Raw genomic sequence first — 115343 nt, 5'->3', positions numbered from 1 at the left:
GCCCGCTGCTTCCGGCGCGCTGGCGCCGCGATGGACCGTCCAGGCACGCGCTTCCTTGGGGCCGACGGTGAAGAAGGTGATGAGGTGCAGCAGATCGTAGCCGGCGCGGATCACGCGGGCGAGCCCCGCTTCCTCCAGGCCCATGGCCTCCAGAAACTCGGCGCGATCCTCGATCGGCATCGTGACGAGATCGGCCTCGATCGCGGCTGATACGACCACCGCCTGCGCGCCCTCGGCCTTGGCCTTCTCGAACACGCGGGCGCTGAAGGCATTGCCTTCCGCTGCGCTCTCTTCCTCGACATTGCACACATAGAGCACGGGCTTGGAGGTCAGCAGCTGCGCCTGCTGGAAGATGCGCGCTTCCTCCTCGTCATTGATCTCGACGAGCCTCGCGGGCTTGCCCTCGCGCAGCAGATCGAGCGCGCGGCCGAGCACGGCGGCGGCAATCTTGGCTTCCTTGTCGCCGCCGGTCGCCTTCTTGGCAAAGGCGGGCACGCGCTTTTCCAAGCTTTCAAGGTCGGAGAGCATTAGCTCGGTCTCGACCGTCTCGGCATCGGCAATGGGATCGACGCGATTGTCGACATGCTGGATGTCGTCATTCTCGAAGCAGCGCAGCACATGCACGATGGCGTCCACTTCGCGGATGTTGCCGAGGAACTGGTTGCCCAGGCCCTCGCCCTTGGAGGCGCCGCGCACCAGGCCCGCGATATCCACAAAGGCCAGCTGGGTCGGGATGATCTTCTGGCTGCCGGCAATGGCCGCGAGCTCGTCGAGCCGCGCATCCGGCACCGAGACCTGGCCGACATTCGGCTCGATGGTGCAGAAGGGATAGTTGGCAGCCTGCGCTGCCTGCGTCTCGGTCAGCGCATTGAAGAGAGTCGACTTGCCGACATTGGGCAGGCCGACGATCCCGCATTTGAAACCCATGGAAATCTGTCCGTTCGATCTGGAAGCACGTGATGTGGCCCCTTAGCGCCCTGTCGCTGCCATGGCCAGCCGTCTCAACCGCAGCGCCCAACAAGAAACCGCCGCGCCGGGGTGGGCGCGGCGGCGATGCAGTGTCGGATCGTGAACCGGTCAGGCGCCGACGGGCTTGCCGTCCGTCCGGGTGATGACGACGGTCGAGGAGCGGGGCTGCTCGCCGGCGATCGGCCAGTTGCCGGTCGGGTGCTGGATGTTCACGAAGAAGGTCTTGAGGTCCGGCGTATAGGCAAGGCCGGTGATCTCGCAGCCGGTCGGGCCGACAAGGAAGCGTTTGCTCTTCTTGCTGGTCTGGTCGATGTAGAACATCGCATTGTGCCCGACGACCTGCTCGATGGTGACGCCGCTCGCGCCCGATGTGCCCGGCACGCTATGGTCGGTCTGCACCCACAGGCGCCCCTGCGGATCGATGCGGATGCCATCGGGGCTGGAGAAGGTATCGCCATTGATGTTGCCGACCAGATTGTTGCCGCCTGCGGCATAACCGGGGTCGCCGGCCAGCAGGAACAGCTCCCAGGTGAAGCCGGTCGCCAGCGGAGAATCGCCGCTCTCGCGGAATTTGAGGATGTGGCCGTGGCGGTTGGTGACGCGCGGGTTCGCCGCATCGGTCACCTTACGGCCGCTGTTGTTGGTCAGCGTCACGAAGATCGTCTTGCCGTCCGGCGAAACCGTGATCCACTCCGGCCGATCCATCACGGTGCCACCCGCAACCCGCGCGGCCGAGGCGCAATTGATCAGCACGTCGGCCTGGCTGTTGAAGCTCACCGGCGTCGGCGCAGGGGCCGTCGTGAATTGGCTGACATCGCCCGGATCGGACGCATTGGCGACAAGACCGTTCTGGCCCTGCACCAGCGCTTTCCACTCGCCCGAGCCGTCCGCATTGAACTTGGCGACATAGAGTGTGCCATAGTCGAGCAGGTTGCTGTTCGCCGCCCGGTTGGTCGTGCTGTAGGCCTGATCCGGCACGAACTTGTAGATGCAGCCCGGCGTCGAATCGTCGCCCATGTAGAAGGCCACGCGGCGATCGCTGTTGGTGAGGTGCGCGACATTCTCGTGGCTGAACCGGCCCATGGCGGTCCGCTTAGTCGCCGGAGCCAGCTCCTGCAGCGGGTCGATCTCGACCACCCAGCCATAATCCCGCTCGGGGCGCGTGGGGTCGAGATAATTGTCCGTCGTTTCCTCGCAGGTGAGGTAGGTGCCCCACGGCGTGCGGCCGCTCGAACAATTGTTGAGCATGCCCTTGATCGTGCCGGAGAGCAGCCCGGCGGCCGGCCCACCCGCGCGGTAATTGGAGTTGCCGGTATAGCGCTTGTTATATTGCGAGCCGGCCTTCACCGCCCAGTTGCCATCGCTGCCCTTGGCGACTTCCACCACGCCAATGCCTACGGCCGAGAGCGCAAGCGCCTTCTGGTCCGTGGTGGCGGTGGCGGCATCGTAATTGCCGTTCATCAGAATGTTGAAATCGGGATATTCGAAATTGATCGCCAGCAGGCCGCCCTTGTTGGGGTCGACGCCCGACAGCTCGAAATATTCCATGCCGTCATGATTGCCGCCGGCCCATTTCTCCGCCGTCGCAGGCGTCGGGAAGCTGCCGGCATAGCCGGTGACGCCGGTCTCGATGGCATCGCCCGCCTTCAGCAGGACTTTCACGTCATAGCCGGCCGGCACGGTGACCTTGTCGTCCTGGTTGGCGGCCACCGACGTGAACTCGATGGCGTAGCTGACCGCCGGCGTGGGCGTGGGGGTCGGCGTCGGGCTGGGTGTCGGCGTGGGATTGGGAATGGTCACCATCCCATCCTTGTCCTCCCCGCAGGCCGAGAGCATCGCCGCGACCGGGAAGATCGACAGGCCGAACAGGCCGTTCTTGATGATCGTGCGGCGCGAAGGATTGGCCTCGACAATCGCTTCCAGACTGTTGGGATTGGCCTCGTTAGACATCGCGGTCCGGTAGGGCGCGCGGGCTTCGTCGGTAAGATGTGACATGATTTCCCCTGAATTGGTTCCGCCACGGCTCGCGGAAGGTGCATTTGCCGCTCAGGCGGGGCCTGATCGCAGAGGTGCATGACATGATGATTGCGAGGCGATGGCACGGGGATGAAGATTGCAAGTCAGTTCCGTGACTTAGGTGAGGTGAGGGATGGGGCTGACCGGGAAGTCGATAGCTCGGGGGCACAAAACGCCGTCATTCCCGCGCACGCGGGAATCCAGATCGACGCTTACATTCGGGACCAACGCTCCAGCTGGATTCCCGCGCGCGCGGGAATAACGAAGGGTGAGCGGCTTGGATAAAATTCAGGGGCATGCGACGTCCGATTTCAGACACAGCCCAGGAGGTCTGTACGGCTGACTTGGCGTAGAAAGCGGCCGTTGCAACAAGCGCCAACTCCTGTAGTCTGTAGGCGTGGAAATGGACGAGCTACGCAGCCGCTTAGCGGCCATTCTGGCTGTCGAACAACGAGAGCCAACAGATTGGCTTGAGGTGGATCGGCTAGCAAGCGAGCTTCAGGAGGAACTGCCAATCGACGCGACGCCGGAGGCCGTTCACCACTATCTTAATGATGCTGACATTCGATCCCGCGACGGCGCATACGGGGCGCGTCAAAGGCAAGCGGTGCAACGGTATGTCGACTTGGGAGATTATGACGATGGCACCCTCATCCCGTGGTGGGGATGCGGTCTGGTCCTCTTGGCTGGCGCGTGCGTCGTGAAGTGGCTGCTGCTATAGTGAGCGAATTTCGGCAATGTTGTCGTGTCGGGAATATCTGCATCGCGACGACAATGCAGGATAGCCGACATTACCGGAAGCAGCCAGCTTGTGCCCGCACCCTAGCTGACGACTCATCTCTTCACCGTGGCGGCGCAGTGGGTTAGGGGTAAGCCGATGCTTGCGATCCGCTCTTCCATGCCGCGCGCCTTGCCGGGGCGCTCTTTCTGGCTCGCTTTGCTTGTCGTGCCGGCCCTCGCCGGGTGCGCCGGCAGCACCAAGTTCCGTCCGGTCAGCGATACGCCGGTGCGCATCGGCCCGCCTTATGTGGTGCGCGGCGTCACCTACACGCCCACCGATGATCGCACGCTGGACATGCTGGGCGATGCGAGCTGGTACGGCGGCGAGTCCGGCAATCAGACCGCCAATGGCGAGCGCTTTGTAAAGCACGGCATTTCCGCCGCGCACTCCACCTTGCCGCTGCCCAGCTATGTCGAGGTGACGGCGCTGGACACGGGCCGGACGATCCTGGTGCGCGTCAACGATCGCGGGCCGTTCGCCCGCAACCGGATCATCGACCTGTCGCAAGGGGCAGCGGAACTGCTCGGGATCAGGCAGCAGGGCACGGTGCAGGTGCGGGTGCGACGGGTCGAGCCGCCCGAGGCCGATCGGGCGCGGCTGCGGGCGGGAAAACCGGCCATGGCCCGGCCGGACGTGCCGCAACAGACGCTGGCGCCTTGGCGTGCCCGTCTCGCGGCCTATCGCGCCGCGCAGGCGCAGAATGGCGGCAGCCGGTAACGGCGCCCGCGCCCGCTGTCAGTCCTGCAGGCGGCGCGCGACCTCGTTCATGAAGCGCAGATCGTCGCCCGCAGCCAGCCATTCCGCCTCGCGCGACATGGCGCCGAGCAGGTCGGCCAGCGGATCGATCTCGATCTTGGCATAATTGCCGAGCACATGGCCGGTCACGCGGTCCTTGTCGCCGGGATGGCCGATGCCGATGCGCACGCGGCGAAACTCCTTGCCCAGATGCGCGTCAGTGGAGCGCAGGCCGTTATGGCCGGCAGTGCCGCCGCCGCGCTTCACCTTCATCTTCATCGGCGCAAGATCGAGCTCGTCGTGGAAGACGGTGACGTCCTCGACACCGAGCTTGTAGAAATCACAGGCGGCACGAATGGCGCGCCCGCTCTGGTTCATGAATGTCTGGGGTTTGAACAGCAGCACCTTGTGCGGGCCGATGCGGCCTTCGGAAACGAGGCCCTGAAACTGCTTCTTCCACGGCGAAAAGCCGTAGTCTGCGGCGATGACGTCCAGCGCCATGAAGCCGACATTGTGGCGGTGGAGCGCATATTGCGATCCGGGATTGCCGAGGCCAACCCAGAGTTGCACAGATGCGCTCCCCCCGCGCGGAGAGGCTTACGCCTCGCCGGCCTCTTCGCCGTCCTTCGTCGTGTCGCCTTCGCTCGACTTGAGCGCGGACGGAGCAACGATGGTGGCAATGGTGAAATCGCGATCGGTGATCGCCGGCTCGGCGCCCTTGGGCAGCTTCACCGCGCTGATGTGGATCGAATCGCCGACGTCGAAGCCGGTGAGGTCAACCGTGATGCTGTCCGGAATCTCGGCGGCATCCACGATCATTTCCAGCTCGTGACGGACGACGTTGAGCACGCCACCGCGCTTGAGACCGGGAGCGGCCTCTTCGTTCTCGAACACCACGGGCACATTCACATGCACCTGGGCGTGTTCGGAAACACGCAGGAAGTCGGCATGGAGCGGACGATCCGTCACCGGATGGAACGCCACGTCCTTGGGGAGCGTGCGGACCTTCTTGCCGCCCACTTCGACCATGACGACCGAATTGAAGAAATGGCCCGTGCCGAGCAGCTTGTTGAGGATCTTTTCCTCAACGTGAATCGACTGCGGCTCTTCATTATTGCCATAAATGACGGCGGGAACGCGGCCCTCACGGCGGAGAGCGCGGGAGGCTCCCTTGCCTGCCCGATCGCGTGCCTCGGCCGACAGCGTAAGCGTATCGCTCATGTGCGTGTCTCCAGAAGCTTAGTGCTAGAATCTCCGCCACGCCTCCAGGGATGACCATGACGGAAGCCGGGGCGATTAGCGGCAAATTGCGGGGAAAGCAAGCGAAGCGACCGAGCGCGCGTTCATTGCACCCGATCGATGCGCCATCCGCGCGCGGCAAGGCGGGACTGCAGGCTGGCATCGCCAACCAGATGCCCGGCGCCGACCGCGACGAAAGCGGTGCCGGGTTGGGCCGTCATGGCCGCATCGAGATGCCGCGCCCAGCGCTCATTGCGCCCGTCGATCAGTCTTGCGCGCAGAGCCGGCGCGCGCGCGAACGGGGCGATGAACTCGCGCTCCAGCCGGGCCACGTCGCCGCTCGCCCAGGCGGTGAACAGGCTGCGGTAGAGGGCAGGGGCCTGCGCCGCATCCGTGAGGGACTGGCTGAGCAGTAGCCGTTGCTCGCTCTCCGGCATCCTGTCGAACAGGCCCAACTGCTGGTCGATGGTCTCCAGCCCGAGAACCGGCCGCGAGGCCTTGTTGAAGCGTTGCTCCAGCACCGCTTCGCCCGCCTCTGCGGCGGTGAGCGAGAGTCCGGAGGCAGCCGCAGCGTTGAGGAGCAGGGCGGCGGCCCAGCTCTCATAGCCGTCCAGCTGATCGAGCGCGGCGCCGTGGTTCGCCTGCAGCGCCCGATAGCGCTCGGCATCCTCAGGCGAGAGGCGCGCGGCGATGGGCGGCAGGCCGGCGCGCCGCCCCAGCCGCTCGAACACCGCCCGGCTCTCGCGCTCGCCTTCAAGGCCGGTGACCTCAAGATACAAGCGGTCGCTTTCGTCCGCCGCCTTGGCGATGGCCGGAGAAAGCCAGGCCTCGCCGCGCGGCACGGCATGGATGGTGCCGAACAGCCAGAGCCGCGCCTCACCTTTGCTGGCCTGCCACAGCGCCGGGCGCGCCGTGACGGTGGCGGGATCGGGCTGCGTCGGCGCGCCGATCCGCCAGCCCAGCCACAGGAGGGCCGCCAGCGAGGCCAAGGCGATCAGCAGCAGCGGCGCAAGGCGGCGCTTGTTCAAGGCTGGGTGCGGCCCGCTCATCGATGAGCCCTTATTCTACCCCGTCCATCACCGGGGCCATTTCACCCGCTTGGCGGACAGCCCGTGCTTTTCGAGCATCGCCTGCACGCTCTTGTCTCCCGACAGATGACCCGCGCCCACCGCCATGAAGACCGTGCCGGGCTGCTTCATCCGCGCGGCGATCCATTCGGCCCAGCGGGCATTGCGGTCGGTCAGCAGGATGCGCTCGATCTCTTCGCTGCTCTCGGTCGTCTCGTTCATCAGCGCCGCGAGCCGCTCTTCGTCGCCAGCGCTCCACGCGGCGACCATGCCGTCGATGGTTTCGGCGAGCGTCGGCAGCTCCGCCAGCGTCTCCTTGAGCAGGGTCAGTTGCACGCCCTCGGGCATCTGGTCGAAAAAGCCGATCTGCTCGCTGGAGGTCTCCAGCCCGACCAGCGACTTGCCCGCGCTGGCCGCCGCAGCCTTAACCGCCTTGTCGACGCCGCTTTCGGGCGAATAGCCGAGGGCATCCAGCGGCAGCACGGTCAGGGTCGTGGCCGCGAACCAAGGCTTCACATGGTCGAACAGCAGGGTCGAGACGCCATATTTCTCCAGCGCGGCGAAATAAGCGGTGCGGGTCGCCTCATCGAGCTTGTTGGAGAGCGGCAGGCCCGGGGCCACCGCCCGCTGCATGATTGCCTCCCGCGTGGCGCCCTGATCCTGATCGATGACCTCCAGCACGACGGTATCCGCCTTGTCGAACGCTTTGCGCACCGGCCCCTCGAACCAGCTGATGCCCGGCTTGAGCAGATGAATGGTGCCGAAGAGGTAGATCGTCGTGTCCCTGTCCCGCACCACCCACAGGGCGGGGCGCGCGTGAATGGTGGGCGCCTCCGCAGCGGCTGCCGGTGTGGCCGGCGCCTTGGGTTGCTGGGCGAGCGCGGGGCCGGTGAGGGCCGGGGGCAGCAGCAGCGCCCAACCGAGGATCAATGTTTTCCAGTTCATGCACGCGCTCCTCAAATCACCGCCTGCATTGGGCAAGTTGGCGCGCGGACGCAACCCCGCCCGGCCCGGCGCCACCGCGCGGCTTGACCGCGTTAGCCCCATGGGCCAAAGCGCGCGCGTTCCGACAGGCGGCGCACAGCCGCTCAAGCTTAGACGTGAAACGGTTGAACCATGCAGGATAAGGCCTCCAAACCGCTGAGCTTTCAGCAACTCATCCTGACGCTGCATGACTATTGGGCAGCGCAGGGGTGCGTGATCCTCCAGCCCTTCGACATGCGGGTCGGGGCGGGCACCTTCCACCCCGCGACCACGCTGCGCAGCCTGGGGCCGAACCCGTGGAACTGCGCCTATGTGCAGCCCTCGCGCCGGCCGACGGACGGGCGCTATGGCGAGAACCCCAACCGGCTGCAGCATTATTACCAATATCAGGTGATCATGAAGCCGAGCCCGCCGGATCTGCAGGATCTCTATCTCGGCTCGCTCAATGCCATCGGCATCGATCCGCTGCTGCACGACATCCGCTTCGTCGAGGACGATTGGGAGAGCCCGACGCTCGGCGCCTGGGGGCTGGGCTGGGAAGTCTGGTGCGATGGCATGGAGGTGACGCAGTTCACCTATTTCCAGCAGATGGGCGGGTTCGACTGCAAGCCGGTGGCGGGCGAGCTCACCTACGGGCTGGAGCGCCTCGCCATGTATATCCAGGGCGTCGACAGCGTGTACGATCTAGTCTTCAATGAGGCAGTAGGGGATCGGCCCGCCGTCACTTATGGCGATGTGTTCCTCGAAAATGAGCGCCAGCTCTCCAAGTGGAACTTCGAGGTGGCGGACACGGACAAGCTGTTCCGCTGGTTCAAGGATTGCGAGGAAGAGTGCAAGGCGAGCATCGCGGCCGGCGTTCCCCTCGCGGCCTATGAGCAGGCCATCGAGGCGAGCCATGTCTTCAATTTGCTGCAGGCGCGCGGCGTGATCAGCGTGCAGGAGCGCGCCAGCTACATGGGCCGCGTGCGCGATCTCGCGAAGGGGAGCTGCGAGGCCTGGATGACGCATAACGGGTGGGCGGAATGATGACGATCAGCACTTCATTCCCGTTCGTGTCGAGCGAAGTCGAGACACGTTCAGCATGGGCTCAGAGGTTCTCGACTTCGCTCGAACCGAACGGAGAGCATCAATGAGCGCTGACTTCCTTCTCGAGCTGCGGTGCGAGGAAATCCCGGCGCGCATGCAGGCCAAGGCCAGCGAGGATTTCGCCCGGCTATTCAGCGAAGCGCTGGCGCAGGCCGGCCTCAAGCCCGAGGGGCTGACCGTCCATGTGACGCCCCGCCGCCTCGCCCTGATCGCGCGCGCGCTGCCGCTTTCGACGCAAGCCGTCAGCGAGGAATTCAAAGGCCCGCGCACCTCGGCCCCGCCGCAGGCGCTGGAGGGCTTTCTGCGCAAGACCGGCCTGACGCAGGACCAGCTTGAGGATCGCGATGGTGTGTGGTTCGCGACGGTCGAGAAGCCTGGCCGCGCGACGGCCGATGTGCTGGCCGAGGCGATCCCGCAGGTGGTGCGCGCCTTCCCCTGGCCCAAGTCGATGCGCTGGGGCGATGCCAGCCTCTCCACCGAGAGCCTGCGCTGGGTGCGTCCGCTGCAGGGCATCATCGCGCTGCTCGGCAATGATGTGGTGCCCTTCGCCATCGAGGGGATCGCAACCGGGCGGACGACGCGCGGTCACCGCTTCCATTCGAGCGGCGAGATCAGCATCGAGAGCGCCGCGACCTATGCCGATCAACTGCGCGCGGCCTATGTCATCGTCGATCAGGAGAAGCGCAAGGCGATCATCGATCGGCGCGCCAACGAACTGGCGACGCAGGCCGGTCTGGAACTGATCCCCGATGCCGGCCTCGTCGCCGAGAATGCCGGGCTGACAGAATGGCCGGTGCCGCTGCTCGGCCGCTTCGATGCCGCGTTTCTGGAGGTGCCGCCCGAGGTCATCCAGCTTACGCTGCGCATCAACCAGAAATATTTCGTGCTGCGGGATAGTGCTGGCAAGCTGGCCAATGCCTTCATCTGCACGGCGAACATCGAGGCCAGCGATGGTGGCACCGCAATTGTCGAGGGCAATGGTAAGGTGCTCGCCGCACGTCTTTCCGATGCCCGCTTCTTCTGGGAGCAGGACAAGAAGACGAAGCTGGAAGACCATGCGCGCAAGCTCTCGCGCATCACCTTCCATGAGAAGCTGGGCACCGTCGCGGACAAGGTGGACCGCGTGGCGAAGCTCGCCCGCTGGCTGGTGGAAGAAGGCATTGTCGGCGGCGATAACCAACCCCGTGTTCCTGCGAAGGCAGGAACCCAGAGCGATGTCGCCCAAGCTGGCCCTGGGCTCCTGCCTTCGCAGGAGCACAGCCAAGCGCAACTGGCCGACCTCGCCGAACAGGCCGCCCGCCTGTGCAAGGCCGATCTCGTCACCGAAATGGTCGGCGAGTTCCCCGAACTGCAGGGCCTGATGGGCGGCTATTACGCCCGCGCCGAAGGTCTGCCGGATGCGGTGGCCGATGCGATCCGCGATCATTACAAGCCGGTCGGGCAGGGGGATGAGGTTCCGACTGCGCCGGTGACGGTGGCGGTGTCGCTCGCGGATAAGCTGGATACGCTTGCTGGCTTCTTCGGGATTGAAGAGCGGCCGACAGGTTCTAAAGATCCGTTCGCCCTTCGCCGGGCAAGCCTCGCTATAGGGTCTCTTGCTTTCAGAGGCGAACTACGCTTCTCGTTGCTGGAGGTGATCAAGAACCAACCCATTCTGTCGCCATCGACAGACTCATTCCCGATCTTTGAGCGCATTTATGGACAAGGGTTTGGTGACGGCGTTGAAAGCCGCTCGGCCAGCATGGCTAGTGAGGCAAAGCTTGAAGAGCTTGCCAGCGAGATAATTGGCTTCATAGTCGACCGCCTCAAGGTTCAGCAGCGCGAGGCGGGCGTCCGCCACGACCTCATCGACGCCGTGTTCGCGCTCGGTGGCGAGGACGATCTCGTTCGCTTGCTCGCCCGCGTCCATGCGCTGCAATCCTTTGTCAGCACCGAGGACGGCAAGAACCTCCTCGCGGGCTACAAGCGTGCAGCTAATATCCTCAAGAAGGAGCAGCCCGAGGGGGGGAAGCCGCAGAGCCAGCTTGGCGAGGAAGACCCCGGCGAAGCGCTGACCGATCCGGAAATGGCCGACGCCATGCGCGCGCATGAGGCGCAGTTCGCGGCTGAGCCCGGCTACGCGCAGGAGCCCGCCGAGGCGGCACTGGTGAGCGCGCTCGATGAGGCCGAGCCGCGCGCGCAGGCGGCGATCAAGGCGGAGGATTTCGAGAGCGCGATGGCCGCGCTGGCCACGCTTCGCGCGCCGATCGATGCGTTCTTCGAGACGGTGACGGTGAACGATGCCGATCCGGTCAAGCGCCAATCACGGTTAAGTCTGTTGACCCGTATTCGCGCTGCGGTGCACAAAGTTGCCGACTTCTCGAAAATCGAAGGTTAGGTTCGCGAGCAATAATCGCGCGTCGGCGGCGAGACCATAACGGCTGCTTGCGCGCGCATTCCAATGCAGGTGGAGTGTCTGAATGACGAAGTATGTGTACCGTTTCGGTGGTGGCGTCGATGATGGCGGCAAGGGCGACAAGAACCTGCTTGGCGGCAAGGGCGCCAATCTGGATGGCATGGCCGCCATCGGCCTGCCGGTGCCGCCGGGCTTCACCATCACCACCGAGATGTGCACGCGCTATTATGAGGATGGCGAGACCTATCCCGAGAGCCTGAATGCGGAAGTCGCGGGCGGCATCGCGCATATCGAGGGCGTGACCGGCAAGCGCTTTGGCGACAAGGCCGATCCGCTGCTCGTCTCCGTCCGCTCCGGTGCCCGCGTCTCGATGCCGGGCATGATGGACACCGTGCTCAACCTCGGCCTCAACGATGAAACTGTGGAAGGTCTCGCCACCGTATCCGGCGACGCGCGCTTCGCGTGGGATAGCTATCGCCGCTTCATCCAGATGTATTCGGATGTGGTGCTCGGCCTCGATCACGGAAAGTTCGAGGAAGCGCTGGAGATCGCCAAGGAGGACAAGGGCGCCTTCCTGGATACCGAGTTGAGCGCCGAGGACTGGCAGGCGCTGGTCGCTGAATATAAGGCGCTGGTGCAGCAGCTCTGGGGCAAGCCGTTCCCGCAGGATGTGCATGAGCAGCTCTGGGGTGCCGTCGGCGCCGTGTTCGGCAGCTGGCAGGCGGATCGCGCCAAGGTCTATCGCCGCCTCAACAATATTCCGGGCGACTGGGGCACGGCGGTCAACGTGCAGGCCATGGTGTTCGGCAATATGGGCGAAACGTCCGCCACCGGTGTCGCCTTCACGCGCGATCCCGCGACCGGCGAGAACGCTTATTATGGCGAATATCTCATCAATGCGCAGGGTGAGGATGTCGTCGCCGGCATCCGTACGCCGCAATATCTGACCAAAGCCGCGCGCGAGCGGGCCGGGGCCAAGCCGCTCAGCATGGAGGAGTCCATGCCGGAGACCTATGCCGAGCTGGCCAAGGTCTTCCAGATTCTCGAGACGCATTATCGCGACATGCAGGACATCGAGTTCACCGTGCAGCAGGGCAAGCTGTGGATGCTGCAGACCCGCTCGGGCAAGCGCACCGCCAAGGCCGCGCTCAAGATCGCGGTCGACATGGCCCATGAAGGCCTGATCAGCAATGAGGAAGCCGTGGCGCGCGTCGATGCCGCCGCGCTCGACCAGCTGCTGCACCCGACGCTCGATCCGCAGGCGCCGCGCGATGTGCTGACCAAGGGGCTGCCGGCCTCGCCGGGCGCGGCATCCGGCCAGGTGGTGTTCGATGCCGAGACCGCCGAGCGGCTCAACGAGCTGGGCGAGGCGGTCATCCTCGTGCGCATCGAGACCAGCCCCGAGGATATTCACGGGATGCATGCCGCCAAGGGCATCCTCACCGCGCGCGGTGGCATGACCAGCCACGCCGCCGTGGTGGCGCGCGGCATGGGGCGCCCCTGCGTCTCCGGCGCGGGCAGCATCTCCATCGATACCGCCGGCAAGCTGATGCGGATCGGTGACCGTCTGCTCAAGGAGCGGGAGATCATCACCATCGACGGCGCGACAGGCGAAGTGATGGCCGGCGAAGTGCCGACCGTGCAGCCCGAGCTGGCCGGCGATTTCGGCACGCTGATGGAGTGGGCCGATCAGGTACGCCGCCTCAAGGTGCGCGCCAATGCCGAGACGCCGCAAGATTGCCGCACCGCCCGCGAGTTCGGCGCGGAGGGCGTGGGCCTGTGCCGCACCGAGCATATGTTCTTCGATGCCGCGCGGATCACCGCCGTGCGTCAGATGATCCTCGCCGAGACCGAGGCGGGCCGTCGCGAGGCGCTGGCCAAGCTGCTCCCCGAGCAGCGCGCCGACTTCACGGAGATTTTCACCGAGATGGCCGGCCTGCCGGTCACGATTCGCCTGCTCGATCCGCCGCTGCACGAGTTCCTGCCGCATGAGGATGTCGATTTCGCCGACGTGGCCGAGGCTGCCGGAGTGAGCGTCGATCTGCTCAAGCGTCGCGCGGCCGAACTGCACGAGTTCAACCCGATGCTCGGCCATCGCGGCTGTCGTCTGGGCGTCACCTATCCCGAGATCTACGAGATGCAGGCCCGCGCCATCTTCGAGGCGGCGCTGGATGTCGCCAAGGCCAGCGGTGACGCGCCGATCCCCGAGGTCATGATTCCCCTCGTCGCCACCAAGCGCGAGCTGGAGCTGATGAAGGACATCGTCGACAAGACCGCCAAGGCCGTGTTCGCCGAGCGCGGTACCTCGGTCGAATATCTCGTCGGCACCATGATCGAACTGCCGCGCGCCGCGCTCAAGGCCGGCGAGATCGCGGAGGCGGGCGAGTTCTTCTCCTTCGGCACCAACGATCTGACGCAGACGACCATCGGCATCAGCCGGGACGACGCCGGGCGCTTCCTCACCCAATATGTCGACAAGGGCATCTTCGCGCGCGATCCGTTCGTGAGCCTCGATGTCGAGGGCGTGGGTGAGCTGATCGAGATCGCCGTGGAGCGGGGCAGGGCGACGCGCCCGGCCATCAAGCTCGGCATTTGCGGCGAACATGGCGGCGATCCGGCCTCCATCGCCTTCTGCGAGAAGGCCGGTCTCGATTATGTCAGCGCCTCGCCCTACCGGGTGCCGATTGCCCGTCTGGCGGCCGCACAGGCGGCGCTCGCCGCGCGCGGTTGAAAGGACAAAAAGAATGCAAAAAAGGGGGTTGCCACGGACGGCGCCCCCGACTATCTGCGCCTCTCCCACGGCGGCCAAACGGCACCGTGAGATTGGCAAGCGCCCGTAGCTCAGCTGGATAGAGCATCAGACTACGAATCTGAGGGTCGGACGTTCGAATCGTTCCGGGCGCGCCATTTCTCCCCATCGCAAGCATGATGACCCGCACGGCCAGCGCCGGCGGATGGGGTTAGAAGGCGGTCCAGACCACATAGCCGCCGACGCCGATCACCAGCATCGCAAAGCTGCGTTCGAGCAGCTTCTTGTGCGCAGCAAGAGCCATCCCCGCGCGCATCCCCAGCACCGAGCCCGCAGCACCGCCGGCGATCAGCAGCGCCGTCAGCGGCCAGTCGACATAGCCGGACAGCGCATAGGATGTCGCAGTGGTTAGTCCCAATGCCGTCACCACCACCAACGAGGTACCGACGGCCGTGGCGAAGGGCATGGCCGTCGCCGTGATGAGCGCCGGGACGATCAGAAACCCGCCACCAATCCCGAAGAACCCCGCCGCCAGACCCACGCCGGCGCCCATGGGGATCAGCCGCGGCAGCAGCCGCCCGGCGGATTGGCGGGTGAGACGCACGTCGGGATTGTCAGCGCTCTTGCGCCTGCGCAGCATCGCGATACCGACGCCGATCATCAACAGGCCGAACAGCGCGAGCAGCCGCCGGCCGTCCACCGCCTTGCCGATCTCTGCCCCCAGCGCTGCCGCCACGATGCCCGACGCCGCGAACACCAACGCGCAGGGCCATTTGACCCGCCCGGCCCGCGCGTGACCCGCAAGCCCCGTCGCCGCATTGGCCGCGACTGCCACGGCTGCTGTTGCAATCGCGGCATGGGTCGATCCGACCCCGACGACATAGACGAGCAGCGGCACGGCAAGGATCGATCCTCCGCCGCCCACCATTCCGAGTACGATGCCGATGAGGCCGCCCGAGAGCAGCGCGAGGAGGATCTGCGCGGTCGTCATGGGGTCAGGCCGCCTTGCGACGGTTCCAGGGCATGCGCTGGAGCAGCGTCGCCATGCCGCACCAGCCTGTCGCCCCCGCGAACATCAAGCCCGCGCCGACAAAGGCGGAAAGGCCGAAGAACCCCGGCGCGACGAGGAAGCCGAGCAGCACGCCGATGAGCACCAGCCCGCCGGCGGTCAGTTGCACCTGCCGCATGATCTCGAGCGGCTGCCCGCTGTCGATGTGCACATCCAGCCCGGCCTTCCGCCACGCGTCGATGCCGCCTTCCAAAATGAAGCAAGGGGCATCGCTCGCCGCGGCCAGCTGGTCGGCATTGGCCTGTGTCCGCATGCCCGAGCGGCAGTGAAACACGATGGCATTATTGCCCGCGTCGACCGTGTCGATGCGCTCCAACGGCACGTTGACGGCACCCGGAATGCGCTCGCGGGCATGTTCGTCCGCCGCGCGGATATCGATGAGCTTGGCGCCGCCCTCAATGAGGCGCTTGGCGTCGGCGGGTGAGAGTGTCTGGATCGTCATGGGGTCAGTCCCCTGTGCAATAGAGTTGATAGAGCGTGGCGAGCAGGGTCTCGATCCGGGGATCGGCAATCCTGTACCAGATAGTCTGGCTCTCGCGGCGGGAGGTCACGAGGCCTTCCTCGCGGAGCCGGGCGAGATGTTGCGAGAGGGCCGATTGAGAGAGGCCGACATCATCCGCCAGATCGCCCACCATGCGCTCGCCATGTTCGACGAGCTTGCACAGCAGCATCAGGCGACGCCCGTTGCCCAACTCCTTCAGCACCTGCGCAACCTCTCCGGCGCGCGCCTCGAACGTGTCGAGATCCATGGCAGCTTTTAACATCAGTGTCCTCTAAATTAGATATTGCTAATGTAGAAGGCGCTTCTATATTGTCAAGCATCGAGTGGAGGCCCTTATGACCCAACCCATTATTGAGGCATTTTTTGACGAGCCCACCAACACGGTGAGCTATCTGGTGGTCGATCCGCAGACGCACATCGCGGCGGTGATTGATCCGGTGCTGGATTTCGATCCGGCCAGTGGCGAGGTCGACACCGGCTCAGCCGAGCGCATTCTTGCCCGCGCCCAGGCGCAGAACTGGACGATTGCCATGGTGCTGGAAACCCACGCCCATGCCGATCATCTTTCCGCCGCGCCCTTCTTCAAGGCGAAGACGGGCGCGAAGATCGGCATTGGCGAGCACATCCGGGACGTTCAAAAGATCTTCCGCCCGGTCTTCGCGCTGGACGATTTGCAGACCGACGGCTCGGATTTCGATTGCCTGTTCGCCGATGGCGAGCGGTTCTCGATCGGATCGCTGGAGGTCGAGGTGCTTCATCTTCCGGGTCACACCCCGGCGGACATCGCCTACCGTATCGGCGATGCCGTGTTCGTCGGCGATACGCTGTTCATGCCGGATTATGGCACCGCGCGGGCCGACTTCCCCGGCGGGGACGCACGCACTCTCTACCGGTCGATTCGCCGCCTGCTCAGCCTGCCGGACGAGACCCGCCTGTTCATGTGCCATGATTACAAGGCGCCGGGGCGGGATGATTATCGCTGGGAGACCACCGTCGGCCAGCAGCGGAAAACCAGCGTGCATGTGCGCGATGATGTCAGCGAGGAGGGCTTTGTGGCGATGCGCACCAAGCGCGACGCCGGATTGTCCGCGCCGCGCCTGTTGCTGCCCTCGATCCAGGTCAACATCCGCGCTGGGCGCTTCCCGAAGGCGGAGGCCAATGGCGTGCGCTATCTGCGCATTCCGGTGACGGTGAAGGGCGAAGCCGCGATAGGTTGATGCCCGGGAGGGGAGGGGCCGTAGCCCCGCTCAGCCCAACGCTTCCAGCGCGGCGAGCAGCGCCTTTTCCTCGATGGTCAGGCGTTTTTGGAACTTGCGATTGCTCGCCTTCACCCGCTTCATCGCTTCGCGCTGCAGGGCTTCCCCCTGCGGCGTGAGCGTCAGGCTCAGGGATCGCCCGTCAATGGGCGCATCGCTGATGAGATCGCGAGCTTTGAGCCGGCCGATGAGTGGCGTCAGGTTGGCGCGCTTGATCGCCAGCGCCCGCCCGACATCGCTCTGCCGGCAACCCGGATTATGGCCGACGAGAATCAGCAAGGAGGCCTCGCCGACGCTCAGGTCAATGGCGCGCAGTGCGGCGATGACATCGCCCATCATCGCCATGGAAGCGCGGCGCAGCCGATAGCCGAGCGTCCCGTCGAGCGGGCTCGCGAGCATGGTCGCGACCGGGGGTTCAGCCGGTGAATCCAGCGCCTTGTCGCGTCCCTGCCTCTGGTCCCTTGCCATCATGCCCCCGGATGAAAACCAGTCGCCAGCCCCTTGTGAGCCATGGTCGATAATGCTATGGCGCATAGCATAAATTGCCTTGAAGGGAAATCAAATGGCTGAGGAAAATACGTCCGTCGAGCGGGAAGAGGATACCGTTCGGGTCGAGATCGAGAATAATATCGCATGGGTCTATTATAACCGTCCTGCCAAGCGGAACGCGCAGAGCCCCAAGTTGAACCGCCAGATGCTCAAGGTTCTGACGGATCTCGAATTCCGGGACGATGTCGGCGTTGTGGTTCTGGGTGGCGAAGGCCCCGCCTGGTGCGCCGGCATGGACCTCAAGGAATATTTCCGCGAGACCGAGGCGCAGGGCCTAGCCGGCACGCGCAAGGCACAGCGTGAAGCCTATACCTGGTGGGAGCGTCTGCGCTGGTTCCAGAAGCCGACCATCGCCATGGTGCATGGCTGGTGCTTCGGCGGCGCTTATGGCCCGCTGTTCGCCTGCGATCTCGCCTTTGCGGCTGACGAAGCGCAGTTCGGCCTGTCGGAAGTCAACTGGGGCATCCTCCCCGGCGGTGGCGCCACCAAGGTGGCCGTGGACCTGATGCCGATGCGCGTCGCCATGTATCACGCCATGATGGGGGAGAACCTCTCCGGTCAGGAAGCAGCCCGCTACAATCTCGTCAACGAGTCGATGCCGGTCGACCAACTCAAGGCCCGCGTGAAGCAGGTAGCCGAGACGCTGATCGCCAAGAACTGGGCGACGGTGAAGTACACCAAGGACGCCGTCCGCCGGGTCAAGGAAATGACCTACGACAATGCAGAGGATTATCTGATCCGCTTGCAGGAAGGCCTCAACTGGTTCGACAAGTCGGATGGTCGCCATGTCGCGATGAAGCAGTTCCTCGACGACAAGACCTTCAAGCCGGGCCTGGGTCACTACGACAAGACCAAGACCGACGTCTGAGTTGCCGGAAGGGTGGCCCAAGCAGGGCCGCCCTTTCCTGCGTGTTATCCTTCGCCCCGGCAGCATCCGCCTCCGGGGCGAAAGGTTTGATTGCCACGAGCTGGTTTCGCGAAGGAGAGTTGAGTTATGACGGTTGAGGCCGGAGAGCGCCCGCAGGCGGGAACGCGTGACATCAATCGGTTGCTGCGTCCGCGGTCCATCGCGATCGTCGGGGCGTCCGAAACGCCGGGTTCGCTCGGTGCGAGCGTTCTGGCCAATCTCGTTCGGAACGGCTTTTCCGGTGACATCCATCTCGTCAATCCCAAGCGCGAAACGATCAGCGGTCGACCTGCGGTGCCCAGCGTCGAGGCGCTGCCCGAGGGCGTGGATTGCGCGATCCTCGCCATTCCCCGCGTCGCGGTGCTGGATACGATGCGTCAGCTTGCTGCGCGCAAGGCCGGTGCCGCCATCATCTTTGCGGCAGGCTTTGCGGAAGGCGGCGAGCAGGGCATGGCCGACCAGCAGGAAATCGGGCGCATTGCGCGCGAGGCCGGCATCGTGGTCGAGGGGCCGAATTGCCTGGGTTCGGTGAACTATCTGGACCGAATTCCGCTCACCTTCATCGATACCGATATTAAGGCCCCGAGCCCCGGTGGCGTCGGCATCGTCTCGCAGAGCGGCGCCATGGCGGCCGTGCTCGCGGTGATGCTGGAGAGCCGCACGCTCGACCTCACTTACTCGGTCTCCACCGGCAATGAGGCCGGCAGCGGCGTCGAGGATTATGTCGAGTTCATGATCGCCGACGAGAAGACGCGCATCATCGCGATGATCGTCGAGCAGTTCCGCGATCCCGCCCGCTTCCTGGCACTGATGGACAAGGCCCGTGCCGCCGGCAAGCTCGTTGCCTTGCTGCACCCGGGCAAGAGCAGCGCGGCGCGCGAGTCCGCTGCCACGCACACCGGCGCGATGGCTGGCGACTACAAGCTCATGCGCGCCAAGGTGGAGCGGGCAGGGGTCGTCGTCGCCGAGACGCTGGAAGAGCTGGGCGACATCACCGAGATCGCGGCGCGTTGCCCGGCGCTGCCGAGTGGCGGTACCGCCGTGCTTGGCGAATCCGGTGCGCTCAAGGCGCTGACGCTGGACCTCGCCGAAGAGCTGGAGCTGGCGCTGCCGACCCTCGATGACAACAATGCGCCTGCTTTGCGCGCGGCGCTGCCCGAGTTCGTCCCGGTTAGCAATCCGCTCGATCTGACCGCACAGGGGCTTGTCGATCCCGACATGTATTACCGCACCCTCGCGGCGCTGTTCGAGGATGATCGCGTCGGCACCATCTTCGCCGGGATCATCCAGACCAATCCGGCGACGATCGGCATCAAGCTGCCGCCGTTCCTCAAGGCCGTCCGTGAGCTCAAGGCGACCAAGCCGGTGATCTTCGGCGGCGTGGATGAGGGCGCGCATGTGCCGGCCGACTGGATCGAGCAGCTTCGCGCCGAGGGCATCCCCTATTTCCCGACCACCGAGCGGGCATTGCGCGCCATCAAGCGGCTCTCGGCCGCTGGTCAGCGCGATGCGACCAAGACGGACGCAGCGCCGGCAAGCGTGCCTGCGCTGGCCAGCGAGAAGGGCGTCGTGCCGGAATATAAGGCCAAGGCTCTGCTTGCGCCGCTCGGCATTCCCTTCCCCAAGGGTCAGTTTGCCGCGACCGTAGACGAAGCGATTGCTGCGGCCGACGCCATTGGCGGGCCAGTGGTCATGAAGGCGCAGGCTGCCGCGCTCAGCCACAAGAGCGATGCCGGCGGCGTGGCGCTCAATCTGGTCGGCGCCGATGCGATCCGCGCGGCGTGGGACAAGATGTTCGCGGACGTGAAGCGCTATGACGCATCCATCATTCTCGATGGCGTGCTGATCGAGGCAATGGGCGCGCGCGGTATGGAACTGATCGTCGGCGCCAAGAATGATCCGCAATGGGGTCCGGTGATCCTCGCCGGTTTCGGCGGCGTGACGGCGGAAATCCTGCAGGACGTGCGCCTGCTCTCGCCGGACATGACCAAGGCGGCGATTATGGCCGAACTCGGCAAGCTCAAGCAGGCCGCGTTGCTCAACGGCTATCGCGGTGCGCCCGCGCTGGACGTCGAGGCGGTGGCCGATCTTATCGGCGGCATCGGTCGTCTGCTGCGCGGCGAGCCGCGCATTCAGGAGCTCGATCTCAACCCGGTGGTCGTCTATCCCAACGGCCAGGGCGTGGTCGCACTCGACGCGCTGATGCTCGTCGACTGATACCAGCAGGTCCATTCGTCCCGCAAGGACACCGCCTTATAGTAGACCCTCCCGCGCCCGGCGTGGGAGGGTTGCTTGCATTGGGTGCCTGTGCATTCCTGACGTGCAGCAAAATTGCAGTCTGAACTTCGAATTGGTCTGGCCTTGCGCGGCGTTTTCGGGTAGATGAAGTTTTCGTATATACGAACGATTGGAAGCGATGAACGACTCGCCCTCTCTGGCTGTGCCGGTCTTATTGTTGCCGGGCCTCATCTGCGATGCGCGCATCTGGGCGCCGCAGGTCGCCGCCTTGGGGCAGATCATGCCAGTCGCAGCAGTGGATGGATATGGCGAGGCGGACAGCCTCACCGCCATGGCCGATCAGGTGATCGACTCAGCTCCCGCGCGCTTTGCGGTCATCGGCCATTCGATGGGCGGCCGGGTCGCGCTCGAAATCTTCCGCAAGGTGCCCGAGCGGCTTGCCGGCATCGGCCTCATCAGCACCGGCGTTCATCTGCCCAAGCCCAATGAGGCGGACGGGCGCTTCGCGCTGCTTAACCGCGGCGTGGAAGAGGGCATGGACGCCCTGATCGATTCTTGGCTCCCGCCGATGGTGTGGGAGCGCAACCGGCTCAAGCCCAAGCTCATGGACATGCTCTGGCAGATGTGCAGCGATGCCGGCATCGACATGTTCGAGCGGCAGATCCGTGCGCTGCTGGCACGCCCGGAAGTCGAGAGCCTGTTGCCGCAAATTCATTGCCCTGCCTTGGTCGCGACCGGCGCGCACGATGCCTGGGCGCCGCCGGTGCAGCATGAGCGGATTGCTGCAGCAATTGCGGGCGCGACCTATGCTGTGATCCCGGATTCAGGGCATATGCTCCCGGTCGAACAGCCCGATGCGATGTCCGCCCTGTTGCGCACCTGGCTCGACCGGGTGGCGCAGCAAGAGGCTGCGGCAACCGCGAACCCCTGACCAATTATAACTGCGTTTCCAACTTCAGTCCGAAGGAGAGTATCATGGCGAAGAATCTTCAAGACGTGCTGGATGGCGCCGGCAATGCCGTCGACTTCCTGCGCAACCAGCAGACCGGTCCCAACGTCTATCCGGGCGTGCCGGCGGAATATTCGAACTGGCGCAACGAGCAGCGCGCATGGGCCAAGACGGCCGTGCTGTTCAACCAGAGCTACCACATGGTCGAACTGATGGTCGAAGGCCCCGACGCTTTCGAGTTCCTCAACTATCTCGGCATCAACAGCTTCAAGAACTTCAAGCCCGGCAAGGCCAAGCAGTGGGTCCCGGTGACGCCTGAGGGTTATGTCATTGGCGACGTGATCCTGTTCTACCTCGCAGAGAACCAGTTCAACCTCGTCGGCCGCGCGCCGGCCATCGAGTGGGCCGAGTTCCACGCCTCCACCGGCAAGTGGAACGTCACGCTGACCCGCGACGAGCGCACCGCGCTGCGCACGGACGGCAAGCGTCGCCACTATCGCTTCCAGTTGCAGGGCCCCAACGCCATGGCGATCCTGACGGACGCGATGGGCCAGGCCGCGCCGGACCTCAAGTTCTTCAACATGGCGGACGTCCAGATCGCCGGCAAGACTGTTGGCGCCCTGCGTCACGGCATGGCCGGTCAGCCGGGCTATGAGCTTTATGGTCCCTGGGCCGACTACGAAGCCGTGCACAGCGCGCTCGTCGCCGCCGGCAAGAAGCACGACCTCGCCCTCGTCGGCGGCCGTGCTTACTCGTCGAACACGCTGGAGTCGGGCTGGATCCCGTCCCCGTTCCCGGGCTATCTGTTCGGCGAAGGCTCTGCGGACTTCCGCAAGTGGGCCGGCGAGAACAGCTATGGCGCCAAGTGCTCGGCGGGCGGTTCGTTCGTGCCCGAGACGCTTGAGGGCTACGGCCTGACGCCGTGGGATGTCGGCTATGGCATCATCGTCAAGTTCGACCATGACTTCATCGGCAAGGAAGCCCTTGAGAAGATGGCGAACGAGCCGCACCTCGAGAAGGTGACGCTGGCGCTCGACGACGAGGACATGCTGCGCGTGATGAGCAGCTACTTCGCCGAGTCCGGCCGCGCCAAATATTTCGAGTTCCCGAGCGCGGTCTACTCGATGCACCCCTATGACTCGGTGATGGTCGACGGCAAGCACATCGGCGTCTCCACCTGGGTGGGTTACTCGTCGAACGAGGGCAAGATGCTCACGCTCGCCATGATCGACCCAAAGTACGCCAAGCCTGGCACGGAAGTCTCCCTGCTGTGGGGCGAGCCCAATGGCGGCACCTCCAAGCCGACCGTCGAGCCGCATGAGCAGACCGAGATCAAGGCGATCGTGGCGCCGGTGCCTTACTCGGCTGTTGCCCGCACCGGCTATGCCGATAGCTGGCGCACCAAGAAGGCCTGATCGGTCTCAAGAGTTCAAGAGCGGGGCTGCCGAAAGGCGGCCCCGTTTTTTATGGGCTGGACGACGGCTCAGTGAATAGCGATGAGTTTTGCGCGAGCGCCGGCCGTGGAATGACGCGGCGGGCAGGGCAGGCAGGGCGCGCAAGGGGCAAAGATGGTCGAAGACGAGAAACTCCCGCCATTCGAGCAATCGCTGGCTGCGATCCTGTTGAGCGCCAAGGAAGCGGTGATCGCCCCGATGCGCACCAAGTTGCGCGACTTCGACATCACCGAGCCGCAGTGGCGCGTGCTGCGGGTGATCAACGACCGGGGCACCACCGATGCAACCGACCTGGCCGAAGTCGCGCTGCTCCACGCGCCGAGCGTGACGCGCATTTTGCGCGAACTGGAAGGGCGCGCGCTGATCGTTCGCACTGCCGATCCCGATGATCGCAGACGGTCCACCATCGCGCTCTCGCCGGCCGGCGCGCAGATCGTGACAGTCGTCTCCGCCCATGTCGCGGCCATGATGCGGGTCTATTCAGCCCGTTTCGGCGCGACGCGCCTCGATGGCCTCGCCGCTGAGTTGCGCGCATTGTGCGCAGCAATCGATGAGGAGTGAGCCCACGCGTCCCTCTTGCGGCAGTTGCGACGATATGCTTATCATGTTAAGTGATTTCGCATGATGCGCGCGATGGTCCTCCAGGGATCTTGTCGCGCGACCAGCATGATCCTTGGGAGATGAGTGTACGATGACCGGCTTTGCGCTTCGCGACCTGATCGACGACCGCCCGGAAGACGGCGTGTTCCGCGTCAACCGTGCCCTGTTCCGCGACCCCGATCTGTTCGATCTGGAGATGAAGCACATCTTCGAAGGCGGATGGGTGTTCATCGGGCTCGCCACGCAAGCCGAGAATCCTCACGATTATTTCACCAGCTTCATCGGCCGGGTGCCGATTATCGTCAGTCGTGATGGCGAAGGGGCGCTGCACTGTTTCGTCAATGCCTGTCCGCACAAGGGCGTGCGCCTCATCCAGAAGCTGTGCGGCAATGCGCGCCGGCATGTCTGCCCCTATCATAGCTGGACATTCGATAGCGCGGGCGCGAACAAGAACATCAAGTGGCAGAAGAGCGGCTGCTACGGTGCCGGGTTCGACCAGGAGAACCACAATCTGGCCCCCGTGGCGAAGTTCGGCGAGTATCGCGGCTTCCTGTTCGCCAGCCTGAATGCCGATGTGCCGAGCCTCGATGAGCATCTGGGTGAGGCCCGCAAATTGCTGGATCTGGTGGTCGACAAGAGCCCGGAAGGCGTGGAGCTGGTGCCCGGCCGCGTCACCTTCACTTATGCCGCGAACTGGAAGATGCAGCTCGAAAACTGCTCGGACCAGTATCACTTCACCTCCACCCATCCGAGCTACATCCGCATTCTCGATCAGCGCGCCAAGGAGCAGGCGGAGGATGTCGTGCAGTCCTCGCTGGGTGCCTCCGACTTCTGGCAGGAGGAAGCCAGCGGCACCAGCGGCGGCACGATGAGTTTCGATCATGGTCATGTGCTCAACTGGGGCATCATGCCCGTCTCCTCCGCAATCCCCGAGTTCGAGCGGGCCGAACAGCTCGCCCGCGATCATGGCGAGGCCAAGCGCAACTGGATGTTCAACATGCGCAACCTCACGATCTTCCCCAATCTGCAGATCGCCGAGAATGCGTCGAGCCAGATGCGGGTCATCCGCCCGTTGGCCGCCGGCCTCACCGAGATGCAGACCTGGTGCATCGCTCCGCGCGGCGAAAGCGCGCAGGCGCGGACATTCCGCATCCGGCAATATGAGGATTTCTTCAACCCGACCGGCATGGCCACGCCGGACGACACCGTCTGCTATGAGGAGGCCCAGCTGGGCATGGCCGAGCAGGACCGTCCCTGGCTGCAAGGCCACGCCCGCGGCCTGACCGCCTCGAAAGAGGGCGGGAACATGTATGCCGACATGATCGACCTCAAGCCCGCGCGCAACGTCGTCGCCGATGCGCAGCTGTGCGACGAGAGCCTGTTCGCGAGCTACTATCGCGCCTGGGCGCAGCGCATGGCGGAGGTGATCGCATGAGCCAGCTGAACCACGCCGACGCCGCGCAACTGCTTTATCGCGAGGCGCTGCTGCTCGACAGTCTCGATCTCGAGGCCTGGCTTGAGCTGTTCACCAAGGATTGCGTGTTCTGGATGCCCACCTGGCGCGACGACGGCACGCAGACCGAAGACCCTGAGGCTGAACTCTCGCTGATCTATTATCGCGGTCGCCGCAACCTGGCGGACCGGATCCAGCGCATCCGCTCCGGCTTTTCGGTGGCGTCTGCTGTCATGCCGCGCGTGTCGCACATGATCGGCAATGTCATCGCCGAGGCAGCGGGCGAGGGGCTGTCGCGCGTGAATTCGACCTTCATCGTGAATGTGCACGACGTGCGCAGCAACCGCTCGCACGCCTACTTCGGCCGATACGAGCATGAACTGCGCAACGAGGACGGCAGTTGGAAGATTGCCCGCAAGGTCATCCGCCTGCTGAACGACCGGGTGCCGACCATGCTGGACGTCTACGGCATCTGATCGTCCTGCAGACGCCCGCTTACATCGCCCGGTAGAAGCGGATGCGGACGGCGCTCACCTTGCCGTCCGCCATCACCGGCTCCAGCGTGCCGAGAAACGCGCTCTGCCCCAGCCACTCATATTTGCCGAGCGGTGCCTCGAACACCGGGTGGGTGCGCCCGGGCCGGGGCTTGCCGTCCTTGTCGGGCCCGCACAACGTGCCCTTGTTGACCACGTTGATGATCACGCCATCATCGGTGCGGATCATATAATCGGCCTTGATGTCCGTGCAGCCATCGCTGCGACGCAACTGCCAGTCCCATCCGCCGGGGATGATCGTGCCTTTGATGCCCGGTCCCTCAAACGTCCCGCCGGTGATCGGAATGATCAGCCGCTCGCCATAGGGCGTCTTCCCGGCCGGCATGGCCGGCGAGAGCGTGACCATCTCTTCAAAGGCGAACTCCAGGATGGGCTTGCTGGGGTCAGCGTCGGCGGCTTGAGCCGGGAGCGCCAACACGGATATCAGCGCGACTGCGCCGAGGCTGCGGCTCATGGCTTTTCCTCCACGTCAGGTTGGGTGCAGGTGAAGCTGCTGGCCTTGGCGGCATCGCCGCCGGTGTAGCGCGCGTAGCTGGGGAAGGGGCAGAGCGGGCGACTGGCCGATCCATCGCGCCGGCTCGCGGTCACGCCTTCCGGCACCTTGCCTTGCTCGACCCAGTCCACCACGGCGCCGAGCAGATCGAACTGATCGAAGGCATTGCCGCCACTGCAATGCGCCATGCCCGGGACCATGTAGAAGCGGCTTGCCGCGTCCCACGCCTCGCCATTGGTTTCGGACGCGCGCAGCCAGTAATCCCACGTATCCCAGGCCGAGAACCAGGGGTCGCTCACGCCGTGGAAGAAGAGGATCTTGCTGCCCTTGTCGAGGAAGGTGTTGAGGTTGGTCCAGTAGGATGTGTCGGTGAGCCGCTGCTGGGCGTTGTTGCGCACCTCGTTGATGCGCGCATCGAGATCGATCGTGAGGTCGCGCAGTGGCGGGCCGAACACGCCTGGCGCGCCGGTGGTGATGTAGCCGGATACCGGGCCGGAGGTATCGACGATGCCGGTATCAAAGGGCACCGGTGCATAGAGCGGATAACCGGACCTGTCGCGCGGCCCGGCAAAGGCGCGCTCAAGGGCCTCGACCTGCGCCTTGCTCAGGCACGAATCCGCCTTCGCGCCGGTGCATTGCAGCCGGGCAGGCTGGAAGCGGCATTGGCCGACATTCTCGATCATCCCGTCCTTGAGGCCATCGAGGCCGTCGCACTGGTTGAGCAGGCCCTTGAGGATGAGTTGGCGATCCGTCGGCGAGAAGGTCCGGTCGATCAGGGGCGTGCCCTTGTCATCCTTGGGCGCGGCCTGGTTGAACATCACCTGCGCATAGCTCATGCCGAGATTTGAGTTGCCGGTCCGCATGGCCGGCGCGCCGACCACGATTCCATCGAAAAGCTCCGGATAACGCTGTGCGGCGAGCATGCCCTCCCGACCGCCGGTCGAGCATCCGGTCATGTAGCTGCGCGTGGCCGATTTGCCGTAGAAGCCCTGTGCGATCGCCTTGCCGGCGAGCGTGACGGTGCGCACCGAACTCTCCGCAAAATCGAGCGTCGCGCGCTGATCGACCATGAAGGCGTTGTCGAACACCGCGCCTTTGTGGCCGCTGTCATGGCTGAGCACCGCAAAGCCGCGGGAGAGGGCAGGGCGGTTGCCGGCCGCGACCGGACCGATCGGTTCGCGAATGCTGCCATTCAGTCCGCCGCCGCCCATCAGAAGGAAGCGACCGCTCCAATCCTTCGGCAGCGCAAGGGCGAAGCCGATGCCATAGGTCTTGCCACCGGCGCCCGTGCGCTGGTTGATGACGCCATCCACGCGGCAATGTTCAGGAAGTACCAGCGTGGCGGGTGGCTCGCCCGGTGGCGGTGGCGCCTTGGAGGGGCCGGCCGGTACCAGCATGGCGCTGGTGATCTTCACCTCGGCGCCGAAATTCTGGCTGGTGAGGGCCGCACAGCGCTGGGCTGCGTCCTGTGCGGCTACGGGCGTCGGCGCAAGGGCGGCGCCGGCCAGCAAGGCGGCCAGAGAGGCGATGGATTTGCCGTTCATATATTCTCCCCTGTCTTTGCATCTTATTGGATCGTCGCCGTCGCGCACGCAAGGCGCTCCGCCCTAGTTAGGTGAGGTCGCTCAAACCGATCTTCGCGCCTTCCAGCGCGGCCTTGTTAGCGGCCCGGCGCATCCGCTCGACCTCAAGGCGCTCCGGCGGCGCGACTTCATCCGGCAGGGCGGCGAGGCTGGTTTCGTAGATGTCCTTGAAGTCTTCCGCAAATTCGGGGTGGGTGAAGATCAGGCCCCGGTTCTCGACCATTCCCGCAAAAATCTTCTCACCGGCCTCCAGCGGGTCCATGCCATTCTCGAAAGCGGTCGCGAACTGGCGGATTTCCGCCTCGTCCACCGGTGCGAAACCGCTGCCCGAAAATTCGGCCGGGCGCTTGAGCGCGGAGAGCGCCGCATCCGTCGCGACCAGCGCCGGGCAGACCAGCGAGACGCCAATGCCATAGGGCACCAGATTATAGCGCAGGCACTCCGTCAGGCCGCGCACCGCGAATTTGCTGGCGGTATAGATCCCGGCTTGCGGCCCGGAGAGATAGGCCGCCATGCTTGCGACGTTAACCACATGGCCGCCTTCGCCGCTCGCCTTGATCTTGGGCAGGAAGGACGTGATGCCGTTCACCACCCCGCCAAAGTTGACGCCCATGATCCAGTCATAATCGGCGAAGCTGGCTTCATCGGTGGGGCCGAAAACGGAAACGCCGGCATTGTTCACCAGCACATGGCAGGCGCCGAAATGATCGACGACTTGCTCTGCAGCCTGTTGGAACGCCGCCCGATCGGTCACGTCCAGCTTGATCCAGAGCGGCGCTTCCCGCCCGCGCTCCTCGAACCATTGGGTGCAGCGCGCCCGCTGCTCTTCATTGCGGTAGGAGAGGGCGAGGCGCATGCCGGCGTTGCTGAAAGCCCGCGCAATCCCGAAGCCGATTCCGGTGCCCGCGCCCGTTATGAACGCGACTTTTCCGGACCAATCCGTGCTGCTCATGATGACTCTTTCCTCTCGCCGGCTATTTGTGCTTTGTTAGCAAAACATACAGTCAAAGAGAGAGGAGTCGATAATGTCTGAGGTGGAATCGCGCCTGGCCAAGCTGGAAAAGAAGGTCCAGGAACTCGAAGATATCAACGCGATCCGTCGGCTCCAATGGGCCTATGGCTACTATATCGACTATAACCGCCCCGAGGAGGTTGCCGGTCTCTTTGCCAAGGAGGGTGTGGTTGTGTTCCTCTCCGGCGAATATGTCGGATATGAGGGTGTGATGCGCCTTTATGGAACATGGTTCCAGAACCTCTTCACCGGCGGGCGGCGCGGCCCGGTCCATGGCCTGTTGCTCGACCATTTCCAGCTGCAGGATGTGATCACGATTGGCGAGGACGGCCAGACCGCCAAGGGGCGCTTCCGCGGCATTCTTGCGGGTGGCTGGCATGACGACGCGCTGCACGAAAAGCCCGAAGGCGTGCCGCAGCAATTCTGGGAGTCCGGCATCTACGAGAATGACTATGTCAAGGAAGACGGCGTCTGGAAGATCAAGCGCCTCGACTATATGATGCAGTGGCAGGGCGACTATGAGAAGGGCTGGGCGCACACCACCGCGCACCTGCAGCCGGCGCAAAAGCCTTATCCGGAAGATCCCAACGGCCCCGACCGCATCCTGCCCGAGAAGGAAGTGCGGCAGACCTGGCCGCACCGCTACGAAGTGCCGATGAGTTTTGCGCATCCGGTGCTCGGACGGGCCTTCATTGTCGAGAATTTCACGCCGATGATGACCAAGCAGCCGCGGGGTAACTGACGGCCCGACACGTCGCCCGGCGGTTCACTCTGCCGGGGGATCCTGCGCGAAATGCACCGCCAGCCAGACGGTCGGCGGTGCTGCCTGCGTCCAGACGACGCGATGACGGACGTGAGCAGGGATAAGCAGCGCGTCGCCGGGCGAGAAAGCGCACTCGCCCCGATCCTCCAGCCAGAGCCGGGCGCCGCCGGCCAGCAGCATTACCCACTCGTCATACGGCTGATCGTAGGGGGCGGTATCGGGCGTCGTCTGCCCCTGCGACACGATCCGCTCGATCCGGGCGCCTGCCTTTTCGAGGATCAGGTCGAAGATTTCCTCGACGCTGGCATCGGGAAGTGGCGCGAGGAGGTTGATAACCCCCCGCGCTTTGCCTTCAGTCTCCGCCAAGCGCCTGGGCCGCCTGGGTGAGCAGGACGGCCGCGCGCTGCTCAAGCTCCGGCGTAGCCCGCGCGACCGGGATGGCGGCGCTGATCGCACCGACCAGGCTCCCGCCTACATGCACGGCATGGCCGATACCGATGATGCCGGGGGTAAACTCTTCGGCAGTGCGCGCAATACCGGTTTGCGCGATCTGTGCCAGTTCGCGGCGCAGCTCTGCCTCGGCAGTGCGTGTCTGCGGGGTGAACGCCGCGCGACTCGCCGCCGCGAAATAGGCGTCCAACTCCTGCGGATCGAGCGCGGCCAGAATGGCTTTGCCGGCGGCAAAGGCATGGAGCGGGACGAGGCGGCCAACCTCAATGGTATAGCGCAGCGCTTGCGGCGCCACTTCTCCTGCAATCGCCTCCATATTCTCGCCATGGCGGACGAAGAAGGAGACGGTCTCGTTGAGTTGCCGCGAGACCGATCGCAGCACCGGATAGACCCGGTCCTTGAGCGGGATGGCTTCCGGTGCCGGGTTGAGACGGGCGAGCGCCGGCCCGGGCGAATGGAGCCGGCCGCTGCGCAGCAGATAGCCCCGTTCGACCAGCGTCCCGAGCAGATAGGAGAGGCTGCTGACGGGAATCGCCAAGGAGAGCGCAATCTCGGCAGCACTGACCGGCCGGCCACTGCTGACGACATATTCCAGAATGTCGAGCGTCCGCGTGGCCGATTTGACCGACGAGGACTCCGCCTTCGCTTCCATGCCGCGATCCCCCAATAGCCGTCGGCGGGCCTGCCCTATTGTGCCCGCCTCACTGCTTAAGCCCGAGCATCTGCCGGGTCTCACCCGGCGTGGCAAGCTCACCGCCGATCTTCTCGAGAATCTCGACGCCCTGCCGCACCAGATCGGCATTGCTCTGCGCCAGCACGCCCTTGCGCAGGTAGATCGTATCCTCGAAGCCAACGCGCATGTGCCCGCCGAGCAGCACAGACTGCGCCGCCATGGGGAAGCTGTGGCGGGAAATGCCAAAGCCGGTGAAGGGCGCGCCGCGCGGGATCTGGTTCTTGGAATACATCATCGCCTCCGGCGTCGCGGGCAGACCATATTTGGTGCCGAGTACGAAGGTGAAGGGTGCATTTTTGGGAATTAGGCCCTTGGCCATCAGATCGTCCGCGAAGACGAAATCGCCGGCCTCGAAGCATTCGATCTCGGTCAGCACGCCGGCATCCTGCAACATGGTACCCATCTTGCCGACGATCATCTCCAGATTCATGGCAATGCCGCCCCACAGGTTCATGGTGCAGATATCGAGCGTGCACATGTCGGGCTTGAGGTCGAGGATGTGCTCGATGCGCCGCTCCGCGGTGAACATCAGGGTCTTTCCGAGGTCCGGCATCGCCGGCTCGTCGGCGCTCTTGGGGAACCACATGCAGCCCGGGCCGGTCGTGACGTTGAGGATCACGTCCGTGTTCTTTTCCCGGATGAGGCTCACCACCTTGCGATAGTCGTCCATCTCCTGGCTCGGCGTGCCATCTTCGCCATTACGGACATGGACATGGATGATCGACGCGCCGGCCTCGGCCGCGTCGAGCGCTTCCTGCGCCACATGCTCGGGGCGGAAGGGAAAGTTGGGATGCTTGGGCATCGGCGATGCGCCGGTGATCGCGCAGGTAATGAATGTCTTGCTCATCTTTTTCTCCTATCGGACACCGGCGCTCGCCGCTCATGCTGCGCGCAGCATGAGCCTCAGCGCGCCCGCTCCACCATGACTTCCAGCAAACGTGGGCCGCTGCCGGCAAACAGATCCCGGATCGCATCGTCCAGCGCTGCGGGGTCGGAAACGCGCGCGCCGGGCACGCCCATGCTCTCACCGAGCTTCACAAAATCGATACCCGGGAGCTTGCTGCCCACCACCTCGATGTCGAACAGCGCACCGAACTGATCGAGCGCGGCATAACCGCCATTGTTGACGATGAGGAAGCGCACGTCGAGCTTGAGGTCGCCCGCCGTCCAAAGGCCCTGGATCGAATACATGGACGACCCATCGCCCAGCAGGCAAAGCACCGTGCGGTTTGGCTGCGCAAGCGCTGCACCGACGGCTGCAGGCAGCGCAAAGCCCAGCCCGCCGCTGGCGGTGGCCATGAACTCATCCTCGAGCCGGATCGGGAAATGATCGTGCAGCGGTCCGCGCGTGCTCGGCGCTTCCTCGCTGATGATGATGCCCTTTGGACGCAGGGCATCGAGACGCTGCATCAGATAGGGCTCGAAAATGGCGGCGCCATCGGGGCTTTCGGCGGCATGGCTCGCGGGAGGTGCTGGCGCCTTCCGGGGTGCAGCATTGGATGCAGCATTAAGGCGCGCAATCGCATCCGCGACATTGCCGACGATAGCGGTGCCGACCGGCGTGCGGGCTGCCGTGGCGGGATCGTCCACAATCTGGATGATCTGCGCGCCCTCCGGCACATAAGGGCCAAAGCCCTCGACATGATAAGTGAAGACCGGCGCACCGAGCACCAGCACGAGATCATGGCCGTCCAGCGCGCCCACAATGGCTTCACGCGAAGCCGGGAGGAAGCCTGCGAACAGGGCGTCATCTTCCGGAAACACGGCGCGGGCAGCCATTGGCGCGACCCACACCGGTGCCTGATGCGCAGTCGCCAGGGCATGGAGCGCGGCGCGGGCATTTTCGCGACCCACGCCTGCGCCGGCAACGATTACCGGGGATTTCGCGGCGTTCAGTGCATCCGCGGCTGCACCGATAAGGGCAGGGGACGCCATCGATTCCTGAGAGACAGTCGAGGCGCTGATTGGCTGACAGGCCCGATCCCAATCGTCGATGGGCACCGAGACGAACACCGGACCGCGCGGCGCCTGCATCGCCATATGATAAGCGCGCAGGATCGCCAGTGGCACATCCTCGGCGCGCGCCGGCTCGCAGGTCCATTTGACGAAGGGTTGCGGAAACTCCGTGGCGCGCTCGGCATAGAGGAACGGGTCGTAGGGGAAGATGCTGCGGGCCTGCTGCCCTGCGGTGATCACCAGCGGCGTCTGGTTGCGGAACGCGGTGAAGATGTTGCCAAGCGCATGGCCCGTGCCGGCAGATGAATGGAGGTTCACAAAGGCGGCATTGCCGCTCATTTGCGCGAAGCCGTCCGCCATACCGACGACGACGCTTTCCTGCAGCCCCAGGACATATTGGAAATCCTGCGGCATGTCGCGGAACAACGGCAGCTCAGTCGAGCCGGGATTGCCGAACAATGTCGTCATGCCAAGATCGCGCAGCAGGCTCATCACGGCATCACGCACCGTTGGCCCTTCGACTGCCTTGGGCTTCTCGACTGCCAGACCCCGCGCCGTCATGCCGCCGCTTCCATCATGTTTGTTGCTGCCGTCATTGTCATTCTCTCTATATATGAAATTATCACATACGCGAACGCATAATCGCGCCTGCGGCCGGGCCGTCAGCCCACGCAAAGTAATTAACATGTTCAGCAAAAGATGGAAGCGGCAACGCTAGCTCGTCGCCGCGCAGGGCCGATCCAAGCCGCACCCGAAGGAGAACGGGCGCGGCTTGTCGAGGATCAGGCTACCGGTCAGGCGTCCATCACAAGGACGGGCTTCACCACCGCGCCGCTCTCGCCGGCATGGAAGGCTTCATCGATCTGCGCGAAGGGGAACGTCTTGATCAGCCGATCGTGCGGGAAACGACCCGCAAGATGATGGTCGATCAATTCGGGCAGAAAGCCGAACAGATCGGAATCGCCACCCAGGATGCCCATCAGCCGCTTGCCGCCGCCCATGAATGCCGACTCATTAAGCGTCAGATTGGCGGCGGGGTCGGATGCACCGACGATGCCGACGATACCCAGCGGTGCAATCAGTCCGGCGGCGCTCTCGATAATCGCCTTCAGGCCCGTCGTATCGAACGCGTAGCCCAGCCCCTGCGGGCAGAGTTTGCGGATTTCCTCCTCGGCATTGCTGGTCTTGCCGTTGATCGTGTGGGTCGCGCCCAGTTCGCGGGCCAGCGCCAGGCGGTTGTCGTGGATGTCGACGGCAATGATCGGATTCGCGCCAGCGATCTTGGCGGCCATGATCGCGCCGAGGCCGACAGCACCCGTCCCGAAGACGGCGATGGGCATGCCGGCGCGCACCTTCATGCTGCGCAGCACGGCACCGGCGCCGGTCATGAAACCGCAGCCGAGCGGCGCGAGGGTCGAGAGCGGTATATGCGCGGCGCTTTCGGGCACCTTCACGACGTTGCGAGCATGGCCGATGGCGTGGGTGGCGAAGGAAGACTGGCCAAAGAAATTCGCATTCACGCCCTCGCCATCGCGATGCAGCGTGTGGCTGCCGTCCGGCCTGGTGCCGATCCAGTTCTCGGGCACGAAATTGTAGCAATAAGTGGGCTTGTCGACCTCGCAGCTCGGGCAGGTGCCGCAGCTGTTGAAGCTCATCAGCACCCGGTCGCCCGGCTTCACATGCGTCACCTCGGACCCGACCTTCTCGACCACGCCGGCCCCTTCATGGCCCAGCACCATGGGGAGCGGGGTCGGGAGCTGCCCATCGCGTGCGGCCATATCGGTGTGGCAGATGCCGCAGGCGTGGATGCGCACCAACACCTCGTCAGCGCGGGGCTCGTCCAGCGTCACGGCTTCGATTGCGAAAGGCGCTTCGCCGCCCTTGCAGATGGCGGCCTGTGCGGATGTGGTCATGCGTGTCACTCCTGTTCTGGTCTTGGCTTGAGGGCAGCGCGATGTTGCTCAGCCGAGCCGGCCGAGCGACATGCCGCCATCGATCATCATTTGCGCCCCGGTTACATAGCTCGATGCATCGGAGGCAAGGAACAACGCCAGCGGTTTGATCTGATATGTCTCGGCAATCCGCCCCATAAGGGTCGCGTCGTCCCACGCCTTGCGGACCACGGGGTCCTTGAGCGATCCATCCGCGATGTTGGTGACGAAAGGTCCAGGCAAGATGGCGTTGACGCGGATCTGATAGGCCCCCAGCTCCAGCGCGAGGTGGCGGACCATGTGGCTGACCCCGGCCTTGGACGGCATATAGGGCATCGGCACAATCGGCTCGCAGATCACGGCGGCGTTGGATGACGTCGCGATGATCGAGCCGCCTTTGCCGCTCTTCTTCATCAGCCGCGCAGCATCGCGCATCGTATTGTAGGCGCCGGTCAGATTGATCGCGATGATCCGATCCCAGATGGCCGGATCGTAGGTGTCGATCTGGCCCTGCGGGTCGCGGCCGCCTTCTGGCTTCCAGAAGCCGGGGCCGATCCCAAGGCCGGCATTGGCAAAGGCGATGTCCAGTCCGCCATAAGCAGCCTCGTGCGCATCGAACACCTGGGTGGTGCGGGCGCGGTCGGAGACATCGAGTTGGTCGGCGCGCGCCTCATAGCCTTGCGCGCGCAGGCGTGCTGCTTCCCGCTCGGCGGCGGCACCATCGACGTCCGTCAGCGTGACCTGCGCTCCGGCTTCCGCCATCGCCTCCGCATAAGCGAGGCCGATGCCGGAGGCGGCGCCTGTCACGAGCGCGCTGCGCCCCGCGATGTCGAACTGCTCAAGTGCCTTGGGGGGCTGTCCCGTGCCAGCGTCGGTCATTCTGTGCGGTCCTCTCCAGTCAGGCGCGTTCAGGCCGGTTCTTCGTCGAACACATTCAGTTCGATCTGCACGCCCGTGGGATCGTGCAGGAAGACCTGTGTCATCTTGATCACCTCGACCCGATTCTCCCGCCAGGGCACGCCATGCGCCTCGAGCCGCTCGACTAGCGGTCCAAGGCCGACACACTGGAACGCAACATGATCGAGGCCGCCAGTCGTCCCAGTGATATTGTCGTAAACCCCATGTTCGGACAGCGCGCCGGGCGTGCTGATGTGGACGATCGGATCGTCCTTGTGATCGTACATCCACCGCACCATCGTCCGGTCCAGATTGGACGGCGGATCGCGCTCTTCCAGCAGCAGAATGTCGCGGTAAAACGCCACCACCGGCAGCAGGTCACGGGTGCGGATATTGACGTGGTCGAGCCGTTTGATGAGCATGTACGAGTCCTGTTCGTGGGAAGGCAGGCGGTCGGCTTATTGATAGTGTCCAAAGTATCTGCGGCGCAACCGCTTCCGACCTTTTTGTGCGGCGATTGTGCGCACAATAAGATCGGGAGAGGCGACGGCGCGCCACTCCCGATACATTGGCTTGACGAGGCGGTCAGAAACTGCGGCGCACGGAGACCGCCCAGGTCCGCAATGGCGCAGGTACGCCCGTCACGACGCCAAGCGACGCGCTGACATCGCTCTTGGTCAGGAAGTAATATTTGTTGAACATGTTCTGCACTTCCAGCGAGACGCGCCAGTCCTTGTCCGTCGTGGTGAAGGACAGGCGGCCGTTGGCGAGGAAGTTGCCCTCGACCCGGCTCCACTCAGAGTTGGATGTCTCGGTGAAGACATCGGACTGATAGGAGCCATCGAACCGCACGCTCACCGTGCCGGGCGTGATCTCATGATCATATTGCAGGCCGAAGCTGTAGGTCCATTCCGGCGTGTAAGGCGTCACCGCATCCAGTGAGATGCCGGACGTGCCGACTTCCTTATACTGGAAGTTGATGTAGCTAAGGCTCCCATCGACGGTGAATCCCGCGAACGGATGAATGGTCGTTTCCAGCTCGAAGCCCTTGACGTCCGCCTTGCCGACATTGGTCGGCTTGAGGCACGGCACGGATGGGCAGGCCGAGAGCGTGAGGATCATGTCATTATATTTGTTCAGGAACACCGCGCCGTTCAGCCGCACGCGCCGGTCGAACAGGTCGGACTTGAACCCCAGTTCATAGGTGGTGAGCGTTTCCGGGTTGAAACTGCCGAGCTGGTTGCAAGGCGCCGGAGCGACATAGCCCGGTGCCGTGCACGAACCCGCCGACGGCCCGAAGAACGGCCGAGGGTTGACGCCGCCACCTTTGAAGCCAGTAGCGACTGAGCCATAGACCAGCAATTCCGGTGAGAAACGGAAGTCGGTTGAAATCCGCCAGTCCCAGCGATCGCCCTTGAAGCTGTCGCTGACATTGTAGAGGCCGGAAAGCAGGCAGTTGGGCGTATTGCCGATGCCGGTCGGTCCTGCGGTCGGCGCGCCCTGGAAGAACTCGCAGATCGGCAGGGACGGCAATTGCGCCGGCGTCCAGTTGCCGAACGGAACCGTGCCGTCCGGGTTGCGGCGGAAGTAGGTGTAGGTCTTTTCATCCCGTGTGTAGCGCAGACCGCCAGAGATGCTCCATCCTTCCATCGGCCTGATCACGCCATTGGCAAACAGCGCTTTCGAGGTGGACGGCGTGGTGTCAGGACCATGCAGGAAATCGATGCCGGCATAGTTGAGGTCGACACGGGCGGAGTAGGTGCCTTTCTGATCGAAGTAGAAGCCGCCGAGGGTGAAGTCGGCGAACGTGCCGACCTTGCCATTCAGGCGGAGTTCCTGGCTCCAGGCATGATGGTTGAGCTGGTTATCCAGTTGCGCCACCGGAACCGGAGTCGCGTCCTGATCCTGCCCGAAGTTCGACTGATATTCTCGATAGGAGGAAATCCACACGACATTGAGGCTGTCGCTCAACGTCCACGTCACATTCCCGTGAATGCCCCAGCCCTTGAAGTCCTGGTTCTGCAAGGCCGTGTAGGGCTTGTAGGGGGATTGGGACGTGGGCAGCATTCCATCCACGAAATTGGCGTAGCTGATGAAGCGGCGGTCACCGCCATAGGCCGAGCTGGCCAGGGAATCGCAGCCATAGGCCCCATAAGGCACGAAGGCGCAGCCTACCGGCACGGGGCTGCCATTCTTGCCGGGCAGCCAGGCACCGCCATTGGCATTCGTGCCGGGGTTGGGGATGGCCGGGTTGAACGGATTGGGGTTGGTCGAGGTCGGCCCCGGCAGACCGGCCGCGATCAGCACGGTTGGCGCCGGCTCTGACTTATCCGACGTATAGTCCCCGGACAGGTTCACTTCGAGCGCATCGGACGGCAGCCAGCGCAGCGCGATCCGCCCGGCGACATAGGATTGGCCGCCCTGCGTCCCGACGACGGGGTCGGCGCCCCGGTTGTTGCTGGCCGGCACGTTGGAGCCGGGGTGGGTCGCGCCATAATCCAGAAGTTTGAGGTAGCCATCGCGGCTCTTCGCGGCGCCAGACAGGCGGACGAACAGATTGTCCGTCACAGCGAAGTCGGCCACGCCGCGCAGATCGAGACGGTTGTAGGAGCCGTAGGTGGCCTCGAGCGTGCCGCCGCCAGAACCATCGGGCTTGGCACTGAACAGCTTGATGGCGCCGCCGATCGAGTTCTTGCCCGCCAGCGTCCCCTGCGGGCCGCGAAGGATCTCCACCCGGTCCAGATCCATGAGGTCCAGCAGCGAGCTGGAGAGGGTCGGAATGTAGACATCATCAATATAAACGCCCACGCCGGGGTCGAGGGCATAGTTGAAGTCGGTCTGCCCCACGCCGCGGATGAAGGCGATGAGGCCGGCGCCGCCATTTTGCGGTTGTGGCCGCAAGGTCACGTTGGGTGACTGGTTGGCGATGTCGGCAATGCTGGTCTGCCCGCGCTGTTCCAGCAGGGCGGCGTTGACCGCCGTGATGGCGATCGGCGTATCCTGAAGCCGTGTCTCGCGAAACTGGGCAGTGACGATGATATCGCCGGTAACATCCGTATTCTGGGCACTTTGGGGCTGTTCGCCGCTCTGGGCATAAACCGGCGCGGCTAGCGCACAGGCCAGGGCATAGGACGCAACGGATCGCGCGCAAAATCTGCGCATGGGCAATCTCCTCTCCATGTTGCCGTTGCTGATTTTCATGTCTCGTAGCGGACAAGCAACGGCGTGGCGGCGGCATAACATGAGGGTTTGGGGCCAGCAATATGTGCAATAGTGTGAACAGCGGCGGGCCGGGCGGCTGCCCGGGTGATGCTGAGACATCATTGGATATTGTCAACAATGGCCGTCTCCGCAAATGGCGGTAACCCTTGCGTTTTTGGCCCGGCCTCTCTCGGGCTTGCCTGATTGCATCGGTCGTGCGAGGGGCGGCGGCATAGCGTTGAATTGAAGAAAGGGTTGAGTACTGTGATCGCAACGACACATGTCGGAAGTCTGCCGCGCGGGCCGGAACTTGTTCCCTTGCTGCTCGCGAAGGATCATGGCGAGCCTTATGACGCCGCGCAGTTCGAGACGGTTGTGCAGCAAGCCATCGACGATGCCGTCGCCAAGCAGGTCGAGGCCGGAGTCAGCGTCGTGTCCGATGGCGAACTCGGCAAGGTCGGTTACTCAACCTATATCATCGAGCGTCTGGAGGGCTTTGGTGGCCACACCGATCGCAAGCCGGCGCTCGACCTCGCGCCCTTGCCGGAGCTGCGCAAGAAGTTGGCCGCGATCATGGGCGATCAGGAGTTCACCCGCGCCTCATGCATCGCACCGGTGAAGCTCAAGAACCTGCAGCCCTGCCATGACGACATTCGCCGGTTCGATCAGGCGCTCAAGGCGCAGGGTAGGGGTGCGCGGGGCTTTATGAATGCCGCGTCACCGGGTCTGATCACGGCCTTCCAGCCCAACGCCTACTATCCCAGCCACGAGGCCTATCTCGCGGATCTGGTGACGGCCATGCGCCCTGAATATCAGGCGATCATCGATGCGGGCTTCGACCTGCAGCTTGATTGCCCCGACCTCGCCATGTCCCGCCACACCGGCTATCAGGATGTGAGCGACGCAGAGTTCGTGAAGATTGCCGAGGCCAATGTCGAGGCACTGAACGCGGCCACCGAAGGCCTCCCGCGCGACCGGCTGCGGATGCACATCTGCTGGGGCAATTATGAAGGCCCGCATGATTGCGACATCGATCTTGCTAAGGTGCTGCCGACGATCCTGCGGGCCCGCCCCGGCGTGGTGCTGTTTGAATCGGCCAATCCGCGCCACGAGCATGAGTGGACCGTGTGGCGGGATGCGAAGTTGCCCGACGATCTCGTCTTGGCGCCCGGCCTCATCGACAGCTGCTCGAACTATGTCGAGCATCCGGAACTGGTCGCCCAGCGGATCGAGCGCTTTGCGGGCATCGTCGGCGCTGAGCGCGTGATCGGCAGCACGGATTGCGGCTTCGGCACCTTTGCCGGCTATGGCAAGATCGATCCCGCCGTCACGTGGAAGAAGCTGCAGGCCCTGCGGGAAGGCGCCGATATTGCAGCCAAACGCCTCGCGAGCGTGCCGGCCTAATCGCAAGAACTACGATGCCGGGCCGCGCTTTCCAGATGCGTGGCCCGGCATCGGATTCTGTCAGGCCGCGACTGCCGTCCTTGCGCGTTGCGAGGGGGCGGTTTCGGTGAGGAACATCGCCACGATCCCGCCGAGGATCGCCAGCACCACCATGATCCACAAGGGCGCGGCAAGGCTGGTCGCGTCCGCCGCTACACCGGCCAGCGAAGGCGCGAAGACCCCGCCGAGGATTTCCGCTGATCCCATGGTGAGACCCAGCGCGGTCGCGGCTTGACGCGGATCGACGCTTTCCGACGGCACGGTGGCCATGAACAATGGGAAGATCCCGTTCAGGCCCCAACCAAAGAAGAAGATCGGGACCAGCCCCCAGATCGACCCGCTCCAGTAGAGCGCGCCCAGCGGCAGGATGATGCCGAGCAGAGGCATGGCGATCATGACGGGCCTCCGCCCGATCCAGTCCGACAGGCCCGAGATCGCGAAGCTGCCGATAGTCGCGGAAATCCCCAAGGTTGCGATCAGCCAGCTCATTTCCGTCGGCGTGTAGCTTCTGACGCTGGTGAGGTAGATCGGCAGGAAGGTCAGGCAGATGACGAAATAGCTGACCATCAGCACGCCCAGCAGCACGCAGACCAGCACATTGCGGGTGCGCAACACACTGAGGACACCTTGGGCTTGGCCATCCTGGACCTGTGGCCGTGCCGGCGCTGCGGGCTCCTCCAGCGTGAACCAGATCAGCAGGGCACAGATGATGCCGGGAATGGACGCGAGGAAAAAGGCGTTGCGCCATCCGAATTCCAGGCCGAACCACACCAGCAAGACCGGCGCGAGAAAAGACCCAAGCAGGTTGGACCCGAAATTCTGGGCGATGCCCTGCGCAAGGCCGCGACGGCGCGGATCGACTTCACTGGCGACCATGGCATGGCTGATCGGCATCACGCCGCCCTCCGCCGCGCCCATCAGCATCCGTGCGCACAGCATGAAGAGGAAGCTCGTCGCCATCCCGCTCAGGAAACAGCAGAGCGAGAAGCCCAAAGTCGCGCCGACGAGCAGCAGCTTGCGATTGCCGATCGTGTCCGACAGGCGCCCGATGGCGAAGGCGGCAATGGCCCAGGTAAAGGAGAGGCCGCCGGCGAGCAGACCGATCTGCGCATTGGACAACCCGAGCTCGGGCTGGACGAATGGCATCAGCACGTTAAGTGCCTGCCGATCGAAAAAGACGATGCCGAAATTCAGGCTGAGCAGTCCGACCAGCCATGCCTGATAGCCGCCGCTGCGCAGACGCGGCGTGCCCGCATCCCCCATCACCATAAGCCCCTCCATGAGTCCTCTTGTTATGAGGGCATCATGGCGCAGGCTTTGGCAAATGGATAGCCCTCTATCGAATGGCTGTGCGCCCTCGATAGGTCGGCGGCATCACGCTCAGGGCAGAGCGAACCGGGCCCGAATGTCATCGGGCACGCGCTCGGCGCGCATCCCGCCCGGGCGCTCGCTGTCCCGCACGGTCCAGACCCGCTTTTCCGTGCCGCTTACGCAGACATGGCCGTCCTTGAGCAGGCGATGGCGAATGGTGAAGCTGGAATTGCCGAAATGGGGCGCTTCCACCTCCAGCACCACATCGTCGCCATAGGCGGCGGGGCGCTGGAACTTGGCCGACACATCAACCATCGGAAAGCCGACTACGCCCTGGGTTTTCAGCATGTCCCGCTTGCGCACGCCAAGCGCCTTCTCGAACAGCATGATCGTGCTCTCGCCGAACATCTCGAGGAAGCGCGGCGCATAGACGATGCCCGCCGGGTCGCAATGTCCCCATTCAATGCGATAGGGTCGGGAGAGGAACGCCTGGAAGTCATCCGGCTGCGAAGCAGGGGCGCCGGTCATGCCGCGAAATCCAGACCGCCGCGCCGTTCTGCAAAGCGCCATCCCTCCGGTGTCTTGCGCAGGCGGTCCGCATAGGTACCGATCAGCGGCCCCTTGGGATCGCGCACGGGCAGCCCGCCGGTTTCGCTCGCGACGCCCTGATACAGCACGATGACCGACAGCGCCGTCGCTTCGATCTCGCTTACGACGTCCACGACCACGTTGGAAACCACATGGCGCGCCGCACGGGCCGGCCTGCTCTTGAAGGTCGCAAGAATGGCGTCACGTCCCTTGATGGGCTGATCCGGTGCGCTCGGCCGGGCCATCTGACCATCCTCGGTGTAGAGGGCCGCGACGGCGTCCCAGTCAGCCGCATCGTTGAGCAGCGTGTAGCGATTGATGAGCGTGGTGCAGTCCCACTCGATTGCCCGCCGCGTCGCGTCGTCCAGTGTCACGCTCATGCCGCGTCCGCCTCTTCGGGCAGCAATTCGGTATCGATCTGCTTCTGCACCGGTGCGGGATAACGCGCGCCGGCAACGGCGCCAGGCGCGAAAATCGCATCGACGGCCGCGACGGATTCGGGCGTAAGGGTGATGGAGGCCGCTTTCACATTCTCCTCGAGATGCGCGATGGACCGCGTGCCGGGGATCGCGATGATCTGCGGCGCCCGCGCCAGACCCCACGCGAGGCTGAGCTGTGCAGGTGTGATGCCGAGATCGGCCGCTACCGCATTGAACCGCTCGGCCAGCTTGAGGTTATGGCTGAAATTCGGCTCTTGAAAGCGCGGCATGGGGATGCGGATGTCGCCGGGCTTGAAGTCGATGCTGCTGATCGCCCCGGCAAGCATTCCGCGCGCGACCGGCGAAAAGGCGACGAAGGCGATATCGAGATCGCGGCAGGCGTCCAGCACAGCGACTTCCGGATTGCGCACCCAGGGCGAATATTCGGACTGAATGGCCGCAATGGGATGCACGGCATGCGCGCGGCGGATGCTCGCTGCGGACATTTCGGAAAGGCCGATGGCACCGATCTTCCCGGCTTCCTTCGCGCGTACCAAAGCGCCCATCGAGTCTTCGATCGGCACGTTCCGGTCGAGCCGGTGCATGTAATAGAGATCGATAAAATCGGTATCGAGCCGCTTGAGCGAGCGTTCCAGCGATCCCGTGATCGTCTCCGGCCGCCCGTCGAGCACACGCTCGCCGTCGATCAGATCGAGCACGCACTTGCTCGACAGCACGAAGTCCTTGCGGCGATGGCCGACAGCGCGGGCGATCAGGCCCTCATTCTTGCCACCGCCATACAGCGCTGCGCTGTCGAGATGCGTCACGCCGATGTCGAGCGCATGATTGAGCAGGCGCGCGCCTTCCTCCTCGCTCGGCGGGGCGTCATAAGCGTGAGAGAGGTTCATGCAGCCCAGACTGATGGCGGAGACGGCCATGTCCGCGATGCGGCGGGTGGGGAGGGGTGTCGATGGCGAAGTCATGGCCCGGCTTGTGTCGCCCCGGGCATTAAAAATCAATCCTCGCGGCGCTTTTGGCGAGGATTGCGTGCCTATCGCCGAAAGTCGAGGGCGGTTTCGATCCAGTCCCAGAAGTCCCGGGACGCATCCTTCACATGCTGGGACGCATCGCGATAGGCGATGGGATCGTCCCGGACACGGATGACCGGCCAGTCCGCCTGATTGATGGCATTGCGTGAGCGGAAAGCCGCCAGCAGGCGCATGGCTTGCGTCATTAGAGCTGGCGAGGCGAGCAGGATGGGTTCGCTCTGGAGTGCGGCATTCATCAATCCGAATTGCTCGACGAACTTCCGGCGAAGCTGGAGTAGTTCATGCATCCGCGCTGCTTGCGCGATCGTGCCCAACTGCACGATTTCAGTCTCGGTGGCAGAAAACGCGCGCAGCATGTCCGCGAGATCTGAACTTAACCCGGTCGCCACTGACATGCACCTCTCCCGCCGCCTATGGTCTGACGGTAGAGCGGCGCCTTAAATGGCAAAGCTTGAGAAATGCCTACGGGCATGACGCCGATGATTGAGCGTCGCCGGAAATGAGGCGGTGTGCAGCCGCGAACAGGCTACACACCGCCAGTCTTTATCAGCCGGCCTTGTTGAGCTGGACTTCCAGCTCGCCGAGCACGCGATAGCAATCGAGCACCTGTGCGACCGAGCTGTTCGGCTCGCGGCCCTCGCGGATCGCGGCAATGAACTCGCGGTCCTGCAGCTCGATGCCGTTGCTGGAGACCGCGACGCCGCTCAGGTCCACAGGCTCTTCCTTGCCGGTCACCAGGTCGTCATAGCGCGCGATCCAGGTGCCATTGTCGCAGATGTAGCGGAAGAAGGTGCCGAGCGGCCCATCATTGTTGAACGAGAGGGAGAGGGTGCAGATCGCGCCGCTCTCGCTCTTGAGCTGGATGGACATGTCCATCGCGATGCCCAGCTCCGGGTGCATCGGGCCTTGCACGGCATTGGCCTGCACGATCTTGCCGGCCTGATAGGCGAACAGGTCGACCGTGTGCGCGGCGTGGTGCCACAGCAGATGGTCCGTCCAAGAGCGGGCCTCGCCCTTGGCATTCATGTTCTTGCGGCGGAAGAAATAGGTCTGCACGTCCATCTGCTGGATCGCGAGTTCGCCGGCCGTAATCTTGTTATGGATATACTGGTGGCTCGGGTTGAAGCGGCGGGTGTGGCCGACCATGCAGACGAGGCCGGTTTCCTTCTGCGTGTCGATGACCGCCTGGGCGTCGGCCCAGCTGTCCGACAGCGGGATTTCCACCTGCACATGCTTGCCCGCCTTCATGCACGCAATGGCCTGCTGGGCGTGCATCTGCGTGGGCGTGCAGAGGATCACCGCGTCCACGTCATCACGTGCAAGCGCTTCGTCCAGTTCGGTGCCGCTGTGCTTCGCGCCATATTTGGCGGCGACTTCGGCGGCCTGCTCGGCACGGCGGCTGATGATCGATACGATCTCCACGCCATCGATGTTCTTGAGGCCGTCGAGATGCTTTTCGCCGAATGCGCCGGCGCCTGCGAGTGCGATTCTCATGAGGGGGAGTCCTTTCTCCAGCTAACCCCTCCCTTTCAAGGGAGGGGCAAGGGGTGGGTGAGAGGCGAGGGGGCTCAATGCCCCCGAAGTCACTCTAAATGGGGTGATGGCCAGCACCACTCCAACCCCTCCTCTGAAGAGGAGGGGTGTTTGCGCGTGTCAGGCCTTCGCCATGCTATGGCCGCTCATCACCTTGCGCGGTTCCAGCGGCGCTCCGGCCGTTTCTTCCGGTTGCAGGATCATCGCGCCGAGCGCAGTGTTGGAGGCCGGGATGTGGTAGAAGGTGTAGAGGTCACGCACCTTCTCCGGCAGCGCGCCGCGCATGATCAGCCACATGACCAGCTCGATGCCTTCCGATCCGCTTTCGCGCAGATACTGGATGTGCGGCATCTTGCTCAGCTCTGCGGGATCGCTGATCAGCTTGTCGATGAAGTTCAGGTCGAACTCCTTGTTGATCAGGCCGGCCCGCGGACCCTGAAGCTGGTGGCTCATGCCGCCTGTGCCCCAGACGTGGACATTGAGGTCTTCCGGGAAGCTCTCGACCGCGGCGCGGATGCTGTCGCCCAGGCTGAAGCAGCGCTTGCCCGACGGCGGCGGATAGGTGACCACGTTGACCGGGAAGGGAATGACCTTGCACGGCCATTCCTCAGGCTCGCCGAAGATCATCGAGAGCGGCACGGTGCAGCCATGGTCGACGTCCATCTGGTTCATGATGGTCATGTCGAATTCATCGAGGATCAAGCTCTGGGCGATGTGCCAGGCGAGGTCCGGATGGCCCTTCACGTCGGGCACGGGGCGCGGGCCCCAGCCTTCGTCCGCCGGCTTGAAGCTCTCCGCGCAGCCGATCGCGAAGGTCGGGATGATGTTCATGTCGAACGCCGAGGCGTGGTCGTTATAGACCAGGATCACAACGTCGGGGGTGTTGCCCGGCTGCTTGATCCACTCCCGGATCGGCTCATAGCCCTTGAAGACCGGACCCCAATAATCGTTGTCGCTCGTCTTGGTCTGCATCGCCGCGCCGAGCGCGGGAATGTGGCTGGACGTAATGCCCGTGGTAACGCGTGCCATGATCAAAATCCTCCCTTGATCGAGCGCACGCCCTCAGGCGAACGACCACCGTCGATCATCATCTGTGCATATTCTTCCTGCGTCATGCCGGTCATCGATCCGGCAGCGAACTGGAAGCTCTTGCCATCGGTCGAGAAGAGCTTGGAGAGGAAGTAAACATTCCCGCCCTCGTCGATCATGGCATTGTAGTCGCGGGCCAGCACGGCCGCCTTGGCGGCGGGCGTCAGGTTCCACTCGTCCAGATAGGCGCTCTCGTCCGCCTTGAACCGCTCGCGATTCTCGGCCTTCATCAGGCTCATCGCGAACTGATTGAGATTGTAGCCCCGGCGCGCGCGCTGGGCCGTGAACACGCGGGTGCCGGGAATGTCGTCAAACTCGGCAAGATAAGCGTGAACGTCGATTCTTTCTTTCTTCTCGGTCATGATATCCTCTCTTAGAGCCCGCGGGCGTTCAGCTTGGCGTCGAGACGCGGGAAGACGCGGCGGGTATTGCCCTCAAAAATCGCGTGACGCTCCTCGTCAGAAATGTCGAGCGCATCGATATAGCGCTTCGTATCGTCGAAATAATGACCGGTCGTCGGGTCGATCCCACGCACGGCACCGACCATCTCGCTGCCGAACAGGATGTTCTTATTATCGATCACGTCGGCCAGCAGGTTGATGCCGGGCTGGTGATAGACGCAGGTGTCGAAGAACACGTTGTTCATGAGCAGCGTATCAAGGCTGGGCTGCTTGAGCATGTCCGCGAGGCCCCGGAACCGGCCCCAGTGATAAGGCACCGCGCCGCCGCCATGCGGGATGATGAAGCGCAGCGTTGGGAAATCGGCGAACAGATTGCCCTGCAGCAGCTGCATGAAGGCGATCGTATCGGCCGCCAGATAATAGGCGCCCGTCGCGTGCATTGCGGGATTGCAGCTGCCCGAGACGTGGATCATCGCCGGGACGTCCAGCTCGACCATTTTCTCGTAGAAGGGATACCAGAATTTGTCAGTCAGCGGCGCCTGCTTGAAGTGGCCGCCGCTCGCATCCGGGTTCAGGTTGCAGCCGATGAAGCCCAGCTCATTGACGCAGCGGTCCAGCTCGGCGATCGAGCTGGTCATGTCCGCCTCTGGCGACTGCGGCAACATGCACACGCCAGCGAATGTCTCGGGGTAGAGATCGACGACGCGCGCAATGAGGTCGTTACAGGCCTGCGCCCACGGGACCGCGACCGACTGATCGCCAACATGGGGCGCCATGGCCGAGGCGCGAGGCGAGAAGATTGTCATGTCCGCGCCGCGCTCCTTGATGAGGCGCAGCTGGTTCTGCTCGATGGTCTCGCGAATGTCGTCGTCAGAAATCTCGGGATAGGGCGGGCAGGGCGTGCCATTTTTGAAGGCCGCCTTCTGCTGCTCGCGCCACTCGTCATGCGCCTTGGGCAGCACGGTATAGTGGCCATGGCAGTCGATGATCATCGTCATTCCGTCACCTTCCAGACTTTTCTGTTTCTGTAATTTTGGGCTGCGCAGCGGACACGGGCTTCGCGATCATTTCGGGATGCATGGCATCGAGAAAGGCCAGCTTTGCCTCAAGCCCCTGCGGCATCTCGACCGAACCGAGCAAGGCGCCCATCGCCCGCTGGCGTGTCACTGTCCCGCGTGTCATGGCCGGTTCAATGCCCAGCTCGGTAAGCGTCACGACCACCTCGTCCATCTCGGCAGCGCGGCGCGTGCCGTGGGCGAGCATGCGGTCGAGATTATAATCGATCTTTTCGGGCCAATCTCCGCCGAGTGAGGCCAGCACGTTCTCGGTCACGCCCGCACGACGGGCCGCGAGGATCATCTCCGCCGTCAGCGCCTCGATGCCCTTGATCATGACAGAACGGACCATCTTCGTCGCGCTGGCGGCGCCGACCTGATCGCCCGCAATTGCAACCTTGCTGAAGCCGATCGCGCGCAGCGCCGCTTCACCCTGCGCGGCGTGCGGGCCGCTGATCAGCAGAGGCACAGTCATCGCGGCGGGCTGCACGGGCGACATGACCGCTACATCGACGTAACGACCGCCAGCCCGCTCGATCGCTGCAGCATTGCGCTGCTTGGCGCCCGGCGACACGGAATTCATGTCGAAGAACAGCGCGCCGGGGGACAGGTGCCGCGCGGCTGCGGACGCTGCCGCCTCGGTCTGATCGGCGGTGACGAGGCTCAGGATTATTTCCGCGCCGGCTAGCGCGTCCGCCAGGGACTCGCGGCCCGTGACGCCCGTTTCAGTGTACGCGGCGCGGATCGGGCCGGCGGTCTGCGGTTCGATTGCCTTGAGGTCGAATGCGCGCGCGTCGCTGCGCCATCCGGCAGCACCGGCGAAGGTCCGTCCCGCTTCCCCGAAGCCGATAAGGGCAATTCTCCCGCTCATGATCGACGCTGTGCCGCCTATCGATCAGAATCGCAAATTTGTTCCCGCTCCGTGCCATAAGCAGAAGCGAATGGTTCCGTCGCGGCCCGGTCCAGCTCGGCGATGAAGGCTGCTTGTGCCGGGGCCGGCCGCCACTGTGCCCGGGTGGTGAGCGCGACCGCGCGGGAGAAGCCCCCGGGCGGGGCGCCAAGCGAGACGAGCCAGCCCGCCTCCTGCTCGACCGAGACCTGATCGGGCGAGAGCAGGGTCAGAAAGTCAGTCTGCATCAGGATTTCGCGGATCATCATCACCGACCCGCATTCGATCGGAACGGGCGGCGGGGCAAGTCCGGCCGTGCGGAACATCTCGTCGAAGCGCGTCCGCAGGGGCGCCCCGGGCGACGGCAAGATCCAGGCATAGCGCGCGAGATCGCTCAACGGGCGATCCCGTGCCGGACCGGCCTCAGGATGACCGGCCCGCGCGATGATAATCACCTCATCCTCGAACAGGGGGCGCTGCATGAGGTCCGGGCCGGGTGGCGGATCGCGCATGGCGCCGACCATCATGTCTATGCTGCCGTCGCGCAGGGATTCCGCCAGTTCGCCATGCGATCCTTCGACGATCACGATCTCTATGGCCGGAAATGCGGTGTTGAACCTTGCCAGCGCGCGCGGCAGCACCCGGGCGCGTGAGAGGGGCATCGCCCCGATGGTGATCCGCGCGGGCACGCCGCCGGATTGGCCCAGGGCTTCGTCGAGGCCTGCTTCCAGCTCTGTCCGGGCAAGACGGAAATTCCGGGCGGTGCGCCGGCCCGCATCGGTCAGCGCGATGCCCCGTCCGCGTCGCTCCACGAGCGAGCGCCGGAGGATCAGCGATAGATCGCCAATGGCGCGATGCAGGGTTGGCTGCGACAGGCCGCTCTGTGCTGCTGCCGCCGCATAGCTTCCGCTATCCGCGACGGCGAGGAAAGCCCGCAACTGCGCCATGGTCACCCGTCGCGAGCCGATCAGTTCGGCCGCTTGCTCAACGCGCTCAGCCAGCGCCATTGCAGGAGGGAGGGGCGTCATGCCGTCCGTGCGCCGCTCGAACAGCTGCACGTCCATGATGCTTTCCACGCGGGCAATGGCTTGGGTCACAGCAGGCTGGGTCAGATGGAGCGTGCTCGCAGCGGCCGACACACTCCCTTTATGCGTCACCGCGGCGACCGCCGCGAGGTGGCGCAGATTGAAGGAGAAGGGTGAGAGGTCGGATGCCATGAGGCTCAGACTTAGCAGATGCTTATGATCTGCGCAAAGTTCGGGGTGGATTGACCGGACGCCGTTCCCCTATTCTATACGGGAGCAAGGCTGTTGCCAGTTAATGTTGATCGAGAGGAGCAATCATGGGTGTGGTCGTACAGAATATCGAGCGTGCTGATCCTGAGGTGATTGACGGTTTGGCGGCGTGCGGTGTTGCGACGGTTCATGAAGCGCAGGGCCGCACGGGCTTGCTGGCAAGCTATATGCGGCCAATCTATGCCGGCGCGCGGATCGCGGGCAGTGCAGTGACGATCAGCGCGCCTCCGGGTGACAATTGGATGGTGCATGTCGCCATCGAGCAGTTGAAGGCGGGCGACATCCTGCTGCTGGCGCCGACCAGCCCCTGCGAGGATGGCTATTTCGGCGATCTGCTGGCGACCTCGGCGCAAGCCCGCGGCTGCCGCGGCCTGATCATCGATGCCGGCGTGCGCGATGTGCGCGACCTCACCGAGATGAACTTCCCGGTCTGGTCCAAGGCGGTCTACGCGCAGGGCACGGTCAAGAACACCCTGGGCAGCGTGAACATCCCGGTGGTCTGCGCCAATGCGCTGGTCAATCCGGGCGATGTGATCGTCGCTGATGATGACGGCGTGTGCGTCGTCCCCCGCGCCAACGCCGCCAAGGTGCTGGAAGCGGCCCGTGCGCGGGAAGCCAATGAAGGCGAGAAGCGCGAGAAGCTGGCCTCCGGCGTGCTGGGCCTCGACATGTACAAGATGCGCGAGCGCCTGGAGAAGGAAGGCCTGAAATATGTGTGAGGCACGTCGGCCTCGGAATGCATCTCCGTTCGCTTCGAACGGGAGGCTGTGATGGACGGCATTACCTGCATGTGGATGCGTGGCGGCACCTCCAAGGGCGGCTATTTCCTGGCAGACGATCTGCCCACGGATACCGCCGCCCGCGATGCCTTCCTCCTGCGCGTCATGGGCTCGCCAGACCCGCGCCAGATCGACGGCATGGGTGGCGCCGATCCGCTGACCAGCAAGGTTGGCGTGGTCAGGAAATCGAGCCGCGAAGGGGTCGATGTCGATTATCTCTTCCTGCAAGTGTTCGTCGATCAGGCGATTGTCACCGACGCGCAGAATTGCGGCAATATCCTCGCGGGCATCGGTCCGTTCGCCATTGAGCGCGGTCTCGTGCAGCCAACCGGCGATGAAACCCGCGTCGCCATCTTCATGGAGAATACCGGCCAGGTCGCCGTCGCCACGGTGCAGACGCCAGGCGGCCAGGTTCGCTATGATGGTGACGCCTCGATCAGTGGCGTGCCGGGTACATCGGCGCCCATTCCGCTGTTGTTCCGCGATACCGCTGGCTCATCCTGCGGCGCCCTGCTGCCGACGGGCAATGGCGTCGACGAGATCAATGGCATCAAGGTGACGATGATCGACAATGGGATGCCCTGCGTCGTCATGCTGGCCAGCGACGTCGGCGTGACCGGCTATGAGGATCGTGACACGCTTGACGCCAATAACGAGATGAAGGCGAAGGTCGAGGCCATCCGCCTCAAGGTCGGTGAGATGATGAACCTTGGCGACGTAACCGAAAAGTCCGTCCCCAAGATGATGCTGGTGGCGCCGCCGCGCGAGGGTGGGGCCGTTACCGTGCGTTCGCTCATCCCGCATCGTGTCCATGCCTCCATCGGGGTGTTGGGTGCGGTGAGCGTGGCGACGGCATGCCTTATCGAAGGCTCTCCCGCCGCCTCCGTCGCCAAGGTGCCCGAGGGTGCGACGAAGACGCTGGGGGTCGAGCATCCGACCGGCGTCACCGAATGCGTCGTGACCGTGGACGCTGACGGACAGCCGGTGGAAGCCGGCATGTTGCGCACCGCCCGCAAGCTGATGGACGGGGTGGTGTTCGGCTGAACATCCCCTGCGTCTATGGCAGGCTCCCTGCACCTCAGAACAAGTCCGTTCGCCCTGAACTTGTCAAAGGGCTGTTTCATCTGGAACAATCGAACGGAAAGTGAGAACCGGGCTTCGACAGGCCCAGCCCGAACGGAACCAATGAGATGACCGACCGCATCCTTTCCTGGCATAGCAACCCGAGCAAGCCCGCCTACACGCCGCCGCCGGGCGCCGTGGATGCGCATTGCCACGTGTTCGGGCCGATGGCGCAGTTCCCGTTCAGCGCGAAGGCCAAATATCTGCCGCAGGATGCAGGCCCGGACATGCTCTTTGCCCTGCGCGATCATCTGGGCTTTTCCCGCAACGTCATCGTCCAGGCGAGTTGCCACGGCACCGACAACGCCGCGACCCTGAACGGCATTGCCGTTTCTGAAGGGAAGGCGCGCGGTGTCGCCGTGGTCGATCCCGCGATCAGCGAGGCCGAGCTTGAGGCGCTGCACGCCGGCGGCATGCGCGGCATCCGCTTCAACTTCCTCAAGCGCCTGGTAGACGATGCTCCCAAGGACAAGTTTCTCGAGGTCGCCAGCCGGCTCCCGGAGGGCTGGCATGTTGTCATCTATTTCGAGGCGGACATTCTCGAAGAACTGCGCCCGTTCATGGATGCGATCCCGGTGCCGCTGGTCATCGACCATATGGGCCGGCCCGATGTGCGCCAGGGACCGGACGGTGCGGACATGAAGGCCTTTCGCAACCTGCTCGATAGTCGCGATGACATCTGGTTCAAGGCGACCTGCCCGGATCGGCTCGATCCCGCCGGTGCGCCTTGGGACGATTTCGCCAATGCCGTCGCGCCGCTGGTCGCCGATTATCAGGATCGGGTCATCTGGGGCACCGATTGGCCGCACCCCAACATGCAGGATGCCATCCCGGACGACGGCTTGCTCGTGGACATGATTCCGCGCATCGCGCCGACGGAGGCATTGCAACACAAGATGCTCGTGACCAACCCGATGCGTCTATACTGGCCTGAAGAACTTCGCGCTGGGTCATAGCCAGTTCGACAACGAGAGACCAAACAGGCCCGAAACCGCAAGCTGACTGGAGAGAAGAATGCCGTTTCCCGCAACGCCGGACTATATGGGCCTCAACACGCCAGTCCGTCAGGAAGTTTCGCTCAAGGGTCTTACCGCATCCGAGGGCACGATTCCGGCGGATGTGCGCGGCGCTTTCTTCCGGGCGGTGCCCGATCCGCAGTTTGAGCCTTTCTTTCAGCCCGATACGGCGCTCTCCGACGACGGCATGATCAGCCGCATCCTCTTTAATGAGGACGGGACGGTCGATTATGACATCAAATATGTCCAGACCCCGCGCTGGAAGGCCGAGAACGCCGCCGGCAAGCGCCTGTTCGGCCGCTATCGCAACCCCTTCACCAATGACGCGTCGGCCGAGGGCGTGGAGGGGACCGTCTCCAACACCACGCCGGTCTGGCATGCAGGCAAGCTCATCATGACCAAGGAGGATGGGCCGGGCCATCAGGTCGATCCGCACACGCTGGAGACCATCGGCGCCTATGATTTCGGTGGCGCGCTCAAGTCGCAGACGATGACGGCCCATGTCCGCATCGATCCCGAGACCAAGGAGATGTTCGTCTATGGCTATGAGGCGGATGGCCTCTGCTCAAAGACCATCGCTTATTGGTGGACCGACAAGGACGGCAAGCTCGTCAAGGAACAGTCGTTCGAGGCGCCGTTCTGCAGCCTTGTCCATGACTTCGTGATCACCGAAAATTACGCCATCTTTCCGCTGCAGCCTACCACCGCCGACCTGGAGCGCGTGAAAGCCAAGGGCGCGCACTGGGTTCACCAGCAAGATCTGGAATATCACATCGGGGTGATGCCGCGTTATGGCGATGTGTCCGAGATCCGCTGGTTCAAGGGACCGAAGGGCGCCTCCAGCTTCCACATGATGAACGCCTTTGAGACGCCGGACGGCAAGGTCCATATCGATCACCACATCACCGATACGATCGCCTTCCCGCATATCCGCGCGGACAGCGGCATCGACGTGCAGCCTTGGGAACTGGGCGGCGGTTTTCAGCGCTGGACCGTCGATATGAAGGGTGAGAGCGACGGTGTGGAGGTCACGCCGCTCGGGCCTCCGGGAGACATGCCGCGCATTGCCGATGCCGATCAGGGGCGCCCGTACAAGCGGGGCTGGTATTGCAGCATGAACCCGCAGCCGATGGGGCCGCCGCTGATGGGCGGCGTCGTCGGTGCCATGTTCACCGCGCTCCTGCGGAAGGATTTCGAGACCGACGCAATCATCGGCTATAATCTGCCGCCGGCGCATGGAATGAGCGAGACCGTGCATGTGCCATCGAGCGAGCCCGGTCATGAAGGCTGGCTGGTCGGCGTCGTCGATCATGAGACCGCGCCGGACCAGTTCGAGCACGCGGTGTGGATCTGGAACGCGGGGGATCTTCCGGCCGGGCCAGTCGCCAAGGTGCCCGTGCCCACCCGGATGCGGCCGCAGGTCCATGGCTGGTGGGTGCCGATGGCGGCCTATCAGGCGGCGAAAGCGGCCTGATCCTTTCGCACGCCCAAGGGCGCAGGTGTTAGAGCCTGCCCCCTTGGACGGCGGTGATGTTTCGTCATACCACCTTGGCGATCAAAGCGTGCTGATCATCCGCACAGTCTCGGCAAACCGTCCCTCGCGCTCCGCCGAGCGAAGGAAGCGGACATTCTCGACGAGAATTTCCTCGGGCGTGGGCACTTGCTGAAAGAGCGCCATCACTTCCGCAGCATAATCATCGAGCGGCATATAGTTTTCCCGGGTGGACTGGCCCGGGGTTAGCTCGGTGCGCACAGCTGGCGGGGCCAGCTCGATCACCTCCACCTTGCCGCGCAGCTGTTCCCGCAGGGAGACCGTCCAGCTATGCAGGGCCGCCTTGCTCGCGCTGTAGCTCGGCGTGCCGATCAGTGGCACGAAGGCGAGGCCGGAGGTCGTGTTGACGATCGCGGCGTCTTCCTGCGCCGTCAGATGCTCGATCAAGGCATTGGTGAGACGGATCGGCCCCAGCACATTGGTGATGAAGGTCTGCTCCGCCACAGTCGTGTCGCCACGTCGCGTCAGATCCTCGCGCTGCATGATGCCGGCATTGTTGAACAGGATGTTGATCGCCGGAAAGCGGGCGATCGCTTCGGCCGCGAATGCTTCGATGCTTCCCGGATCGCTCGCATCGACGGTGAGCATGTGCATGCCCGCGCGACCCTCGATGGTTTCAGCCAATGTCGCTGCGGTCCGCCCGGCGACGATCACCGTGTTGCCGAGCTCGTGGAAATGGCGCGCCAATGCGCGGCCAATACCCGAGCCGCCGCCAGTGATGAGAATGGTGTTGCCAGTGGTCTTCATGCCGTCTGCTCCAAATTCTGCTGGTGGACGACTGCTCATTTAAGTCCTAGCTTTCAGAACGAAAGAAGGCACCGGAAAGATTGATACTCACCGGAAAGAGAGTGTGAATGACAACTCAAGCGAAGCGCCCAAGCGTGCCAGCCAGCCCCGATCGCTACGATCAGATCGATCCCCGCGTGGAAGCGCTGGTCAATGGCCTTATCGGCCAAGTCGCGGACAAATGGACCATGCTGCTGATCGAGGTGTTGCATGACCATGGCGAGCAGCGCTTCACACGCATCTTCGAGAAGATGCCCGGCATCAGCCAAAAGATGCTGACGCAGACCCTGCGGCAGATGGAGCGCAACGGTCTGGTCCACCGCACGGTGCATCCGGTCGTGCCTCCCCATGTGGATTACCGGCTGACGGAGCTGGGGGCCAGTCTGGGCGAAGCATTTTGTGGCGTGTGGACCTGGGCGGAGGATCATCTGCAAGACATCGACGCCGCTCGCCTGAGATTTGATGAGGCACGCGCTCGCTAAGTGAGCCGGGCAGGGCGACCGCTAACTCGCCGCATTCTGTTTTAACGAACGCAGCGGCAACGATTCGCGCATTCAAGTTGGCACCTTAGCCGGCCTCCGCCTCCATCGCGGCGGCTGTTCGCCTTTGCCGTGCTTCAAAGATGCACAACGAGACATGTTTCTGCGCTCTTGAACAAGCGCCCTGATGCATAAGTCCCACGCCGGGACCAAAAGTTTGGCCGTCACGCTGCCGCCGTCTCCTTTAAGTTGATCCTGTCCGGAATTCCTGCCTATATCAACGAGCCTAAAAAAACGGCTCCTGTATGCTCTGCGAGAGGTCGCAAAGACCCGCGCAATGTCAGGCTGCATCGAGCCGCACAGGTGAGGAGAAGATGTGATGAACAGGAAGTCCAGAATCCGCCCATTGCTGTGCGCCGGTTCGGTTATGGTGATGGCAATCGCGGCGACGACGCCCGCTTTCGCCCAGCAAGATGCCGTCCCGCAGGCCGACAGCACCCCCGATATCATTGTTACTGCACAATTTCGGTCTCAGCGCCTGCAGGATACGCCCCTGGCGATCACGGCGGTGGATGCGGCGCTGCTCGAGGCGCGCAATCAGGATGACATCGCTGCGGTCGCCCGGCAGGCGCCCAGCGTGACCCTCACCCCCATGGGTGGCGCGTTCGGCGATTCCATGGGCGCCTCCATCCGCGGCATCGGGCAGTTCGATTTCAACCCGGCTTATGAGCCGGGCGTCGGGCTTTATGTTGATGATGTCTATTATCCGACCCTCACCGGTGCCAATTTCGACCTGCTCGACCTGGAGCGCGTGGAGGTGTTGCGCGGCCCGCAGGGAACGCTCACGGGTCGCAACTCGATTGGCGGCGCGATCAAACTGTTCTCGAAGAAGCCGGAGGCCGATCCGAGCGGTTTTGCCGAAGTGAGCTACGGTTCGCGCAACCGCGTGGAAGTTCGGGCGGGGGCGAATTTCCCGATTACGGATATGCTCTTCGCCCGCGTTTCCGGCGTCCACAAGAGCCAGCGCGGTTATGTCCAGCAGATCGACTATGGCTGCGCCAACCCCGGCAATCCCGAGGGCATCCTGCCGGCCGTGCCGACCAACACCGACTGCGTGGTCGAGGATCTGGGCGGCATCAACTATTCAGGCGTGCGGGGCGCGCTGCGTTATGCCGGCGAGAAGCTCGATATCCAGATCATCGGCGACTATCAGTATTCCGACCGACCGAGCGCCGCCGAAGTGCCGATCGTGGCGCAGGGCGATGCCTCCAACTTTCTGTGCGGACCGTGGTGCACCTATGCAAGCTGGGGGCTGCCGGCGGGCGGTCAGGCCGGCAACTGGAACACCGGCAATCGCAACAAATTCCGTGGCTGGGGCGTGTCTGGCCATATCGATTGGGATGTGACCGACAATCTCCAGGTCCAGTCGATCACGGCCTATCGCTCCTACAATAACCGCTGGGGCACGGACGATGATTTCACGCCGACGCTGACGCGGGCCGCCGGCGGCTTCAACGATCTTGATTTCTGGTTCGTAAGCCAGGAACTGCGGGTCAACGCCAAGCTTGGCGACATGGCCGATTTGACCGTGGGCGGATACTATTCCGACCAGCGTAGCACCTACTTCACCATTCAGGATATTCGCTACATCATCCCCGGCGTGCCGCTCCAGTTCCTCGGCAACGATCCGATCAATGCGGATAGCAAGGCCGTGTTCGGCACCGCGATCGTCCGTCCGGTTGATGGCATGACGATCACGGGCGGTATCCGCTACACTGAGGAGCATAAGGACTACACGTTCATCCGGCGGAACCTCGACAATACCGCGCCGCTCTTCCCCGATCCGTTCGGTCTCTCGGCTCTCAATAACCTGAAGGCCGTGTACGACGGCAGCCGGGTCGACTGGCGCTTGTCCGTCGATTACCGCTTCTCGCCGGAAGTGTTGCTCTATGGAACCGTGGGCACGGGCTTCAAGGGCGGCGGCGTCACCGCCCGCCCGTTCCTGCCGACGCACGCGACCCAAGGCACGTTCGGGCCGGAGACCGTCACAGCCTACGAGATCGGCCTGAAGACGGATCTGCTCGACCGTCGCCTGCGCGTGAACCTCGCGGGCTTCTACAACGACTATAAGGCGATCCAGCTGCCGCTCTCCGACTGTTCGGCTTATGGCGGCGGGCCCTGCGCGGTCATCGCCAATGCCGGCGACGGCAAGATGTGGGGCTTCGAAGCCGAGGTTTCGGCAACTCCGGTCGACAATCTGATGATCGACGCGTCGCTGAGCCTGATCGGCTCAGAGTACAAATCGATCTCGCCCGCCGTCGGCAGCACCATCACCGCCGGCAGCCCCATCGTTTCGCCCGAAACGCAGTGGAGCGCAGGCATTCAGTATGAGATCGACATGGGCGGGTCCGGCTCGATCACGCCAAGGCTGGACGTCGCCTATCGCGGCCGGCAGCTGGCCAGCAGAACGCTGAATGCGGTCAATCCGGACTTCGAATATTTTCCGTCCTACGTGCTCGGCAGCACCCGGCTGACCTGGCGCAATCAGGATCGCGACCTCGCCGTGTCGTTCGAAGTGACCAACCTCTTCGACGAATATTACTACACGTCGCGGTTTGACGCGGTCTACGGTTTCGCCGGCACGGCCTATGCCAATGTCGGCGCGCCGCGCGAATGGCGCGTGTCGATCAAAAAGGACTTCTGAGGCCCTAGGGCGAGATAAACTTGAGGAGGGCGGCCGCGTGGTCGCCCTCATTTCCTTTGACCGCCCCATGATCCCACAATAGCGATAGTCGCAAGAGCGAGAGGCCGCACAGGCCCGCAAGGAGAGGTGAGCGCATGAAGCTAGTTTTGCCGCCTGGAATGTCACCCCAACGCTTCGATGCCGCCGTCAAGGCGTTGCAGGCTGCGGTCGGTGCGGGCTGGGTGATGACCAGCGATGAAGATCGCGATGCCTATGCGGATATTTACGCGCCGGGGCCCGAGACGCTCTGGACCGCATCGGGCGCGGTAGCGCCAAGCACGGTCGAGGAAGTGCAGGCGGTGGTGCGCATCGCCAATGAGCACAAGCTCCCCCTGTGGACGGTCGCGCGCGGCAAGAACCTTGGTTATGGCACGGCAGCGCCGCGGATGCCGGGCTGTATGGTGCTGGATCTCGGGCGGATGAACCGCATTCTCGAGGTCGATCCGGAACTGGGCTATTGCGTCATCGAGCCGGGCGTCGGCTTCATCGATCTTTATGAGCATATCCAGCGCGAGAAGCTGCCGCTGATGATGTCCGTGCCCGGCAATGGCTGGGGCTCGGTGCTTGGCAACGCGCTCGATCATGGCATCGGCTACACGCCTTATGGCGTCCACGCGAGCAACCTGTGCGGCATGGAAGTCGTGCTCGCCAATGGCGATGTGGTGCGCACGGGCCTTGGCGCGATGGAGAACAACAAGGCCGCGCATCTTTTTCCGTTCAGCTACGGTCCGAGCTGGGACCAGATGTTCACCCAGTCCAACCTGGGCGTCGTGACCAAGGCCGGCATGTGGCTGATGCCGGAGCCGGAAACCTCCGTAGAGCTGAACCTTGAAATCCCGCAGGCGGAAGACATCGGCTGGGTGATCGATACCCTCACACCCTTGCGGCTGAACCGGATCATCGATCAGTCGATCTTCATTCCGAGTTGGCTTGGCAAGATGACGATCCTGGGACAGCGCAAGGACTTCTGGGACAAGCCCGGCGCCATTCCTGAATGGCGCGTGCAGGAACTGCTCAAGGAGCACAAGCTCAGCTACTGGAACATGCAGTTGCGCCTCTATGGCGAGGAATCGGTGACCAAGGCGAAGGCGGCTGTCGTGAAGGCCGCCTTCGCGCCGCACCTCAAGACGCCGATCGGCGAGCGCTGGTGGCGCAAGGGCGATGCGACCAATGTGATGGACCTGACGCTCGGCGTACCATCGGCCGTTCCGCTGCAGATGGGCGATTGGGTTGGCGGGCGCAGTGCCCATATGGGTTTCTCGCCGGTCGTCCCGGCCACCGGCAAGCATGTGCTCGATCAGATGCGCCGCAGCCGCAAGATCATCAACGATCATGATGTGGATTTCTACGCCAGCTTCACCATTGGCGGGCGGTTCTGCAACAATGTGAACATGCTCATGTACGACCGCGACAACGACAAGCAGGTCGAGACGATCAAGACGCTGTTCAACGCCCTGATCGCCGACGCTGCCGCCCATGGCTATGCCGAATATCGCACCCATCTCGGCTGGATGGACGCGATCTCCGATACCTTCGGGTTCAACAACCACGCCATGCGGCGGATGACCGAGCAGGTGAAAAACACGCTCGACCCGAACGGCATTCTCTCCCCCGGCAAGAACGGCATCTGGCCCAGCGCCTATGCCGACCAGCGTGGAAAGGCACTGGCATGAGGATAGGGCAGGTAACGAGCCTCATGACGCTGATGGCGGTCGGCGTGCTGATGACGACCTATGATCTGGGGACAAGGGATGCGCGGGCTGCCCAGCCCGGCGGTGCTCCGGCAGGCGGCCCGCCGCCACCCTCCGCTTACGGCATGCGGGCGCAGATGGCGCCAGGGGACCGGCAGCATAATGCCAATAGCGGTGAAGCCCTGTTCTCCAATCGGTGCGGCGCCTGCCATTTCGATTGGGGGATGGGCACAAATCTGATCACCAAGCAGCAGGTGATGATGGGCAACCCGCCCGCCATGGGCCTGATCGCCAACCGGGACGATCTGACCGCCGATTATGTGAAGGCGGTTGTGCGCATGGGCAAGGGCGCGATGCCCCGCCAGACGCGCGTGGACATCACCGATTCCGAGCTGGAAGCCGTGGCGGCCTATCTGGGGAAGGGCAAATGAGCGGCGTCTCGCGGCGGCAATTGCTGGGCGGCGCGGCGGTGGCAGGGGCTGTCGGCTTATTCGGCGCCCGGGCCGTCGCTGGGCCGGAGAAGGCCGCTCGCATCGTCGTCTATGACAGCCGCAGAGCCGCAAGCCGGTCCTTCGCCGGGCAGTTCTTCGGCGTGCAGCAGATCGATCTTGCCGGAGAGCACAGCCGCAACTGGGCCGGCGTCCGCGCGATCCGTCGCAGCGGTGCGATGTCTGGTCCGGTAGCGGGTCTGACCGGGTGGAATGACTATGTCGCCGCCCGGACCTGGCTTGAGGATCGCGGGCTGCGTCTGCGCTCTGAACGGCGCGACGCGACGCATGACCTCATCGCCTGGACGATGGCCTGAAATTGATCGAGAGGAGAGGGCAGCGGCCCGCGTTACGATGAGCAGCAGCAACGACGTCACTTTGTACCATTGGGAGCCCAACGCCAATTCGGGCAAGCCCATGCTTACTCTCATCGAGAAAGGCGTGGCGTTCAACAGCCATTATCTCGACCTGCTCTCGTTCGATCAGCACAAGCCGGACTATCTGGCGATCAACCCGATGGGGACGATCCCGGCGATGACCCATAGCGGCCGGCTGCTCAATGAATCGACCGCCATGATGGAATATGTGGAGGAGGCCTTTCCCGGCCCCTCGATGATGCCTGAAGACCCGGTCGATCGCTGGCGCGTGCGCTGGTGGATGAAATATCTCGACCAGTGGCTCTGCCCGTCGTTCAGCATGATCGGCTGGAGCATCTTCATCGGCCCGCAGGTCCGGGCGCGCGACCCTGAAGAACTCAAAGCGGCGATCGACCGCATTCCCTTGCCGGAGCGCCGCACTGCCTGGCGCAAGGCGATCTACGGCTTGTTCAGCGAGGCGGAACTGGCAGAGTCGACGCGGCGGGTGAAGCTGGGCATCACCAAGCTGGAGGAGGCGCTGGGGCAGCGCGAGTATCTCGGCTCGGATCAATACTCGCTGGCGGATATCAATTGCTTCAATTCGGCTTACGGGCTCCCCTCCATGCAGCCCGACGACGTGAACGACGCAAAAACCCCCAACATCATGCGCTGGCTGCGCGCCATTGCGCGGCGCCCGGCCGTGCGCGAAACCTGGGCCTATAGCCGCGTGCCCCGCTTTGCCGAGCGCATCATTCCCTTGATCGAGGAGGCAGCGTGATGGCGATGACCCTGTATCATGGCGAGCCGACCGGCCCGTCGCTCACTGTGCTCGCCGCGCTGTTCGAGAGCGGTTTGGACGCGGAGCTTCGCCCCATCGATCTTGGCATGGCCGAGCGCCATGGCGGGACCGTGCCGCGCGCTTTCGAGGTGGATTACAGCGTCGAAGGGGAGGGCCCGGTGCTCGTCGTCGACGGACAGGCGCTGTGCGACAGCGTGTTCATCGCCTGCTATCTGGATGACGCGGCGCCCGGTTGTGGCCTGCGCCCGACCGATCCCTATGCGCGGTGGGAAATGATGGCCTGGTGTCGCTGGATGATAGAGCGCGTCGCGCCCGGCGCGGCGGCCCTGGCCAACCTGGCGTGGACGACGCCGCGCTTGGCTGCGCTCGATGACGCGCGCTTCGATGCGCTGATCGCCCCCATTGCCTCGCAGGATCTGGCCGAGCGTTGGCGCGAGACGCGCAGCGGCCAGCTCTCGGCCGAGCATCGTGCTGCCAGCGAGGCGCGGGTCCGGGAGGCCACCCAGAAGATCGAGGGCCGCCTTGAGGCGCGCGACTGGCTCATGGGCAGCTTCTCCATCGCCGATCTGGAAAGCTACGCCTGGGTGGCGCCGATGCGTGATCTGGTCCCTGATGCCTTCACCGACAAGCCGCGCCTGGCGGCGTGGCTGGCGCGGGTTGAGGCGCGGCCCAGCGTGCAGCAGGCGCTCGCGCAGGCGGGCAGCCCGCAGCCGGCTCACGCCTTTGCCCCCGGCCCGGAAATCAATCGCTGGGGCTAGGACGGAACGTCCACCGCGCTCTCTCGTTGGATGATCGGCGGCGCCTCTCGCGCCGCTGCATCATCGGAGAGGAGCAGCATGAGCACCCAAGCCCGCGACCTGACCAGCTTGCTGACCGTCTGTCTGGAAGACCTCTATGCAGGACGGGTTCTTGCCGCCGAGGCTTTGCCCTCGATCGCTGCTGCCGTCGGCCTGCCGGTCTCCCAGCTTGTCGATGCCTTGGCGGGCAGCTGGAGGGATCAGGCGCGTGCGATCAACGCGCTCGAGCCGATCGATGATCCCGCTGAGAACCTCTGGATGGGCGGCATCGTCAAGGATGCCCACCGCGATACCGAGACGATCCCGCAGGGGTCGTTACGCGACATCGCCATCGTTGGCGCCGTGCGAAAAGCCGTGGCGGCCGATGCCGTCTCCCTGGAGACCGCCATCGCTATTGCGAACACGCTCTCCCATGAGCGCGCGCAGGAGGCTCTGAGCGCGATGCGCACGCATGCCCACGCCACCGACGAGCAGTTCCGCACGCTGCTGCTCGACGTGACGCGAGCCGCCGGCTGACCGTTCCTTTCATCTGACCAGCTAGCAGAGGCTAAACACGGCGATGGCGCGGGCCTAGGCGGGAGGCGTTTTGCCGGTCTTGCCATCGATGAGCACCGCCTGCTGCCATCGCCCGGGGGCCTTATCCGTCCGGTGAATGCACCCGGCCCAACAGCAGGGCCGCTTCTTGCCCTCGCGCAGTTCCTCGCAGGTTCGCTGGATCCGTCTTTCGCGGGTCTTCGCCTGCTTCGCGTCCTCCACCCAGCAGATGAACTCGTTCCGGCCGAGTGGTGTCAGCTTCTCCCAGAGAGCGAACAGGTCGGCATCTGCGGTCAGCGCGTGCTGAAGATCGTCTGCGGCCCGATGGACGGTGCCATGCGGAAATGCGTCTGCCGTCTTGCCTACCAAATTACCCATGGGCGCATGGTGCCCGCGATGACCGAACAATTCAATGGGGTGAGGGAAGCGCTGGCTACGTGGGCGGACCCGCATTTGCGCTGCCCCGGCGCGACCTCGCAATGCGTAGTTTGACGTATTCCCTCCGAGCCCCTGGCAGCGCTCAATCATGGCACTTTCCGGCCGGTTTCGGAGTGCCTTATGACCCAGACTTCTCCATCACGCCGCCAGTTTCTCGCTGCCGTCGGCAATCTGGCTAGCGCGGCCTGGGTGACCTTGAACTGGCCACAGATCGCATCCGCCGCAGAGCACGTCGGGCATGGTCATGGCGGCGCAGGAGCGGGCGAGGGGCATACGAGCTTTACGACGCTGAACCCTGCGGAAGCGGCCAATGTCGATGCGATCGCCAACCAGATCGTGCCGGGCGGCGCCATGCCGGGCGCGCGCGATGCGCATATCGTCTACTTCATCGACAATGCGATGGGCAGTTTCTTTGCTGAGCAATGGCCGTCCTTCAAGGCCGGCCTGACCGAGTTCAACGCTGGCTATGCCGCGAAATATGGAACGCAGGCGCCATTCTCCGCCGCGCCGGACGCCCAGCAGATCGCCTGGCTCAAGGAGGTCGACAAGACGCCCTTCTTCCTGGCGGTGCGTCGGCTCACGGTCCTCGGCCTCATCGCCATGCCCAAATATGGCGGCAATTTCGAGGGGGTTGGTACCAAGCTGATCGGCGTGGTCGACAGCCATTATTGGGAGCCGCCCTTCGGCTATTACGACAAGGATTATCCGGGGTTCGAGCCCTATCCCGGCACCAAGCCCTACATGGCCTGACGGAGGCGCCCCATGGATCGCAAGACATACAAGACCAGCGAAACAGTCGATTTCATCGTCGTCGGCTCGGGCGCTTCGGGCGGCATCATGGCGCGGGAACTGGCGCGTGCCGGCAACAGCGTCGTGGTGATGGAGCAGGGGCCTCGGCTGGAGGCCTATGAGTTCGAGCATGACGAGCTGAAGTACCGGCACCTGTCCGGCATCACCAACAGCCCGACGGCCAATCCGCAAACCTTCCGCAGCGACCCGAGCAAGGCGGCGCAGCGCATGGAGCGGAATGCGCTGACCTATGCCCGCGTGGTCGGCGGCAGCAGCGCGCATTTCAACGCCAATTTCTGGCGACTGCACGAGATCGATTTTATCGAAGGCAGCCGGTGGGGCTCCATTCCCGGCGCCGATCTGGTCGACTGGCCGATCACCTATGCCGAACTCGAACCTTATTATACGATGGTGGAATGGGAGGTCGGCGTGTCCGGCCTCGCGGGAGCTAGCCCGTTCGATCCACCGCGCAGCAAGCCTTATCCCATGCCGCCGCTGCCGGTGAAATCCTCCGGCGTGCTGTTCGAGCGCGGGGCGCGCAAGCTCGGCCTGCATCCGTTCCCGGCGCCGCTGGCGATCAATTCCGTGATCTACAAGGATCGGCCGCCTTGCGCGCAATGCGGTCTGTGCGGCGGCTTTGGCTGCGAGGTGATGGCCAAGTCCTCGTCGGTCTGGACGGTGATCCCCGAGGCCGAGGCGACAGGCAATTGCGAGATCCGCTCGGAGAGCTACGTGTTCCGCATCGGCATGAACGATGCCGGGCGCGCCACCGGCGTCCATTATTTCGACAAGGATCGCAAGGAGCAGTTCCAGAATGCCCGCGCCGTGGTCGTGTGCGCCAATGGTGCGGAGACGCCGCGGCTGCTGCTCAACTCCGCGACCAATGCCTTCCCGGATGGGCTGGCCAATTCCAGCGGCAAGGTCGGTCGCTATCTGATGTGCAACAAGGGCGGCGGGGCGATGGCCCGGTTCGAGCAGCCGCTCAACGAATATAAGGGTGCGAACGTCACCCGCATCTTGCACGATTTCTATGACGCCGACGAGAAGCGCGGTTTCTACGGTGGCGGCGGGTTCGACGCGCGCTCGGGCGGCCCTCTCACCTGGGGGCAGAGCGTCCCCAAGGGCACGCCGACATGGGGGCCGGGATTCAAGGAATATCTCGAATCCTACACCTATTGGATGAATTGCTCGGGCCACGGCACGTCGCTGGCGCAGGAGACCAACCGCGTCGACATCGATCCCGAACTCAAGGACGAGTGGGGCATTCCGGCGATCCGGGTGACGTACAAGGATCACCCTGACGACACCAAGCATGCGAACTGGCAGGCCGATCGGGCGGTGGAGATCATGGATGCCGCCGGCGCGACGCAGGTCGTCCGCAGTGAAGTGGGCGAAGGGCGCGGCGGCGTCCACCTGCTCGGCACCTGCCGCATGGGGAACAACCCGGAGACGTCGGTCATCGACAAATATCACCGGACCCATGACGTGCGGAACCTGTTCCTGTGCGATGGATCGAGCATGGTGACGTCCGGGCGCGGTCAGCCCACGCAGACGATCGAGGCCCTCGCCTTCCGCGCGGCCGAACATATCGCCCGGTTCGCGCGGACCAATCAGATCTGATCGCAGCCACAGGTGCCGTCTGACACAAATCGGACGGCCCCTGGGCAGGCCTATTGGACCCGTCCGCACTGCATGAATGGCGGCGATGACGGTTATCGCTACGCTCCCGCAATCACCCCATCGACTCTCATCATGACTTTGTCCTAAACCTGTCGTCGAGATCGATGATTTGGGTCATGCGCGCTCGTTCGCCGCCAAGAAGCGTCGGAGCGCGCTGGGCAGATGATATGCCCGGCACGCTGAGCCGGGTTCACAGAGGAGCTGGATGAATGAACCAGATGAGCAACGTGAAGCTCGAGCAATTCCCCTATTCGGAAGCGGCCAAGAAGGCGCTCGCCCGCAAGCCGCAGCTGTTCATTGACGGGCAATGGGTGGATTCCACCGGCGGTGAGACGCTGGGCGTGATCGATCCCAGCTCCGGCAAGGAAATCAGCCGCTTTGTCGATGCGAGCGATGCCGACGTCGATCGCGCCGTGGCGGCGGCCCGCCGCGCTTTCGACGATGGCCGCTGGTCCGACCTGCCGCCCATCGTTCGCGAGACGATGATGCGCAAGCTCGCCGATATCCTGGGCGCCCATGCCGATGAACTGGCCGAGCTGGAAGCCATCGACAATGGCAAGCCCAAGGGCATGGCCGGTGCCATCGACGTGCCCGGCGCCATTGGCATGATGCATTATATGGCGGGCTGGGCGACGAAGCTGGGCGGCGAGATGATCGAGCCCATGTCCGCACCGCGCGGTGCTTTCCACAGCTATGTCCGCCGCGAGCCGATTGGCGTCGCCGCGCAGATCGTGCCGTGGAACTTCCCGCTGCTGATGGCGGTGCTGAAGATCAGCCCGGCGCTGGCCGCCGGTTGCACGGTGGTGCTCAAGCCGGCCGAGCAGACCTCGCTCACCGCGCTGCGCCTGGCCGACTTCATCGCCGAGGCCGGCATTCCGGCCGGCGTGGTGAACATCATCACCGGCAACGGTCATACCGCCGGCGATCGGCTCGTGCGACACCCCGATGTCGACAAGGTGGCCTTCACCGGCTCGACGGAAGTGGGCAAGATCATCAACCGTACTGCGACAGACAGCCTCAAGCGCGTCACGCTGGAGCTGGGCGGCAAGTCGCCGGTGATCGTGCTGCCGGACGTCGACCCCAAGGTCGTCGGCCCCGGCACCGCGCAGGCGATCTTTTTCAATTCTGGCCAGGTTTGCGTGGCCGGCTCACGGCTTTATGCGCACAAGAGCGTATTTGACAGCGTGCTGGAGAACTTCGTGGAAGCCTCCGCATTCTGGCAGCCGCGCGCCAGCCTCGATCCCGATGCGCATATGGGGCCGCTGGTCAGCGACGAGCAGATGCAGCGCGTGATGGGCTATATCGAGGACGGCAAGAAGGCGGGCGCCTCTGTGGCCGTCGGCGGTGATGCGCCGGCGAGCGAGGGCGGCTATTATGTCAACCCGACCGTGCTCGTGGACGTGAAGCCGGACATGCGCGTGGTGCGCGAGGAGATCTTCGGCCCCGTCGTCGTGGCCCAGCGCTTCGATGATCTGGATGAAGTCGCGCGACAGGCGAACGATACGAGCTTCGGCCTTGCGGCGGGCATCTGGACCAAAGATCTCTCGGCCATGCACAAGCTGGCCGCGAAGCTGAAGGCCGGCACGATCTGGGGCAATTGCCACTCGATGATCGACCCCGCGCTGCCGTTCGGCGGTTATAAGGAAAGCGGCCTTGGCCGCGAGCAGGGCCGTCAGGGCGTCGAGGCCTATACCGAGCTGAAATCGGTCATCATCGCCCTTTGATCCACAAATGAGCGCCCCCTCCTCAGCCGGGGAGGGGCGAGATCGGTCGAGGGACATGGCGGACCCGGACGACATCCGGAACTTTCTGCGCGTCGATGCGCGGATCACGACGTCCGGGCGACTTCAGTCGGGCGATCCTGCGCGCCTTGCCGAGATTGGCGTGCGCCATGTCATCAATCTCGCGCTGGACAGTCACCCGGAGGCCCTGCCGGATGAAGCCGGAGAGATGGCCGGGGCAGGGCTGCGCTACACGCATATCCCCATCCCCTTCGATGCGCCGACCGAAGATCACTATCAGGCGTTCGTCGCGGCGCTGGAGGCCGATGACGCGCCGGTGCATATCCACTGCATCATGAACTGGCGCGTTTCGGCCTTCGTCTATCGCTACCGCCGGGATGTGCTCGGCGTCGCCTACGAACAAGCACGGGCGCTGATGACGCAGATATGGGATCCTGCCGACCTGGCGAAAGCCGGGAGCAGCCCGGACCTTGGGCCGTGGATCGAGATCATCGCGCCGCGCTAGACGGTGCGCAGGGAGAGGAGAGAGGCCATGACAGACTTTGCGGGGCGGCATGTGATCGTCACCGGCGCATCCAGTGGCATAGGACTGGCGACGGCGCGGATGCTCGCCGCCCGTGGCGCGAGGGTCTCCATGCTCGCGCGGCGCAAGGACGCGCTGGCCGATCAGGCGCGGGCCATCGGCGATCATGCCGCTGCCTTCGCCGCCGATGTCGGTGACAAAGCCGCGCTTGAATCCGCGCTGGCAGAGGCCGTGGGGCATTTCGGGCCGGCTTATGGGTTGTTCGCCAATGCCGGGCTCGCGGGCAACTTCGCGCCGGCGCTGGCCTATTCGCCCGAGCTGTTCGACGAGGTGATCCGCGTCAATCTGACCAGCGTCTTCTGGGCCATTCAGGCGCTCGCACCCGGGATGGTGGAAGCGGGGGAGGGCAGCATCCTCGTCACTGGATCCATGGCCAGCAAGCGCGGCATGGCGATGAACCCGGCTTATGTCGCGTCCAAACATGGCGTGCTTGGCCTCTCGCGCGCCATCGCCGTCGAACTGGCGCCGCAGGGCGTGCGGTGCAACTGTATCGTCCCCGGCTTCATCGAAACGCCGGCCTTCGATCTGATCCCGCCCGAGCAAGCCGCGCGCATCAATCAGCGCGTGCCCCAGCGCCGGATGGGCAGCGCCGATGAACTGGCGGAGGTCGCCTGCTTCCTCCTCTCGCCGGCTGCCAGTCATGTGACGGCGCAGAACTGGGCAGTCGATGGGGGCGTGCTCGATACGCTCGAAGTTTAAGGAACCCTCAGGATGACGCTCAAATATTACCACGCCGAGCCGCTGGCCAATTCGCTCAAGTCGATGATCCCCTTGAAGGAGAAGGCGCTTGCTTATGAATCGATCTATGTCGATCTCCACAAGTTCGAGCAGCATTCGGACTGGTTCAAGGCAATCAACCCGGAAGGGCAGGTGCCGGTGCTTGTCCATAATGGCGCCGTGATCACCCACACGACCGTCATCAACGAGTATCTGGAAGACGTCTTTCCCGAAGTCCCGCTGATGCCCTACGATCCGCTCGGCAAGACCAAGGTGCGCTACTGGAACAAGTTTGTCGACGAGCATGTCATGAACTATGTCTCCATGCATGGCTGGCACCGGCTCGTCGGCGTGATTGCCCGCAACATCGAGAATGGCGAGTTCGAGAAGTTGCTCGAGCATATTCCGCTCCCCGATCAGCGCAAGAAATGGGCGACCGCGCGCTCTGGCTTTTCCGAGACGGACCTCGCCAACGCGACCGACAAGATCATCTATGCGCTGCGCAAGATCGAGGCCCAGCTTGGTGAGACGCCCTGGCTGGCCGGCGATATGTACACGACGGCGGATATCAATTTCTTCAGCCATTGCGGCGCGATGGTGGAGCGGATGTTCCCGGAGCTGGATGTTACGACCAACTATCCGCGGATCGTCGATTGGCGCGAGCGGGTGAAGGCGCGCCCGGCCGTCGCCGAGGCGCTGGCCAGCGAAGACCGTACCGCGCCGGGCCTGCGGACTTGGTCTGGCGACCGCTAGGCGCTGTAGCCGGCGACACAGTGAATTGAGATGATTGAAGGAGTTTGACGATGCGTGCATGGCAACTGGCGGCGGGGGCCACCTCGATCGACGATCTTCATCTGGTCGAGCGCGATCAGCCCGCGCCCGGTCCCGGCCAGGTGGCGATCCGGGTTCATGCCTGTTCGCTCAACTATCGCGATCAGGCGGTGGTGCTCGGGCGCTATCTCGGCGGTCCGGTGCCCAACCCGACGATCCCGCTTTCCGACGGGGCGGGCGAAGTCATTGCCGTGGGTGCGGGTGTGACGCAGTTCAAGCCGGGCGACCGGGTGGCCGGCACCTTCTTCCAGAGCTGGGACGATGGCTCGCCCAATCCGGCTGCTGGCCTTGCGCTCGGTGCCGCGGGCGCCGACGGGATGCTCGCCGAAGTGGTCGTTCTGCCGGAGCAGGGCGTGGTTCCCGTTGCCAAGTCGCTTAGCTATGCCGAGGCGGCTTGCCTGCCCTGCGCCGGTGTGACGGCCTGGAACGCGCTGTTCGAAGGCCCACGGCCGGTCAAACCCGGCGAACGCGTGCTGCTGCTTGGCACCGGCGGGGTGTCGATCCTCGCCCTGCAACTCGCCAAGGCGGCGGGCTGCGAGGTCATCATTACCTCCTCCAGCGACGCCAAGCTGGAGCGCGCCAAGGCGCTGGGGGCCGATCATCTCATCAACTATCGCGAGATCGAGGACTGGGGTCAGCATGTCTCCACCACGATGGGCGGCGTCGACAAGGTGGTCGAGGTCGGCGGTGCCGGCACGGTGCAGCAAAGCATGGCCGCACTGCGCCACAATGGCGAAGTTGCACTGATCGGCGTGCTCAATCCCGTTGGCGGGCCTAACCCATCAGGCCTGATGTTCGTCGGCGGCACGCTGCGGGGTATTTTCGTCGGCTCGCGCGGCATGGCGCGACGACTGGCTGCGGCAATTGACGTCAACGGCATCAAGCCGGTCATCGGCGCCCGTTATACGTTCGAGGATGCCAAGGCGGCCTTTGCGCATGGCAGCGGTTCGGAACATTTCAGCAAGGTGGTGATCGACGTTCGCTGAGATCGCGTGGCCCGCTTCATGTTCATACCCGGGGCCTGGCATAGCGGGTCGTGCTTCGACCGCCTGCGCGCGCCCCTGGAGCGGGCCGGGCACAGCATGATCGCGCCGGACCTGCCGGGTGCCGGTGGCGACGCGCGCGCCATGGCGCAGGTCTCGCTGGAGGGCTGGGCGCAGTTTATCGTCGGGGAGGCCCGCCGCCAGGCTGAGCCGGTGATCCTGTGTGCCCATAGTCGCGGCGGCATTATCGCCAGTCAGGCCGCCGAACTGGCGCCGGAGGCGTTCGCGGCGCTGGTCTATATCAGCGGCGCGCTCATCCCCGACGGGCAAAGCCTTTATGACATGATCGGGCGCTCGATGGAGACGGGCCGCTTCGGCGCCGCGCTCAGCCCGGTCCATGCAGGCCTTGGCTTGCGGTTCGATCCATCCGCAGCGGCGGAATTCTTCTACCAGCTGTGCAGTCCTGAGGACCAGCGGCAGTCGGCCGTGCAGCTCATTGACGAACCGGTGAGGCCATTCGGGACCGCGCTGCGCCTCACTGCGGCTCGCTTTGGCCGCGTACCGCGCCATTACATCGAATGCGCGCAGGACCGGACCTTTTCATTGGACGTGCAACGCGCGATGCAGGCCGTGCTGCCTTGCCGCAGCGTGACCGCGCTCGAGAGCGATCACAGCCCGTTCATTTCCATGCCGGAAACCCTCGCGGGTGCTCTGGCGACCATCGCAGAACAAGAATGAAGAGGAGAGACGGATGACCAGGAAATTTGGCTTCGGCGGCGACATCGGTACCATCTGCCAGATGGCCTATGTGGTCCGCGACATCCATCAGGCGATCGACTGGTGGATCGAGCGGACGGGCGTCGGTCCCTGGTTCGTCCTGCCGAGCTTCGGGGGGCCGGATCATGTCTATCGCGGCGAGACCTGCAAGAGTAGCAGCGCCATCGCGATGAGCTTTGCCGGCTCGACCAATATCGAGCTGATCCAGCCTTTGGACGACCATCCGTCGGTCTACAAGGAGACGATCGATCGCGTGGGCTATGGCTTCCATCACTTTGGCGTCGCGCGCGAGGACATCGAGGACGAGGTGGCGCGCCGGATCGCGCGTGGGGAAACATTGGTCCAGCGGGCGCCGGTTCCGACTGGTGGCTCTGTCGCGTTCTTCGAGGGCGGGCCGGGCGCGCCGGGCTTCGTCGAGCTGATTCCGGCAACGGGGGGCATGGATGCCGGCTTCACCACCTTTTGGGAGCAGACGCAGGATTGGGATGGCCGCGACCCCATCCGGCCCTTCCTGTGAGCCGGTTTAGGCCCCGCGCGACCTCAATCATATTGCGCAGCAACATGGCTACACATGATACCCCGCGCCGTGGAAATGGCATGAACCGGCGATCCGTGGGAACCGGCTCCGATGAGGCCGGAAACTGGTTCGCTGGTGCAGCATGAACCTGTTTTTTTGACGCCATTGCGAGGTGATAAATCCCTATCAATTCGCTAATTTCTGCGCCGGAGGGTCTGGGCGGCCTTCCAATTTTTCGTTTGTGTAACATACAAAATTTCGTATGTTCCGCCCGTCCATCGATTCGACGTTCTCGTCGAACGCAGACCCTTGTTTCTCGCGATCCAAATGGAGAGGCTCTCTGATGTCCAACCCTACCAATCTTGAGCAAGTGCTCAACGCCGCCGGCAATCCGGTGGAAATGCTGCGCAACAGCCAGATCGGCGCCTATGTGTATCCGGTCGTTGCTCCGGAATTCTCCAACTGGCGCTCCGAGCAGTGGGCCTGGCGCAACGCTGCCGTGCTGTTCGATCAGTCGCACCACATGGTCAACCTGTTCATCAAGGGCAAGGACGCGCTCAAGCTCCTGACCGACACGATGATCAACTCGCCCAAGGGCTGGGAAGTCAACAAGGCCAAGCAGTATGTGCCCGTGACGCCTTATGGCCACGTCATCGGCGACGGCATCATCTTCTGGGAAGAGCCCGAAGTGTTCTGCTATGTCGGCCGTGCGCCGGCTGCCAACTGGCTGCAGTACCACGCCGAGACCGGCGGCTACGACGTCGAGATCGTCTATGACGACCGTTCGCCTTCGCGTCCGATGGGCAAGCCCGTCAACCGCAGCTACTGGCGCTTCCAGATCCAGGGCCCGAACGCCTGGGACGTGATCGAGAAGCTGCACGGCGGCAAGCTCGAGCAGCTCCGCTTCTTCAACATGTCCACCATGAACATCGCTGGCCGCTCGGTGCGCACGCTCCGTCACGGCATGGCCGGTGCACCGGGCCTCGAAATCTGGGGTCCGTACGAAGAGATGGAAGACATCCGCGGCGCCATCGTCGAGGCTGGCAAGGATCTCGGCCTGGTGCAGGTCGGTTCGCGCGCTTATCCCTCGAACACTCTGGAATCCGGCTGGATCCCGAGCCCGCTGCCGGCCATCTACACCGGCGAGAAGCTGAAGGCCTATCGTGAGTGGCTGCCGGCCAAGAGCTACGAAGCCACCGGCGCGATCGGCGGTTCGTTCGTCTCGAACAACATCGAGGATTACTACACCAATCCTTATGAGATCGGTTACGGTCCGTTCGTGAAGTTCGACCACGACTTCATCGGCCGCGAAGCGCTCGAAGCCCTCGACGCTTCGACGCAGCGCAAGAAGGTCACGCTGGCCTGGAACGGCGACGACATGGCGAAGATCTACGGTTCCCTGTTCGATGCCGACGCCGACTCGCACTACAAGTTCTTCGACCTGCCGCTGGCCAACTATGCCAACACCAATGCCGACGCCGTCCTCGACGCCGCTGGCAACACGGTCGGCATCTCGATGTTCACCGGCTACTCGTACAACGAGAAGCGCGCGCTTTCGCTCGCGACGATCGACCACGAGATCCCCGTCGGCACCGAGCTGACGGTCCTGTGGGGCGAGGAAAATGGCGGCACGCGCAAGTCCACCGTCGAGCCGCACAAGCAGATCGCTGTTCGTGCCGTCGTGAGCCCGGTCCCCTATTCGGTGACCGCGCGCGAGACGTACGAAGGCGGCTGGCGCAGCGCTCGCGTCGACGCCTGATCCTGATCCGTTGCGGGCGGCCATCCTCCGGGGTGGCCGCCCCGACGACCTTCTAAAAACACAGTAAGCCCTAATCGAGGCGAGGACTTTTCATGGCTACGGCAACCCTGGACAAGACCGCACTGGCGCGGCTGTTTGAAGACTACTCGCTCGAAATCACGCCCAAGGACGTGGAAGCGCTGCAGAATGCCGCGCACATGATCCCGCAGGGTACGCTCATTTCCTGCACCTTTTTGCCGGGTGCCGAGTTCGAGGATCGCGTCCGCGCGGCTCGGGCCATTCAGGACCTCGGTTTCAAGCCGGTCCCGCACATTTCCGCCCGGCGCCTTCTGGTGAAGGAAGACCTCAACCGTTTCCTCGACATGCTCGCCGCGCAGATCGACCTCAAGCATGTGTTCGTGATCGCTGGCGATCCCTCTGAACCGCTTGGGCCCTATGATGACGCGCTGGCCGTGATTTCCTCGGGCACGCTCAAGGAATATGGCATCCAGCATGTCGGCATCTCCGGCTATCCCGAAGGTCACCCGGACATCACCAACGAGAAGCTCGTCAAGGCGATGCATGACAAGGTCGCCTCGCTCAAGGAGCAGGGGATCGACTATTCGATCATGACCCAGTTCGGTTTCGATGCCGATCCGGTGCTCGATTGGCTCAAGCAGATCCGCGCCGAGGGCATTGATGGCCCCGTGCGCATCGGCCTGGCCGGCCCGGCCTCGATCAAGACGCTGCTCCGCTTTGCCGCGCGCTGCGGTGTCGGCACCTCCGCCAAGGTCGTCAAGAAGTACGGCCTCTCGATCACCAGCCTGATCGGCAGCGCCGGTCCCGATCCGGTGATCGCCGATCTCGTCCCCGCGCTGGGCGAGGAACATGGCAAGGTCCACCTGCATTTCTATCCGTTCGGCGGTCTGGTGAAGACCAATGAGTGGATCGTAAACTTCAAGGGCAAGCAGGGCATCTGACGCTCCGGCGTCCGCTGCCGCTCAATTAATTCCGGACAAAGACGGTCGGCCCGTTCCGGGCCGTATCATGGAAAGGCTAGGAGAATCATGGCTCAAGGCTCCGACATCGAAATCGCACGCGAAGCGAAGATGCAGAACATCGCCGAGGTCGGCGCAAAGGTCGGCATCCCGCAGGACGCGCTGCTGAACTACGGTCCGTACAAGGCGAAGCTGTCCTGGGACTTCATCAACAGCGTCCAGGGCAATCAGGATGGCAAGCTCATCCTCGTCACCGCGATCAACCCGACGCCGGCAGGCGAGGGCAAGACCACCACGACAGTCGGCCTTGCTGACGGCCTGAACGCCATCGGCAAGAAGACGGTCGCTGCGCTGCGTGAGCCGTCGCTCGGCCCGTGCTTCGGCGTCAAGGGCGGTGCTGCCGGCGGCGGTTATGCGCAGGTCGTGCCGATGGAGGACATCAACCTCCACTTCACCGGCGACTTCCATGCCATTACCTCGGCGAACAACCTGCTCGCCGCGCTGATCGACAACCACATCTACTGGGGCAACAAGCTCGGTCTCGATCCGCGTCGTATCGCATGGCGTCGCGTGCTGGACATGAACGACCGCGCGCTGCGTTCGATCGTCAACTCGCTCGGTGGCGTGTCCAACGGCTACCCCCGCGAGGACGGCTTCGACATCACCGTGGCGTCGGAAGTTATGGCGATCCTCTGCCTCGCTTCGGACCTCAAGGATCTGGAGCGTCGCCTCGGCAACATCCACGCCGGCTACACCCGGGACCGCAAGGCCGTGCTGGCGCGCGAGCTGAACGCCTCGGGCGCGATGACCGTCCTGCTCAAGGACGCGCTGCAGCCCAACATCGTGCAGACGCTCGAGAACAACCCCGTGCTGATCCACGGCGGGCCGTTCGCGAACATCGCGCATGGCTGCAACTCGGTGCTTGCCACCAAGACGGCGCTCAAGATCGCCGACTATGTGGTGACCGAAGCCGGCTTCGGCGCTGACCTTGGCGCCGAGAAGTTCTTCGATATCAAGTGCCGCAAGGCTGGCCTGAAGCCCTCCGCGGCCGTCATCGTCGCCACCATCCGCGCGCTCAAGATGCACGGCGGCGTCGACAAGGCCGATCTTGGCACGGCTAACCCGGACGCGGTGCGCAAGGGCGGCGTCAATCTCGCCCGCCACATCGAGAACGTCCGTCAGTTCGGCGTGCCCGTGGTCGTCGCGATCAACCAGTTCGTCACCGACACGGCCGAGGAAATGGCTGTCGTTCAGGAGATCGCGGAAGCCGCTGGCGCCGAAGCGGTCGAGTGCAGCCACTGGGCCAATGGCTCCAAGGGCACCGAAGAACTGGCCCGCAAGGTTGTCGCCCTGGCTGAGGGCGGTTCGTCCAACTTCGCGCCGATCTACGAGGACGGCCTCTCGCTGTTCGACAAGATCGACACGATCGCCAAGCGCATCTACCGCGCCAGCGAAGTGACCGCCGATAGCAGCGTGCGCAACAAGCTCAAGGGCTGGGAAGCCGATGGCTATGGCCATCTGCCGGTCTGCATGGCCAAGACGCAGTACAGCTTCTCGACCGATCCAAGCCTGCGCGGCGCGCCGACCAACCACGTCGTGCCGGTGCGCGACGTGATCCTGTCGGCAGGCGCCGAGTTCATCGTCGCGGTGTGCGGCGACATCATGCGCATGCCCGGCCTGCCCAAGACGCCGTCGGCGGACTTCATCCGTCTGGACGACAAGGGTCAGATCGAAGGTCTGTTCTGATCAATTAAGATTGAAGGAGGCTAGTGGCCTCCTGCTTTGAGAGATTGGCCCGTCGGCGTTGCTGGCGGGCCATTTTCTTTTCCGGTTAACAAATGTTTACCACGCATTAACCATCGGTTAGACAGGCCTTGTCTGTGGGGGGCAAGCGAACGATGGTGCGCTATAAAGTGATGCTGGTTTTCGGCACGAGGCCCGAAGCCATCAAGATGTTTCCTGTCTATGATGCGCTGAAATCTCTGCCGCAGATCGAGACGAAAGTCTGCGTTTCCGCACAGCATCGGGCGTTGCTCGACCAGGTTCTCGACCTTGCTGGGATTTTGCCGGACTTCGATCTCGACATCATGGCGCCGGACCAGACGCTCGACACGTTGACGGCGCGGCTCATCCTCGCCTTGGGCGCCGTGTTCGACGCCGAACGGCCCGACAGGGTGTTGGTCCACGGCGATACCAAGACGGCGATGATGGCCGCCCTTGCGGCTTATTACCGTCGCATTCCGGTCGGGCATGTCGAGGCCGGCTTGCGCAGCGGCGATATCTACAACCCATGGCCCGAAGAGGTGAATCGCCGCATCATCGCATGCGCGGCCAATCTGCATTTCGCCCCGACACGGGGGGCCGCGGCAGCGCTGGAAGCCGAGCATACGCAAGGGCGGATCATCGTGACGGGCAACACGGTGGTGGATGCCTTGCTCGCGATTCAGGGCAGGCTGCGGGAACAGCCTTTTTTGGCGGGCTCGATCGCCCCCGTGCTGCGGCACTTTTCAGGGCGCCGGATCGTTATCGTCACCAGCCACAGGCGGGAGAATCTGGGGCAGGGGCTCTCGAACATTGCCGCCGCCATCCGCGCCGTCGCCCAGCGCGACGATGTGGCCATCATCTGGCCGGTCCATCCCAATCCACAGGTCCGGGCCACGCTGGAGCCCGCGCTTTCCCACCTGGAGAATGTCGCGCTGATTGAACCGGTGGATTATCCAGGATTTGTGGGCCTGCTCGATGCAGCCTCCGTGGTGTTGACGGATAGTGGCGGCATCCAGGAGGAAGCGCCCAGCTTCGGTAAACCGGTGCTGGTTATGCGGGAGACGACCGAACGGCCAGAGGGCATCGAGGCAGGCACCGCCCGTCTCGTCGGCACCGTCCCTGATCGCATCGTCGCCGAAGTCGCGCGGTTGCTGGACGACCCGCAGGCCTACGCCGCCATGGCCCATGCCCATAGTCCTTTCGGGGATGGCCAAGCCGCCGCGCGCATCGCGGCAGTGCTGGCCGAAGAAGCCGCAGCGCGATGGGTGGTGGTGCCCAGCCTCGGAAACCTGCAATCGGTTTCCCACGTGCCCAGCGCGCCATAGAGCGCGGCTTGGCATCATGATCTCGCCTGCGACCGGGCAAAAACCCGGCGGAGTCTATGCGGTGCGAGTGATTGTCGAAGTCGGGCGACCGGCCTGAATCGCGTTTATCGGCGATTTCTACGGGCTTGCCAGAGCAAGGCTGATTAGAATCGCCGACATCTCCTTTCGACGCAGTTCGATTTTTTCTCCTTCGCTCAGTCATCAGGAAAGAGCGGATTACCCAACGATCGACCAGCAGAATCCGACCTAATCTAAAGCAGTTGCATTTGTCGGAGCAATCGATTGCAAAAATGTTTAGACAAAGTGTATTCATTTTCGTAAGTCGATATTGACGATCGACAGTAGGGCCGATCGCGCTGTCATATTGGGGAGGATCATGGCCGAAAATGGCTTCCGGCGCGCATCTGCGCTTGGCTTCGTGTCGTTTGCTGCGCTTGTTGCGTCGCAGGGTGTCAGCGCTCAGACGGGCACCGCACAGACCAATCAGTCCGAGGATGATGCCGCGAACACCGCTGACATTGTGGTGACCGGCACCCAGTTGCGCGGGGTTGCGCCGGTGGGTTCCTCGGTAATTGCAGTCGGTCAGCAGGAAATCCGCGACACGGGGCTGGCCACGACATCGGATATCCTCAAGACCATTCCGCAGGTGTCCGCCTTGGGGCCGGGCGAAGCCACGCTGGGCACTAACGTCAACAGCGCGACGCTCAACAGCACCCGCGCCAATGGCGTCAACCTGCGCGGCCTCGGCACGCAGGCGACGCTGACCTTGCTCGATGGACGCCGCGCGCCTCCGGGTGGCGTTGCTGGCCAACTCTTCGATGCCTCGGTGATCCCGGCCATCGCCCTCGAGCGGATCGACATCGTGGCGGACGGCGCTTCAGCCACTTACGGCTCGGACGCTGTCGCGGGCGTTGCCAACCTCATCCTGCGCCGCAACTTCGACGGGCTGGAGGCCAGCGCGCGTTACGGCTTCGCTGATGGCTATGACGAATGGCAGGGCAATGCCATTCTCGGCAAGAAGTGGGACACCGGATCAGTGATGATTGCCGGCGACTATTATTACCACAGCCGCCTGCGTCAGGAAGATCGCGCCGAACTGTTCCAGTGCGACCAGCGTGCTTTTGGGGGCTTGAACAACTGCGCCTTCACCAGCTCGCCGGGCAATGTGATCGATCCCGCGACGTTCACCCGCTATGGACTTCCGGGTGGCAGCGGTGAGAATTTGACCCCGGCGAATCTGTCTACGACGCCCAATTTTCAGCAAAGCTATGTGAACAATGATCTTCTGCCGCAGCTCAAACGCTGGAGCGTCATTGGCCGTCTCGATCAGGAACTGACGCCTGCGCTCAAGATGTGGGCCAGCGGCTTTTACTCCAAGCGGACCCTGAACCAGCGCGCGGGGTCTCTGACGCTGGGCGCCGCGACGCCCGTACCGAGCAGCAATCCCTATTTCATCGAGTTCGCGCCGGGGCAGACCTCGCAGATCGTCGAATATGCCTTTAACGAATATGGGCCGATCCAGGGCAACATCTACGAAAGCTCCTACCAGCTGGCGACCGGGTTCGATTATTCGCTGGATGGCAATTGGCAGCTTTCCATCTACGGCTCCCATGGCGCCACGGAAGGCGGCGCCAAGACGGACGGTTTCCTGAACACGGCTTTGCTCTCCGCCGCGCTGGCCGATTCCAACCCCGCGACGGCGCTGAACGTCTACGGGACCGGGCAGAACAGCCGCGATCAGATCGACCGCCTTGTCGCCTTCTTCGACGTGACCGGCCTCTACACGGTCGACCTCGTCAACGTGAAGACGGACGGTGCGCTGTTCAACATCGGCGGCGGCGCGGTGCGCATGGCGGTGGGCGGCGAGTTCCACCATGATTATTACCGCAACACCGCTGCCGAGAATATCAACGGACCGTCGCTCTCGCAGATCAACCTCTTTGGCGATACGGCCAGCTCTCGCGACGTCTGGTCGGCCTTTGCGGAGGTGAACGTGCCGCTGGTCGGTGCGGCCAATGCCATGCCGGGCATTGATCGGCTCGAACTCAACATTGCCGGCCGCTATGATCACTATAGCGACGTCGGCGGCACGACCAATCCGAAGTTCGGCATCCGCTACGATCCGGTGCCGGGCGTCTCGGCTCATGCCAGCTACGGCACCTCGTTCCGGGCGCCCACCCTGTCCGATACCAACCCTGCCAGCACAGCGACGGTGTTTTCCATCCCCAATTTCGGGCCGTTCGGCAATGTGATCGAATATGTCGGCGGCAATGCCGATCTCAAGCCGGAGAAGGCCACGACCTGGTCGGTTGGCGTCAAGTTCACCCCGCCGAGCAGCGGCTTCACGGCGTCACTGGATTACTTCAACATCGATTACAAGGACGTCATCGAGACCGCGCCGGTGTTCAGCGTGCAGGTCTTCACCGACCCGGCCTACGCGCCGTTCGTGACCTTCAACCCGACCGTTGCGCAGGTGAACGCGATCTACAATCTGCCCTGGGCGCCGCCGGCGATCATTGCAGCCTCGGATGTCGATGCCATTGTCGACGCCCGCCGCAACAATGTCGGCCGCATCAAGATGGATGGGTTGGATTTCCTGGCCAACTACGCGTTCGATCTGGGCGGTGGATCGGCCAATATCGGGGTCTCGGGCACCTATCTGCTCAGCTACGGGCGAGCGACCGGCCCGACCTCACCGACGGTCGACCGACTGAACCTGGCCAACTTCCCGCTGCGGTTCCGGGGCCGCGCCAATCTCGGGTGGCGGGGCGAGAATTTCGGCGCCACGATGTTCGTGAACTATACCAATGCCTACACCAACACGGTGGGCACCATCGCGCCATCGCAGTCGGTCGACTCCTACACGACGGTCGATCTGACGCTGACCTACGACGTGCCCAAGGCGGACGGCGTGCTGAGCGGCCTGTCCTTCTCGCTGAGTGCGCTCAACCTGTTCGATGCCGCGCCGCCCTTTGCGGCGATCGCCAACAATCAGGTCTATGACTCCACCGTGGCAAACCCGCTCGGCCGGTTTGTCTCGCTGACAGTCCGCAAAGCATTCTGACCCCGTGCCACCCGCGCCCTCCAGCAGGGCGCGGGTGGCCGGATTGCTCTCGACGGGCAGGGGCGAGCGCGCTACCCCGCCGACATGATCGACTGTCCCTCATCGCCGCTGGCCCTGCATCTGGATCGTGACGCGCTGATCGCCAATTGGCGCTGGCTGGCAGGGCAGAGTGGGGCGGCAGCCTGCGGGGCAGCCCTTAAGGCCAATGGCTATGGCCTGGGCGCGACCGAGGTTCTTCAGCATCTGCTGGCCGCCGGGTGCCGGGATTTTTTCGTCGCGACATGGCAGGAAGCGGCGGCTCTGCTGCCATTGCTGGAAGGCGCATCGCTCAGTGTGTTGCACGGGGTGCGCGCGGATGATTTGGCTTTTGCGCTGACAGCACCGGCAAGACCGGTGCTAAACAGCGCCGCGCAAGTCGCCCGATGGAAAGCTGCAGGCGGCGGCCCGTGCGATGTCATGATCGATACCGGCATGAATAGGCTGGGCCTACGCCCCGATGAACTTGGCGCTGGTGTGCTGGACGGGCTGCAGATCGAGACACTCTGCAGCCATCTCGCCTGCGCCGATGAAACGTCCGATCTGAACGCGGCGCAGCGCGCGCGCTTTGAGGCCGTGCGGCAGCAGGTGCCGGCGCGGCGCTACAGCCTGGCCAACAGCGCCGGCATTTTGCTTGGGAGCGATTACGCCTTCGATCTCACCCGGCCGGGGCTCGCGCTCTATGGCGGCCTGCCGACGCCAACTGCGACCGGCCATATCCGCCCGGTCGTGCGTCCCCATGCGCAGATCCTCCAGCGGCGCCGGGTCGAAGCTGGCGAAACAGTGGGCTATGGCGCGACCTTCACCGCGAAGGCGCCCGTCGAGACGGCGATCGTCAATCTTGGCTACGCAGACGGCTATCTGCGCGCTTTTGCCGGGGGAGGCGCGATGCTCCATGGCGGAGAGCGGCTGCCGCTGCTGGGGCGCGTCTCCATGGACCTGATCGCCGTCGATGTCAGCACGGCATCGGATTTGGAGGAAGGGGCGTGGCTGGAGGTGGCGTATGATCTGCCCAGCGCCTCAGCGCACACCGGTTTGTCGCAATATGAGTTGCTGACCGGGCTCGGCCAGCGGTTCGAGCGGCGCTGGGTTTAGTTATGAACCGCCCGCCAGCGCGCTCAAGGCAACGCTGACGGGCCTGTTCCTCATTCCGCGGTGTCGGAGGCCTCGCCCTCGGTCGCCGGCATGTCCGCCTCGACCTCGTCCGTGCTTTCCTCAATCCGAGCGGCACTCACGACATGCTCGTTCTGCGCAACGTCGAACAGGCGCACGCCTGCAGAACCACGGCCGATCACGCGCAGGCTGCTGAGCCCCATGCGGATGAGCTTGGCCTGATCGGTCACCAGCATGAGCTGATGCTCGCGGGTCGCCGGGAAGCTCGCCACGACCGGGCCGTTACGCTCGATATTGTCGATGTTGGTGATGCCCTGGCCACCACGCCCGGTGCGGCGATACTCGAAGGCCGAGGAGAGCTTGCCATAGCCATTGGCGCAGACGGTCAGGATGAACTGCTCGCGGGCGCGCAGGGCCTCGAAACGGTCGGCGGCCATTTTCGGCTCGCCCTCCTTCTCGCCCTTCCATGGAGCGAAGCGCAGATACTCCTCGCGCTCTTCCATGTCCTGGATGCCGGCACGCTGGAGCACGGAGAGCGAGATGACCTCGTCGCCTTCCTTCAGCGTCATACCCCGCACACCGGTGGAGTTGCGGCTCTGGAACTCGCGCACATCATCGCCGCGGAAGCGGATCGCCTTGCCCTGGCGGGAGGCCAGTAGCACGTCATCTTCTTCGCTGAGGAGCGCGACGCCGATCAGGCGGTCGTCGGCGTCCTCACCCTCAAACTTCATGGCGATCTTGCCGTTCGAGGGGATATTCGCGAACGCATCCATGCTGTTGCGGCGCACACTACCCTTGGCAGTGGCGAACATGACATGGAGCTGCGCCCATTCATTCTCGTCTTCCGGCAGCGGCAGCACCGTCTGGATGGTCTCGCCCTCCGCCAGAGGCAGCAGGTTGACCATCGGACGTCCGCGTGTGGCCGGCCCGCCTTCCGGCAAGCGCCAGACCTTGAGGCGGTAGACCTTGCCCAGCGTCGAGAAGAACAGCACCGGCGTGTGCGTGGAGGTCACGAACAGCTCGGTAACGACATCCTCTTCCTTGGTCGCCATGCCGGCGCGGCCCTTGCCGCCGCGGTTCTGGGCACGGAAGGTATCGAGCGGCGTACGCTTGATGTAACCGGACATGGTCACGGTCACGACCATGTCTTCGCGCTCGATCAAATCCTCATCCTCAATGCCGTCGGCAGCGGGGGCGAGGGTGGAGCGGCGCGGTGTCGCGAATTCGGCTTCGATCGCGTCGAACTCGGCGCGCATCACTTCGAACAGGCGAACGCGGCTGGCGAGAATCTCGAGATAGCCGGCAATCGCATCGGCCAGCCCCTTGAGCTCATTGCCGATCTCGTCGCGGCCAAGTGCCGTCAGCCGGTGCAGGCGGAGATCGAGAATGGCGCGAACCTGCGCGTCCGACAGATGATAGACGCTGCCCGAGGGCTCATCATCCGCGGCTTCGACCAGCTTGAGATAGGGCGCGATGTCCCCGATCGGCCAGGCGCGCGCCAGCAGCGCCTCGCGGGCCGCCGCCGGGCTGCTCGCCCCGCGGATCATGCGCACGACTTCATCGAGATTGCTGACTGCAATGACGAGGCCGAGCAAGATGTGCGCGCGGTCCCGTGCCTTCGCCAGCTCGAACTTGGTCCGGCGGGTGATCACTTCCTCACGGAAGCGCACGAAGGCCTCGATGATGTCGCGCAGCGTCAGCAACTCGGGCCGCCCGCCACGGATGGCGAGCATATTGGCGGGGAAGCTCGACTGGGCGGGCGTGTGTCGCCACAGCTGATTGAGCACCACATCCGCCGTGGCATCGCGCTTCAGCTCGATGACGACGCGAACGCCCTCGCGGTTGGATTCATCGCGAATGTCCGAGATGCCCTCGATCCGCTTGTCCTTGGCCGCCTCGGCGATCTTTTCGACGAGGCCGGCCTTGCCGACCTGGAACGGAATTTCGGTGAGGACGATCTGCTGACGGTCCCCGCGCAACGTCTCGATCACATGGCGCGAGCGCATGATGATCGATCCGCGCCCAGTCGTGTAAGCCGAGCGGGCACCGGACTGGCCGAGGATGAGCGCGCCGGTCGGGAAGTCCGGACCCGGCACGATTTCCATCAGCTCTTCAGCCGAGATCGCGCCATTATCCATGTACGCCTTGCAGGCGCGCAGCACTTCGCCGAGATTGTGCGGCGGGATATTGGTGGCCATGCCGACCGCGATGCCGCCCGCGCCGTTGACCAGCAAGTTCGGGAAGCGGGCAGGAAGCACCTGCGGCTCGCTCTCGCTGCCATCATAGTTCGGCAGGAAATCGACCGTGTTCTTGTCGAGATCGTCGAGCAGCGCATTGGCGACCTTGGCGAGGCGCGCCTCGGTGTAGCGCATGGCCGCCGGCGAATCCGGGTCCATCGAGCCGAAATTGCCCTGACCGTCGATGAGCGGCACGCGCATCGACCAATCCTGCGTCATACGCGCCAATGCGTCGTAGATCGAACTGTCACCGTGCGGGTGGTATTTACCCATCACGTCGCCGACGATGCGGGCCGATTTGCGGTAGGGCTTGTTATAAGTGAAGCCCATTTCGTGGGCGCCGAACAGGATGCGGCGATGCACGGGCTTCAGCCCGTCGCGCACATCCGGCAGCGCGCGGGACACGATCACCGACATGGCGTAGTCGAGATAGCTCGACTTCATCTCATCGACGATGTTGATCGGGCTGATATCCGAGGGTTCGGCGAGGATTGTCTCGTCGCTCAAGCGTTTTCTCTTATGATTACGTGGTGGGAACTCGAAGCGGTGTGACTAGCCCGCGACTGCAGAAAAGGCCAGAGAAAAGGGCAAAATTGCACGCTGTCTCGAACCGGTCGAAGCCGAATGGGGGCGGGAGCGCGACGGCTTGCGGATTTCCCATGCCAACCGGCGTCGCGCCCTCATGACAAGCTCCGGAACCGTGGTTATAGCGACATTCAATTCCCGTTCACGCGTGATCCTGCAGTGCAGGCTCATGAAGTCAGCGGGATCCGCGACTTGGGGGCCGAGATCTTAGTTCTGGAGGAATATTTGATGCGTCTGTTCAATACCACTGCTCTTACGATCACCCTGGCCGCGTTTGCGGTGGGCGCCTTCGCAACGGCTCCCGCATCGGCGCAGAGCCGGGATGGCAAGCAGGCCGAACAGAGTTCGGCACCCAAGATTTCGCTGAGCCGCGGCTTCCAGAAGGGAGCGGTCGAAGCCCAGGAGCTGGTGAAGAAGCAGGATTTTGCGGGCGCCAAGGCGAAACTGGACGAGATCCAGTCCACGGCGACGAAACCCGACGATCGCTACTTCTTCGGCAGCCTGCTGCTGCAGGTCGGCATCAACCAGAAGGATGAGGCCATCCAGCGCCAGGCTCTGGAAGCGATGATCGACTCCGGCATGACGCCGGCGACCGAAGTGGCGAAGTTCCACTATTTCGTCGGCCAGTTCGCCTTCAACGCCAAGCAATATGATCAGGCCCGCACCCACTTCCAGTCGGCCATCGACGGCGGTTACGGCGGCCCCACGCCCGACGTGCTGATCGCCAACACCTATTTCAACGAGGCGCAGGACCAGATCGTCAACAACCAGTTCACCGATGCCGGCAAGGCGAAGGTGGAGCAGGGCCTGCCGCACCTCAAGCGCGCGATCGAACTGCAGAAGGCATCTGGCCAGCCTGTCGATGCAAGCTGGTACAACAAGGGCCTGAGCATGGCGGTGTTCGCCAAGTCGCCCACGCTCTCCGACTGGACCAAGCTGGCACTGCCGGTCAGCGGCACGCCGGACAACTGGGCGCTGGTTCTGCGGATGTTGCAGGACGAATATCCCAATGCGACCCGCGACGAGAGCATCGACATCATGCGTCTGATGGCGGCCACCAAGTCGCTCAAGAGCGCCTATAACTACAATGAATATGCAGAGGCGGCCAATCGCCTCGGCCTGCCCGGCGAGGTCAAGGCAGTGATCGATCAAGGCCGCTCCAGCGGTGTTCTGAGCGGCACCACGCTGTCCGACCTCTATCAGGTCGCGACCAGCGGGATCACGCAGGATCGCGCATCGCTGGCAACCTCGGAGAAGAGCGCAGCGTCCGCCGCCACCGGCAAGCCTGCCGCCAACACCGCTAGCGCCTTCATGAGCTATGGCGACAATGCCAAGGCCGTCACCTTGTATCGCCTGGCGCTGCAGAAGGGCGGCGTGGATGCGGACGAGGTGAACACGCGCCTCGGGATCGCGCTGGCACGTTCGGGCGACAAGGCCGGCGCTCTCGAGGCATTCGGCAAGGTCAGCGGCACCGGCGTGCGCAAGCGTACGGCCGACCTCTGGACGGTTTGGCTGAACAGCTCCAACGCCTGAACCCCTGCGGTTCGATTGAAAAAAGTTAGAATGCCGGCGGCTCTGTCGCCGGCATTTTTGCTGGGCGTTGGACGGACTGCCTCAGCCCTCAGCCACGCCGGGGCTCAGCGGCCGACCGGAACGCCTGGCAGGTTCTTGGACGTGCGGATCGTTAGCGACGTCTTCACGCTGGCCACATTGGGCGCTTGCGTCAGCTGCGAGGTGAGGAATTGCTGGAAGCTGCGCAGATCCTGCGCCACCACCTTGAGGATGAAATCGATCTCGCCATTCAGCATGTGGCATTCGCGGACCTCCGGCAGCGCCGCGACATGGGCCTCGAACGCCTGCAAATCCTCTTCCGCCTGACTTTTCAAGCTGACCATGGCGAACACCGTCGTCGTGTAGCCCAGGGCAACCGGATCGAGATGGGCGTGGTAGGAGGCGATGAAGCCGCGATCCTCCAGGCTTTTCACCCGGCGCAGACAGGGCGGGGCGGTCAGGCCGACGCGCCGTGCCAGCTCGACATTGGTCAGGCGACCATCCTCCTGAAGCAGGTCGAGCAATTTGACGTCGGTCTCATCCAGCGAACTACCGGGCATAGAGGACATTTCCTTTCACGGTAGATGTTCTTGCAGACATATAATGTCGCTGCAACGTAATTGTCCCACAATGCAACGTCCCATTTTTTAACGCTAGGCGGGTCGGTTTACCATCAGTACACGCGGTTCCGTTACAGGGGCCAACTGAATGCGTTTCAACGATCTTCTGCGGACGGTGCTGGCCAATGGCGGCGAGGGCACAGGTGCCGCCGTGACGCGCTGGCGCCAGTGCATGGATCTGCTTGCCCAATATGATGTCTCCGGCGCGGAAACCCAGAAGCTTTCACTGGACGAGGCGCACACCATCCTGACCATCCTGCAGGAGGCACGCCCGAAGGTGAGCCTGGAAGGCCGCATCGCATCTGTCGTGGAGCTTGGGTCCAGACTCCGCTCCCCCACGCTGGTGCAGTGGCTGGCGGGCGACCATCCTTCGGTTGTCGTGGCGATGATGAAGTCGGTCCGGCTGACCGGCGAAGACTGGGCCGCGATCATACCGCATCTGGGTCCGCTGGCGCGCAGTGTTCTGCGTCGCCGTCCGGATCTGCCGGAAGCCGCAATGGCCGCGTTACGACGCTTCGGCGAAGTCGATCTGTCGCTGCCGGCGGCCGAGGTTCGGCAGGCGGAAGCGGGCACGCCGGGTGCGGACCGGATCGTTGCGACCGCAGAGCTTGATCGCTCGGGCAGCACGGACGAGGCAAGCCAGATCGGCCGTCTCGTTGCGCAAATCGAGCGGTTCAAGAAGGCGAACCCGTTCAAGGCGGCCGGCGCCGCTGACCCGGTGCCGGATGCGGTCCAGCCAGAGTCTCGGGTCCAGGACACGCCGGAGCCCGATGTCGACAGATTTCGGTTCGAGACCGATGCCTCGGGCCTCGTCCGCCTGACCGACGGTGCATTTCCGGAAGCGATCATTGGCCTCAGCATTGCGACGCCGGGCGTGGATGTCAGCCATGGAGTGGATGGCGCCACGCTTGGGGCATTTCGGCACCGCGCCGCATTCGAGAATAGCCGCCTGACCTTGCAGGACGGTGCGCTGGCGGGCGAATGGCGCATCTCCGGCGAACCGCATTTTGACCGACAGAGCGGTCGCTTCCGGGGCTATACCGGCATTGCCCGGCGTGAGCGGCGGTTCGAGGCGCCGGTTCGCCCCATCGACACGCAGCCGAGCGACGAGGGCGCGACGCTCTCTGCCACCAGCACGCGGCAACTGATCCATGAGTTGCGCACGCCGTTGAACGCCGTGCAGGGCTATGGCGAAATGATCGAGGCGCAGATCCTGGGCCCGGTCCCCGAGGTCTATCGCGACATCGCCCGGGCCATCCTGGCGGATGCACGGGCATTGCTGACGACCTTCGACGATCTCGACGCGGCAAGCCGACTGGAGCGGGGAGACCTCTCGGCCCAGCAGGATGATGTCGATCTGACCGCTGCCCTTCACAGGGTGGTGGACGCGGCCGGCTTTGGCCAGACCGTCAATCTCTCGGTCGAGAGCGGTTCCAGCCTTGTACATGGCGACCGCAACCAGATCGAACGCATGTTGAATCACCTGATCCGCATCGGCCATGCCGGCTTGGCTGCGGGGGAACAGCTTGTCCTGTGCGTCTGTCCGGCGCCGGAGCGCGCCTCCGTGAGCTTGACGATGAGTCGCCCGACGGCCTTGCGGGGCATTGAGGCGCGCGCCTTTCTCGAACAGGGTTATGTGGTCGAGCAGCGTCTCTATGGCGACACGCCGCCGCTCGGCCTTGCGTTCACTCTCAAACTGGTGCGGGGAATCGTCCGCCATCTCGGCGGGGAGTTCGCCATCACGGCACAGGCCTTCGGCATCGTGCTGCCGACCGCGCCCGAGGCCTATCGCGAGCAGGGCCATAACGGCTGATCCGACGCCTGTTCGCTCCGCTCGCCACCATGCATCAAGACTTGCCAAGCAGGATCGCCGCAAGCTAACGCGCCCAGAGCCGGCGCCATGCGCTGCGGTGGAGAATGGGGCCTGTAGCTCAATGGTTAGAGCTGGCCGCTCATAACGGCTAGGTTGCGGGTTCGAGTCCTGCCGGGCCCACCATCCATCGAAGAGCGGACGTTGCTGCGCCTTGCGCTTGCCGCAAAGGCAGAGCGACCGCCCGGCCCAATCATGGCCGCGCGGGTTATGATATTCAGAAAATAAGGGAAAAGTGGTCGGGGAGACAGGATTCGAACCTGCGACCCTCTGCTCCCAAAGCAGATGCGCTACCAGGCTGCGCTACTCCCCGATCCAGGGCGGGCCTTAGCTTTCGCTTTGCCCTTGATGCAAGCACAAAGGCCGCGCCGATGCCGGATGTACCCGGTGGCGAGGCGGCGATGATCGCAAGGAGATCACCGGTGCCTGTAACTGGCGGGCACGATCCAAACGGCATTGCCGGTGACCGTACCACCAAATGTAAAGGCGGCGCCGATGATCGACGCCGCCCTTGAACAATGCGCAGAAGCGCAGTCGCAGATTACTCTGCTGCGTTCGCCGCGTTGTTCGAGACGTTGGCGAGGTTGTCCATCGCGTTCGCAGCATTGTCAGCAGCGTTGGCAGCGGCGTCCAGCTCGTTCACAACCAGCTCGTTGGAGACGTTGTTGGTCTCAGCAGCCGGCTTCTCGCCGCACGCTGCAAGGCTCATGAGCGCGATCGCGGCGCCGGCCACAGCAAACTTCTTCATATTATTAGGCTCCCATAGCAAAGGTCGTGCACAGCAAAGGGCACGAGCGGCCCAATTAACGCATGCCGCGGGGAAATCAATAGCCTTATCAACCAAAGTGCTTGGCAATAAGGCACGGTTTTTCGCGTGGGACAGCGCTTTTACAGCGGGGAGGCGGAGAGTGGTGGAGCGGCACAAGCCGGGATTTGCCAATGGACCCGCCGTAAGCTAACCGGGCGCCAATTCAAAGACACTCCATTCCGCTCAAGAGGACCGTTTCCCGATGGCCGTCCAGTACAGCTTTGTCATGAAGGGTCTGACCAAGACCTTCCCCGGCGCAAACAAGCCGCTTTTCAATAACATCCACCTTCAGTTCCTGCCGGGAACGAAGATCGCGATCATCGGCGTCAACGGCGCCGGTAAATCGACGTTGATGAAGGTGATGGCCGGCATCGACAATGATTATACCGGCGAGGCCTGGGCCGCCGAGGGGATTCGCGTCGGCTATCTGCCGCAGGAGCCGCAGCTCGACCCCGACAAAACGGTGATCGAGAATGTGAAGGACGGCGTGCGGCCTGTCGCCGATCTGGTCGACCGGTTCAACGAGATCAGCGCGATCATGGGCGATCCGCCGGAAGATTGCGATTTCGACGCGCTGATGACCGAGATGGGCGAGCTTCAGGAGAAGATCGACGCGGTCGACGGCTGGACGCTCGACAACCAGCTTGAGATCGCCATGGAGGCGCTGCGCTGCCCGCCGGGCGACTGGAGCGTCGACAATCTCTCGGGCGGTGAGAAGCGCCGTATCGCTCTGTGCCGCCTGCTGCTGGAAAAGCCGGACATCCTGCTGCTCGACGAGCCGACCAACCACCTCGATGCCGAGAGCGTCCAGTGGCTGGAGCAGCACCTGATCAATTACACCGGCAACGTGATTCTCGTTACCCACGACCGCTACTTCCTGGACAACGTCGTCGGCTGGGTGCTGGAGCTGGACCGCGGTCGGGGCATCCCGTTCGAGGGCAATTATTCGAGCTGGCTGGACGCCAAGGCAAAGCGCATGGCGCAGGAAGAGCGCGAGGATGCCGGTCGGCAGAAGGCGATCAAGGAGGAGCTGGAGTGGATCCGGCAGTCGCCCAAGGCGCGCCAGACCAAGAGCAAGGCGCGTATCCGGGCGTTCGACGAGTTGGTCGAGAAGCAGGAGAATCGCGCGCCGGGCAAGGCCCAGATCGTCATCCAGACACCCGAGCGCCTTGGCGGCAAGGTGATCGAGGCCAAGAACCTCACCAAATCCTATGGCGACAAGCTGCTGTTCGATGATCTCTCCTTCACGCTGCCGCCGGGCGGCATCGTCGGTGTGATCGGCCCGAACGGCGCGGGTAAATCTACGCTCTTCCGGCTCATCACCGGGCAGGAACAGCCCGATTCGGGCAGCATCGAGGTCGGGCCGACCGTGCGCCTGGGCTATGTCGACCAGAGCCGCGATGCGCTCGATCCGAATCATAACGTCTGGGAAGAAATCTCCGGCGGCCATGATCTGATGACCATCGGCAAGCATGAGTTGCAGACGCGCGCCTATGTCGGCGCCTTCAACTTCAAGGGGCCGGACCAGCAGAAGAAGGTCGGCCAGCTATCGGGCGGTGAGCGCAACCGCGTCCACATGGCCAAGATGCTCAAGGAGGGTGGCAACGTCCTCCTGCTCGACGAACCGACCAACGATCTCGACGTCGAGACGCTGCGCGCGCTGGAAGACGCGCTCGAGAACTTCGCCGGCTGCGCTGTGGTCATCAGCCACGACCGCTTCTTCCTCGACCGCCTGGCGACTCACATCCTCGCTTTCGAGGGGAACAGCCATGTCGAATGGTTCGAAGGCAATTTCGAGGCCTATGAGGAAGACAAGCGCCGCCGCATGGGCGACGCGGCGGATCGCCCGACGCGACTCGCGTACAAGAAGCTGACCAGGTAACGAGGTTGCGGAGCAGGGCGGGGAGCTCGGTGAGTCAGAGACTCATCGCCGCTCCCGCCAGGCCGCTCGGCTGCCCCTTACTGCAGCATTGGAGCCGATCTGGTGTTGCGGCGGATGGCTTTGACGGACAAGGGGTCGTCACCGTGCTGGTGATTTGGACCAACAGCTCCACCAGCGTCCGCCGACTCGGCGCGGATCGACCCAATGTGGCTAGAGCGCTGGATGTCGGCGTGACGCCAGACTACGCGTTGCGCCACTGGCCGGTGGCGATCACCGGCAGGCCCTCAACACTGCGATTATACTCATAGGTCCAGACCCGGCGCCCACTATCCAGCAGGTCAACCTCGATGCGGCGATACTCTGACGCGCCGGGCTTATCGGGATCGTACAACTCGTAGACATCCATCTTCTCGAGCAGCAGTGGATCGCGGATGCCGATCAGTTCGCCATGCACCACGCCGGACTCGCCCGTTACCAGGCCGGGATAATCACCCAGATGATAGAGCCGGCCGACCACCCGGTCCGGCCCGAGGCGGCGAACGCCGCCCTCCATACCGAGCGCCGCGAAGCCCGGGCCACCTGTCATCAATAGTCCGTAGACGAAGAAGGCGACTTCTGTGTCCATTGCCTATTCGAACGGAGCGAAGTCGCCGCTCTGCTCATCGAGCACATGCAGGACGCCATCGGATATGGCGAAGAATGCGCCTCGCAGGGCCAGCGCACCGCTGGCTTCCTTTTCCGCGATCCACGGGAACGTGCGCAGATTAGCGAGGCTGACCTTGACGGCCGCCAGTTCCATCGCCCGGCCCGCCGCGCCGCCATGGTCGCTGCCATGCGTCGCGACGACCTCTGCCCGCGCATCATCGAGCAGGGATATCCAGTTCGCGATGAACCCGCCCTCGCCGGGCGCCGCATCGTGCATAGCCCGGGTGAGCGCCGCGTTGCAGCCGCCGCACATGCCGTGGCCCATCACAAGAATTTCCCCCACGCCAAGGAACTGCACGGCGAACTCGACGGCAGCGGAGACGCCGTGCCGCCCGGGATTGGTCTCGAACGGCGGGACCAGCGCCGCCACGTTGCGGACGACGAAGATTTCCCCGGGACTGGTGTCGAAAATCTGGGTCGGATCGACGCGGCTATCCGAGCAGGCGATCACCATCACGCGGGGGCTCTGGCCCTCGCTTAGTTCCGCCCAGCGCGTGCGCTGTTCAGACCAGTCCTGACCGCGAAACCGGCGATATCCTTCGAGCATGTCTGTGAACTGTACCATGGCAATTTCTTTGCCGATGATCGTGGGGGCTGGCAAGCGGGCTTTGCGGTCGCTATCTGGGCGGCATGAACGATCTCTCGTCCGATCCCGCAGGCTTCCGCCCGCGCAAGCCCGACTGGATCCGCGTCAAGGCGCCGGTCAGCGCCGGTTATGAAGCCACACGCAAGCTGATGCGGGACAAGGGGCTGGCGACGGTCTGCGAAGAGGCGGCCTGCCCGAATATCGGCGAGTGCTGGACCAAGAAGCACGCCACGGTGATGATCCTGGGCGACACCTGCACCCGGGCGTGCTCTTTCTGCAATGTGAAGACAGGGATGCCCCGGCCCGTCGATCCGCGGGAGCCGCAGAATCTGGCCGATGCCTGCGCCGAAATGGGTCTTGAGCACATCGTCGTGACGTCGGTGGACCGCGATGATCTGGCCGATGGCGGGGCGGGCCAGTTCGTGAAGGTGATAGAGGCGTTGCGCCGCACGACGCCGGAAACGACGATCGAAATTCTGACGCCGGATTTCCGCAACAAGCATGAGGCCGCCGTGGAGGCCATCGTCGCGGCGCGGCCGGATGTCTATAATCACAATCTGGAGACCGTGCCCCGGCTGTATCCCACGATCCGCCCGGGCGCGCGCTACTATGCCTCGCTGCGGCTGCTGGAGACGGTGAAGCGGCTCGATCCCTCCATTTTCACCAAGTCCGGCATCATGCTGGGCCTCGGCGAACAGCGCCTTGAGGTCCATCAGGTGATGGACGACATGCGCTCGGCGGATATCGATTTCCTGACCATGGGCCAGTATCTGCGCCCGACGCCCAAGCACGCCGCCGTGGCGGAGTTTGTGACCCCGCAAGCGTTCAAGGCTTATGCCGCTATCGCGCGGGCTAAGGGCTTCCTGCAGGTCGCTTCCAGCCCGCTCACCCGCTCAAGCTATCATGCCGGCGATGACTTCGCCCAGATGCGAGCCGCGCGCGAAACTGCGCTCGCCAAAGCCGCGATGAAAAGCAGCCTCTGAACGCTCATGCCCAAGCATAACGAAACACGCCACCTGCCTTACTCCCCCGAGCAGATGTTCGATCTGGTCGCAGACGTCGCCTCTTATCCGGAGTTCCTGCCCTGGGTCAGCGCCATGCGCGTCCGTTCGAACAGCGACACGGAGATGCTGGCGGACATGGTGGTCGGCTTCAAGGGGCTGCGGGAGACCTTCACCTCGCGCGTCGTGAAGGAGCGACCGCACCATGTGCATGTCGATTATGTCGACGGGCCGTTGCGCCATCTCTCCAACGACTGGCGCTTCCGGCCGGACGGGGAGGGCGGGGTGCTGATCGACTTCGAAGTCGATTTCGCGTTCAAGAGCCGCATGTTCGAGATGCTGGCCGGTCAGGTGTTCGACAGGGCGCTGCGTAAGATGATCGGCGCTTTCGAAGAGCGGGCGGCGGCCCTTTACGGCGCGGATGCCTCGGGCAGCAGCAGTTCGAGCGCACATAGCGCCGCCTGAAGCCGCACCTTCGCGCGGCCTTCATCCTCGAATTTCCGCAAGTCGGCGACGGCATCGGCATCCTGCATGCCCTTTTCAGCGCGGGCGAACACGACCGTGCCTACAGGCTTCAGCTCCGTTCCGCCATCTGGGCCGGCCACGCCGGTGATCGAGACGGCGACATCGGCGCCCGTCCGGTTGAGGGCGCCATGGGCCATCGCCCAGGCGGTGGCGATGGAGACCGCCCCGAAGGCATCGATCACATCTTCGCTCACACCGAGCAGCATGACCTTCTGCGCGTTGGAATAGGTCACGAAGCCTGCCTCGAAGACCGCCGACGAGCCCGGAATTTCGGTCAATGCAGCCGCGACGAGTCCCCCGGTGCAGCTCTCCGCCACCGCCACAGTGCGGCCAATGGCGCGGTTCTCTGCGATAACGCGGCGGGCCAAGGCAACGAGTTCGGGCGGTAGAACGCCATCGGCTTGGTTCAGGGTCGACTCACTCATGATCGTCCACGCATGATCGCATCGGGGTGAAAAGCCAACGCCAATAATGACGGCCTTGATGAGCGGGAACGGTGGTGGGCCGCATTTGGTTGCCTTGGGGCCGCGTCACGATGCCGCTTCAGCATCGTCGTCCGGCAGGCGCAGGGTGACGACCGCCTGCGCCGCGATGCCCTCGCCGCGGCCGGTCAGCCCCAGTCGCTCGGTCGTGGTGGCCTTCACGCTGATCCGGGCTTCCTGCAACATCATGATCTCCGCCAAGCGGGCGCGCATCGTCCCGCGATGCGGCCCGATCTTGGGCGCCTCGCAGATGATCGTCACGTCGACATGCTCGATCTGCCCGCCACGCGCCAAGACGCGATCGCAGGCGAAGGCCAGGAACCGATCCGAAGCCGCGCCCTTCCATTGCGGATCGCTGGGCGGGAAATGGCTACCGATATCCCCCTCGGCCAACGCGCCAAGCATCGCATCGACCAGCGCATGGATCGCCACGTCGGCATCGCTATGGCCGGAGAGGCCATGACTGTGGGGGATCTGCACGCCGCACAGCCAGAGGTCTTCACCTTCCACGAGGCGGTGCACATCGAAACCCATGCCAACGCGCGTGCTCATGCCGACCGTCAATAGTCGCTCCATCCGTTCATGATCGCCCGGTCCCGTGATCTTCTCAAGCGCGCTGTCGCCCGGCACCAATGCCACGTCGATGCCCGCGCGCCGTAGCATCTGGGCGTCGTCGGTCGGTTCTTCGGACCCCGCCCAATGCCGGTGGGCGGCCATGAGCGCGGCAAAATCGAAGCCCTGCGGCGTCTGCACGCGCGCGAGGGTCGACCGGTCGACCACCTGGCCGGCCTCATCGCCACCGGAGCGGACCAGTGTATCGACCACCGGGAGCACCGGAACCACGCACCGCGCGCCATCGGCGAGGGCGTCGAGCACTCGGTCGATGACGGCAACCGGAAGCAGAGGCCGGGCGCTGTCATGAACGAGCACATGGCCGATGCCCGGCTCGCTGCCGGCCAATGCCTCCAGGCCGGCGCGAACCGAGAGGCGCCGGCTGCTGCCACCTGCAACGATCGTCAGACCTTCCGCGCGGGGACCGAGCAGGCTGCGCATCGCATCCTCGCTGCCCGGCGGCACGACGAGCGCCACAGGGCCAACGCCGGGATGGGCGCGCAACGCATCCAGCGCATGGGCCACAACCGGCTTGCCGGCGAGCGTTCGCACCTGCTTGGGTGTCTCGTGACCGGTGCGCAAGCCGGCACCGGCAGCGAGCAAAATCGCGGCTGACAGGCCTGCGCGAGGGGCTTGATCGGGCATGGAGGGGCGCTTAGCGCACGGCTTGCTTGCCCGCCAGCGTCATTCGCGGTAAAGGCTGCCTGTTTTTTAGGCAATATTCCGGTCATGACGCTGCTCAAACCCATTCAGATCGGTCCCGTGCGGATCGAGACACCGGTCGTTCTTGCGCCCATGACGGGCGTGACCGACATGCCGTTTCGCACGCTCGTGCGGCGCTATGGATCGGGCCTTAACGTCACCGAAATGATCGCCTCGCCCGCGATGATCCGCGAGACGCGGCAATCGCTGCAGAAGGCCGCTTGGCACCCGGTCGAGGAACCGGTGTCGCTTCAGCTCGCCGGCTGCCAGCCCACTGAAATGGCTGAGGCAGCCAAGCTCAATGCCGATCGGGGCGCGGCCATCATCGACATCAACATGGGCTGCCCGGTGAAGAAGGTGGTGAATGGCGATGCCGGCTCGGCGCTGATGCGTGATCTGCCGCTCGCTGCCCGGCTGATCGAGGCGACCGTGAAGGCGGTTGACGTGCCGGTGACCGTCAAGATGCGGATGGGCTGGTGCCATGACAGCCTGAACGCGCCAGAGTTGGCGCACATCGCCGAGGATTTGGGCGCCAAGCTGATCACGGTTCACGGGCGGACCCGCAACCAGATGTACAAGGGCAGCGCGGACTGGGCGTTCGTGCGCCGCGTCAAGGATGCGGTGAAGTTGCCCGTCATTGTGAATGGCGACATCTGCTCGCTCGACGACGCGCGCACCGCGCTGGCGCAGAGCGGCGCCGATGGCGTGATGATCGGGCGCGGCGCCTATGGCAGGCCGTGGCTGCTCGGGCAGGTCATGCAGGGTCTGGTGAGCGGCCGGACCGTCGAGAACCCCAGTATTGCCGAGCAATATGCCGTGATTGTCGAGCATTATCGCGCGATGCTCGACCATTATGGCGAGACGACCGGCGTCAACATGGCCCGCAAGCATCTGGGCTGGTACACCAAGGGCCTGCCCGGCTCGGCCGAGTTCCGCAACATGGTCAATCAGGTGCCGGATGCGGCGACCGTGCTCGATATGCTGGAGCGCTTCTACGCCCCGTTCGTGACGCACCCTGAACGGCTCGATCAGGAACCGGAACAGGCCAGGAATGCAGCCTGAGGCCGATTTCAGGGCTGGGGCGGATGCGAGTGCGCCGGCCCGATCCCTGCCTGCCGCTGCCGAAATCGTCTCCGCGCATCCCGTCGCGACATTGATGATCGATCCGGACGGCCGGATCGTCTTGGCCAATGCCCGCGCAGAGAATCTGCTCAATATGGCCCGCTCGGCACTGGTCGGCAGCGCCATCGGGCGGGTGCTGCGCATTGCCGATCCACGCGTCGATGCGGCGATCTGGATGACGGACAAGCCGCTGTCTGCCTATGATATTCAGGTCCATGCCGGGCGGAATGAAGCGCTGGAGATGGATATTCTCATTCATCCGCTGCTGGAGGACGATCGCTGGCGGATCGTCGCCCTGCATGTCCATGGCCAGTCGCAGGCACTCGGCACGCGGCGCACATCCATGGGCGTGCGCTCGGCGACCGGCGCGGCCGCGATGCTCGCCCATGAGATCAAGAACCCGCTTTCGGGCATTCGCGGCGCGGCGCAATTGCTGGAGGGCGATGCCGGGGAGGCAACCCGTCCGCTCACCAAGCTGATCTGCGACGAGGTGGACAGGATCGCCGCCCTGATCGACCGGATGCAGCATTTCACCAGCAATCAGCCGCTCGAATGCCGACCGGAGAATATCTATCCGCTGCTCGACCGGGCCGTGGAACTGGCGTGCGCCGGGTTCGCCCGCAATTGCACGATCACCCGCACCTATGACCCGTCTCTCCCATTCGCACAGGTGAATGGCGACGCGCTGGTGCAGATCATGCTCAATCTGGTCAAGAATGCGGTGGAGGCCGTGGATGGCATGGCGGATGGCGCGGTTCAGGTCGCGACCGCTTATCGCCATGGCCTGTCGGTGATGGGCGCGCGCGGCAAGGGCGCCGCACCGCTGCAGATCGAGATTCAGGTGATCGACAATGGCCCCGGCGTGCCGGACAATATTCGCGATGTGCTGTTTAACCCCTTCATTTCCAACAAGCGCAGCGGACAGGGCCTTGGCCTAGCGCTGGTCGACAAGCTGGTGCGCGATATGAACGGCCTTGTGCAATATGAGCGCGACAAGGTGGCCGGGCGGTCGATCTTCCGGGTTCTCCTGCCCATGGGAGGGAGCCTATGACGCGCCTGACCGGCAAGGTTCTGGTGGTCGATGACGATCCGGCGATCTGCATGGTCGTCAGCGAGGCGCTCAAGCGGCAAGGCCACATCATCCGCACCGCCGGCTCGATAGCCGAGCGCCATGAGGCGCTGGCGAGCTTCACGCCCGATGTGCTGATTACCGACGTGATCCTGCCGGACGGCGATGGTCTCGATGATGTCGGCAATATTCTGGCTTCCGAGCCTGACCTCAAGGTCATCATCCTCTCGGCGCAGAACACGCTCAACACGGCCGTACGCGCCACGGGGCAGGGGGCATTTGAATATCTGCCCAAGCCGTTCGATCTGAATGAGCTTAGCCGCGCGGTAGCCGAAGCCCTCAGTGTTCGGGCCAAGGGCAAGCTGGCGGAACCGGCGGCTGGTGAGGGCACGGACGACGGCCTGCCCCTCATCGGGCGCTCGCCGCAGATGCAGGAGGTCTATCGCACGATCGCGCGGGTGGTGGGCAATGATCTCAACATTCTGGTTCTGGGCGAATCCGGCACCGGCAAGGAACTGGTGGCCGAGGCGATCCACAGCCTGGGGCCGCGCCGCAATGAACCCTTTGTGGCGATCAACATGGCCGCCATTCCCCGCGAACTAATCGAGGCCGAACTGTTCGGGTACGAAAAGGGCGCTTTTACGGGTGCCTTCGCCCGAACGGCGGGCCGGTTCGAGCAGGCCGAGCGCGGCACGCTGTTTCTCGACGAGATCGGCGACATGCCGATGGATGCGCAGACGCGGCTGCTGCGGGTGCTCCAGTCCGGCGAAATCACGACGGTGGGCGGGACAAGGCCGGTGCGGGTCAACGTGCGCATCATCGCCGCCACCAATCAGGATCTGCCGACGCTGATTAGCGAAGGCCGGTTCCGCGAAGACCTGTTCTACCGGCTCAACGTCGTGCCGATTCGCCTGCCAGCGCTGCGCGAGAGAACGGGTGATGTTGCAATCCTCGCACGGCATTTCCTCGATCAGGCGGTCTTCGAGGGGTTGCCGAGCAAGCTGCTCTCCGAGCAAGCCGCCGCGCTGCTCGAGCGCTATGATTGGCCCGGCAATGTGCGCGAACTCCAGAACCTGATGAAGCGCCTGACCGTGCTCACGCGCGATCAGGAAATTCAGGTCCAGCATGTCCGGCAGGTGCTGCGCGTGCAGGACAGCGTGGGCGACCCGGCGGACAGCAGTGCCGCCGATCTTGCGGACGCGGCGCGGCGCTGGGCGCGGGATCACCTCGCGGTCGGCGGTAATGCGAGCCCTTGCGAGCTTTACGACCGGCTGCTCGACGTCATCGAACCTGTGCTCCTGAGCGAAGTTCTCGCCGCGATGGATGGCAACCAAATCAGGGCAGCGGCCACACTGGGGCTCAATCGCAACACCTTGCGCAAGAAGCTCAACCATTATGATATCGACCCCACCATGCCGCTGCGCCATCGCTGATTGCGGTGCGATAGACCGGGGCCGGCCAGCGCCGTAACTTCCACCATCGCGCGTTAAGCGTGTTTGCTCCGCCACGCCGATGTTGTATCGGTGCCACGATGGATCAAAGATCGACCGTGCTGGACAATGTGAGCGATCCGTCGCGGCCGTTGCGCATCTGGCAGCGGCTCAGTCGTCTGGCTGTTCCGCTCACAGCGGGGGTCTTTGTCGCCACGGCGGGGTTCACCTGGTGGTTGCTCACCCGTCCGCAGGATGATGATACATTGCTCAGCGCCGCCGTGGTGGCGCTGCTGCTGGTCCTCAATCTTCTCCCCGCTATTCTGCTGCTCGTTCTGCTTGGGCAGAGGATAGCCCGTCGGCGCGCCAATCGCAGTCTCGTGGGCGGCAATGGGCGGCTGCACGTCCGCCTCGTCGCCCTGTTCTCGGTGATCGCGAGCCTTCCGCTCCTGCTCGTCGTGATCTTTGCCTCGCTGCTCTTCCAATATGGCGTGCAGTTCTGGTTCTCGGCCGACGCGCGCGGCATGCTCCAGAACGCCTCTGATCTGGCGCGCGGTTATTATCAGTCCAACCTCAAGGAGTTGAGCGACGAGACGGTGACGATGGCGGGAGACCTGCGCAATTATCTCTCCCAATCAAGCATTTCCAGCCCATCCTTCGCGGAGGGTTATATCTATCAGGTGGTCACGCGGAAACTGAACCGCTCAGCGATCATCGAGATCGGCAAGGATGGCGTCGCGCGGACGGCAGCGACGGTCGATCCGGAACGGCAGACGGCCACGGATATGCTGACGCCGGAGATCATCCGCGATCTGCGCAATGGCCAGCCCGTCGTGGTGCAGGCCAAGCCCAACCAGATCGAAGCCTTTGTGCTGCTCTATCCCGAGTCCAACACATTCCTCTACGCCACCCGCGATTCGGCCGTTTCCGCTTTCAGCGAGATGGAGCGCGCCCAGGCCGTGCTCGCTGATTATGACGAGTTTGCGGCGCGGTCCCGGCAGTTGCAGCTCCGGTTCAACATTGCGTTGTTCATCGGCACGTTGATGCTGGTCGGCACGGCAGTGTGGATCGCGTTGGCCGTGGCGGATCGACTCGTTCGACCGGTGGGAGAGCTGGTGGATGCCGCCCGGCGTGTGACGGCAGGCGATCTGTCGGCGCGGGTCACCGATTCCCATTCCCGCGACGAGTTGGGCACGCTGGCAAGCGCGTTCAACCGGATGACCCAGCGACTGGAGGCGCAGACAGGCGCGCTCGTTTCGGCCAACAACCAGCTCGCCGATCGCCGGGCGCTGATCGAAGCTGTGCTGTCGGGTGTCAGCGCGGGCGTGGTGTCTGTCGACCGTGATGGCACCATCCAGATCCTGAACAGCTCGGCAGCGGGTCTGCTCGTGCGCCCCGGCGAACAGGCAGTCGGCCAACGGCTTGCCGATGTGTCCGAGGAGCTGGCAGCGCTGATGGAGGCCGGCACCGGTGCCGACATCATCCAGATCCGCGCCCGGGGCGAGGTGCGCACGCTCGCCGTCCGCGTGGTCGTCGAGGATGGCAATCAGGTGCTGACTTTCGATGATATCACCGAGCAACTGCTCGACCAGCGCCGCGCCGCCTGGTCCGATGTCGCCCGCCGCATCGCCCATGAAATCAAGAATCCGCTGACCCCGATCCAGCTCGCCGCCGAGCGGTTACAGCGGCGCTACGGCAAGGAGATCGAGTCCGACCCCAGCACCTTCCGCCGCCTGACCGAGACGATCGTGCGGCAGGTCGGCGATCTGCGCCGTATTGTCGATGAGTTCACCTCCTTCGCACGCATGCCCAAGCCCGTCTTCCGGGAGGAAGCGGTGATCGACATCGCCCGCCATGCGATGTTCCTGCATGAGGTCGCGCACCCCGAGATTACTTTCACCTTCGATAGCGAGGAAGCCGATCCGGCCTTGGTCTGCGACCGCCGGCAGATCGGCCAGGCGCTGACCAATATCGTCAAGAACGCGGTCGAGGCCATCGAGCAGCGGCATCTTGCCGACACGCCGAAGGGGGAAGGCGATCAACCGCCCGCCAATGCCCCGCATGGCCATGTGACGATGCTCGTGCTGCGTGAGGAAGGGCAGCTCGCCATCTCCGTGACCGACGACGGCATCGGCCTGCCCGAGCAGCGCGAGCGGATCATCGAACCCTATATGACGACGCGCGCCAAGGGCACCGGCCTCGGGCTCGCGATCGTGAAGAAGATCGTCGAGGAACATTTCGGCTCCATCACCTTCGGCGATGCCGAAAGCGGAGGCACAGTCGTGACTCTCCGCTTCGACGTGGAACGGCTGTCGCGCCTCGCCGAGGGCGACGAGAGGGCCGAGACAATATGAAAGAGACGTTGAATGGCGCTTGATGTTCTGATCGTCGATGACGAAGCCGATATCCGGGAACTGGTCGCGGGTGTCCTCGAGGATGAGGGGTTCGAGACGCGCCTAGCCGCCAATAGTGACGAGACGTTGGAAGCGCTTGCCGCGCGGCGCCCATCGCTGGTGTTGCTGGACGTGTGGCTGCAGGGGTCAAAGCTGGATGGCCTCGAACTGCTCGACATCATCAAGGAGCGAGACCCCAGCATTCCGGTGCTGATGATCTCGGGCCATGGCAATATCGATACGGCCGTCGCGGCAATCCGGCGCGGGGCGGTCGATTTCATCGAGAAGCCGTTTGAATCCGACCAGCTTCTTCACATCGTCAACCGGGCGACGGAAACCGAGCGCCTGCGCCGGGAAAATCAGGTGCTGCGCGCGCGCTTCGGACAGGAAGAGGAACTGACCGGCACCAGCAATGCCATCAACACGGTGCGTGCGACGATCAAGAAGGTCGCCGGCACCGGCAGCCGGGTGCTGATTACCGGACCGGCCGGCGTCGGCAAGGAAGTGGCGGCGCGGATGCTCCACAACTGGTCGACGCGGGCGAGCGGTCCGTTCGTGATCGTCACGGCGGCGCGGATCGAGCCGGAGCGCGCCGAAGAAGCGCTGTTCGGCGTGGAGGGTTCAGACGGGGTGATCCGGCCGGGCCTGCTGGAGCAGGCCCATGGCGGCACCCTGTTCCTCGACGAAATCGCCGACATGCCGCTCACCACGCAGGGCAAAATCCTGCGCGTGCTGACCGACCAGAGCTTTACGCGCATCGGCGGCCAGCGGCAGGTGAAGGTCGACATCCGGGTCATCTCATCCACGGCGCGCGACCTCAAGGAAGAGATTGCCGAGCGGCGGTTCCGTGAAGATCTTTATTACCGGCTCAATGTCGTGCCGCTTACCCTACCACCGCTGGCAGAACGGCGGGATGACATTCCCGGGCTGGTCGAGCATTATCTGGCACGCTTTGCCGCTGAGCGCGGCATGGCTTCCCCGAACATGGCGCCCAATGCGATGGCCGCCCTGCAATCGGCCGATTGGCCGGGCAATGTCCGCCAGCTCCGCAATGTCGTGGAGCGCACCGTCATTCTGGCGCCGATGAATTCGGGCGGCGTCATCGAGCTGGAGATGCTGCCGGCGGAGGCCACTGGCGGCGGCGACGACAGTGCCATGTCCACCGCGATCATGGGGGCGCCGCTGCGGGAAGCGCGCGAGAATTTCGAGCGGGAGTATCTGCGCATCCAGATCAAGCGCTTTTCCGGCAACATTTCGCGGACCGCTGCGTTTATTGGCATGGAGCGGTCGGCCCTGCACCGCAAGCTGAAGTCGCTCGGCTTGGGAGATGAACGCGATAGTTGAACACTGAAAACCTTTGTGCAGCGCAACAAGCCGGGGCTGGATTTCTCCCTGGGAATCACATAGCGTGCACCAGTCACCCCACTCATGGGGCATATCGACGCTTTGACAGAGCGCGACGCGGACAGCGAGCCGCCAATAATGGAGTAGAAAATGGCCGAAAAACTCAATAACTTACAGGACATATTTCTCAACAGCCTTCGCAAGAGCAAGACCCCGGTGACCATGTTTCTGGTCAAGGGCGTCAAGCTTCAGGGCATCGTCACCTGGTTTGATAATTTCTCGGTCCTGCTTCGGCGCGACGGTCAAACCCAACTGGTCTACAAGCACGCCATTTCCACGGTCATGCCTGCGCATCCGATGGATCTCGCCAAGATTGAATCCGCCTTCTCATCAAATGAGCGCAAGCCGAAGCTTTTGCAGGAAATTTTCCTGTCGGCGGTGCATAAGTCCGGCGACCCGGTAACCATGTTTCTGGTCAACGGCGTGATGCTTCAGGGTGAGATCGCGGCTTATGACCTGTTCTGCATGTTGCTCCAGCGCGATGGTCTCGTGCAGCTCGTCTACAAGCACGCCATCTCGACCGTTCAGCCCACCCATCCGCTCGATCTCTCGGGCGAAAATGATGAAGATGAGGACTGAACAGATGGGGATGACCCATTAGTTTTCATCTCGATCAGGAAGAAGTGACGCGTGGGACGCGGGCCATCGTGGTCCACGCCGATCTCGGGCGACGCCAGCGGCGGGATGTGTCGGCCCGGCTGGAGGAAGCCAAAGGCCTCGCGCTCGCCATCGGGCTGGACGTGTGCGCGACCTCCGCGTTCCGCGTGCGGCAGTCCCGGCCAGCGACGCTGTTCGGCTCCGGACAGGTGGAAGAGATCGCCGCGCTTGCCGTGCGTGAGCAGGCCGAGCTTATCGTCGTCGATAATAATCTGACGCCCGTCCAGCAGAGCAATCTAGAGAAGAATTGCGCCGCCAAGGTCATCGACCGCACCGGCCTTATCCTGGAGATTTTCGGCGAGCGCGCCGCCACGGCCGAGGGGCGACTGCAGGTCGAGCTGGCGCATCTCGATTATCAGGCCGGCCGGCTCGTGCGCAGCTGGACCCACCTGGAGCGGCAGCGGGGCGGCTTTGGCTTTCTTGGCGGCCCCGGCGAAACACAGATCGAAGCCGACCGGCGGATGATCCGCGATCGCATGGCCCGCATCCGGCGCGAGCTTGAGCAGGTCACGAGAACCCGTGGGCTTCATCGTGCCCGGCGCCAGCGCGCGCCTTGGCCGGTGATCGCGCTCGCCGGCTATACCAATGCCGGCAAATCGACCCTGTTCAATCGCCTGACCGGATCGGCCGTGATTGCACAGGACATGCTGTTCGCTACGCTCGACCCCACAATGCGGCAAATCAGCTTGCCCGGCATCGACAAGGCTATTCTCTCGGATACGGTGGGCTTCGTGTCGGACCTGCCGCACCAGCTCGTTGCAGCGTTCCGCGCAACGCTGGAAGAGGTGCTCTCCGCCGATCTCATCCTCCATGTGCGTGATATCGCGCATCCCGACAGCGACGCACAGAAAGCCGATGTACTGGACGTGCTGGCCGATCTGGGGGCCGTCGCCGGTGAGGATGACGAGGCGCCTGCGGACAGCGCCGTGCCGGTGCTGGAAGTCTGGAACAAGGTCGATCTGATCGACGATCCCGACCATCAGGCCGCGATCCGCAACCGGGCCGAGCATGAGCCCGATGTCGCCCTTGTTTCCGCGCTGACGGGCGAGGGGATCGAGGCGCTACGTCGGCGCCTTTCCGATATCCTCGGCAAGAGCCACCGGCGCTACGAGTTCGATCTGAGCGGACGTGAAGGCGCGGCGCTTGCCTGGCTTCATGCCCATGGCGAAGTGCTGTCCGAAACGGCAGAGGCCGATGGGGGCGAAGTCACCATCCACGTCTCTGTGCGGATGGAGCCGGCCGATTATGATCGCTTCGTGCGCCTGCACGGCGATCAGGCCGGGCTGATCGCCTGAGGCTCGGCCTCAACGCTCGGCGCGCTTGACCTTCTGCCAGAGTGCTTCCTTAGCATCCAGAGACAAACCGGGAAATGTCTCGCCCGCATCGGCTTCCATGGCGCGGAACCGCCGCTCGAACTTCCCGCTCGCCCGGCGGAGCGCCGTCTCGGGATCGACATGATGATGCCGTGCGAGATTGACGACCGCAAACAACAGGTCGCCGATCTCGTCCTCAAGCTCGGCCTGATCGGTGGCCTGTTCGACCTCCTCCAGCTCTTCAAGCACCTTGGCGCGCACATCTGCGATGTCATCCCAATCAAACCCGACGCGCGCGGCACGGTTCTGGATTTTCTCCGCCCGCGAGAGGGCGGGCAGGGAGAGCGCAACGCCTGACAAGGCCGAGCGATCCTTCGAGGCCTTGCCGGCGCGCTCTAGAGCCTTGATCTCGTCCCAACCGGGCGAGACCGACCCGGGCGCTGCAAAAACATGCGGATGGCGCCGCAACATCTTCTCGCAAATCGCGGAGATGACATCGGAAAGATCGAAGGCCTGTTGCTCCGAAGCCATCTGGCTGTGAAACACGACTTGGAACAGCAGATCGCCCAGCTCATCCTTGAGCGCCGCCATATCGCCGGACTCGATGGCGTCGGCAACCTCATAGGCCTCCTCGATCGTGTAAGGCGCGATGGTGGCGAAGGTCTGGGCGACATCCCACGGGCAGCCATCATCCGGATTGCGAAGCCGCGCCATGATGTCCTGAAGCGGTGCGATGTCTGCAGGTGTCTTGCTCAATGAAGGTTCCGTCACGATAGGAAAGCTCGCAAGACGGTAGACAGGTCGATGTCCAAACTCCAGCACCGACCGGACGAAGCTCCCCATCGGGCTCGGAGTCACCCAAAAAGAGAAACTGAATTTTCTTTTTTTATGAATGCGCTGAGGAATTCCGGGTAACGACGCTCATAGAAAACAGAACAAATGGACCTCTCACGGAGATGGCATAGGTGCAGGATAAATCCGTGCCTGTTTTGGATGACGAACGCGTGTCGCTGCACCGGCGCGCTTTGCATCGCTATTTCAGCAAACGGGTGCCCATCGGCGAGGTCGAGGATCTCGTGCAGGAAGTCCTGGCCAATCTGCATAGCCGCCAGAAAAGCGCGGAAATCGAGAATGTGCAGGGCTATCTCTTCACCATCGCCTCCCATGTGCTGGCGCGGCGGCACCACAAAAATGCCCAGTTGCGCTATGCCGACGAAGAGGTGCCGGATCAGATCGATCCCTTCTCGCCAGAACGCATCCTGATCGGGCAGCAAAGCCTCACCGCTGCTCTGGAGGTGATCCGCACGCTGCCGCCCCGCACCCAGCAGGTGTTCGTTCTTCATCGCTTCGAGGAGATGACCTACGCCCGGATCGCAGCGCATCTGGGCATCTCGGCAAGCGCGGTCGAAAAGCACATCATGCAGGCTTTGAAAGCATTGCACGACAATGCCAGGGGGACGGAATGAAGTTTCTGCCTCACCTCGTTCGCGCCGCTGACCGGCCAACGCCCGTGGATGCCCCGGGATGGGTCGCCCGTGTGCGCTCAGGCACATTGCCTCCGCAAGAGGTTCGCCAGTTCGAGCGCTGGCTAGCCGAACGCGATGAGAACCGCCGCGACTATGACGCACTGGTCGCCCAGTTTCTCGAGCTCGACCGCCTCCGCTCCCATCCGGAAATCATGGCCCTGCGCGAAGAGGCACGCCAGGCACCGCGCGGCAAGCGCCGGCTCGCCATTGCCGCGGCTCTTGGCCTGCTGCTCACTGGTGCCGTGACAGCAGTCGTTGCGCTCGATCTGCTCCCCACCAGCAGCGAACAGCGAGCGTCCGTCGTCACAGCCTATTACGAAACGCCGGAGGGCAAGACGTCGGCGATCGTCCTGCCCGATGGCAGCAAGGTCTTCCTCGATGCGAGCAGCGCGCTCAAGGCGAGCATGGGCGAAACGACCCGGCGCATCGAACTGCTCAGCGGCCGCGCCAATTTCGCGGTGGCGAAAGATCGCGAGCGGCCCTTCGTGGTGATGGCCGGTGGTGAGCGGATCAAGGCGCTCGGCACCCAGTTCGACGTCAATCTCGTCGAGCGCAGTGTCGAGCTGACGCTCATGGAGGGCCATGTCGTCGTGCAGGGCCTCAAGACAAAGTCGGACACAGCGTCGACCGTCTTCATGCGCCCCGGCTACCGCCTCGTCGCAGGGGACGGCAATTGGACACTCGCCCCGGTCGATCTGCGCAACGTCTCGCGCTGGCGGGAGGGTGTCCTGATTTTCGACGAAGCCCGGCTCGGCGACATCGTGGCCGAGATGAATCGTTATCTCCCGGCCAAGATCCTCATTGGCACGCCCGCCATTGCCGAGCGGCGGATGAGTGCCGTTCTCCGCGCCGGCGACGTCTCGACATTTCTTTCAGCCATCGATGCCATGGGCGTGGCCCGGTGGACGCGGGTTTCCGACGGGGAATATCGCTTGCTGGACATCGCCCGCGAAAGAAATCTGAACGCACGACTGAGGTAAATCGCGCGAACCGCCTCATCAGGTAGAGAAGTCTAAAAACAGGTGAGGGGATTTTCATGTTCATGTCTGGTTTCAACACGCGCGGCGCCTTGATGCTCGGCGCGGCGGCGACCGCGCTGGTCGCTTCGGCGGCGCAGGCCAAGCCGGTCGATTTCGATATTCCATCGCAACCTCTGCCATCAGCCCTGCGGACGTTCGGGCTGCAGAGCGGCACGTCGATCGTCTTTTCCGCATCATCCACGGGCTATGGCCCGTCGGTGCCAATCAAGGGGCAGTATGAGCCCAAGGAAGCGCTGGCCCGGCTGCTAGGAAGCGCGCCACTGCAGCCGCTGGAGCGCGGCAGCGGCTTCACCGTCGTGCGCATGGAGCCGCGGCCTGCCGCTGCCATGGCCGCACCAGCGCCCGCCGCGCCTGCGCCGCAAGCCATGGCTCAGGCTGAGCCGGCGCCGGAGGCCGAGGAGGGCGATGCGATTGTCGTCACCGGCTCACGGATCGCCCGTTCCGGCTTTACCGCGCCGACGCCTGTCACGCAGCTCGGCAGCGAGCGTCTGGCGAATACCTCGGCGGCCAGCGTGGGTGAGGCGCTTGCCCAGCTTCCCGCCTTTCGCGCCACCACTTCGCCAACCACGTCCGGCGTGACCATCGGCGCCGGTGGCGCCCGCACGGTCGATCTTCGCGGTCTAGGCGCGCAGCGCTCGCTGGTTCTGGTCGACGGGCGCCGGTTCGTGCCCAGCACGATTGCCGGCGCTGTCGACACCAATCTCATTCCCGGCATCCTCATCAATCGCGTCGAGCTGGTGACGGGCGGCGCCTCGGCGGCCTATGGCTCGGATGCCGTCGCCGGCGTCGTGAACTTCATTCTCGACAAGAAGCTGCAGGGCTTCCGGGTCAATGTGCAGGCTGGCATATCCGAGCGGGGTGAGGATAGCGATCAGCTGATCGCCGCCGCAGCGGGCACCAGCTTTGCCGGTGGACGGGGCCACGTCATCATTGGCGGCGAGTATAACAACAATCGCGGCATGGGCGGCTGCTACAGCTACGATCTGTGTGCGCAGGAATGGCAGGTTCTGACCAACACCGCCTACCGGACCAACGGTCAAGCAGCGCGGATCATCAGCCCGAACGTCCATACGGCGACACAGACCTACGCCGGCAAGATCAACGCCCCGACCGCGCTCGCGACGATCCAGTTCGACGATGCAGGCAACCCCGTTCCATTCGTGCGCGGCCAGTATGCGACGCTGTTCATGCAGGGCGGGAGCGGGGAAGGGCAGAACGCCTTCCGGTCCGCTGGCGTTCTGAAAGTGCCTGTGGAGCGCTATGCCCTCTACGGACGCACCGAATATGAGCTGGGCGCGGTGACGCCGTTCATCGATGTGTCCTATGGCCGGGTGCGCGTCATCACGCCGGGCGCGCAGACCCGCGACACCAATCTGACCATCAATCGCGACAACCCCTATCTGCCGCGCTCGATCGTCAACCAGATGACCACGCTTGGCGCGCAGACGCTCACCTTCGGGCGCGTCGGGCAGGATCTTGGCGTGGCCGTTGGCGACAATGTCACCAAGACCTTTCGCATCGTCGGCGGTTTCGATGCCGATCTTGGCAATGGGTGGAAGGCGGACGCCTATTATCAATTCGGCCAGACCGACGCGAGCCAGATCGTCGAGAACAACCGCATCACCGCCAACTTCACGCGGGCGCTGGATGCCGTGGACGAAGGCCGGTTCCGCACCGGGGTGGACAATGGCAATATCGTATGCCGTGCGACCCTCAGCCCCAATGCTGCGGTCCGCGCCGCCGCGACGGGCTGTCAGCCGCTCAATCTGTTCGGGCAGTATCGCTTCTCGGAGGCGGCGCGCGCCTACAGCTTCGGCACCTCCGAGCAGCGCACGCGCTTTCAGCAACATGTGGTCGCCGCCAACCTGCGGGGCGATCTGTTCGACTTCGGCTCCGGCCCCGTCTCCATCGCGGTGGGCGGCGAGTATCGCAGCGAGCGTGTGAGCGGCACGGCAGACCCGATTTCGCTGACCAATGGCTTCTACATCGCCAACGCCTCGTCCTTCGGGCCGGAAACGATCAACATCGTGGAAGGCTATGCGGAAACCGTCGTGCCGCTGCTCCGCGACATGTCCGGCATAGAACTGCTCGAGTTCAACGGCGCGATCCGCCGCACGAATTACAGCACCAGCGGCTCTGTGACGACGTGGAAGCTCGGCGGCATATACGAGCCGGTCGAGGGCGTGCGCTTTCGTGGCACGCGGTCGCGCGACATCCGGGCGCCCAACGCCGCCGAACTCTACACGCCGCTGGTCGCCTCCCAAGGCTCCATCTTCGACATATCGAACAGCAGTCAGGTGCTTGCCCGCGTGTTCCGTGGCGGCAACCAAGCACTGCGGCCGGAAATTGCGGACACCACCACCGCCGGCGTCGTGCTTCAGCCGCGGATGATCCCGGGCCTGCGCTTCTCCGCGGATTATTACGATATCAAGATCCGCGACGCGATCGATCTCGTCGGCGCGCAGGTGATCACGGATCGCTGTAATGCGGGCGGGGCCAGCTATTGCGCGCTGATCACGCGCGACACCGGCCCGAGCGGCCTGATCACGGACGTGGTGGACCAGTATCTCAACGTCAACCAGATCAAGACTCGCGGCATCGACTTCGAGCTGGATTTCTCGAAGCGCTTCGGGGCCGATAACCGCGTCGCCATCAACCTGCTGGCGACCCGCGTGTTCGATCTGATCCAGGTCGATGCCACGGGCTCTCTGGACCGTGCCGGGCAGACCGGCCGTCAGGTCGGCGGCCCGATCGGCGTGCCGAAATATACGCTGGATGGCACGTTCACCTTCGAGAAGGGACCGTTCGGTGCCACGGTGCAGGGGCACTATATTCCCAAGGGCAGCTACGATGCGAGCCTGATCGGACCGGACGATCCCAATTACAGCAATACCCTGGCCAACAGCATCGACAATAATGTCGTGGACGACATGCTGACCTTCAATCTCTCGCTGCGCTACACGATCGGTGGGGCAGGGGATTCCACGATGCAGATCTATGCCGCGATCAATAATCTGTTCGATACGGACCCGCCCATCGCGCCGGGCAACTCGGTGACCAACCCTGTTTTCTTTGACCAGAGCGGCCGCAGCTACCGCGCCGGCGTGCGTCTGAAATTTTAAGAGGAGAGAAAGAGATGACCCTGGAACGCAGAGATATTCTGACCGGCGCGGCGGGCCTCGGCCTTGCTGCTATGGCCGGCAGTGCCGGCGCGCAGCGACGCGGCGGCGCGAAAGTGCCTGTCATCGACGTTCACACCCACAATTTCACCCCGCGCTGGGTGGAAATGCTGCGCAAGCACCCGGATGCGGACACGAGCCTCCTCCCGACCAAGCCGGACGAAACGATCTCCTATCGTGGCGCGCCGATTGTGCGATTGGCGCCGGATATGACCGATCTCGACATGCGCATCGCCGCCATGGACAAGGCCGGGGTCGATATCGCGATCATCAGCCTCACGGCGCCGAACGTGTTCTGGAGCACGCGCGAGGTTGCGATCCAGACCGCGCGCGAGGTGAATGACGACTTCGCGGCGGCGGAGAAGAAATATCCCGGCCGCATCAAATGGATGGCATCGCTGCCCTGGCAATATCCCGATGCCGCCATCGAGGAACTCTCCCGCGTGCGCGGCATGGGAGCCGCTGGCCTCTGCCTGCTCACCAACATGGTCGGCATGTTGCCGGACAATGAGCATTTCCATCCGGTCTGGAAGGCGGTGGAGGAATCCGGCCTGCCGGCGTTCATCCACCCGACGGTGCCGATGGTCGACATCAAGAAGTGGGGCGTGGAATCTTTCGGCCTCGCCAACACCATCGGCTTCACCAGCGACACCGCGCTGGTGTATGCGCGCTTCATCCTCACAGGCTTCATGGACAAGTTCGAAGGGTTGAAGCTGATCGCCTGCCACGGCGGCGGCACGCTGCCCTACCTCATCGCGCGGATGGACAAGATGTGGGAGAACACCACCAGCCGCCGGTTCGTCAACAAGCCGCCGAGCGCCTATTTCCGCAAATTCTGGTATGACGCGATCGTCTACGACCAGCCCACGCTCGAATTTCTTGTGAAGCAAGTGGGCGAGGACCGGGTGCTCTATGGCTCGGACTATCCCTTCTCCATCCAGGACATGGTCGGTGTGAAGGCAAGGGTCAGCGCGCTGCCGCCCGTGCAGCGGGACAAGATCCTGGGCACCAACGCGCAGCAGCTTTTCAAGATCTGAGCCACCGCGGCGAAAGCAAAAACAGGGCAGGCCGCACCACTGGGTTGGTGCGGCCTGTTTCTTTTGGCTGAGGCGGGCCGGCCTGGCGGCCCCATATCGGCAACCTTGCTGAGCTTGTTCGTTCTGCCGACATTATACACGCGCTACGGCGCACGGATGGCGTAGGCAGCGAATGCCCACAAGCTAGCGATGGAAGGAGTCCGACATGGCGCATGATCATCACGGTGGTGGGCACGCCCATGATCATACCGCCGGAGCCAGCGCCCGGATGCTGGTCCTGGCTCTCATCCTCACCTCGATCTATCTCGTCGCGGAGGTGGTGGGCGCGTTCGTCTTCAACAGCCTCGCCCTGCTGTCCGACGCAGCGCACATGTTGACGGACGTCGCAGCTCTGGGGATCGCGCTGTTAGCCATCCGCATCGGCCGCAGGCCCGCCGATGACAAGCGGACGTTCGGCTATCGAAGGTTCGAAATTCTGGCGGCCGCCTTCAACGCGGTTCTGCTCTTCATGATCGCAATCTATGTCTTCACCGAAGCGATCTCGCGCTTCAACGCGCCGCAGGAGACGCAGTCCCTGGGCATGATGATCGTGGCGGTGATCGGGCTGGTGGTGAACCTCGTCTCGATGCGGCTGCTCTCGGCCGGCAAGGACAAGAGCCTCAACGTGAAAGGGGCTTATCTGGAGGTCTGGGCCGACATGATCGGCTCGATCGGCGTGATCGGGGGTGCCATTGCCATTCGCCTCACCGGGGCGACATGGATTGACCCGGCCGTGGCGATCGCGATCGGCCTGTGGGTCTTGCCGCGGACCTGGGTCCTCCTGCGCGATACAACCAACATCCTACTGGAAGGCACGCCCCAGGGGCTCGATCTGGGCGAGGTCCGCCGCGTTATCGCTGATGTGCCCGGGGTTGCCGGTGTCCATGATCTCCATGTCTGGTCGATGTCGAACGATGACATCAGCTGTACCTGTCATGTCACCCTGAGCGGAGAGGGGCGGGCAGATGCCGTCCGCATGGCGGTGACAAACGCCATAGCATCGCGCTTCGCCATTCACCATGTGACGGTGCAGACCGAAGCGGCCGATCTCGCCTGTGCGGAAGAGCATCGGCACGGATGAGAAGGCGAAGCCCCGACCGACTTAGAACATCTCCTGATCAAAGACTTTCCTGATCGAGCTCAAAACTCTCTTTTGGATATCGTCCGAGCTTTTCTTGCTGCAGACGAACGTAATCCAGAAGGTCGTTTCGTCATGAGATAATTTCACGATGTCACCACTCTCAACGGCAGAGCGGGCGTGATGATCGAGCAGGAACGTCTTGGCGCCCCTCTCAATGGCTTCCGCAATAATCTGATCTGAAAAAACCTGAGATTGGATTATGTTGTGATTAAATTCACGGGATTGAATTTCCTTGATGCAAATCTCGTTGACCCCATGATTGGAGCTCGGAGTCACATAAGGCAAATCGTCGATGTTTATTTTTCCATCTACGCACATTTTATAAACGTTCGTAGGAACATAGACCGAGGCCAGAGACTTTTTGAGATAATGAAAATTCACTTGATCATTCTGCTGCACATATAATCTCGCGATGCAGAATGCACTGTGATTTGTGGAGAGACGGCTCACGATCTCCGATGTTGATTCAAGGATCGTCAACCGCAATTTACTCGGATAAACGGCTTCATTTATAATTTTTATTTTAGGCTTCACGAATGTTTCGAAGAAATATGGCCTCGTTATAAACTCCAAATCCTCTTCGATACCTGCGTTCAATTTTGGCGATTGTATTTGCTTTTTAAGCTGAAGGGTTTCGTTCGCGAGTTTCAGCGTGCGCTGACCGCCGCTGGTTAGTTCCGGCGATTTTCCAGCCGCGCGGTCGAAGAGGGCGGTGCCGCACGCGCGTTCCAGAGCTTTTATCTGCTTGCTGACAGAGGCTTCACTGATGTCGAGCTTATCCGCAGCCCGGCGGAATCCGCCTGCTTCCACCACCGCCAGAAAAATCTCGAGTTGCCTCGTCGTCGCCATACCCACACCATACCGATAACCAATTGGTTATCACGGTGATAGCCCGCCGGTACATTGCTTCTCAAGCGCTTTCCTCCGAACTGACGATCAACCGGCCCGCGAGAGGGGACGGATCAATGTTTATAAGGGGGAGGAATCGTGTCCAAGATTCGCACTTTACTCGTACGGGCCAGCGTCGTGGCCGTCGCATTATCTGCCGTCACGCCTGTTATGGCACAGGGACAAGCCACAACCGACAATAGCGCGCAGGAGGCCGATGGGGGCGTCGGCGATATTGTGGTGACCGCCCAGTTCCGCTCGCAGCGTCTTCAGGACACGCCGATCGCCATTACCGCGATGGACAGCGCGATGATGGAGTCGCGCAGCTATAACACCGTCACTGATCTTACGAACAGCGCGCCCAACGTCGTCTTGAAGCCGACGACCTCGGCCTTCGGCCCTGGCGCGGCGATCTATGTGCGCGGTGTCGGACAGGCGGATACCAACTTCGCTTATGAGCCCGGCGTCGGCCTGTATGTCGACGATGTCTATCATGGCACGGTCTTTGGTTCTCAGCTGGACCTGCTCGATCTCGAGCGCGTGGAGATCCTGCGCGGGCCGCAGGGAACGCTGGCGGGCAAGAACTCCATCGGCGGCGCCGTCAAGCTCTTCACCAAGAAACCCTCGGGCGAAGGCGGCTTCATCGAGGCCACGACGGGGAGCTTCGACCGCCTCGACTTGCGCGGTGCAGGCGATTTCGCGCTCGTGCCGGACCGGCTCTTCGTGCGTGTATCGGGCGCCACGCGCAGCAAGAAGGGTTATCTCGACCGACTGGATTTCGGCTGCGTCTACCCGACTAACGGCGTGTTCACGGCCTCTGCCGCGGTTGGCAAAGATTGCGTGATCGGACAGGAAGGCGGCACGAAGTACACCGCCGGGCGTGTCGCTATGCGCTGGATCGCCAGTGACGACATCGAGGTCAATGTGGCGGCCAGCCGTTTGGTGGACGATTCAGAGCCGAGCGCAACCAAGCTGCTCGCGATTACGGTGGCGCCGACGCTGACGCCCGGCATCACCAACCGCAACGTTTTCATCACCGGGCCGGAATCGTACACAAAC

102 protein-coding genes, 3 tRNA genes and 1 pseudogene (2 of these 106 only partly in view) are annotated in these 115343 nt (G+C 63.8%); 61 read left to right on the top strand and 45 right to left on the bottom strand.

The window, feature by feature from the left end; all coding sequences use genetic code 11:
- Together ychF and M2339_RS06330 are read right to left on the bottom strand one after the other, a co-directional pair.
- A protein-coding gene (ychF, locus tag M2339_RS06335) for a redox-regulated ATPase YchF (RefSeq protein WP_264606264.1) crosses the window boundary here: on the bottom strand, positions 1-927 show its 5' portion. It extends 171 nt beyond the left edge of the window; the window shows 927 of its 1098 coding nt (coding positions 1-927); the start codon lies at positions 925-927; its stop codon lies beyond the left edge, outside the window.
- 150 nt (positions 928-1077) lie between these two features.
- A complete protein-coding gene (locus tag M2339_RS06330) occupies positions 1078-2964 on the bottom strand; it encodes a PhoX family protein (protein WP_264606263.1) in 1887 nt (628 codons plus the stop codon).
- Between the two features lie 898 nt (positions 2965-3862).
- Between M2339_RS06330 and M2339_RS06325 the strand changes: the two genes are divergently transcribed.
- Complete coding sequence (locus M2339_RS06325) at positions 3863-4483, top strand: septal ring lytic transglycosylase RlpA family protein (RefSeq protein ID WP_413714738.1); 621 nt, start codon at positions 3863-3865, stop codon at positions 4481-4483.
- 18 nt (positions 4484-4501) lie between these two features.
- Here the strand turns inward: M2339_RS06325 and pth are convergent, their stop codons facing one another.
- The 4 genes from pth to M2339_RS06305 all read right to left on the bottom strand — a co-directional run bounded on the left by pth (position 4502) and on the right by M2339_RS06305 (position 7752).
- Complete coding sequence (gene pth / locus M2339_RS06320; protein WP_264606262.1) at positions 4502-5071, bottom strand: aminoacyl-tRNA hydrolase; 570 nt, start codon at positions 5069-5071, stop codon at positions 4502-4504.
- A gap of 27 nt (positions 5072-5098) precedes the next feature.
- Positions 5099-5722 (bottom strand): 50S ribosomal protein L25/general stress protein Ctc, encoded by a 624-nt coding sequence (locus tag M2339_RS06315; RefSeq protein WP_181559604.1) that lies wholly within the window; start codon positions 5720-5722, stop codon positions 5099-5101.
- Positions 5723-5844: 122 nt separating this feature from the next.
- Entirely contained in the window at positions 5845-6789 is a 945-nt protein-coding gene (locus M2339_RS06310; protein WP_264587174.1) for a TraB/GumN family protein, read from the bottom strand.
- 27 nt (positions 6790-6816) lie between these two features.
- Positions 6817-7752: a TraB/GumN family protein gene (locus M2339_RS06305; protein ID WP_264587175.1), complete on the bottom strand. Its 936-nt coding sequence runs from the start codon at positions 7750-7752 to the stop codon at positions 6817-6819.
- A 171-nt stretch (positions 7753-7923) separates the two neighbouring features.
- On the opposite strand from M2339_RS06305, the gene M2339_RS06300 reads away from it, so the two are divergent.
- The 4 genes from M2339_RS06300 to M2339_RS06285 all read left to right on the top strand — a co-directional run bounded on the left by M2339_RS06300 (position 7924) and on the right by M2339_RS06285 (position 14179).
- The gene (locus M2339_RS06300; protein ID WP_264587176.1) at positions 7924-8817 is read left to right on the top strand and encodes a glycine--tRNA ligase subunit alpha; all 894 of its coding nucleotides are present in this window, start codon (positions 7924-7926) and stop codon (positions 8815-8817) included.
- 103 nt (positions 8818-8920) lie between these two features.
- The gene (gene glyS, locus M2339_RS06295; protein ID WP_264587177.1) at positions 8921-11254 is read left to right on the top strand and encodes a glycine--tRNA ligase subunit beta; all 2334 of its coding nucleotides are present in this window, start codon (positions 8921-8923) and stop codon (positions 11252-11254) included.
- 82 nt (positions 11255-11336) lie between these two features.
- On the top strand, positions 11337-14003 hold the full coding sequence (ppdK, locus tag M2339_RS06290) for a pyruvate, phosphate dikinase (protein ID WP_264587178.1): 2667 nt from the start codon (positions 11337-11339) through the stop codon (positions 14001-14003).
- 99 nt (positions 14004-14102) lie between these two features.
- Positions 14103-14179, top strand: a tRNA-Arg gene (locus M2339_RS06285).
- A 53-nt stretch (positions 14180-14232) separates the two neighbouring features.
- Here M2339_RS06285 and M2339_RS06280 read toward each other — a convergent pair.
- From M2339_RS06280 to M2339_RS06270, 3 genes are read right to left on the bottom strand one after another with little or no spacing between them, the layout of a single operon-like run.
- Positions 14233-15012: a sulfite exporter TauE/SafE family protein gene (locus M2339_RS06280; RefSeq protein ID WP_264587179.1), complete on the bottom strand. Its 780-nt coding sequence runs from the start codon at positions 15010-15012 to the stop codon at positions 14233-14235.
- A gap of 4 nt (positions 15013-15016) precedes the next feature.
- On the bottom strand, positions 15017-15532 hold the full coding sequence (locus M2339_RS06275; protein ID WP_264587180.1) for a rhodanese family protein: 516 nt from the start codon (positions 15530-15532) through the stop codon (positions 15017-15019).
- 4 nt (positions 15533-15536) lie between these two features.
- On the bottom strand, positions 15537-15854 hold the full coding sequence (locus M2339_RS06270) for an ArsR/SmtB family transcription factor (protein ID WP_264570254.1): 318 nt from the start codon (positions 15852-15854) through the stop codon (positions 15537-15539).
- A 73-nt stretch (positions 15855-15927) separates the two neighbouring features.
- On the opposite strand from M2339_RS06270, the gene M2339_RS06265 reads away from it, so the two are divergent.
- Positions 15928-16809, top strand: a complete 882-nt coding sequence (locus M2339_RS06265; protein WP_264587181.1) for an MBL fold metallo-hydrolase — start codon at positions 15928-15930, stop codon at positions 16807-16809.
- A 30-nt stretch (positions 16810-16839) separates the two neighbouring features.
- On the opposite strand, the gene M2339_RS06260 is transcribed toward M2339_RS06265, so the two are convergent.
- Positions 16840-17382: a MarR family winged helix-turn-helix transcriptional regulator gene (locus M2339_RS06260; protein ID WP_264572786.1), complete on the bottom strand. Its 543-nt coding sequence runs from the start codon at positions 17380-17382 to the stop codon at positions 16840-16842.
- A 28-nt stretch (positions 17383-17410) separates the two neighbouring features.
- Here M2339_RS06260 and M2339_RS06255 point away from each other — a divergent pair, with 28 nt between their 5' ends.
- The 7 genes from M2339_RS06255 (at position 17411) to M2339_RS06225 (ending at position 25474) form a co-directional block, all read left to right on the top strand.
- Complete coding sequence (locus M2339_RS06255) at positions 17411-18265, top strand: p-hydroxycinnamoyl CoA hydratase/lyase (RefSeq protein ID WP_264570257.1); 855 nt, start codon at positions 17411-17413, stop codon at positions 18263-18265.
- A 126-nt stretch (positions 18266-18391) separates the two neighbouring features.
- Positions 18392-20521: an acetate--CoA ligase family protein gene (locus M2339_RS06250; RefSeq protein ID WP_264587183.1), complete on the top strand. Its 2130-nt coding sequence runs from the start codon at positions 18392-18394 to the stop codon at positions 20519-20521.
- A 199-nt stretch (positions 20522-20720) separates the two neighbouring features.
- On the top strand, positions 20721-21473 hold the full coding sequence (locus M2339_RS06245) for an alpha/beta fold hydrolase (protein WP_264587184.1): 753 nt from the start codon (positions 20721-20723) through the stop codon (positions 21471-21473).
- 44 nt (positions 21474-21517) lie between these two features.
- Positions 21518-22906, top strand: coding sequence for a syringate O-demethylase (desA, locus tag M2339_RS06240; protein ID WP_264570260.1), 1389 nt, complete (start codon positions 21518-21520; stop codon positions 22904-22906).
- Positions 22907-23059: 153 nt separating this feature from the next.
- Positions 23060-23506, top strand: a complete 447-nt coding sequence (locus tag M2339_RS06235) for a MarR family winged helix-turn-helix transcriptional regulator (protein ID WP_264587185.1) — start codon at positions 23060-23062, stop codon at positions 23504-23506.
- A 130-nt stretch (positions 23507-23636) separates the two neighbouring features.
- Complete coding sequence (locus M2339_RS06230; RefSeq protein ID WP_264587186.1) at positions 23637-24980, top strand: aromatic ring-hydroxylating oxygenase subunit alpha; 1344 nt, start codon at positions 23637-23639, stop codon at positions 24978-24980.
- A complete protein-coding gene (locus M2339_RS06225) occupies positions 24977-25474 on the top strand; it encodes an aromatic-ring-hydroxylating dioxygenase subunit beta (protein WP_264587187.1) in 498 nt (165 codons plus the stop codon). Before M2339_RS06230 ends, M2339_RS06225 begins: the two co-directional genes overlap by 4 nt.
- A gap of 19 nt (positions 25475-25493) precedes the next feature.
- Here the strand turns inward: M2339_RS06225 and M2339_RS06220 are convergent, their stop codons facing one another.
- The 4 genes and pseudogenes from M2339_RS06220 to M2339_RS06210 all read right to left on the bottom strand — a co-directional run bounded on the left by M2339_RS06220 (position 25494) and on the right by M2339_RS06210 (position 28580).
- A complete protein-coding gene (locus M2339_RS06220; RefSeq protein WP_264587188.1) occupies positions 25494-26006 on the bottom strand; it encodes a DUF3237 domain-containing protein in 513 nt (170 codons plus the stop codon).
- On the bottom strand, positions 26003-26443 hold the full coding sequence (locus tag M2339_RS16230; RefSeq protein WP_413714893.1) for a tannase/feruloyl esterase family alpha/beta hydrolase: 441 nt from the start codon (positions 26441-26443) through the stop codon (positions 26003-26005). The genes M2339_RS06220 and M2339_RS16230 overlap by 4 nt, the downstream gene beginning before the upstream one ends.
- 90 nt (positions 26444-26533) lie before the next feature.
- Positions 26534-27442 (bottom strand): annotated as a pseudogene (locus tag M2339_RS16225) (tannase/feruloyl esterase family alpha/beta hydrolase); the annotation flags it as partial.
- A gap of 214 nt (positions 27443-27656) precedes the next feature.
- Positions 27657-28580, bottom strand: a complete 924-nt coding sequence (locus M2339_RS06210; RefSeq protein WP_264587190.1) for an SDR family oxidoreductase — start codon at positions 28578-28580, stop codon at positions 27657-27659.
- Between the two features lie 73 nt (positions 28581-28653).
- Between M2339_RS06210 and M2339_RS06205 the strand changes: the two genes are divergently transcribed.
- The gene (locus M2339_RS06205; protein WP_264570266.1) at positions 28654-29382 is read left to right on the top strand and encodes a nuclear transport factor 2 family protein; all 729 of its coding nucleotides are present in this window, start codon (positions 28654-28656) and stop codon (positions 29380-29382) included.
- Between the two features lie 24 nt (positions 29383-29406).
- On the opposite strand, the gene M2339_RS06200 is transcribed toward M2339_RS06205, so the two are convergent.
- From M2339_RS06200 to M2339_RS06165, 8 genes are all read right to left on the bottom strand, one after another.
- The gene (locus M2339_RS06200) at positions 29407-29769 is read right to left on the bottom strand and encodes a cupin domain-containing protein (protein ID WP_264587191.1); all 363 of its coding nucleotides are present in this window, start codon (positions 29767-29769) and stop codon (positions 29407-29409) included.
- Entirely contained in the window at positions 29756-30505 is a 750-nt protein-coding gene (locus tag M2339_RS06195) for an IclR family transcriptional regulator (protein WP_264572798.1), read from the bottom strand. The genes M2339_RS06200 and M2339_RS06195 overlap by 14 nt, the downstream gene beginning before the upstream one ends.
- Positions 30506-30554: 49 nt before the next feature.
- Complete coding sequence (locus tag M2339_RS06190) at positions 30555-31433, bottom strand: 3-keto-5-aminohexanoate cleavage protein (protein WP_264587192.1); 879 nt, start codon at positions 31431-31433, stop codon at positions 30555-30557.
- Positions 31434-31489: 56 nt separating this feature from the next.
- Positions 31490-33103 (bottom strand): benzoylformate decarboxylase, encoded by a 1614-nt coding sequence (gene mdlC / locus M2339_RS06185; RefSeq protein WP_264587193.1) that lies wholly within the window; start codon positions 33101-33103, stop codon positions 31490-31492.
- Between the two features lie 233 nt (positions 33104-33336).
- Positions 33337-34455 (bottom strand): NAD(P)-dependent alcohol dehydrogenase, encoded by a 1119-nt coding sequence (locus M2339_RS06180; protein ID WP_264587194.1) that lies wholly within the window; start codon positions 34453-34455, stop codon positions 33337-33339.
- Positions 34456-34503: 48 nt separating this feature from the next.
- Positions 34504-35352: an SDR family NAD(P)-dependent oxidoreductase gene (locus M2339_RS06175; protein WP_264587195.1), complete on the bottom strand. Its 849-nt coding sequence runs from the start codon at positions 35350-35352 to the stop codon at positions 34504-34506.
- Positions 35353-35381: 29 nt separating this feature from the next.
- On the bottom strand, positions 35382-35792 hold the full coding sequence (locus M2339_RS06170; RefSeq protein WP_181559631.1) for a VOC family protein: 411 nt from the start codon (positions 35790-35792) through the stop codon (positions 35382-35384).
- A gap of 163 nt (positions 35793-35955) precedes the next feature.
- A complete protein-coding gene (locus M2339_RS06165) occupies positions 35956-38532 on the bottom strand; it encodes a TonB-dependent receptor (protein ID WP_264587196.1) in 2577 nt (858 codons plus the stop codon).
- 303 nt (positions 38533-38835) lie between these two features.
- Between M2339_RS06165 and M2339_RS06160 the strand changes: the two genes are divergently transcribed.
- Complete coding sequence (locus M2339_RS06160) at positions 38836-39975, top strand: cobalamin-independent methionine synthase II family protein (protein WP_264587197.1); 1140 nt, start codon at positions 38836-38838, stop codon at positions 39973-39975.
- Positions 39976-40035: 60 nt separating this feature from the next.
- On the opposite strand, the gene M2339_RS06155 is transcribed toward M2339_RS06160, so the two are convergent.
- The 11 genes from M2339_RS06155 to M2339_RS06105 form a co-directional block, all read right to left on the bottom strand.
- A complete protein-coding gene (locus M2339_RS06155) occupies positions 40036-41283 on the bottom strand; it encodes an MFS transporter (RefSeq protein WP_264605226.1) in 1248 nt (415 codons plus the stop codon).
- 111 nt (positions 41284-41394) lie between these two features.
- Complete coding sequence (locus M2339_RS06150; protein ID WP_264587199.1) at positions 41395-41853, bottom strand: acyl-CoA thioesterase; 459 nt, start codon at positions 41851-41853, stop codon at positions 41395-41397.
- On the bottom strand, positions 41850-42293 hold the full coding sequence (locus M2339_RS06145; RefSeq protein WP_264587200.1) for a nuclear transport factor 2 family protein: 444 nt from the start codon (positions 42291-42293) through the stop codon (positions 41850-41852). The genes M2339_RS06150 and M2339_RS06145 overlap by 4 nt, the downstream gene beginning before the upstream one ends.
- Positions 42290-43315, bottom strand: coding sequence for an aldo/keto reductase (locus M2339_RS06140; protein ID WP_264587201.1), 1026 nt, complete (start codon positions 43313-43315; stop codon positions 42290-42292). Before M2339_RS06140 ends, M2339_RS06145 begins: the two co-directional genes overlap by 4 nt.
- 68 nt (positions 43316-43383) lie before the next feature.
- Positions 43384-43776 carry a hypothetical protein gene (locus M2339_RS06135; protein ID WP_264572809.1) on the bottom strand — a complete coding sequence of 131 codons (393 nt, stop codon included), beginning with the start codon at positions 43774-43776 and terminating at the stop codon, positions 43384-43386.
- A gap of 151 nt (positions 43777-43927) precedes the next feature.
- Entirely contained in the window at positions 43928-44875 is a 948-nt protein-coding gene (locus tag M2339_RS06130; protein WP_264587202.1) for a Gfo/Idh/MocA family oxidoreductase, read from the bottom strand.
- A gap of 159 nt (positions 44876-45034) precedes the next feature.
- Positions 45035-45943: a class III extradiol dioxygenase subunit beta gene (locus M2339_RS06125; protein WP_181559639.1), complete on the bottom strand. Its 909-nt coding sequence runs from the start codon at positions 45941-45943 to the stop codon at positions 45035-45037.
- Positions 45944-45945: 2 nt separating this feature from the next.
- On the bottom strand, positions 45946-46365 hold the full coding sequence (gene ligA / locus M2339_RS06120; protein ID WP_181559640.1) for a protocatechuate 4,5-dioxygenase subunit alpha: 420 nt from the start codon (positions 46363-46365) through the stop codon (positions 45946-45948).
- 11 nt (positions 46366-46376) lie between these two features.
- A complete protein-coding gene (locus M2339_RS06115) occupies positions 46377-47402 on the bottom strand; it encodes an amidohydrolase family protein (RefSeq protein ID WP_264587203.1) in 1026 nt (341 codons plus the stop codon).
- 4 nt (positions 47403-47406) lie between these two features.
- Positions 47407-48330 carry an NAD(P)-dependent oxidoreductase gene (locus M2339_RS06110; RefSeq protein WP_264587204.1) on the bottom strand — a complete coding sequence of 308 codons (924 nt, stop codon included), beginning with the start codon at positions 48328-48330 and terminating at the stop codon, positions 47407-47409.
- A gap of 17 nt (positions 48331-48347) precedes the next feature.
- On the bottom strand, positions 48348-49565 hold the full coding sequence (locus M2339_RS06105) for a LysR family transcriptional regulator (RefSeq protein WP_264587205.1): 1218 nt from the start codon (positions 49563-49565) through the stop codon (positions 48348-48350).
- A gap of 122 nt (positions 49566-49687) precedes the next feature.
- Here M2339_RS06105 and ligK point away from each other — a divergent pair, with 122 nt between their 5' ends.
- From ligK to M2339_RS06085, 4 genes are all read left to right on the top strand, one after another.
- Positions 49688-50362: a 4-carboxy-4-hydroxy-2-oxoadipate aldolase/oxaloacetate decarboxylase gene (ligK, locus tag M2339_RS06100; RefSeq protein WP_319799422.1), complete on the top strand. Its 675-nt coding sequence runs from the start codon at positions 49688-49690 to the stop codon at positions 50360-50362.
- A gap of 51 nt (positions 50363-50413) precedes the next feature.
- A complete protein-coding gene (locus M2339_RS06095) occupies positions 50414-51466 on the top strand; it encodes a 4-oxalomesaconate tautomerase (protein WP_264575794.1) in 1053 nt (350 codons plus the stop codon).
- Between the two features lie 146 nt (positions 51467-51612).
- The gene (locus tag M2339_RS06090) at positions 51613-52500 is read left to right on the top strand and encodes an amidohydrolase family protein (RefSeq protein WP_264587206.1); all 888 of its coding nucleotides are present in this window, start codon (positions 51613-51615) and stop codon (positions 52498-52500) included.
- 58 nt (positions 52501-52558) lie between these two features.
- Entirely contained in the window at positions 52559-54034 is a 1476-nt protein-coding gene (locus M2339_RS06085; protein ID WP_264587207.1) for a carotenoid oxygenase family protein, read from the top strand.
- Positions 54035-54115: 81 nt separating this feature from the next.
- Here M2339_RS06085 and M2339_RS06080 read toward each other — a convergent pair whose 3' ends face one another.
- Positions 54116-54859 carry an SDR family oxidoreductase gene (locus tag M2339_RS06080; protein ID WP_181559646.1) on the bottom strand — a complete coding sequence of 248 codons (744 nt, stop codon included), beginning with the start codon at positions 54857-54859 and terminating at the stop codon, positions 54116-54118.
- Between the two features lie 107 nt (positions 54860-54966).
- On the opposite strand from M2339_RS06080, the gene M2339_RS06075 reads away from it, so the two are divergent.
- From M2339_RS06075 to M2339_RS06040, 8 genes are all read left to right on the top strand, one after another.
- Complete coding sequence (locus M2339_RS06075) at positions 54967-55380, top strand: winged helix-turn-helix transcriptional regulator (protein WP_264587208.1); 414 nt, start codon at positions 54967-54969, stop codon at positions 55378-55380.
- 376 nt (positions 55381-55756) lie between these two features.
- On the top strand, positions 55757-58081 hold the full coding sequence (locus M2339_RS06070) for a TonB-dependent receptor (protein ID WP_264587209.1): 2325 nt from the start codon (positions 55757-55759) through the stop codon (positions 58079-58081).
- A 134-nt stretch (positions 58082-58215) separates the two neighbouring features.
- A complete protein-coding gene (locus tag M2339_RS06065; RefSeq protein WP_264587210.1) occupies positions 58216-59793 on the top strand; it encodes an FAD-binding oxidoreductase in 1578 nt (525 codons plus the stop codon).
- Entirely contained in the window at positions 59790-60242 is a 453-nt protein-coding gene (locus M2339_RS06060; RefSeq protein WP_264570291.1) for a c-type cytochrome, read from the top strand. The genes M2339_RS06065 and M2339_RS06060 overlap by 4 nt, the downstream gene beginning before the upstream one ends.
- The gene (locus M2339_RS06055; protein ID WP_264587211.1) at positions 60239-60616 is read left to right on the top strand and encodes a twin-arginine translocation signal domain-containing protein; all 378 of its coding nucleotides are present in this window, start codon (positions 60239-60241) and stop codon (positions 60614-60616) included. Before M2339_RS06060 ends, M2339_RS06055 begins: the two co-directional genes overlap by 4 nt.
- Positions 60617-60653: 37 nt before the next feature.
- Positions 60654-61433, top strand: coding sequence for a glutathione S-transferase family protein (locus M2339_RS06050; RefSeq protein WP_264575786.1), 780 nt, complete (start codon positions 60654-60656; stop codon positions 61431-61433).
- A complete protein-coding gene (locus tag M2339_RS06045; RefSeq protein WP_264587212.1) occupies positions 61433-62212 on the top strand; it encodes a glutathione S-transferase family protein in 780 nt (259 codons plus the stop codon). The genes M2339_RS06050 and M2339_RS06045 overlap by 1 nt, the downstream gene beginning before the upstream one ends.
- Positions 62213-62290: 78 nt before the next feature.
- The gene (locus M2339_RS06040; RefSeq protein WP_264587213.1) at positions 62291-62767 is read left to right on the top strand and encodes a DUF892 family protein; all 477 of its coding nucleotides are present in this window, start codon (positions 62291-62293) and stop codon (positions 62765-62767) included.
- Positions 62768-62821: 54 nt separating this feature from the next.
- Here the strand turns inward: M2339_RS06040 and M2339_RS06035 are convergent, their stop codons facing one another.
- Positions 62822-63163 carry a YdeI/OmpD-associated family protein gene (locus M2339_RS06035; protein ID WP_264587214.1) on the bottom strand — a complete coding sequence of 114 codons (342 nt, stop codon included), beginning with the start codon at positions 63161-63163 and terminating at the stop codon, positions 62822-62824.
- A gap of 180 nt (positions 63164-63343) precedes the next feature.
- On the opposite strand from M2339_RS06035, the gene M2339_RS06030 reads away from it, so the two are divergent.
- The 15 genes from M2339_RS06030 to alr all read left to right on the top strand — a co-directional run bounded on the left by M2339_RS06030 (position 63344) and on the right by alr (position 81862).
- Positions 63344-63973, top strand: a complete 630-nt coding sequence (locus M2339_RS06030) for a gluconate 2-dehydrogenase subunit 3 family protein (RefSeq protein WP_264570297.1) — start codon at positions 63344-63346, stop codon at positions 63971-63973.
- Between the two features lie 12 nt (positions 63974-63985).
- On the top strand, positions 63986-65632 hold the full coding sequence (locus M2339_RS06025; RefSeq protein WP_264587215.1) for a GMC family oxidoreductase: 1647 nt from the start codon (positions 63986-63988) through the stop codon (positions 65630-65632).
- A 269-nt stretch (positions 65633-65901) separates the two neighbouring features.
- Positions 65902-67416 carry an aldehyde dehydrogenase family protein gene (locus M2339_RS06020; RefSeq protein ID WP_181559658.1) on the top strand — a complete coding sequence of 505 codons (1515 nt, stop codon included), beginning with the start codon at positions 65902-65904 and terminating at the stop codon, positions 67414-67416.
- A 7-nt stretch (positions 67417-67423) separates the two neighbouring features.
- Positions 67424-67939: a protein tyrosine phosphatase family protein gene (locus tag M2339_RS06015; protein WP_264606261.1), complete on the top strand. Its 516-nt coding sequence runs from the start codon at positions 67424-67426 to the stop codon at positions 67937-67939.
- A gap of 27 nt (positions 67940-67966) precedes the next feature.
- Positions 67967-68716, top strand: a complete 750-nt coding sequence (locus tag M2339_RS06010; protein ID WP_264587217.1) for an SDR family NAD(P)-dependent oxidoreductase — start codon at positions 67967-67969, stop codon at positions 68714-68716.
- Between the two features lie 12 nt (positions 68717-68728).
- Entirely contained in the window at positions 68729-69487 is a 759-nt protein-coding gene (locus M2339_RS06005; RefSeq protein ID WP_264587218.1) for a glutathione S-transferase family protein, read from the top strand.
- 50 nt (positions 69488-69537) lie between these two features.
- Positions 69538-70551 (top strand): zinc-dependent alcohol dehydrogenase family protein, encoded by a 1014-nt coding sequence (locus tag M2339_RS06000; protein WP_264606260.1) that lies wholly within the window; start codon positions 69538-69540, stop codon positions 70549-70551.
- Positions 70552-70569: 18 nt separating this feature from the next.
- Positions 70570-71286: an alpha/beta fold hydrolase gene (locus tag M2339_RS05995; protein WP_264587220.1), complete on the top strand. Its 717-nt coding sequence runs from the start codon at positions 70570-70572 to the stop codon at positions 71284-71286.
- 13 nt (positions 71287-71299) lie between these two features.
- Positions 71300-71842 carry a VOC family protein gene (locus M2339_RS05990; protein WP_264570304.1) on the top strand — a complete coding sequence of 181 codons (543 nt, stop codon included), beginning with the start codon at positions 71300-71302 and terminating at the stop codon, positions 71840-71842.
- A gap of 343 nt (positions 71843-72185) precedes the next feature.
- On the top strand, positions 72186-73601 hold the full coding sequence (gene ligM, locus M2339_RS05985) for a vanillate/3-O-methylgallate O-demethylase (RefSeq protein ID WP_181559665.1): 1416 nt from the start codon (positions 72186-72188) through the stop codon (positions 73599-73601).
- A 92-nt stretch (positions 73602-73693) separates the two neighbouring features.
- Entirely contained in the window at positions 73694-74560 is an 867-nt protein-coding gene (locus M2339_RS05980) for a methylenetetrahydrofolate reductase (protein WP_264570305.1), read from the top strand.
- Between the two features lie 87 nt (positions 74561-74647).
- Positions 74648-76324 carry a formate--tetrahydrofolate ligase gene (locus M2339_RS05975; RefSeq protein WP_181559667.1) on the top strand — a complete coding sequence of 559 codons (1677 nt, stop codon included), beginning with the start codon at positions 74648-74650 and terminating at the stop codon, positions 76322-76324.
- A gap of 152 nt (positions 76325-76476) precedes the next feature.
- The gene (gene wecB / locus M2339_RS05970) at positions 76477-77667 is read left to right on the top strand and encodes a non-hydrolyzing UDP-N-acetylglucosamine 2-epimerase (protein ID WP_264587221.1); all 1191 of its coding nucleotides are present in this window, start codon (positions 76477-76479) and stop codon (positions 77665-77667) included.
- Positions 77668-78043: 376 nt separating this feature from the next.
- Complete coding sequence (locus M2339_RS05965) at positions 78044-80731, top strand: TonB-dependent receptor (protein ID WP_264587222.1); 2688 nt, start codon at positions 78044-78046, stop codon at positions 80729-80731.
- An 84-nt stretch (positions 80732-80815) separates the two neighbouring features.
- Positions 80816-81862, top strand: coding sequence for an alanine racemase (gene alr / locus M2339_RS05960; protein WP_264587223.1), 1047 nt, complete (start codon positions 80816-80818; stop codon positions 81860-81862).
- A 50-nt stretch (positions 81863-81912) separates the two neighbouring features.
- Here the strand turns inward: alr and gyrA are convergent, their stop codons facing one another.
- Entirely contained in the window at positions 81913-84624 is a 2712-nt protein-coding gene (gene gyrA, locus M2339_RS05955) for a DNA gyrase subunit A (RefSeq protein ID WP_264587224.1), read from the bottom strand.
- Between the two features lie 306 nt (positions 84625-84930).
- Here gyrA and M2339_RS05950 point away from each other — a divergent pair, with 306 nt between their 5' ends.
- On the top strand, positions 84931-86235 hold the full coding sequence (locus M2339_RS05950) for a hypothetical protein (RefSeq protein ID WP_264587225.1): 1305 nt from the start codon (positions 84931-84933) through the stop codon (positions 86233-86235).
- Between the two features lie 104 nt (positions 86236-86339).
- Here M2339_RS05950 and M2339_RS05945 read toward each other — a convergent pair whose 3' ends face one another.
- Positions 86340-86813 (bottom strand): Lrp/AsnC family transcriptional regulator, encoded by a 474-nt coding sequence (locus M2339_RS05945; protein ID WP_181559673.1) that lies wholly within the window; start codon positions 86811-86813, stop codon positions 86340-86342.
- A 148-nt stretch (positions 86814-86961) separates the two neighbouring features.
- Between M2339_RS05945 and M2339_RS05940 the strand changes: the two genes are divergently transcribed.
- Both M2339_RS05940 and M2339_RS05935 read left to right on the top strand, forming a co-directional pair.
- On the top strand, positions 86962-88686 hold the full coding sequence (locus tag M2339_RS05940) for a sensor histidine kinase (RefSeq protein WP_264587226.1): 1725 nt from the start codon (positions 86962-86964) through the stop codon (positions 88684-88686).
- Positions 88687-88793: 107 nt separating this feature from the next.
- A tRNA-Ile gene (locus M2339_RS05935) sits at positions 88794-88869 on the top strand.
- A gap of 110 nt (positions 88870-88979) precedes the next feature.
- Here M2339_RS05935 and M2339_RS05930 read toward each other — a convergent pair.
- Positions 88980-89056: transfer RNA gene (locus M2339_RS05930), tRNA-Pro, on the bottom strand.
- Positions 89057-89284: 228 nt separating this feature from the next.
- Positions 89285-89491: a hypothetical protein gene (locus M2339_RS05925; RefSeq protein WP_181559675.1), complete on the bottom strand. Its 207-nt coding sequence runs from the start codon at positions 89489-89491 to the stop codon at positions 89285-89287.
- Between the two features lie 262 nt (positions 89492-89753).
- On the opposite strand from M2339_RS05925, the gene ettA reads away from it, so the two are divergent.
- Positions 89754-91433, top strand: coding sequence for an energy-dependent translational throttle protein EttA (gene ettA / locus M2339_RS05920; protein ID WP_264572842.1), 1680 nt, complete (start codon positions 89754-89756; stop codon positions 91431-91433).
- Positions 91434-91674: 241 nt separating this feature from the next.
- On the opposite strand, the gene M2339_RS05915 is transcribed toward ettA, so the two are convergent.
- Both M2339_RS05915 and M2339_RS05910 read right to left on the bottom strand, forming a co-directional pair.
- The gene (locus tag M2339_RS05915) at positions 91675-92058 is read right to left on the bottom strand and encodes a gamma-glutamylcyclotransferase (protein WP_264572843.1); all 384 of its coding nucleotides are present in this window, start codon (positions 92056-92058) and stop codon (positions 91675-91677) included.
- A 3-nt stretch (positions 92059-92061) separates the two neighbouring features.
- Positions 92062-92703: a carbonic anhydrase gene (locus M2339_RS05910; protein WP_264587227.1), complete on the bottom strand. Its 642-nt coding sequence runs from the start codon at positions 92701-92703 to the stop codon at positions 92062-92064.
- A gap of 65 nt (positions 92704-92768) precedes the next feature.
- Between M2339_RS05910 and lipA the strand changes: the two genes are divergently transcribed.
- Positions 92769-93707: a lipoyl synthase gene (gene lipA, locus M2339_RS05905; protein WP_264587228.1), complete on the top strand. Its 939-nt coding sequence runs from the start codon at positions 92769-92771 to the stop codon at positions 93705-93707.
- Between the two features lie 6 nt (positions 93708-93713).
- Entirely contained in the window at positions 93714-94190 is a 477-nt protein-coding gene (locus M2339_RS05900; RefSeq protein ID WP_181559680.1) for a type II toxin-antitoxin system RatA family toxin, read from the top strand.
- Here M2339_RS05900 and M2339_RS05895 read toward each other — a convergent pair.
- Positions 94136-94675, bottom strand: a complete 540-nt coding sequence (locus tag M2339_RS05895; RefSeq protein ID WP_264587229.1) for a CinA family protein — start codon at positions 94673-94675, stop codon at positions 94136-94138. The two genes, M2339_RS05900 and M2339_RS05895, sit on opposite strands and share 55 nt — an antisense overlap.
- Before the next feature lie 105 nt (positions 94676-94780).
- Positions 94781-95989, bottom strand: a complete 1209-nt coding sequence (locus M2339_RS05890; protein WP_264587230.1) for a bifunctional 2-C-methyl-D-erythritol 4-phosphate cytidylyltransferase/2-C-methyl-D-erythritol 2,4-cyclodiphosphate synthase — start codon at positions 95987-95989, stop codon at positions 94781-94783.
- Between the two features lie 84 nt (positions 95990-96073).
- Here M2339_RS05890 and dusB point away from each other — a divergent pair, with 84 nt between their 5' ends.
- From dusB to hflX, 7 genes are all read left to right on the top strand, one after another.
- Entirely contained in the window at positions 96074-97108 is a 1035-nt protein-coding gene (gene dusB / locus M2339_RS05885) for a tRNA dihydrouridine synthase DusB (RefSeq protein ID WP_264587231.1), read from the top strand.
- Positions 97098-98219, top strand: a complete 1122-nt coding sequence (locus tag M2339_RS05880) for a two-component system sensor histidine kinase NtrB (RefSeq protein WP_264587232.1) — start codon at positions 97098-97100, stop codon at positions 98217-98219. Before dusB ends, M2339_RS05880 begins: the two co-directional genes overlap by 11 nt.
- Positions 98216-99670 (top strand): nitrogen regulation protein NR(I), encoded by a 1455-nt coding sequence (gene ntrC / locus M2339_RS05875; protein WP_264575761.1) that lies wholly within the window; start codon positions 98216-98218, stop codon positions 99668-99670. The genes M2339_RS05880 and ntrC overlap by 4 nt, the downstream gene beginning before the upstream one ends.
- Before the next feature lie 98 nt (positions 99671-99768).
- Positions 99769-102021, top strand: a complete 2253-nt coding sequence (locus M2339_RS05870) for an ATP-binding protein (protein ID WP_264572850.1) — start codon at positions 99769-99771, stop codon at positions 102019-102021.
- Positions 102022-102033: 12 nt separating this feature from the next.
- Complete coding sequence (locus M2339_RS05865; RefSeq protein WP_264587233.1) at positions 102034-103404, top strand: sigma-54-dependent transcriptional regulator; 1371 nt, start codon at positions 102034-102036, stop codon at positions 103402-103404.
- Positions 103405-103554: 150 nt separating this feature from the next.
- Positions 103555-104043: an RNA chaperone Hfq gene (gene hfq / locus M2339_RS05860; protein ID WP_264570320.1), complete on the top strand. Its 489-nt coding sequence runs from the start codon at positions 103555-103557 to the stop codon at positions 104041-104043.
- Between the two features lie 44 nt (positions 104044-104087).
- Positions 104088-105416 carry a GTPase HflX gene (gene hflX / locus M2339_RS05855; protein ID WP_264587234.1) on the top strand — a complete coding sequence of 443 codons (1329 nt, stop codon included), beginning with the start codon at positions 104088-104090 and terminating at the stop codon, positions 105414-105416.
- A 9-nt stretch (positions 105417-105425) separates the two neighbouring features.
- On the opposite strand, the gene mazG is transcribed toward hflX, so the two are convergent.
- Entirely contained in the window at positions 105426-106190 is a 765-nt protein-coding gene (gene mazG, locus M2339_RS05850) for a nucleoside triphosphate pyrophosphohydrolase (protein ID WP_264587235.1), read from the bottom strand.
- Between the two features lie 224 nt (positions 106191-106414).
- On the opposite strand from mazG, the gene M2339_RS05845 reads away from it, so the two are divergent.
- The 5 genes from M2339_RS05845 to M2339_RS05825 all read left to right on the top strand — a co-directional run bounded on the left by M2339_RS05845 (position 106415) and on the right by M2339_RS05825 (position 113336).
- A complete protein-coding gene (locus M2339_RS05845; protein WP_264572854.1) occupies positions 106415-106900 on the top strand; it encodes an RNA polymerase sigma factor in 486 nt (161 codons plus the stop codon).
- Complete coding sequence (locus M2339_RS05840; RefSeq protein WP_264587236.1) at positions 106897-107940, top strand: FecR family protein; 1044 nt, start codon at positions 106897-106899, stop codon at positions 107938-107940. Before M2339_RS05845 ends, M2339_RS05840 begins: the two co-directional genes overlap by 4 nt.
- 56 nt (positions 107941-107996) lie before the next feature.
- Positions 107997-111122, top strand: coding sequence for a TonB-dependent receptor domain-containing protein (locus M2339_RS05835; RefSeq protein WP_264587237.1), 3126 nt, complete (start codon positions 107997-107999; stop codon positions 111120-111122).
- 14 nt (positions 111123-111136) lie between these two features.
- A complete protein-coding gene (locus M2339_RS05830; protein WP_264587238.1) occupies positions 111137-112216 on the top strand; it encodes an amidohydrolase family protein in 1080 nt (359 codons plus the stop codon).
- 205 nt (positions 112217-112421) lie between these two features.
- Positions 112422-113336: a cation diffusion facilitator family transporter gene (locus tag M2339_RS05825; RefSeq protein ID WP_264587239.1), complete on the top strand. Its 915-nt coding sequence runs from the start codon at positions 112422-112424 to the stop codon at positions 113334-113336.
- A gap of 21 nt (positions 113337-113357) precedes the next feature.
- Here M2339_RS05825 and M2339_RS05820 read toward each other — a convergent pair whose 3' ends face one another.
- Positions 113358-114245, bottom strand: a complete 888-nt coding sequence (locus M2339_RS05820) for a LysR family transcriptional regulator (RefSeq protein WP_264587240.1) — start codon at positions 114243-114245, stop codon at positions 113358-113360.
- A gap of 138 nt (positions 114246-114383) precedes the next feature.
- On the opposite strand from M2339_RS05820, the gene M2339_RS05815 reads away from it, so the two are divergent.
- On the top strand, positions 114384-115343 hold the 5' end (the start) of the coding sequence (locus M2339_RS05815) for a TonB-dependent receptor (RefSeq protein ID WP_264578913.1). Its footprint extends 1401 nt past the window's final position; only the first 960 of its 2361 coding nucleotides appear in the window; the start codon lies at positions 114384-114386; its stop codon lies off the right edge, out of view.

Source organism: Sphingobium sp. B2D3C, assembly GCF_025961835.1.
Taxonomy (GTDB): domain Bacteria; phylum Pseudomonadota; class Alphaproteobacteria; order Sphingomonadales; family Sphingomonadaceae; genus Sphingobium.
The sequence above is the reverse complement of the archived record's forward strand: the minus strand, read 5'-3'. Positions and strand labels throughout refer to the sequence as shown.

Excerpts from the sequence above, each read along its gene's own strand:
- M2339_RS06260 (WP_264572786.1), bottom strand. The coding sequence starts at position 17,382 with ATGCGCCATAGCATTATCGACCATGGCTCACAAGGGGCTGGCGACTGG.
- M2339_RS05940 (WP_264587226.1), top strand. The coding sequence starts at position 86,962 with ATGCGTTTCAACGATCTTCTGCGGACGGTGCTGGCCAATGGCGGCGAG.
- M2339_RS05820 (WP_264587240.1), bottom strand. The coding sequence starts at position 114,245 with ATGGCGACGACGAGGCAACTCGAGATTTTTCTGGCGGTGGTGGAAGCA.
- M2339_RS06225 (WP_264587187.1), top strand. The coding sequence starts at position 24,977 with ATGAGCCAGCTGAACCACGCCGACGCCGCGCAACTGCTTTATCGCGAG.
- M2339_RS06080 (WP_181559646.1), bottom strand. The coding sequence starts at position 54,859 with ATGAAGACCACTGGCAACACCATTCTCATCACTGGCGGCGGCTCGGGT.
- M2339_RS06040 (WP_264587213.1), top strand. The coding sequence starts at position 62,291 with ATGAGCACCCAAGCCCGCGACCTGACCAGCTTGCTGACCGTCTGTCTG.
- M2339_RS05910 (WP_264587227.1), bottom strand. The coding sequence starts at position 92,703 with ATGGTACAGTTCACAGACATGCTCGAAGGATATCGCCGGTTTCGCGGT.
- M2339_RS06105 (WP_264587205.1), bottom strand. The coding sequence starts at position 49,565 with ATGGCATCCGACCTCTCACCCTTCTCCTTCAATCTGCGCCACCTCGCG.
- lipA (WP_264587228.1), top strand. The coding sequence starts at position 92,769 with ATGAACGATCTCTCGTCCGATCCCGCAGGCTTCCGCCCGCGCAAGCCC.
- M2339_RS06000 (WP_264606260.1), top strand. The coding sequence starts at position 69,538 with ATGCGTGCATGGCAACTGGCGGCGGGGGCCACCTCGATCGACGATCTT.
- M2339_RS06075 (WP_264587208.1), top strand. The coding sequence starts at position 54,967 with ATGACAACTCAAGCGAAGCGCCCAAGCGTGCCAGCCAGCCCCGATCGC.
- M2339_RS06150 (WP_264587199.1), bottom strand. The coding sequence starts at position 41,853 with ATGACCGGCGCCCCTGCTTCGCAGCCGGATGACTTCCAGGCGTTCCTC.
- M2339_RS06015 (WP_264606261.1), top strand. The coding sequence starts at position 67,424 with ATGAGCGCCCCCTCCTCAGCCGGGGAGGGGCGAGATCGGTCGAGGGAC.
- M2339_RS06055 (WP_264587211.1), top strand. The coding sequence starts at position 60,239 with ATGAGCGGCGTCTCGCGGCGGCAATTGCTGGGCGGCGCGGCGGTGGCA.
- M2339_RS06195 (WP_264572798.1), bottom strand. The coding sequence starts at position 30,505 with ATGGAAGCGAAGGCGGAGTCCTCGTCGGTCAAATCGGCCACGCGGACG.
- M2339_RS06060 (WP_264570291.1), top strand. The coding sequence starts at position 59,790 with ATGAGGATAGGGCAGGTAACGAGCCTCATGACGCTGATGGCGGTCGGC.
- M2339_RS06270 (WP_264570254.1), bottom strand. The coding sequence starts at position 15,854 with ATGTTAAAAGCTGCCATGGATCTCGACACGTTCGAGGCGCGCGCCGGA.
- M2339_RS06090 (WP_264587206.1), top strand. The coding sequence starts at position 51,613 with ATGACCGACCGCATCCTTTCCTGGCATAGCAACCCGAGCAAGCCCGCC.
- M2339_RS06210 (WP_264587190.1), bottom strand. The coding sequence starts at position 28,580 with ATGAGCAGCACGGATTGGTCCGGAAAAGTCGCGTTCATAACGGGCGCG.
- M2339_RS06095 (WP_264575794.1), top strand. The coding sequence starts at position 50,414 with ATGGACGGCATTACCTGCATGTGGATGCGTGGCGGCACCTCCAAGGGC.
- M2339_RS05995 (WP_264587220.1), top strand. The coding sequence starts at position 70,570 with ATGTTCATACCCGGGGCCTGGCATAGCGGGTCGTGCTTCGACCGCCTG.
- M2339_RS05865 (WP_264587233.1), top strand. The coding sequence starts at position 102,034 with ATGGCGCTTGATGTTCTGATCGTCGATGACGAAGCCGATATCCGGGAA.
- M2339_RS06255 (WP_264570257.1), top strand. The coding sequence starts at position 17,411 with ATGGCTGAGGAAAATACGTCCGTCGAGCGGGAAGAGGATACCGTTCGG.
- M2339_RS05880 (WP_264587232.1), top strand. The coding sequence starts at position 97,098 with ATGCAGCCTGAGGCCGATTTCAGGGCTGGGGCGGATGCGAGTGCGCCG.
- M2339_RS05900 (WP_181559680.1), top strand. The coding sequence starts at position 93,714 with ATGCCCAAGCATAACGAAACACGCCACCTGCCTTACTCCCCCGAGCAG.
- M2339_RS06125 (WP_181559639.1), bottom strand. The coding sequence starts at position 45,943 with ATGGCACGCGTTACCACGGGCATTACGTCCAGCCACATTCCCGCGCTC.
- M2339_RS06180 (WP_264587194.1), bottom strand. The coding sequence starts at position 34,455 with ATGACCACATCCGCACAGGCCGCCATCTGCAAGGGCGGCGAAGCGCCT.
- M2339_RS06130 (WP_264587202.1), bottom strand. The coding sequence starts at position 44,875 with ATGAGAATCGCACTCGCAGGCGCCGGCGCATTCGGCGAAAAGCATCTC.
- M2339_RS06065 (WP_264587210.1), top strand. The coding sequence starts at position 58,216 with ATGAAGCTAGTTTTGCCGCCTGGAATGTCACCCCAACGCTTCGATGCC.
- M2339_RS05980 (WP_264570305.1), top strand. The coding sequence starts at position 73,694 with ATGGCTACGGCAACCCTGGACAAGACCGCACTGGCGCGGCTGTTTGAA.
- M2339_RS05945 (WP_181559673.1), bottom strand. The coding sequence starts at position 86,813 with ATGCCCGGTAGTTCGCTGGATGAGACCGACGTCAAATTGCTCGACCTG.
- M2339_RS06315 (WP_181559604.1), bottom strand. The coding sequence starts at position 5,722 with ATGAGCGATACGCTTACGCTGTCGGCCGAGGCACGCGATCGGGCAGGC.
- M2339_RS06175 (WP_264587195.1), bottom strand. The coding sequence starts at position 35,352 with ATGACCGACGCTGGCACGGGACAGCCCCCCAAGGCACTTGAGCAGTTC.
- M2339_RS06300 (WP_264587176.1), top strand. The coding sequence starts at position 7,924 with ATGCAGGATAAGGCCTCCAAACCGCTGAGCTTTCAGCAACTCATCCTG.
- M2339_RS06235 (WP_264587185.1), top strand. The coding sequence starts at position 23,060 with ATGGTCGAAGACGAGAAACTCCCGCCATTCGAGCAATCGCTGGCTGCG.
- M2339_RS06140 (WP_264587201.1), bottom strand. The coding sequence starts at position 43,315 with ATGACTTCGCCATCGACACCCCTCCCCACCCGCCGCATCGCGGACATG.
- M2339_RS06275 (WP_264587180.1), bottom strand. The coding sequence starts at position 15,532 with ATGACGATCCAGACACTCTCACCCGCCGACGCCAAGCGCCTCATTGAG.
- M2339_RS05830 (WP_264587238.1), top strand. The coding sequence starts at position 111,137 with ATGACCCTGGAACGCAGAGATATTCTGACCGGCGCGGCGGGCCTCGGC.
- M2339_RS06020 (WP_181559658.1), top strand. The coding sequence starts at position 65,902 with ATGAACCAGATGAGCAACGTGAAGCTCGAGCAATTCCCCTATTCGGAA.
- M2339_RS06050 (WP_264575786.1), top strand. The coding sequence starts at position 60,654 with ATGAGCAGCAGCAACGACGTCACTTTGTACCATTGGGAGCCCAACGCC.
- M2339_RS06025 (WP_264587215.1), top strand. The coding sequence starts at position 63,986 with ATGGATCGCAAGACATACAAGACCAGCGAAACAGTCGATTTCATCGTC.
- wecB (WP_264587221.1), top strand. The coding sequence starts at position 76,477 with ATGGTGCGCTATAAAGTGATGCTGGTTTTCGGCACGAGGCCCGAAGCC.
- M2339_RS06010 (WP_264587217.1), top strand. The coding sequence starts at position 67,967 with ATGACAGACTTTGCGGGGCGGCATGTGATCGTCACCGGCGCATCCAGT.
- M2339_RS06070 (WP_264587209.1), top strand. The coding sequence starts at position 55,757 with ATGAACAGGAAGTCCAGAATCCGCCCATTGCTGTGCGCCGGTTCGGTT.
- M2339_RS06250 (WP_264587183.1), top strand. The coding sequence starts at position 18,392 with ATGACGGTTGAGGCCGGAGAGCGCCCGCAGGCGGGAACGCGTGACATC.
- M2339_RS06045 (WP_264587212.1), top strand. The coding sequence starts at position 61,433 with ATGGCGATGACCCTGTATCATGGCGAGCCGACCGGCCCGTCGCTCACT.
- M2339_RS06155 (WP_264605226.1), bottom strand. The coding sequence starts at position 41,283 with ATGGTGATGGGGGATGCGGGCACGCCGCGTCTGCGCAGCGGCGGCTAT.
- M2339_RS06220 (WP_264587188.1), bottom strand. The coding sequence starts at position 26,006 with ATGAGCCGCAGCCTCGGCGCAGTCGCGCTGATATCCGTGTTGGCGCTC.
- M2339_RS05975 (WP_181559667.1), top strand. The coding sequence starts at position 74,648 with ATGGCTCAAGGCTCCGACATCGAAATCGCACGCGAAGCGAAGATGCAG.
- ligA (WP_181559640.1), bottom strand. The coding sequence starts at position 46,365 with ATGACCGAGAAGAAAGAAAGAATCGACGTTCACGCTTATCTTGCCGAG.
- M2339_RS05950 (WP_264587225.1), top strand. The coding sequence starts at position 84,931 with ATGCGTCTGTTCAATACCACTGCTCTTACGATCACCCTGGCCGCGTTT.
- M2339_RS06170 (WP_181559631.1), bottom strand. The coding sequence starts at position 35,792 with ATGCTCATCAAACGGCTCGACCACGTCAATATCCGCACCCGTGACCTG.
- M2339_RS06265 (WP_264587181.1), top strand. The coding sequence starts at position 15,928 with ATGACCCAACCCATTATTGAGGCATTTTTTGACGAGCCCACCAACACG.
- M2339_RS06205 (WP_264570266.1), top strand. The coding sequence starts at position 28,654 with ATGTCTGAGGTGGAATCGCGCCTGGCCAAGCTGGAAAAGAAGGTCCAG.
- M2339_RS05825 (WP_264587239.1), top strand. The coding sequence starts at position 112,422 with ATGGCGCATGATCATCACGGTGGTGGGCACGCCCATGATCATACCGCC.
- M2339_RS06030 (WP_264570297.1), top strand. The coding sequence starts at position 63,344 with ATGACCCAGACTTCTCCATCACGCCGCCAGTTTCTCGCTGCCGTCGGC.
- M2339_RS06190 (WP_264587192.1), bottom strand. The coding sequence starts at position 31,433 with ATGAGCAAGACATTCATTACCTGCGCGATCACCGGCGCATCGCCGATG.
- M2339_RS06145 (WP_264587200.1), bottom strand. The coding sequence starts at position 42,293 with ATGAGCGTGACACTGGACGACGCGACGCGGCGGGCAATCGAGTGGGAC.
- ligM (WP_181559665.1), top strand. The coding sequence starts at position 72,186 with ATGTCCAACCCTACCAATCTTGAGCAAGTGCTCAACGCCGCCGGCAAT.
- M2339_RS06310 (WP_264587174.1), bottom strand. The coding sequence starts at position 6,789 with ATGAGCGGGCCGCACCCAGCCTTGAACAAGCGCCGCCTTGCGCCGCTG.
- alr (WP_264587223.1), top strand. The coding sequence starts at position 80,816 with ATGATCGACTGTCCCTCATCGCCGCTGGCCCTGCATCTGGATCGTGAC.
- ppdK (WP_264587178.1), top strand. The coding sequence starts at position 11,337 with ATGACGAAGTATGTGTACCGTTTCGGTGGTGGCGTCGATGATGGCGGC.
- M2339_RS05870 (WP_264572850.1), top strand. The coding sequence starts at position 99,769 with ATGGATCAAAGATCGACCGTGCTGGACAATGTGAGCGATCCGTCGCGG.
- M2339_RS06115 (WP_264587203.1), bottom strand. The coding sequence starts at position 47,402 with ATGACGATGATCATCGACTGCCATGGCCACTATACCGTGCTGCCCAAG.
- M2339_RS05990 (WP_264570304.1), top strand. The coding sequence starts at position 71,300 with ATGACCAGGAAATTTGGCTTCGGCGGCGACATCGGTACCATCTGCCAG.
- M2339_RS05915 (WP_264572843.1), bottom strand. The coding sequence starts at position 92,058 with ATGGACACAGAAGTCGCCTTCTTCGTCTACGGACTATTGATGACAGGT.
- dusB (WP_264587231.1), top strand. The coding sequence starts at position 96,074 with ATGACGCTGCTCAAACCCATTCAGATCGGTCCCGTGCGGATCGAGACA.
- M2339_RS06305 (WP_264587175.1), bottom strand. The coding sequence starts at position 7,752 with ATGAACTGGAAAACATTGATCCTCGGTTGGGCGCTGCTGCTGCCCCCG.
- desA (WP_264570260.1), top strand. The coding sequence starts at position 21,518 with ATGGCGAAGAATCTTCAAGACGTGCTGGATGGCGCCGGCAATGCCGTC.
- M2339_RS06325 (WP_413714738.1), top strand. The coding sequence starts at position 3,863 with ATGCTTGCGATCCGCTCTTCCATGCCGCGCGCCTTGCCGGGGCGCTCT.
- hfq (WP_264570320.1), top strand. The coding sequence starts at position 103,555 with ATGGCCGAAAAACTCAATAACTTACAGGACATATTTCTCAACAGCCTT.
- ntrC (WP_264575761.1), top strand. The coding sequence starts at position 98,216 with ATGACGCGCCTGACCGGCAAGGTTCTGGTGGTCGATGACGATCCGGCG.
- M2339_RS05840 (WP_264587236.1), top strand. The coding sequence starts at position 106,897 with ATGAAGTTTCTGCCTCACCTCGTTCGCGCCGCTGACCGGCCAACGCCC.
- M2339_RS05925 (WP_181559675.1), bottom strand. The coding sequence starts at position 89,491 with ATGAAGAAGTTTGCTGTGGCCGGCGCCGCGATCGCGCTCATGAGCCTT.
- M2339_RS06085 (WP_264587207.1), top strand. The coding sequence starts at position 52,559 with ATGCCGTTTCCCGCAACGCCGGACTATATGGGCCTCAACACGCCAGTC.
- mdlC (WP_264587193.1), bottom strand. The coding sequence starts at position 33,103 with ATGACGGCGCGGGGTCTGGCAGTCGAGAAGCCCAAGGCAGTCGAAGGG.
- M2339_RS06165 (WP_264587196.1), bottom strand. The coding sequence starts at position 38,532 with ATGCGCAGATTTTGCGCGCGATCCGTTGCGTCCTATGCCCTGGCCTGT.
- M2339_RS05965 (WP_264587222.1), top strand. The coding sequence starts at position 78,044 with ATGGCCGAAAATGGCTTCCGGCGCGCATCTGCGCTTGGCTTCGTGTCG.
- M2339_RS05890 (WP_264587230.1), bottom strand. The coding sequence starts at position 95,989 with ATGCCCGATCAAGCCCCTCGCGCAGGCCTGTCAGCCGCGATTTTGCTC.
- M2339_RS06245 (WP_264587184.1), top strand. The coding sequence starts at position 20,721 with ATGAACGACTCGCCCTCTCTGGCTGTGCCGGTCTTATTGTTGCCGGGC.
- M2339_RS06035 (WP_264587214.1), bottom strand. The coding sequence starts at position 63,163 with ATGGGTAATTTGGTAGGCAAGACGGCAGACGCATTTCCGCATGGCACC.
- M2339_RS06135 (WP_264572809.1), bottom strand. The coding sequence starts at position 43,776 with ATGTCAGTGGCGACCGGGTTAAGTTCAGATCTCGCGGACATGCTGCGC.
- M2339_RS06330 (WP_264606263.1), bottom strand. The coding sequence starts at position 2,964 with ATGTCACATCTTACCGACGAAGCCCGCGCGCCCTACCGGACCGCGATG.
- M2339_RS05835 (WP_264587237.1), top strand. The coding sequence starts at position 107,997 with ATGTTCATGTCTGGTTTCAACACGCGCGGCGCCTTGATGCTCGGCGCG.
- glyS (WP_264587177.1), top strand. The coding sequence starts at position 8,921 with ATGAGCGCTGACTTCCTTCTCGAGCTGCGGTGCGAGGAAATCCCGGCG.
- M2339_RS06005 (WP_264587218.1), top strand. The coding sequence starts at position 68,729 with ATGACGCTCAAATATTACCACGCCGAGCCGCTGGCCAATTCGCTCAAG.
- M2339_RS06230 (WP_264587186.1), top strand. The coding sequence starts at position 23,637 with ATGACCGGCTTTGCGCTTCGCGACCTGATCGACGACCGCCCGGAAGAC.
- M2339_RS05895 (WP_264587229.1), bottom strand. The coding sequence starts at position 94,675 with ATGAGTGAGTCGACCCTGAACCAAGCCGATGGCGTTCTACCGCCCGAA.
- M2339_RS06280 (WP_264587179.1), bottom strand. The coding sequence starts at position 15,012 with ATGACGACCGCGCAGATCCTCCTCGCGCTGCTCTCGGGCGGCCTCATC.
- M2339_RS06110 (WP_264587204.1), bottom strand. The coding sequence starts at position 48,330 with ATGAGCGGGAGAATTGCCCTTATCGGCTTCGGGGAAGCGGGACGGACC.
- ettA (WP_264572842.1), top strand. The coding sequence starts at position 89,754 with ATGGCCGTCCAGTACAGCTTTGTCATGAAGGGTCTGACCAAGACCTTC.